The sequence below is a fragment of the Candidatus Izemoplasma sp. genome (assembly GCA_036172455.1).
Lineage (GTDB): Bacteria > Bacillota_I > Bacilli_A > Izemoplasmatales > Izemoplasmataceae > JAIPGF01.
Genome location: JAXKVY010000001.1, coordinates 173,014 through 288,356 on the forward strand (window position 1 = coordinate 173,014; position 115,343 = coordinate 288,356).

General features: G+C 35.1%; 98 protein-coding genes and 1 tRNA gene (2 of these 99 only partly in view). 19 read left to right on the forward strand and 80 right to left on the reverse strand.

Annotated elements, in window-relative coordinates; genetic code table 11:
* The 8 genes from gcvPB to UMR38_00870 form a co-directional block, all read right to left on the reverse strand.
* Window positions 1-517, reverse strand: partial view of an aminomethyl-transferring glycine dehydrogenase subunit GcvPB gene (gcvPB, locus tag UMR38_00835; GenBank protein MEC9484403.1) — the beginning only. The gene continues 926 nt to the left of window position 1, outside the view; the window shows 517 of its 1,443 coding nt (coding positions 1-517); the start codon lies at window positions 515-517; its stop codon lies off the left edge, out of view.
* The gene (gcvPA, locus tag UMR38_00840) at window positions 518-1,840 is read right to left on the reverse strand and encodes an aminomethyl-transferring glycine dehydrogenase subunit GcvPA (GenBank protein ID MEC9484404.1); all 1,323 of its coding nucleotides are present in this window, start codon (window positions 1,838-1,840) and stop codon (window positions 518-520) included. It abuts the gene before it with no gap.
* Window positions 1,841-1,849: 9 nt separating this feature from the next.
* Window positions 1,850-2,230, reverse strand: a complete 381-nt coding sequence (gene gcvH / locus UMR38_00845; GenBank protein MEC9484405.1) for a glycine cleavage system protein GcvH — start codon at window positions 2,228-2,230, stop codon at window positions 1,850-1,852.
* Between the two features lie 15 nt (window positions 2,231-2,245).
* The gene (gene gcvT, locus UMR38_00850; protein MEC9484406.1) at window positions 2,246-3,334 is read right to left on the reverse strand and encodes a glycine cleavage system aminomethyltransferase GcvT; all 1,089 of its coding nucleotides are present in this window, start codon (window positions 3,332-3,334) and stop codon (window positions 2,246-2,248) included.
* Window positions 3,335-3,483: 149 nt separating this feature from the next.
* Window positions 3,484-4,890, reverse strand: a complete 1,407-nt coding sequence (locus tag UMR38_00855; GenBank protein ID MEC9484407.1) for an HU family DNA-binding protein — start codon at window positions 4,888-4,890, stop codon at window positions 3,484-3,486.
* Window positions 4,891-4,962: 72 nt separating this feature from the next.
* Entirely contained in the window at window positions 4,963-5,616 is a 654-nt protein-coding gene (locus UMR38_00860) for a phenylalanine--tRNA ligase beta subunit-related protein (GenBank protein MEC9484408.1), read from the reverse strand.
* A gap of 34 nt (window positions 5,617-5,650) precedes the next feature.
* A complete protein-coding gene (locus UMR38_00865) occupies window positions 5,651-6,838 on the reverse strand; it encodes an acetate kinase (protein ID MEC9484409.1) in 1,188 nt (395 codons plus the stop codon).
* A 68-nt stretch (window positions 6,839-6,906) separates the two neighbouring features.
* A complete protein-coding gene (locus UMR38_00870) occupies window positions 6,907-8,070 on the reverse strand; it encodes an iron-containing alcohol dehydrogenase (protein MEC9484410.1) in 1,164 nt (387 codons plus the stop codon).
* Window positions 8,071-8,207: 137 nt separating this feature from the next.
* Here UMR38_00870 and UMR38_00875 point away from each other — a divergent pair, with 137 nt between their 5' ends.
* Window positions 8,208-10,595, forward strand: a complete 2,388-nt coding sequence (locus UMR38_00875) for a diguanylate cyclase (protein ID MEC9484411.1) — start codon at window positions 8,208-8,210, stop codon at window positions 10,593-10,595.
* A gap of 33 nt (window positions 10,596-10,628) precedes the next feature.
* Here UMR38_00875 and UMR38_00880 read toward each other — a convergent pair.
* The 26 genes from UMR38_00880 to UMR38_01005 form a co-directional block, all read right to left on the reverse strand.
* Window positions 10,629-10,715: transfer RNA gene (locus UMR38_00880), tRNA-Leu, on the reverse strand.
* Between the two features lie 132 nt (window positions 10,716-10,847).
* Entirely contained in the window at window positions 10,848-11,663 is an 816-nt protein-coding gene (locus UMR38_00885; protein ID MEC9484412.1) for an MBL fold metallo-hydrolase, read from the reverse strand.
* A gap of 8 nt (window positions 11,664-11,671) precedes the next feature.
* Window positions 11,672-11,971, reverse strand: coding sequence for a YerC/YecD family TrpR-related protein (locus UMR38_00890; GenBank protein MEC9484413.1), 300 nt, complete (start codon window positions 11,969-11,971; stop codon window positions 11,672-11,674).
* Window positions 11,972-12,022: 51 nt separating this feature from the next.
* Complete coding sequence (locus tag UMR38_00895) at window positions 12,023-13,354, reverse strand: CoA-disulfide reductase (protein ID MEC9484414.1); 1,332 nt, start codon at window positions 13,352-13,354, stop codon at window positions 12,023-12,025.
* Between the two features lie 99 nt (window positions 13,355-13,453).
* A complete protein-coding gene (locus UMR38_00900) occupies window positions 13,454-15,442 on the reverse strand; it encodes an FAD-dependent oxidoreductase (GenBank protein ID MEC9484415.1) in 1,989 nt (662 codons plus the stop codon).
* 11 nt (window positions 15,443-15,453) lie between these two features.
* Entirely contained in the window at window positions 15,454-16,560 is a 1,107-nt protein-coding gene (locus UMR38_00905) for an NADH-quinone oxidoreductase subunit D (GenBank protein ID MEC9484416.1), read from the reverse strand.
* A 1-nt stretch (window position 16,561) separates the two neighbouring features.
* Window positions 16,562-17,146, reverse strand: coding sequence for an NADH-quinone oxidoreductase subunit C (locus tag UMR38_00910; GenBank protein ID MEC9484417.1), 585 nt, complete (start codon window positions 17,144-17,146; stop codon window positions 16,562-16,564).
* Window positions 17,130-17,699 carry an NADH-quinone oxidoreductase subunit NuoB gene (gene nuoB / locus UMR38_00915; protein MEC9484418.1) on the reverse strand — a complete coding sequence of 190 codons (570 nt, stop codon included), beginning with the start codon at window positions 17,697-17,699 and terminating at the stop codon, window positions 17,130-17,132. The genes UMR38_00910 and nuoB overlap by 17 nt, the downstream gene beginning before the upstream one ends.
* Window positions 17,700-18,605, reverse strand: coding sequence for an NADH-quinone oxidoreductase subunit H (locus tag UMR38_00920; GenBank protein ID MEC9484419.1), 906 nt, complete (start codon window positions 18,603-18,605; stop codon window positions 17,700-17,702).
* Window positions 18,602-20,434, reverse strand: a complete 1,833-nt coding sequence (locus UMR38_00925) for a proton-conducting transporter membrane subunit (GenBank protein ID MEC9484420.1) — start codon at window positions 20,432-20,434, stop codon at window positions 18,602-18,604. Before UMR38_00925 ends, UMR38_00920 begins: the two co-directional genes overlap by 4 nt.
* Entirely contained in the window at window positions 20,422-21,798 is a 1,377-nt protein-coding gene (locus UMR38_00930; protein ID MEC9484421.1) for a proton-conducting transporter membrane subunit, read from the reverse strand. The genes UMR38_00925 and UMR38_00930 overlap by 13 nt, the downstream gene beginning before the upstream one ends.
* Window positions 21,799-22,134: a cation:proton antiporter subunit C gene (locus UMR38_00935; GenBank protein MEC9484422.1), complete on the reverse strand. Its 336-nt coding sequence runs from the start codon at window positions 22,132-22,134 to the stop codon at window positions 21,799-21,801.
* Window positions 22,134-22,880 (reverse strand): hydrogen gas-evolving membrane-bound hydrogenase subunit E, encoded by a 747-nt coding sequence (gene mbhE, locus UMR38_00940; protein ID MEC9484423.1) that lies wholly within the window; start codon window positions 22,878-22,880, stop codon window positions 22,134-22,136. The genes UMR38_00935 and mbhE overlap by 1 nt, the downstream gene beginning before the upstream one ends.
* Entirely contained in the window at window positions 22,877-23,125 is a 249-nt protein-coding gene (locus tag UMR38_00945; GenBank protein ID MEC9484424.1) for a hydrogenase subunit MbhD domain-containing protein, read from the reverse strand. Before UMR38_00945 ends, mbhE begins: the two co-directional genes overlap by 4 nt.
* Complete coding sequence (mnhG, locus tag UMR38_00950) at window positions 23,118-23,447, reverse strand: monovalent cation/H(+) antiporter subunit G (GenBank protein ID MEC9484425.1); 330 nt, start codon at window positions 23,445-23,447, stop codon at window positions 23,118-23,120. Before mnhG ends, UMR38_00945 begins: the two co-directional genes overlap by 8 nt.
* A complete protein-coding gene (locus tag UMR38_00955) occupies window positions 23,434-23,694 on the reverse strand; it encodes a cation:proton antiporter (protein MEC9484426.1) in 261 nt (86 codons plus the stop codon). The genes mnhG and UMR38_00955 overlap by 14 nt, the downstream gene beginning before the upstream one ends.
* Entirely contained in the window at window positions 23,691-24,173 is a 483-nt protein-coding gene (locus tag UMR38_00960; protein MEC9484427.1) for a Na+/H+ antiporter subunit E, read from the reverse strand. The genes UMR38_00955 and UMR38_00960 overlap by 4 nt, the downstream gene beginning before the upstream one ends.
* Window positions 24,170-25,084 carry a hypothetical protein gene (locus tag UMR38_00965; protein ID MEC9484428.1) on the reverse strand — a complete coding sequence of 305 codons (915 nt, stop codon included), beginning with the start codon at window positions 25,082-25,084 and terminating at the stop codon, window positions 24,170-24,172. The genes UMR38_00960 and UMR38_00965 overlap by 4 nt, the downstream gene beginning before the upstream one ends.
* A gap of 175 nt (window positions 25,085-25,259) precedes the next feature.
* A complete protein-coding gene (locus UMR38_00970; GenBank protein MEC9484429.1) occupies window positions 25,260-27,083 on the reverse strand; it encodes an ABC transporter ATP-binding protein in 1,824 nt (607 codons plus the stop codon).
* Window positions 27,083-28,885 carry an ABC transporter ATP-binding protein gene (locus UMR38_00975; GenBank protein ID MEC9484430.1) on the reverse strand — a complete coding sequence of 601 codons (1,803 nt, stop codon included), beginning with the start codon at window positions 28,883-28,885 and terminating at the stop codon, window positions 27,083-27,085. Before UMR38_00975 ends, UMR38_00970 begins: the two co-directional genes overlap by 1 nt.
* 3 nt (window positions 28,886-28,888) lie before the next feature.
* Window positions 28,889-30,754, reverse strand: a complete 1,866-nt coding sequence (locus tag UMR38_00980) for an ABC-F family ATP-binding cassette domain-containing protein (GenBank protein MEC9484431.1) — start codon at window positions 30,752-30,754, stop codon at window positions 28,889-28,891.
* Between the two features lie 297 nt (window positions 30,755-31,051).
* A complete protein-coding gene (locus tag UMR38_00985) occupies window positions 31,052-31,918 on the reverse strand; it encodes a 2-oxo acid dehydrogenase subunit E2 (protein ID MEC9484432.1) in 867 nt (288 codons plus the stop codon).
* A 79-nt stretch (window positions 31,919-31,997) separates the two neighbouring features.
* A complete protein-coding gene (locus tag UMR38_00990) occupies window positions 31,998-33,914 on the reverse strand; it encodes an ABC transporter ATP-binding protein (GenBank protein ID MEC9484433.1) in 1,917 nt (638 codons plus the stop codon).
* Window positions 33,904-35,676 carry an ABC transporter ATP-binding protein gene (locus UMR38_00995; protein MEC9484434.1) on the reverse strand — a complete coding sequence of 591 codons (1,773 nt, stop codon included), beginning with the start codon at window positions 35,674-35,676 and terminating at the stop codon, window positions 33,904-33,906. The genes UMR38_00990 and UMR38_00995 overlap by 11 nt, the downstream gene beginning before the upstream one ends.
* Before the next feature lie 4 nt (window positions 35,677-35,680).
* The gene (locus UMR38_01000; protein MEC9484435.1) at window positions 35,681-36,280 is read right to left on the reverse strand and encodes a TetR family transcriptional regulator; all 600 of its coding nucleotides are present in this window, start codon (window positions 36,278-36,280) and stop codon (window positions 35,681-35,683) included.
* A 79-nt stretch (window positions 36,281-36,359) separates the two neighbouring features.
* On the reverse strand, window positions 36,360-36,806 hold the full coding sequence (locus UMR38_01005) for a DUF2188 domain-containing protein (protein ID MEC9484436.1): 447 nt from the start codon (window positions 36,804-36,806) through the stop codon (window positions 36,360-36,362).
* A 175-nt stretch (window positions 36,807-36,981) separates the two neighbouring features.
* Here UMR38_01005 and UMR38_01010 point away from each other — a divergent pair, with 175 nt between their 5' ends.
* On the forward strand, window positions 36,982-37,926 hold the full coding sequence (locus tag UMR38_01010; GenBank protein MEC9484437.1) for an L-lactate dehydrogenase: 945 nt from the start codon (window positions 36,982-36,984) through the stop codon (window positions 37,924-37,926).
* A gap of 62 nt (window positions 37,927-37,988) precedes the next feature.
* Here the strand turns inward: UMR38_01010 and UMR38_01015 are convergent, their stop codons facing one another.
* From UMR38_01015 to UMR38_01070, 12 genes are all read right to left on the reverse strand, one after another.
* Window positions 37,989-38,957 carry a Gfo/Idh/MocA family oxidoreductase gene (locus tag UMR38_01015; protein ID MEC9484438.1) on the reverse strand — a complete coding sequence of 323 codons (969 nt, stop codon included), beginning with the start codon at window positions 38,955-38,957 and terminating at the stop codon, window positions 37,989-37,991.
* Window positions 38,957-39,781 (reverse strand): aldo/keto reductase, encoded by an 825-nt coding sequence (locus UMR38_01020; GenBank protein ID MEC9484439.1) that lies wholly within the window; start codon window positions 39,779-39,781, stop codon window positions 38,957-38,959. Before UMR38_01020 ends, UMR38_01015 begins: the two co-directional genes overlap by 1 nt.
* 62 nt (window positions 39,782-39,843) lie before the next feature.
* Complete coding sequence (locus UMR38_01025; protein ID MEC9484440.1) at window positions 39,844-40,638, reverse strand: DNA-formamidopyrimidine glycosylase family protein; 795 nt, start codon at window positions 40,636-40,638, stop codon at window positions 39,844-39,846.
* A gap of 42 nt (window positions 40,639-40,680) precedes the next feature.
* Complete coding sequence (locus tag UMR38_01030) at window positions 40,681-42,480, reverse strand: ABC transporter ATP-binding protein (GenBank protein ID MEC9484441.1); 1,800 nt, start codon at window positions 42,478-42,480, stop codon at window positions 40,681-40,683.
* A 1-nt stretch (window position 42,481) separates the two neighbouring features.
* A complete protein-coding gene (locus tag UMR38_01035) occupies window positions 42,482-44,266 on the reverse strand; it encodes an ABC transporter ATP-binding protein (protein ID MEC9484442.1) in 1,785 nt (594 codons plus the stop codon).
* Between the two features lie 3 nt (window positions 44,267-44,269).
* Entirely contained in the window at window positions 44,270-44,689 is a 420-nt protein-coding gene (locus UMR38_01040; protein MEC9484443.1) for a MarR family winged helix-turn-helix transcriptional regulator, read from the reverse strand.
* 106 nt (window positions 44,690-44,795) lie between these two features.
* On the reverse strand, window positions 44,796-46,628 hold the full coding sequence (locus UMR38_01045) for a hypothetical protein (protein ID MEC9484444.1): 1,833 nt from the start codon (window positions 46,626-46,628) through the stop codon (window positions 44,796-44,798).
* Window positions 46,629-46,690: 62 nt separating this feature from the next.
* Window positions 46,691-47,560, reverse strand: coding sequence for a hypothetical protein (locus tag UMR38_01050; GenBank protein MEC9484445.1), 870 nt, complete (start codon window positions 47,558-47,560; stop codon window positions 46,691-46,693).
* Window positions 47,553-48,032, reverse strand: coding sequence for an effector binding domain-containing protein (locus UMR38_01055; GenBank protein ID MEC9484446.1), 480 nt, complete (start codon window positions 48,030-48,032; stop codon window positions 47,553-47,555). The genes UMR38_01050 and UMR38_01055 overlap by 8 nt, the downstream gene beginning before the upstream one ends.
* Window positions 48,033-48,109: 77 nt before the next feature.
* The gene (locus tag UMR38_01060; protein MEC9484447.1) at window positions 48,110-50,623 is read right to left on the reverse strand and encodes an HD domain-containing phosphohydrolase; all 2,514 of its coding nucleotides are present in this window, start codon (window positions 50,621-50,623) and stop codon (window positions 48,110-48,112) included.
* 50 nt (window positions 50,624-50,673) lie between these two features.
* Window positions 50,674-52,230, reverse strand: coding sequence for a GH3 auxin-responsive promoter family protein (locus tag UMR38_01065; GenBank protein MEC9484448.1), 1,557 nt, complete (start codon window positions 52,228-52,230; stop codon window positions 50,674-50,676).
* Window positions 52,231-52,247: 17 nt separating this feature from the next.
* On the reverse strand, window positions 52,248-52,796 hold the full coding sequence (locus tag UMR38_01070) for a methyltransferase (protein MEC9484449.1): 549 nt from the start codon (window positions 52,794-52,796) through the stop codon (window positions 52,248-52,250).
* Window positions 52,797-53,033: 237 nt separating this feature from the next.
* On the opposite strand from UMR38_01070, the gene buk reads away from it, so the two are divergent.
* The 3 genes from buk to UMR38_01085 are packed head-to-tail and all read left to right on the forward strand — an operon-like array spanning window position 53,034 to window position 56,649.
* The gene (gene buk, locus UMR38_01075; GenBank protein MEC9484450.1) at window positions 53,034-54,104 is read left to right on the forward strand and encodes a butyrate kinase; all 1,071 of its coding nucleotides are present in this window, start codon (window positions 53,034-53,036) and stop codon (window positions 54,102-54,104) included.
* Between the two features lie 8 nt (window positions 54,105-54,112).
* The gene (locus tag UMR38_01080) at window positions 54,113-55,012 is read left to right on the forward strand and encodes a phosphate acyltransferase (protein MEC9484451.1); all 900 of its coding nucleotides are present in this window, start codon (window positions 54,113-54,115) and stop codon (window positions 55,010-55,012) included.
* 8 nt (window positions 55,013-55,020) lie between these two features.
* Window positions 55,021-56,649, forward strand: coding sequence for a phosphoenolpyruvate carboxykinase (ATP) (locus tag UMR38_01085; protein ID MEC9484452.1), 1,629 nt, complete (start codon window positions 55,021-55,023; stop codon window positions 56,647-56,649).
* 36 nt (window positions 56,650-56,685) lie between these two features.
* On the opposite strand, the gene UMR38_01090 is transcribed toward UMR38_01085, so the two are convergent.
* The gene (locus UMR38_01090) at window positions 56,686-57,690 is read right to left on the reverse strand and encodes a hypothetical protein (GenBank protein MEC9484453.1); all 1,005 of its coding nucleotides are present in this window, start codon (window positions 57,688-57,690) and stop codon (window positions 56,686-56,688) included.
* 154 nt (window positions 57,691-57,844) lie between these two features.
* Here UMR38_01090 and UMR38_01095 point away from each other — a divergent pair, with 154 nt between their 5' ends.
* Window positions 57,845-59,062: an aminotransferase class I/II-fold pyridoxal phosphate-dependent enzyme gene (locus UMR38_01095; GenBank protein MEC9484454.1), complete on the forward strand. Its 1,218-nt coding sequence runs from the start codon at window positions 57,845-57,847 to the stop codon at window positions 59,060-59,062.
* Window positions 59,063-59,114: 52 nt separating this feature from the next.
* Here the strand turns inward: UMR38_01095 and UMR38_01100 are convergent, their stop codons facing one another.
* From UMR38_01100 to UMR38_01115, 4 genes are read right to left on the reverse strand one after another with little or no spacing between them, the layout of a single operon-like run.
* Window positions 59,115-60,110 (reverse strand): branched-chain amino acid aminotransferase, encoded by a 996-nt coding sequence (locus UMR38_01100; protein MEC9484455.1) that lies wholly within the window; start codon window positions 60,108-60,110, stop codon window positions 59,115-59,117.
* A 25-nt stretch (window positions 60,111-60,135) separates the two neighbouring features.
* Window positions 60,136-62,766, reverse strand: a complete 2,631-nt coding sequence (gene gdhA / locus UMR38_01105) for an NADP-specific glutamate dehydrogenase (protein ID MEC9484456.1) — start codon at window positions 62,764-62,766, stop codon at window positions 60,136-60,138.
* Window positions 62,767-62,779: 13 nt separating this feature from the next.
* A complete protein-coding gene (locus UMR38_01110) occupies window positions 62,780-63,688 on the reverse strand; it encodes a D-2-hydroxyacid dehydrogenase (protein ID MEC9484457.1) in 909 nt (302 codons plus the stop codon).
* Entirely contained in the window at window positions 63,688-64,761 is a 1,074-nt protein-coding gene (locus UMR38_01115; protein MEC9484458.1) for an alanine--glyoxylate aminotransferase family protein, read from the reverse strand. The genes UMR38_01110 and UMR38_01115 overlap by 1 nt, the downstream gene beginning before the upstream one ends.
* Before the next feature lie 316 nt (window positions 64,762-65,077).
* Between UMR38_01115 and UMR38_01120 the strand changes: the two genes are divergently transcribed.
* From UMR38_01120 to UMR38_01130, 3 genes are all read left to right on the forward strand, one after another.
* Window positions 65,078-66,274 carry a pyridoxal phosphate-dependent aminotransferase gene (locus UMR38_01120; GenBank protein MEC9484459.1) on the forward strand — a complete coding sequence of 399 codons (1,197 nt, stop codon included), beginning with the start codon at window positions 65,078-65,080 and terminating at the stop codon, window positions 66,272-66,274.
* Window positions 66,274-66,777: a gamma carbonic anhydrase family protein gene (locus UMR38_01125; protein ID MEC9484460.1), complete on the forward strand. Its 504-nt coding sequence runs from the start codon at window positions 66,274-66,276 to the stop codon at window positions 66,775-66,777. The genes UMR38_01120 and UMR38_01125 overlap by 1 nt, the downstream gene beginning before the upstream one ends.
* A gap of 85 nt (window positions 66,778-66,862) precedes the next feature.
* Window positions 66,863-68,083: a KamA family radical SAM protein gene (locus UMR38_01130; GenBank protein MEC9484461.1), complete on the forward strand. Its 1,221-nt coding sequence runs from the start codon at window positions 66,863-66,865 to the stop codon at window positions 68,081-68,083.
* Window positions 68,084-68,110: 27 nt separating this feature from the next.
* Here UMR38_01130 and UMR38_01135 read toward each other — a convergent pair whose 3' ends face one another.
* Window positions 68,111-68,752, reverse strand: coding sequence for a hypothetical protein (locus tag UMR38_01135; protein MEC9484462.1), 642 nt, complete (start codon window positions 68,750-68,752; stop codon window positions 68,111-68,113).
* Window positions 68,753-68,868: 116 nt separating this feature from the next.
* Here UMR38_01135 and UMR38_01140 point away from each other — a divergent pair, with 116 nt between their 5' ends.
* On the forward strand, window positions 68,869-69,345 hold the full coding sequence (locus UMR38_01140; GenBank protein ID MEC9484463.1) for a hypothetical protein: 477 nt from the start codon (window positions 68,869-68,871) through the stop codon (window positions 69,343-69,345).
* Between the two features lie 71 nt (window positions 69,346-69,416).
* On the forward strand, window positions 69,417-70,463 hold the full coding sequence (locus UMR38_01145) for an endonuclease (protein ID MEC9484464.1): 1,047 nt from the start codon (window positions 69,417-69,419) through the stop codon (window positions 70,461-70,463).
* 54 nt (window positions 70,464-70,517) lie between these two features.
* Here UMR38_01145 and UMR38_01150 read toward each other — a convergent pair whose 3' ends face one another.
* The gene (locus UMR38_01150; GenBank protein ID MEC9484465.1) at window positions 70,518-71,462 is read right to left on the reverse strand and encodes a DDE-type integrase/transposase/recombinase; all 945 of its coding nucleotides are present in this window, start codon (window positions 71,460-71,462) and stop codon (window positions 70,518-70,520) included.
* Window positions 71,463-71,685: 223 nt separating this feature from the next.
* Between UMR38_01150 and UMR38_01155 the strand changes: the two genes are divergently transcribed.
* A complete protein-coding gene (locus tag UMR38_01155; protein ID MEC9484466.1) occupies window positions 71,686-73,326 on the forward strand; it encodes a hypothetical protein in 1,641 nt (546 codons plus the stop codon).
* An 81-nt stretch (window positions 73,327-73,407) separates the two neighbouring features.
* Here the strand turns inward: UMR38_01155 and UMR38_01160 are convergent, their stop codons facing one another.
* The 4 genes from UMR38_01160 to UMR38_01175 form a co-directional block, all read right to left on the reverse strand.
* Window positions 73,408-75,249 carry a glycoside hydrolase family 13 protein gene (locus UMR38_01160; protein MEC9484467.1) on the reverse strand — a complete coding sequence of 614 codons (1,842 nt, stop codon included), beginning with the start codon at window positions 75,247-75,249 and terminating at the stop codon, window positions 73,408-73,410.
* A 107-nt stretch (window positions 75,250-75,356) separates the two neighbouring features.
* Window positions 75,357-75,848, reverse strand: coding sequence for a GNAT family N-acetyltransferase (locus UMR38_01165; protein MEC9484468.1), 492 nt, complete (start codon window positions 75,846-75,848; stop codon window positions 75,357-75,359).
* An 80-nt stretch (window positions 75,849-75,928) separates the two neighbouring features.
* A complete protein-coding gene (locus UMR38_01170; GenBank protein ID MEC9484469.1) occupies window positions 75,929-76,768 on the reverse strand; it encodes an NYN domain-containing protein in 840 nt (279 codons plus the stop codon).
* 105 nt (window positions 76,769-76,873) lie between these two features.
* A complete protein-coding gene (locus UMR38_01175) occupies window positions 76,874-77,212 on the reverse strand; it encodes a thioredoxin family protein (GenBank protein MEC9484470.1) in 339 nt (112 codons plus the stop codon).
* 132 nt (window positions 77,213-77,344) lie between these two features.
* On the opposite strand from UMR38_01175, the gene UMR38_01180 reads away from it, so the two are divergent.
* Entirely contained in the window at window positions 77,345-77,887 is a 543-nt protein-coding gene (locus tag UMR38_01180) for a class I SAM-dependent methyltransferase (protein MEC9484471.1), read from the forward strand.
* 58 nt (window positions 77,888-77,945) lie between these two features.
* Complete coding sequence (locus UMR38_01185; GenBank protein ID MEC9484472.1) at window positions 77,946-79,472, forward strand: bifunctional UDP-sugar hydrolase/5'-nucleotidase; 1,527 nt, start codon at window positions 77,946-77,948, stop codon at window positions 79,470-79,472.
* Between the two features lie 14 nt (window positions 79,473-79,486).
* On the opposite strand, the gene UMR38_01190 is transcribed toward UMR38_01185, so the two are convergent.
* The 11 genes from UMR38_01190 to UMR38_01240 all read right to left on the reverse strand — a co-directional run bounded on the left by UMR38_01190 (window position 79,487) and on the right by UMR38_01240 (window position 96,780).
* A complete protein-coding gene (locus UMR38_01190) occupies window positions 79,487-79,948 on the reverse strand; it encodes a hypothetical protein (GenBank protein MEC9484473.1) in 462 nt (153 codons plus the stop codon).
* A gap of 4 nt (window positions 79,949-79,952) precedes the next feature.
* Entirely contained in the window at window positions 79,953-81,137 is a 1,185-nt protein-coding gene (locus UMR38_01195) for a DUF819 family protein (GenBank protein ID MEC9484474.1), read from the reverse strand.
* 1 nt (window position 81,138) lies between these two features.
* A complete protein-coding gene (locus UMR38_01200; GenBank protein ID MEC9484475.1) occupies window positions 81,139-82,233 on the reverse strand; it encodes a hypothetical protein in 1,095 nt (364 codons plus the stop codon).
* A gap of 82 nt (window positions 82,234-82,315) precedes the next feature.
* A complete protein-coding gene (locus UMR38_01205) occupies window positions 82,316-82,663 on the reverse strand; it encodes a DUF3899 domain-containing protein (protein ID MEC9484476.1) in 348 nt (115 codons plus the stop codon).
* Between the two features lies 1 nt (window position 82,664).
* Window positions 82,665-83,738, reverse strand: coding sequence for an ATP-binding cassette domain-containing protein (locus UMR38_01210; GenBank protein MEC9484477.1), 1,074 nt, complete (start codon window positions 83,736-83,738; stop codon window positions 82,665-82,667).
* A complete protein-coding gene (locus UMR38_01215) occupies window positions 83,738-85,186 on the reverse strand; it encodes an oligopeptide/dipeptide ABC transporter ATP-binding protein (protein MEC9484478.1) in 1,449 nt (482 codons plus the stop codon). The genes UMR38_01210 and UMR38_01215 overlap by 1 nt, the downstream gene beginning before the upstream one ends.
* A complete protein-coding gene (locus UMR38_01220) occupies window positions 85,186-87,093 on the reverse strand; it encodes an ABC transporter permease (protein MEC9484479.1) in 1,908 nt (635 codons plus the stop codon). The genes UMR38_01215 and UMR38_01220 overlap by 1 nt, the downstream gene beginning before the upstream one ends.
* The gene (locus UMR38_01225; GenBank protein MEC9484480.1) at window positions 87,093-88,184 is read right to left on the reverse strand and encodes an ABC transporter permease; all 1,092 of its coding nucleotides are present in this window, start codon (window positions 88,182-88,184) and stop codon (window positions 87,093-87,095) included. The genes UMR38_01220 and UMR38_01225 overlap by 1 nt, the downstream gene beginning before the upstream one ends.
* A 303-nt stretch (window positions 88,185-88,487) precedes the next feature.
* Window positions 88,488-92,894 (reverse strand): ABC transporter substrate-binding protein, encoded by a 4,407-nt coding sequence (locus UMR38_01230; protein MEC9484481.1) that lies wholly within the window; start codon window positions 92,892-92,894, stop codon window positions 88,488-88,490.
* Window positions 92,895-93,358: 464 nt separating this feature from the next.
* Entirely contained in the window at window positions 93,359-95,548 is a 2,190-nt protein-coding gene (locus tag UMR38_01235; GenBank protein MEC9484482.1) for a S41 family peptidase, read from the reverse strand.
* 266 nt (window positions 95,549-95,814) lie between these two features.
* Window positions 95,815-96,780 (reverse strand): CorA family divalent cation transporter, encoded by a 966-nt coding sequence (locus tag UMR38_01240; GenBank protein ID MEC9484483.1) that lies wholly within the window; start codon window positions 96,778-96,780, stop codon window positions 95,815-95,817.
* Window positions 96,781-96,914: 134 nt separating this feature from the next.
* Here UMR38_01240 and mutY point away from each other — a divergent pair, with 134 nt between their 5' ends.
* Window positions 96,915-97,955: an A/G-specific adenine glycosylase gene (mutY, locus tag UMR38_01245; protein ID MEC9484484.1), complete on the forward strand. Its 1,041-nt coding sequence runs from the start codon at window positions 96,915-96,917 to the stop codon at window positions 97,953-97,955.
* A gap of 30 nt (window positions 97,956-97,985) precedes the next feature.
* Here the strand turns inward: mutY and UMR38_01250 are convergent, their stop codons facing one another.
* From UMR38_01250 to UMR38_01270, 5 genes are all read right to left on the reverse strand, one after another.
* Window positions 97,986-98,687 (reverse strand): DsbA family oxidoreductase, encoded by a 702-nt coding sequence (locus UMR38_01250; GenBank protein MEC9484485.1) that lies wholly within the window; start codon window positions 98,685-98,687, stop codon window positions 97,986-97,988.
* A 65-nt stretch (window positions 98,688-98,752) separates the two neighbouring features.
* Window positions 98,753-99,655, reverse strand: coding sequence for a [Fe-Fe] hydrogenase large subunit C-terminal domain-containing protein (locus UMR38_01255; GenBank protein ID MEC9484486.1), 903 nt, complete (start codon window positions 99,653-99,655; stop codon window positions 98,753-98,755).
* On the reverse strand, window positions 99,634-100,482 hold the full coding sequence (locus UMR38_01260) for a 2Fe-2S iron-sulfur cluster-binding protein (protein ID MEC9484487.1): 849 nt from the start codon (window positions 100,480-100,482) through the stop codon (window positions 99,634-99,636). The genes UMR38_01255 and UMR38_01260 overlap by 22 nt, the downstream gene beginning before the upstream one ends.
* A gap of 37 nt (window positions 100,483-100,519) precedes the next feature.
* On the reverse strand, window positions 100,520-101,743 hold the full coding sequence (locus UMR38_01265) for an NADH-ubiquinone oxidoreductase-F iron-sulfur binding region domain-containing protein (GenBank protein MEC9484488.1): 1,224 nt from the start codon (window positions 101,741-101,743) through the stop codon (window positions 100,520-100,522).
* Window positions 101,737-102,201: an NAD(P)H-dependent oxidoreductase subunit E gene (locus UMR38_01270; protein MEC9484489.1), complete on the reverse strand. Its 465-nt coding sequence runs from the start codon at window positions 102,199-102,201 to the stop codon at window positions 101,737-101,739. Before UMR38_01270 ends, UMR38_01265 begins: the two co-directional genes overlap by 7 nt.
* A gap of 196 nt (window positions 102,202-102,397) precedes the next feature.
* Here UMR38_01270 and UMR38_01275 point away from each other — a divergent pair, with 196 nt between their 5' ends.
* Window positions 102,398-103,255, forward strand: coding sequence for a DMT family transporter (locus UMR38_01275; protein ID MEC9484490.1), 858 nt, complete (start codon window positions 102,398-102,400; stop codon window positions 103,253-103,255).
* 162 nt (window positions 103,256-103,417) lie between these two features.
* The gene (locus UMR38_01280; protein MEC9484491.1) at window positions 103,418-104,650 is read left to right on the forward strand and encodes an aminopeptidase; all 1,233 of its coding nucleotides are present in this window, start codon (window positions 103,418-103,420) and stop codon (window positions 104,648-104,650) included.
* Window positions 104,651-104,703: 53 nt separating this feature from the next.
* Here UMR38_01280 and UMR38_01285 read toward each other — a convergent pair whose 3' ends face one another.
* On the reverse strand, window positions 104,704-106,788 hold the full coding sequence (locus UMR38_01285; protein ID MEC9484492.1) for an elongation factor G: 2,085 nt from the start codon (window positions 106,786-106,788) through the stop codon (window positions 104,704-104,706).
* A gap of 283 nt (window positions 106,789-107,071) precedes the next feature.
* Here UMR38_01285 and UMR38_01290 point away from each other — a divergent pair, with 283 nt between their 5' ends.
* Entirely contained in the window at window positions 107,072-107,614 is a 543-nt protein-coding gene (locus UMR38_01290; GenBank protein ID MEC9484493.1) for a class I SAM-dependent methyltransferase, read from the forward strand.
* A 64-nt stretch (window positions 107,615-107,678) separates the two neighbouring features.
* Here UMR38_01290 and UMR38_01295 read toward each other — a convergent pair whose 3' ends face one another.
* The 6 genes from UMR38_01295 to UMR38_01320 form a co-directional block, all read right to left on the reverse strand.
* A complete protein-coding gene (locus UMR38_01295; protein MEC9484494.1) occupies window positions 107,679-108,347 on the reverse strand; it encodes an SOS response-associated peptidase in 669 nt (222 codons plus the stop codon).
* A gap of 10 nt (window positions 108,348-108,357) precedes the next feature.
* Entirely contained in the window at window positions 108,358-109,299 is a 942-nt protein-coding gene (locus UMR38_01300) for an ABC transporter permease (protein ID MEC9484495.1), read from the reverse strand.
* A gap of 174 nt (window positions 109,300-109,473) precedes the next feature.
* The gene (locus UMR38_01305) at window positions 109,474-110,823 is read right to left on the reverse strand and encodes a TrkH family potassium uptake protein (protein MEC9484496.1); all 1,350 of its coding nucleotides are present in this window, start codon (window positions 110,821-110,823) and stop codon (window positions 109,474-109,476) included.
* A gap of 30 nt (window positions 110,824-110,853) precedes the next feature.
* Window positions 110,854-111,675 (reverse strand): undecaprenyl-diphosphate phosphatase, encoded by an 822-nt coding sequence (locus tag UMR38_01310; protein MEC9484497.1) that lies wholly within the window; start codon window positions 111,673-111,675, stop codon window positions 110,854-110,856.
* 64 nt (window positions 111,676-111,739) lie between these two features.
* Window positions 111,740-112,603, reverse strand: coding sequence for a radical SAM protein (locus UMR38_01315; protein ID MEC9484498.1), 864 nt, complete (start codon window positions 112,601-112,603; stop codon window positions 111,740-111,742).
* An 84-nt stretch (window positions 112,604-112,687) separates the two neighbouring features.
* Entirely contained in the window at window positions 112,688-113,899 is a 1,212-nt protein-coding gene (locus UMR38_01320) for an FprA family A-type flavoprotein (GenBank protein MEC9484499.1), read from the reverse strand.
* 238 nt (window positions 113,900-114,137) lie between these two features.
* On the opposite strand from UMR38_01320, the gene pulA reads away from it, so the two are divergent.
* Window positions 114,138-115,343, forward strand: partial view of a type I pullulanase gene (gene pulA / locus UMR38_01325; protein MEC9484500.1) — the 5' portion only. It continues 1,680 nt past the right edge of the window; the window shows 1,206 of its 2,886 coding nt (coding positions 1-1,206); its start codon is at window positions 114,138-114,140; its stop codon lies beyond the right edge, outside the window.

The window sequence follows — 115,343 nt, forward strand, 5'->3', positions numbered from 1 at the left end:
CGCTCGCAGGATTTGTTCCATGCGCACTGTCTGGCACAATAATTTTAGTTCGTTTTAAATCGTCATTATCTTGATGATACTTCTTAATAATCATTAATCCGAGTAACTCACCTTGCGCTCCGGCATAGGAGTTCAATGTGAAGGCATCAAGGCCACTTAATTCACCTAATATGCGCGCTGTTTCAGTATAAATTTCAAGGAGCCCTTGTACTGTATGATCAGGTTGATATGGATGTAAACTAAAACGCGGATCGTTACTGATATCTTGATTGATTTTCGGGTTGTATTTCATGGTACAACTACCAAGTGGATACATCCCTTTTTCAATTCCAAAGTTTTTAAAACTGACATTGGTATAATGTCTAACAGCTTCTAACTCACTTACTTCAGGCAATAATAGTTCATCTTTTCGTTTGAAACTCTTCGGTATATGATACGTCGGAATATCATAATCTGGTAAACTATAGCCAATATGGTTTTCTTTTGAGATTTCAAAAATTAAATTATCATAATACATTTATGCCACCTCCAAAGTTGCGACTAAGGTGTCGATATCATGTTTGGTGCGTTTTTCAGTTGCGCTTAACAAAAGGCGATGTTTACCATTATGTTCACCGATCACTAATGGCGCAAAGAATCCTTTATCTTCACATGCTTTTTGTAACACCTGTGGATCATGTGGAGTTTCTAAACATACATCTTTAAAGAATGGTTGATTAAATGCATAATCAAAGCCATCTAACTGGGTCAGTTCTTCAGCTAAGTAATGGGTTGCATTAAAGGATTTTTGTTGCGCTTCTTTAATACCTTTTTTACCCATAATTGCAGAATATATCGTAACAAATAAAGCCAATAAACTTTGATTTGAACAAATGTTAGAGTTGGCTTTTTCACGGCGAATATGTTGTTCTCTAGCCTGTAAAGTCAAGACATAAGCACGTTTCCCATCAACATCTTCAGTGACACCACAAATCCGTCCTGGCATTTTTCGCATGAGTTTTTTTGTAGTTGCCATATAGCCAATATAAGGACCTCCAAACCATAGTGGAATACCTAGTGATTGTGCCTCACCTACGGCAATATCTGCCTTGTAGTAGCCAGCTGGTTTTAATGTGCTTAATGTGGCTAAATCACTGTTTACAATGAAAAGACCTTTCGTTTCATCTAGCAGTGTCCGATAGCCATCTAATTGTTCAATATTTCCATAATAATTTGGGCTTTGTACTATAATCCCGGCATGGTCTTTATCATTTAATTCTTTGAATATTTCGATGTCTGTGACACCATCTTGTTCAGGAATTAACGTCACTGTAATATTACGATATTTAGCGTAGGTTTGTACAACTTTAATCGTTGCTGGATGAACCGTTTCTGACATAAATATCTTATTACGACGTTTTGTTTTACACGCCATCATCATGGCTTCTGCGGTTGCAGTAGCACCGTCATACATTGAAGCATTGGCGACATCCATTTGTGTTAATTCCGTAACAATACTTTGGTACTCAAAGATATATTGTAAGGTTCCTTGTGAGATTTCTGGTTGATATGGTGTATAAGCAGTTAAAAATTCTTGACGCTCAATTAAATGACGAATCACTGTAGGGGTATAATGATCATATGCGCCCGCACCAACAAAGGGTGTTAAAGGGATATTTTTGTTCGCTAAGTGGTTAAACCGTTCAAATATTTCTAATTCACTATGTGCTTTTGGCACATCTAAATCAAGATCTTTTAATGTTTTAGGAACATCGTGAAATAAGTCATCAATGTTATCGACACCGATGACTTGAAGCATTTCTTTAATTTCACGTTCAGTATGAGGTAAGTACTTAAACACCGTACTCACCTACTCGTCGCAGATATCTTCGTATTCGTCTGGACTTAGTAATTCAGATAATTCTGAGTTGTCTTCCATATCTACTTTAACAATCCAGTTTTCATAAGGATCTTCATTTAGCAATTCAGGATTATCTTCTAATTCGTCGTTCACCATGACGATGGTACCTGTAATGGGAGATAAGATATCGCTCGCCGCTTTAACACTTTCAATTGCGCCAAGTTCGCTTCCAGCTTCAATCACCATTTCTTCATCTGGTAATTCGACAAAGACAATTTCACCAAGGTTTTCTTGCGCATAATCACTTATACCAATATACGCAAACCCATCTTCAACTTTTACCCATTCATGGGTATTTGTGTAATAATAACCTTTTTTAATTTTACTCATTGTGCATCCTCCTATTTACTTCTTATAGTTTTTATTATAAAACTTCTTCTTAATGACTACAACTTTTTTTCGTTTATTTCTAACGTTTACTTCAAGTTTGGTTCCTAATTTATCATATGGACGATCTACCATGGCCAAAGCAACTGTTTTACCTGTGCTTGGTGATTTGTACCCTGTTGTAACAAAGCCAACTAAGGTATCCTCATGATAGACATCATATCCGTGTCGAATAATACCTTTGTCTAGTAATTCAAGTCCAACGATTCGGCGTTTAGTTTTGGTTTCTTTTTGTTTCTTTAACACGTCACGTCCAATGAACGGTTCAGCATCAAGTTTGACGGCAAAATGATACCCTGCTTCTAGAGGTGTAATCGATTGACTTAATTCATTTCCATATAGCGGTAAATTAACTTCAAATCGTAGCGTGTCTCTAGCGCCTAGGCCAACCGGTAAGATATCATCGTTTCCTATATCTAATAATTTATCCCACAACGCAACAATTTCTTGATGTGTTCCATAAATTTCAAACCCATCTTCTCCAGTATAACCCGTACGTGAAACCATATAGATACGGTTATCGAGTAAGACGTTTTCAAAATGAAAGAATTCTATTAAGTTTAAATCAAACTGGGTGAGTTTTTGTAAAATCCCTTCTGCTTTGGGCCCTTGTAATGCCAGTTGACTATAATAATTTGATTCGTTTGTTACTGTACAGTGAAAGGTATTCTGTTTAGTGATCCATTCAAAGTCCTTGTCAACATTCGATGCATTCACGACCAGTAAATAGTGTTTATTATGAAACTTGTAAACAAGAAGATCATCAACAACCCCACCGTCTTCATAACACATCATACCGTATAATACTTCTTTGCCACTCATTGATAACACATCGTTTGTAAAAAGATAATCAACACACTGTGTTGCTTCGTCACCTTTGATTGTTATTTCTCCCATGTGTGACACATCAAACAACCCACACGATTCTCGAACTTTTTGGTGTTCTTCTGTAATGGATGAGTAAACAATCGGCATATCATATCCAGCAAACTCAGCCATTTTAGCATCTAAAGCAATGTGCTTTTTATGCAGTACTGTTTCTTTCATATCAAGTCTCCTTTCGCGTAATAATAAAAGCGTTTTCACTTAGTATTAAAAATGATAAAGACATTTACTGTCTTTCCTATGTTTATGATAACATAAATTTTTTTTAATACAACTACAATAATGAAAAAAGGAGCAAATATTTCTGCTCCTTATTCTTCGTTTACTTTATCACCAAAATCGTCATTAAATCGGAATCTTACTTGGTGATGAGCTGGTACAACAATCGGTTCCTGCGTTTGTGGATTAACCGCTTCTTTTTCAGGCATTTCTATGGTTGTGAAATGACCCATTTCACCAAAGTCTACATCATCTCTATTAACAAGTGTTTCTTGGACAACTTGTGCAAGGGCTTTGAGAAACTTGTTTGATTTATTTTTACTAATATCAGTGTTATCTGATATATAATTAATAATATCTGTTTTCGTTCTGGTTTTTTTCTTCTTCGTTTTCTTTTTCGGTGCTGGTTTTTTCTTTTCAGATTTTTTATCTGTTTTTTTAGGAGTAGACTTTATTGTTTTAGGTGAAGACGTTTTATCTGGTTTCTCATTTTCTGGTGTTTTAGCGTCATCTTTATTCCCTTTTTTCTCCGTGACATCTTTTTTAGTATCATCCTTATCCGTTACTTCTTCTTTAGGCTCTTTTCGTAAACTCTCTTTTGCTTGTTCTCCTGGAGTTTCATCTTTCGGTAACTTGGGATCAGTAATTTTATCTTCAGTAGGAACTGGTATTGTTTCTTCAGTTTCTTTGGTGTCTTCAGAGTCAAACTCTTGTAAATAGGAAGGATAAGGAATAAATTCAACATCCATTTCATCATCAAACTGAACAGGCATGATTTTACCAAATTGATAGAGTTCTAAGGTGTCACCTGCTATTAATTGTTCAGTGAATATTTCTAATATGGTGTTCACAAGTATCCGTGAATCATCCATAGATATATCATGATGTTCAGATATATGTGAGATTAAACCTGTTTTATTCATTGGACCTTTGTTGTTTAAGATGGCTTCTTTTTCTGCTTTTTCTTTTGCGGCTTCAACTTCTTTACGCTCCTGTTCACGTTGTTCTAATAAAGCTTCTTTTTGTGCTTTTTTTGCTTCTTGTTTGCGTTTTCTTTCTTGTTTTTTGCGCTCAATAAATGATAAAGTCGCTTCTTTTTTATCGACAAACCATGTCTTAATTGAAGAATTTTTATTGGTTTCTTTCCGCTTAAACTTCTCGTAGATATTTTCACGATCAACAGTATCTTCTTTTGCTTCTTCTGCAGCTATTTGCGCCTTATATTCTTCAACAGTTAATAACTTCGACTCTTTATAAGCTAAAGAATAAAAAATACGTCCTGCAATAAGAAAACCAACGGTCCCAATTAATAATGGATACAATGAGTATTGATACAGTATGAATCCATCTTCTACTTGACACATATAAGAATCAGAACAATTGATTGCACCATTGATCATCGCAAAAAATAAGTCAATAATAAATAGAAAGAAAAAGATTCCAGCAAATATAAACATAACTTTCATTAGTTTCTCATAAAGTAATTGTAGTTTCGACATATCGTCACCCCTTAGATATATTTTACCTTAATCTTCGGCTAAATACAACCTTAAACCTATCAAAACGGTAAATTATATGATTTTACTTGTAAAATTCTCGTGAATTATGTAACTATCAAAGTATTGTGTTGTTAGCGCAACATCTTTTATCAAGCAACTTTCTCCTGTAAATGAAATAATAAACATGAGTAACTTTCGTGTTGACGGTGTGATTTTTGTTCGGTCAGTATCACTTGTTGTGCTACCAAATGGTCCATTGTCATCTTCATAAACGGGAATATTACTAATATTTAATTTGCCTCGACCAATTCCATGAAAATCATCATCTTCTTTTCCAATCCGTATGAGCACATCCCCTTCGATTGCTTCTTTATTTAACATCGCGACACTTTTACGTGTTTCTAGTGAGATAACATTACCAATATCAACAATATTATTGATTCGATATAATGGATTGCCTTTAACAATACGTCTATATAACGATTCTACGGCGAGACGGTAGCGGCTCGGATCCTTACCAAGTGTTTTATAGGCATCCCGTCCTTCTTTAATAATATCCAAATTGATAACCTCTTGTATATCATATTGTTCAAAAATATCTCGCTCTAGATAATGTATTGCGGCATCAAGTTTGTGAGATTTTTCTACTACAACATCTGCCTCGATTACAGCCATATGAAAATCTGGTAATTTCTTTTTAAGTGCACTATCGATTGTAATATTCATAGATATCCCTCCATTTAAAAATAGGAGAAATCTCCTATTTTTTACTTAAGCGTAATGTATCTCTTGCAATCATAACTTCTTCATTTGTTGGTAATAAATATGCTTTAATTTTTGAATCATCCGTTGAAATTAAACGTTCTTCACCACGAACAAAGTTTCTTTCTTCATCGAGTTTCAAACCGAGTGGTGCTAGCCGCTTAGCAATTAATTGTCGTGTGAAAATTGCATTTTCACCAACACCAGCAGTAAAGCATAATGTATCAATACCACCCATCGTTACATAATAAGCAGCGACATAGTCAGCAATCATTTTTACTTGCTTTTTAACTGCCATTAGACTTTGTTTGTCTCCTTTGTGTGCAGCTGTCCATAAATCTCTAGAATCGCTTGAATTTTCCGAAAGTCCAATGTATCCCGATTTTTTATTTAAATCATTCATTACTTCACTGACATGTTTATCTTCTTTTTCAGCAATAAACTCAACAATAGCAGGATCGATGTCGCCGCTGCGGGTTCCCATTAAAATTCCCGCTAGTGGGGTGAACCCCATTGATGTATCGACACTTTTACCGCCATCAACGGCACAAATACTCGCACCATTACCCAAATGTAATACGACTGTTTTTAGAGATTCCACTGGTTTTTTCATAAGTTCAGCAACACGGTGAGCGACGTATTTATGGCTTGTCCCATGAAAACCATATTTTCTAACGCCATATTGTTCATACCACTTATATGGGACACCATATAAAAATGATTCTTTTGGCATGGTTTGATGAAAAGCAGTATCAAATACAGCTACTGCTGTTACATCTGGTAGTGCTTTTTGAAAGGCATGAATCCCTGTTAAGTTAGCTGGATTATGGAGTGGTGCTAAATCGGAAACAGATTCTATTGCTTCAATAACTTCATCAGTGATAACGACACTATCACTAAAGGCTTCGCCACCATGAACAACACGGTGACCAACACCTTCAATATCCTTAAGTGAATCAACAACACCTAGTTCTAAGAGTTGTTTTAGTAATAAATCTACCGCTACGGCGTGATCAATAACAGGATGTTCTATTTCGATTTTTTCACCATTGAGTTTTACTTTCAATATAGAGTTCTCCATACCAATTCGTTCAACAATACCACTAACTAATTCGGTTTCACCTGGCATCTTCAATAATTGGAATTTTAAGGATGAACTCCCTGCGTTTACTGCGATTATTTTCATTGTTATACGCTCCTCTTCATTTAATTAACAAATCTATGATATCATATTTTAAAGGCTTTGTCATTGCCTCATTTTAGAGATAGATTAAAAATGGTTTCAGCGGTTTTTTGGTCAACTGTTATTACGTGACCAACTGGTCCTAAAGCAACAGTGTGTGCTGCCATATGTTTCACATCGTCTTGTGTGATTGTTTCATCAAACAATTTTAGACGTGTTTTTGCGCCCCAAGATTCAAATAAACTATCTAACTGATCAAGGACATTTATTGGATCTGTTACACCAAAAACATCTTTCCCTAATTGCTTGAGTTTTGGTATCATAGCTTCTGGTTCTCTTTCTAAAGCGACTTTTGCCCAAGAGGTAAACAATGCAGCAAGGGCATAAGCATGGGTTGTGCCAAACGATTGCGTTACCGCATAGCTTAATCGGTGCGTCGCCCAATCTCCTTGTTTGTCAACACCAAGAATCCAGTTTAACGCGATTGTTGATGCCCAACTTATATTTGCTCTTGCATCATATGAATCATTACCTGATAGAATCGCATTTGTATGTTTTATAACAGCATTAATGAGGCCTGTCATCATGTAATCAGTTGTCTCAGTATGCTTTGTTTTTGCGAAGTACTGTTCAAGTGTATGCATAATTGTATCAATACTTCCTGCAACAGTATGATGACGATTCACTGTTAATGTATAAGAAGGATCAATAATAGCAAACGTTGGCTTACAAAATTGATATTTAGCAGCCCGTTTTTCATTTTCTTCACGATTACTAATAACGCTATTGCCATTGGTTTCACTACCTGTAGCGGCTAAGGTAATAATGACACCGAGTGGTAAGGCATGTGTTGGAGTTGCCTTATTTAGATAAATATCCCAAGGATCTTCTTCGATTAACGCACCCATAGCGATTGCTTTACTACAATCAGCTACGCTACCGCCACCAGCTGCTAGAATGAAGTCAATATCATTCATTTTAACTGTTTGAATACCACTTCTTACACTAGTGATATCAGGATTAGGCGTAACCCCACTTTCTTCATATAATTCAATGTTAAGGGCATTAACTGTATTCAATATAGCATCATAAATACCGTTTTCCTTAATTGATTTACGACCATATACTAATAACATCTTTGAGACGTTATTATTAGTTAATAGATGACCTAATTCATTTATTTGATCTTTTCCAAATAAAATTTTAGTTGGTGAATGGTAAACAAAGTTCTTCATATATGTGTCTCTCCTTACTCTTATCATTAGTGTCATTATAGCACAAATCAGATGTTTTTTTAATCAATTAAGTTAAAAAAGAAAGCCTTTGTAAAATACAGCAAATGTATTATAATAGATTTAACAAGGTGATGTATATGTTTTTTGAAATAATTTTACCATTCATAAGAAATATTGCTTTACTCATGAGTTTATCTATTTTATATTCAATATATTCAATTGACTCACGCGTACCTACATATGTAAGGAAACTGATAATGGGGCTCGCTGTATCTATTATCGGATTTATCATTATGAGTTATCCTTACGAAACAGCTCCGGGCATCTTATTTGATGGTCGGAGTATCATCATGATTACAAGTGGTATGTATTTAGGTCCGTTACCGACCATAATTGGTGGGTTATCAATGAGTATTTATCGCTTAGTCATTGGCGGATCAGGGACAATACCAGGATTAATCGAAATTATCTTACCAGGTATTGTTGGTCTTATTTGGCGAACAAAGCGCTTAAAAACACAACAAAATACGTATGAGCACATCACCATACTTGAACAATATCTATTGATATTTTTTACACAAGCCGCGGTATTACTAGTTGGATACCTTTTTCCTAATCAAATTCCCTATGAAATTATTAACCAGATATTCTTGCCAATCATGATTATCCATCCACTTGGAGGGCTAGGGATATCATTATTCATGTTGGTAAATAGGAGAAACTTTTTTACAAATAAAAGAATTAATGAAACAAAAATTAAATATGATACCATTTTCAATAATACAAGTGCTGCTTCTTTTTTATATGACCCGGAAACTAAGAAATACACTGATGTTAATCAAACAGCAATCGACTTATATGGGTACAATTATGAAGAGTTTTTGACTTTGGGTATTAACGACTTGAATCCCCTACCTAACTCTGAGATTGATCGGCAAATTGAAAAAGCTTTAAATAATGAAAAAAATTACTTTATCGCAAAACATATTACCAAACATGGACATGTCATTACAATTGAAACAAATACTAGTGTTGTTGAGTTAGATAATAAAAAACAATTATTTTTATCGACAAGAGATATCTCTCATCGCGTTGAAAAACAACACCAATTCGAAACCATGGAATTACAACTTAATAAAACAGCATTATCAAAAATTCATGATGGGGTTATTTTAACCGATCAATATGGCGAGATTAAACTTGTTAATAAGCCCGCTAAAAATATGATCAATCCACGACAATCATTGCTTAATCGTTCCCTAAATGAAGCGATCCGTTTTTACTTTAAAAACACCATTAATATCTCAAGTATTCTAGAAAAAATTTCTAATGACTTAGAATCGATACAGTTAGATCAGGTTACTATCATTCAAGGCGAGACAAATAAAAATTTATGTGTTACATTGACCATTTCACCGTTAGTTAATCAGAGTCATGATTTAACCGGCTTTATTTTGATTATGCGGGATATTACATTAGAAAAAGAACAATATGACAAAATCGAATTCATTAGTCAACACGATGCGGTCACATCACTATATAATCGTTTCTTCTTAGACGAAGAATTGAAGCGGCTCAATACAAAACGACAACTACCGCTCACTTTAATTATAGGAGATGTCAACGGACTAAAACTTGTGAATGATGCGTTTGGACATAATGAAGGAGATGAACTTCTTATTGAAATCTCTAAGATACTTCAAAAAGCATTGCGCGCTGAAGATATTTTAGGTCGTTGGGGTGGTGATGAGTTCTTAATTATTCTTCCTCAAACCACATATCAAGATGCACAAACTATCGTTCACAGAATTCATGATTTATGTCAAAAATCATTCTATAGTACAATTACCCCTAGTATTTCACTTGGGGTAGGAAGTAAAACCAATATGTATGAATCAATTGATGATGTAATCGTTTTGGCAGAACAAGAAATGTATGCTGAAAAAACGAAATCTGGACCGATTATGCGTAACCAAACATATCACCGACTATGGGATAAATTAGAGGAATTAAATCTCGATTTCGCAGACCATCATAAGCGATGTGCAAAACTAGCAGAAAGATTCGGCACATATTTAAATCTTTCTGTGAAAGAAATCGAAGCTTTAAAAAAACTTGCTAATAACCACGATATCGGTAAGCTAACCATGGATCAAGCAATCTTAAATCAAGGTTACTCAACATCAGAAAATACAACCGATTTAAAACTGCATGTGGAAAATGGCTACCGGATATTAAACGCCTTACCAGATTATGCCGATATCTCCAAATCTGTATTACATCATCATGAAAACTTTGATGGGTCAGGTTATCCAGAAGGATTAAAACGTGAAGCCATTCCATACTTATCACGGATTCTAAGAATAATAGAAGCCTATGATAGCATGGTTCATGATAATAACTATGGTAAGGCTAAAGATCAAAGTACAGCAATAAACGAACTAAAGGACAACTCTGGGAAATATTATGACCCAACATTAACCGACGCCTTTATTCAGATGATTACTCAATCAAAAAAGACATAAGCAAACTTGCTTATGTCTTTTGTTTATACAATGTGGTAGCGACGGTGGGACTCGAACCCACACGACCTCGCAGCCATTGGATTTTGAATCCAACGCGTCTACCAATTCCGCCACGTCGCCATTACTTGCCTTATGCTAAATGTCGTGTGGCAAATAGCATCAAAGCAACATAACTATTATACAAAATCGCCACTGTTTTTGCAAGATTTAAATCAATAGTTTTATCATATTATCACTGAGATAACAAAATAATTAAATGGTAATAACACTGCCCGTTTTCAAACGATGAAGTTTAGTCTTTAAATGGCGTTTCAATTCAAAATAAGCATCGTCCCCGGTACAGTGACAAGAATAGTAAAGTCGATTTTCTTGCTTAAACGAACTGGCAAGCTGTTGCAAGTATTCCGTTTGATTCACATCAAACGGATTATAATGTGAAAAATGAAATCCACCGATAACATCAGTAATATGTTTACCCAGTTTATCTTCAATACTTGAGATTATATTCTCGATACCTTTATGAGAACAAGCACTAAACAATACTATATGATCATTTTCTTCAATGACAAGATAGATTTCATGAGAAAAATGATCTGGTTGATATTGTTTCTGTTCATAAACATACAATGACTCATCATTAATTGGGTGTTTTTGAAAATCAATATGACAAAAAACATGAACGTTTTGAGTTAACTCAATATCATCATCAATTAAAGTTAATCTCTGATCTTTTCTAGGTTTTTTGACACCGATATTAATAAAGTTATTGCCTTGTTTTTTTACGATTGATTGGAAGATATGTTTCGATGCGATGATATCTGCATGTTTGTTTACACGCATAAACTTTTTAAGACCCGATGCATGATCATTATGACCATGACTTACAATTAAATAATTTGCATCATTAATGTCTATATCTAGTTTTTTAGCATTTTTTAAATAGAGGTTATTGGGTCCTAAATCCATTACGATATTAAGATTTTTTGTTTCTATAAACAAAGAAAGCCCATGTGCGGCTTTCAAATCATTGTTAATCGAATCATTTTCTACCAATGTCGTAATTTTCATAATAACACCTAGTTTTCTTCTTTTAGTCGACTAATCACTAATTCATATCCACCAGGGCCAAAGGTGAATGATTTCGATATTTTACTTATTGTGGCGGCACTTATCCCAGTTTCATTTTCGATTTTTTGGTAAGTCTTTTTTTCTAATAACATCTTCGCAACTTTCAAACGTTGTCCAAATGCTTCTAATTCATTTATTGTACATAAATCATCAAAGAACCGATAACATTCCTCGACAGTTTCTAACTTTAAAATGCCTTCAAATAACTCATCAATTTCTTTATTCTTAATCTTATATCGATAATCCATACCATCACCTCTTCATTATTATAACATATTTATGTCAACATCAAAGAAAATTTATTCAGCTTGTAATGCAGCAATTGCAATAACATCCCATACACCGGAAAATGGTGGTGCATAGCCAAAGTCAAGCATACCAAATTCTTTGGTTGTCATACCCTTTGAAATAGCGACAACAAATGGATTGATACGGATTGCCGTATCTGCTTTTCCAACTAATTGAGCGCCAAGCATTTTAAATGTATCTGGTTCATAAATGATTTTTGCTTTCACAGTTTGAGCATTTGGATAATACCCAGCATGATTGCGACCTCTAATGGTTACTGTTTTGTGGGGTATATTATGTGCTTTTGCATAGGACTCAGATAGCCCTGTTCGTCCAGCTTCCATATTAATGACTTTAATCACGGTTGTACCAAGCACACCATCTAAACTAGTATTTAGTCCATGAATATTTTCCGCAATTAAACGTCCTTGCTTATTAGCATTATTGCCTAGCGGTAAATAGACATTTTTATTGAGTAATCGATGATATATTGTTGCGCAATCTCCACCAGCATAAATATCTCTTACGTTTGTTTCCATATGCCGGTTGACCATTACTGCGCCATTTTCTGCCAAATCAAACTGCTCTTTATTTAAGAACGATGTATTAGGTGCAACACCTGCGGCAATCAGTACTAAATCTGCTGCATACGTATCTTTGTTTGTCTCAACTTCTTGTACTACCTGATCACCATTGAAACCAGTCACCTTTTCTGCTAAACAAAGAGTAATACCTTCCTCTTCAAGATGTGACTCTAACGCTTTTACCATATCTGGATCAAAGACTTCTAATATATGGTCTTTTAACTCAATTAGCGTTATAGAAACATCATAATTATTGAAGGCTTCAACCATCTCTACACCAATAAATCCGCCACCAATAACAACAACATTTTTAACATCATCCGACTGCATCTGTGCTTTAACAGCTTCACTATCTGGAATTGTTGTAAAGGTGAAAATATTCTTTAAATCTTTATTTTTAAAAGGCGGTATTATAGGGTGTGCGCCGCTCCCAATAATCAGCTTATCATAGGCAACTTCTAATGTTTGATTGTCTTTAAGGTTTTTAACAGTTATTGTCTTGTCTAAATCATTTACTTGCGTGACTTCATGTCCAAGATGAACATGAATATCACGTGCTTCAAAGCCTTTTTTTGTTCGTGCTATGAGTGCTTTTGAGTCTGTAATTTCATCACTGACAAAATACGGCATCCCACATGCGCCGTAACTAACAATATGGCCTTTTTCATATACATGAATATCAACTGTATCATCAAGTCTTCTTAATTTGCTCACAGCGCTCATAGAAAGCGCGTCACCACCAATGGCTACTATCTTCATCAAATCAACTCCTTATTTTATTTTATCATATATATTGTTTTTTGTAACTAATCTGCTAAAAAAAGGACATCACATTTTGATGTGTGATGTCCTTTATGTTTATTTTATTCCCCGTTGTTTTGGGGTGAGCTCTGGTGTGTTAGCTTTTACCCGTTCACGTAAATCATTTACGGTATCTGATAATGACTTTTTATGTGCTTTTTGATATAAAAAGTCATCAATACCTTGCGCAGCTCGATGTCCATCGGCAACCGCACTAATTAAATCAGGACCACGTAAAATATCTCCACCAACAAAGTATTGGTTGGCACCCTCTAACTGTCCAAAGTGATTGGCTTTAATTTTACCACGTTCAATCGTTATTTTATCTTGTAAACGTTCTGGAATGTAATCATAGTCAGGCGCTTGTCCAATTGCAATATAGACTTGTTGTCCTTCAATAATCTTTTCACATTCGCTATCAAACTCTGGGTTGAATTTACCCTCTGTATCAAAGATACATAAACATTCCCAAAGTCTAAGTCCTGTAACGTTACCATTTTCTTGCATGATTTCTTGTGGACCATTACCACAATGGAATTCAATACCTTCTTCGCCACCTTCGATGTATTCATCAGTACTCGCTGGAATCGCATCTTCATTCTCTAAAGAGGTTAATTTGACATTTGATTTGCCATACTTCAACTGTTGAATACGTGTGGCACTTCTTGCAACATCAAATGCAACATCGCCGCCACCAATGACGACTATGCTTTCTTTCACATCAAGATCATCGAGTGTCAGATTGCCACGTTCAAATTCACGTACTTGTGGTAAGAAGTCCATTGCTCCAATGACGTCTTTATGATCGCTTCCTGTAATGTTAAGACCTCGTGGTTTAAAGAATCCTGTACCCAAGAAGATCGCATCATGTGATGACTCTAGTTCATCTAACGTAATATCGTCACCGACTTTAGTATTGGTATGAATGTTAACACCCATTTTCTTGATAAAGTTAATATCTTTATCGATTGCCTCATCTGGTAAACGGTAAGCAGGTATTCCATAACGCATTACCCCACCAGCCAGTGGCATTTCTTCATAAATATCAACTTTATACCCTAGGGCACTTAAGTAATAGGCTGCGCCTAATCCTGCAGGGCCACTCCCAATAACGGCTATCTTCGCATCAATGACTTCACTGATGTTGTCATTGATTACAGTGTCATAAATATCTTGTGGGGCACTATCAATAATGTAGCGTTTCAACCAACGTATCGCAATCGCTTCACCACGTTCTGCAATCGCACATGCTGTTTCACAGTTGTGTGTACACACACGTCCACAGACACCAGGTAATGGATTGGTTTCATATATTTTACGTAATCCACCCTCAATATCATCTTCCCAAATCGCACGAATATATTCAGGGATATGCATTTGGACAGGACAACTGCTTGTACAGACACCACATTCAACACAGCGCGCTGCTTCAGCCATAGCGGCTTCTTTGCTATAACCTCTAACAATCTCGACAAAGCTATTACTTCGTTCTTCTACCTTTTCATGTATCATTGATTCACGTTCTAAGGCCAATAAGTCACTTGTGTCATCTTTTACCCATCCTTTATCAACGTGTTGTCCTTGCCATAATGTTTCAGGCATCATGGTAAAGGAATTAGGGTCTGAATCACTATAGATATACTCATTACTCATTTCAAGTGAGCTTGTTGTACACGTATCAACACACAAGGCACAGAAACAACAGCGTCCATAATCAATGACTGGTCGTTGTTGGTGTTCTCCTGCTTTTTCAGGAAGATCTAAGCGCTCTACCATTGTAATAGCTTCTGTTGGACAAATTTCTTCACAGGTTGAACAGCCAATACATGTCTCCCAATCATTGGTATGAAAACCACGTAAATTAGGAGGTGCTTGACGAGGTGATGACTCAAGACGTGCTTTATTCTTAATAATTGAATTTTGATTTAAGTAATTTGCATTTTTCTTTGTAAAAATATCTTTAAAGGGAATAGTGACAGGTTTTTTAAAGAGATATTTCCAAAGGCGTAATGGATTAAAAATACTTATACGTTCTTTATCTTTCATCAGTTTCCCTCCTATCGATCAATTTCAGGTGAACAAACACCCATTGTATCTACCCACAATGCGGCATCATCGATCCGTGTGCCAGGTAGATATTTTTCTATTCCGAGTAACCCTTGTGGGTAACTTGCGCCTCTTACACCAACGCGGTAAGGATGTGTCCCACCGTTAGAAACCATGTAGTAACCAAATTCACCACGAGAGGATTCAATCGGTGCGTAAACATATCCTTTTGGTACACGCCAACGCATAGCTTGCCCTTTATCAAGTGGCACCCTGACTGGTCCATCTTCCATTTTATCAAGGACTTGTCGAATTATACGGATTGATTGAACTACTTCTTGTAGTTTTAAATCAACACGACTTCGCGCGTCACTATACGATGATACAGGGACATCAAACTCGACTTTATCGTAATGGCAATAAGGCATCACTTTGCGGATGTCGTAGGCTTTATTGGTTGCACTTCGCATCCCAATACCGGTCACACCAAGATTCCATACGACTTCTTCAGGTAACATAATAGTGTCTTTAATCCGTTTTAACAACGTTGGATTTGCGACTCCTAGTCGGCGATATTCTTCATATCTGCTTTCAAGGTCATCCAAAAAGGCATGGATTTCTTGTTCAATTCCGTTTGGTAAATCTTTTCTTACACCACCGGGGACAATGTATTGATGATACACACGGTGTCCTGTAATCTTTTCAAAGATATTTAAAATCGTATTACGATCAGCATGCGCATGATGCATCAAGGTATAATTACCTGTTGGGGATCCAAGCCCACCGTATGCCATTAAATGAATTGTAATGCGGGCAAGTTCCATAATTAACATTCTAATCCATTTTGCACGGTCAGGTACATCAATACCTGCAAGTTTTTCAGTCGCAAGCGCAAATGATAACTCATTAATGTCCGGTTCAACAACACAAACGCGTGGTATTAAACTAATATTGTTTACCCATGTTTTGCGTTCCATGCCTTTTTCAAAACCACGATGTAACATTCCTGGTAATAAATAAGATTTCTTAATTATATCTCCTTCAACAAACATGTGAACGGCTGCATTACCGTGCATTCCTGGATGTTGAGGACCTAAAAATAGTTTCATTTCACGCATGTTATTTCCCTCCTTTATCTAGGGAATTGATTCGTGTTTTACGCTGTTGGCGTTTTGCTTGTTTACTTGGTTGATTGTTTAATTCAGTAAAATCATGTGAGTATTCACGCCCAACAAAATGCGCATCACTATATTGTCTTGGATCAAAGTCTTTTCGCATTGGTGGCATATCATCCCATTTCTCCAAAATTAATTGTTTCTCATAATCTGGATTACCAGGGAATTTAACCCCAAAAAATTCGTGTGCTTCGCGTTCATAATATTTAGCGCCTTCATAGATAGAAATAATAGACGGCATGACGGGATTCTCACGATCAATTCTCGTTCTCAATTGAATATGCACCGGCTTTTTCCAATTCATTAGAATATAAACAACTTCAATTTCATTTGTATCTGGCCAGTCGACTGCGCTCAAATAAGATAGTTGAATCCATCCAGCATTTTTTAAGTAACCAAGCGTTTTATGGATATCGTCTTGCTTGAGTTCATAGGCTATTTGAAACTGATCAATAATATTTTCTTTAATCGGTGAACAAATATCTTTCATTAGTGATTGTACGTGTTCAATATTATTCATGGAATTCATCTTTTATGCGCACCTCCCCAAGAGCTTCTTCTTGGTTCTTTTTGTACCAGTCATAGTTGTCGTGGTATCGTTTCCAACCATCAGCTTTTTTCGATTTAATGAGATCCATTAAATCAACAAACCCATTCATGACAGCTTCTGTATTTGGCATACAGCCAGCAACATACACATCGACAGGAACATATCGATCAAGTCGGTTAATGACGACATGAGAATCATGATATATCCCCCCATTAATCGTACAACTACCAAAGCCAACAATATATTTTGGTTCACTCATTTGTTCATATGTATAAATTAATCGACGTAACGTTTTTAACGATAGATACCCAGTAACAAGTAATACATCTGCTTGTCTTGGTGTTGCCATTGGTCCCATACCAAGCCGTTCCATATCATAAGCACTTGTCATCGCAGGTGGCAACTCAATTGCACAACACCCCGTACAGTACATTAACATCCATAACGAGTTACGTCTAAAGAAGTCACCTATTTCCCACCATTTACGATCGATTTGTTCTTGTGTTAGTTCTGTAAATTTTGTTGATTTCATTTAAATCACCCATCCAAGATATATTGCGATAATTGCTTGTGATACAGCTAAAAGTAATGGCCATTTGTAAAAGAACGTAACCACTTGGTCAATTTTAAAGCGTCCATTAACATTACTAATTAAGTTCACAAATGTATAGACCAAGACATATTTAACTAAAAAGACAAAAATATTTTCTGCGCCACCTAAGAATAGGTGAACAAATAAACTGACTTCGATAAACACAGTGATTTCATGCATAATGAATAACATACCAAGTTGCTTACCACCGTATTCAACCATTGGCCCAGATGCTATTTCAGCTGGAGCAATGTAGGTTTCAAACGGTTTTTTTCCAAGCATACCCATCAAGGCTAATATAGCAACAATACCACCAAGAGGTAAGGCAATGATAAACCAGTGATTATTAGCAAGTTGTTGAAACTCCGCGATCATTGAGATGCTTGAATCGCCTGTGATATTGATAATCGTTAATACTACAACCATAAACGGCACTTCATAGGCCAACATAGTTGTTAAAGCGCGCATGACACCAATACTTGCTAATGGGTTCCCAGACCCACTCGCGCTCATTGCCATACCAAGCATACCAACCGCAATCAAGTAAACAAAAATGAAGAAGTTATCATAGCCATCAAATGCGACAAGTTCATTGGTAATCGGCATAAACATTGCCGTAGCGATAATACCACCAAGGGCCATAATTACACCGAAATCAAAAATCCATCCATGTGACGTCGCACGCTTACTTAACAATTTAAAGATATCAAGAAACTCTTGGTACCATTTTGGACCATACCGTTTTTGAAGACGTGCTATGACTTTACGGTTTATCCCACCAAGTGCGGTCTGTAAGACAAACCCAAACAATGCGACACCTAAACCAAATAAAATATTTAATATCATGCGATATCACCCCATAAAAGCAGTGTTATTAAAATAAGAATCCAAAACACTGTGATTTCTGGCTTGTAAGTAAAGAAGTAATATTTAAAGACTTCTCCTAACTCTTTCACTTTGATACTTAATGATTGATAGAATCGTTGCATTTTATCAATATATGCCTCATACAAACGTTCTAATGGGGCATAGAAGTTACTTGTATAATGTAAGTGTTGTTCTGTATAGATAAAGTTACCTGCTGTATACGTATCCATTAGATCTACTTTCTTTGATTTCTTAAGCGATATAAAGATGATAAAGGCAACAAAGACACCTATGCCAAACATACTAGCAATTAACAATGGATGAAGATCACCATTGTTCCCTTGAATCGTAAACTGTGTTAAGTTGAGTTGGGCAATATTTAACTCACTTAAAATCTTATTTGTATAACGTAAAATATAATTTGGAACAACGCCACTCAAGATATTCAATCCACTAAGTAATAACATTGGAATGAGTAAGAGTAAAGGTGCTTCTTTTACGCTTGTTTTATATTCAGGTAATTCTTGTCCTAAGAATAACGCAGCAAGCGGTCTGAAAACATATAAGAAAGACCCGATACTGCCAAAGAATGTCGCAATCGCAACAAAGATGAAGCCTTCACTAATGACACCTTGAAAGATTAACCATTTCGAGATGAAACCACCCATTGGGGGAATTCCAGCCATTGAGATAATCGCAATTAAATAAACCATATAAGTGATCGGCATTTTGTGAATCATCCCACCAAGTTCACTAATTTTAGTGGTATGTGTTTGTCGAGCAACCGCACCGATAGCTAAGAAAGCACTTGTTGATGCAATCGCATGAGCAAATATATGGAGTAATCCCCCACTAATGCTTGTGGTTGTCATGAATCCAAGTGCGACTAAAATATAACCGCCATTACTCATTGAAGAGTAGGCAAGCAATGTTTTTGCATCGTCCTGTCTAATTGCCATTAAGGTACCTATAACAATGGTAATCGCTCCAAGTATCATTATGATGTAGTTAAATAGGTGAATATTCAGTGCTGAAATCATTGTGCCAACACCACCAAGGCGCACAAGCGCAATGACAGCGACAAACGCACCAAGTTTTTCCAATCCACCACTGAATAATCCTGTCACTGGATCAGGCGCATCGGTTAATACGTTTGGTAACCAAATATGTAATGGAAAAGCACCGAGCTTTGATAACGCTGAGATCATCATTAATAAGAAGACAAAGACTTTTGTAGTACCACTAAGGGCAGCTAAATTCAATGCAATATTAAAGGATTCTGTACCACTATACATCAATAAAATAGCGACCAATAAAGAAAATCCACCAAAGGCACTAAATCCGTAATACAGTGATGCTGATGAGCGTGTTCGTCCTAAAGGAATTAAGAATAGACTGCTCCAAACAACCAACTCAAAATAGAAGAAAAAAGCTAAAAAGTTTGTTGTATAGAATAAACCAATAACCCCTACTAAACTTAATAAATAAAGCATACTATATAACGCAGGATATTTTTGTTTATCTATATAATAAGGATTAAAGAATGCAACCATCAAATAGACAAACGATACCAATAAAGCAAAGTAATGACTTAATGCACTTGCGCCTAAGTCACCTAAAACACCTGGTAAATAGTTAACAGTCAGGTCAAGTGTATCAGTATACCCATACATTGCTAATGAGCCAAACACAAATGCTGATCCTAAAATGGTGATGACACTCCCTAAGGTACGATGTAAATTGCCTAGCAGATAGGCCAACATACCGAATCCAAGTGTAATGATAATAATGAGTTCTAAATTAGCCATGAATACACTCCTTTCATGGTGCTTATTACGTCAAATAGTGATTCAAACGGTGTAAAGAATACCCCAAATACCACTAATAATAAGGCAATAATAAGATATGCATAGACTGTACTCGTTGAGAAGACGACACGTTTATTCTCTGACTCACCATACCACAATGTCATTGAGAGTTTGATAAAATATACCCCTTCAACAACACTACTCATTAAAATGACAATTACTAGCCATAATAAATCGGTATTCGCAAATCGCATTAAAATATGTAATTTCACAAAGAATCCAGCAAATAACGGCAAGCCTAAAATACTTAGTACTGCGACACTAAAGGCAAAACCAATCAGTTTATTGTCTGTAAAAACTCCTTTTAAATCCGTTAGAGTATCAGAGCCAATTTGCCGTTCGATGACCGTAATTGAGCCAAATAAAATTAATTTAGAAAAACCATTTAACGCAACGAGCATAATGCCTAAATCCGTTAATCCATGGACAAACACTATGACAGCAATCGCTGCTTGTGCTATCGAACTATAAAGCAGAATATGTTTTGCTCGAGAGGAAGCGTAAGCCATAGCCTCTCCGGCAATTATACTCACAACTAAAACAACCGATACAATTGTCATTAATGTTTCATTAAATACAAAGAGTTGTGTTAAAATGCGTCCAAATACCAAAACCATCGTACTCGCATATACACTGGCAATCATTGGTCCACTGAGTGGATTTGAACTTTCTAATATTCCTTTTACCCACGCATTTAACGGTAATAACTTAGCTTCTACGCCCAACCCAATAAACATAAATAATAATGGTAAACTGACCAAGGCAGGGTTAACTTGTGCAATAAGATTGCTTAAAACGCCTAAGTTTAAGGTGTGAAACATTCCATATAAAATAATTAATCCAAGTAAATAGAAACTACTTCCAACAGTCCCTAGGACTAAGTAATGAAATGTAGCTAATGGTTTACGGTTAGTTGTCGTTATCAGGTAAGCTGATATTCCCGCAATTTCTAAGAAAACAAATAAGTTGAATAAATCACCTGTTAGCAATAACCCATTTAACCCAGCTAAGCTAATTAATAAGATAGATCCTATCTTTTTATAATCACATAACGATAAGATTGCTACTAAGAAGAATAAAATATTGACAATATAAAGTCCTGCAATGGCATAATCATCAACAATCAACTCAATACCGTAAGGTGCCTTAAAGTTACCAATAACAACAACACCTTTCGTGACATAATCAAGGGATACAACACTTAAAAATGAAACAACCAGTAACAAATATGGAGCTACTTTTTTCATTAAAATACTGAGAAAACCAACGAGTAGTGGAACAGCAATTAATAATACAGCATTCATTTAGTTTTCCCCCATTTCATCGAGATTCAATGTACCATATTCGGCATATATTTTTCTAGCTAATGCTAATCCGAGCGCTGTTGTTCCAACACCTATAACAATAGCTGTTAACACAAGTGCTTGTGGTAATGGATCAACAAACGCTAAATTATTGGTTGCATTGACACTGGTAAATATAGGGGCAATACCACCCTCATAATAGCCGACTGTAATAATGAAGATATTTAAACCAATTTCTAATATATTTAAGGCAATAATAATCTTAATAATATGACGTTGAGTGAGTAACCCGTAAAGTCCTATCATAAAGAGGATAATCGCTGCATATTGTAACATTATAACGCCTCCTCTGTTAAGAAATTATCGATTATACCGGTAATTTCACTACCAACTTTTAAACCAATTAACACATATATAATTGGAATAATACCGGCACTAAAGACTGTACCGATCGTCCCTGTTGGCAAGAAATTTTCTAAGAAGTACCCACCGATTAATAATCCAGCAAGGCCAATAGCGACATACGCCATACCAGCAAAGCTTTCTAATAATTTAAACCGTTTCACTTTTGTTCTAAACGTATCATTCGCTAGATATAATAACAACAAACTACTGGCAATCATTGTCCCACCAGGGAATCCACCACCAGGTGTTAAGTGTCCATGAACAGCCATAAACACACCTGTCATTAAAATAATCCCAAACAATGCCCGTGACCCAATACGCAACATAAAGTTAGGTGTGTAATGAAGATCCATACGTTCCTTTTTCTTACCGCCAAGTAATAACGCCACCCCTAAGGAACTAATAAAGAGTACTGTAATTTCCCCTAATGTATCAAATGAACGGTAATCTGCCACAATTGCAGTAACGATATTGGCTGGTCCACTTTCTAGATTCTCAGATTCACCAAAGATGACATCATCATTATTCTCAGTTACATCACGATCGATATAACTATCGCTATAATGATCGGATGGATTGTTGTTTCCAAATTCAGTGAATAGCGTATTATTATGTAATGACAGAATGATCATGCCACCAACAACTATTACAAAAATAAATGCTAAAAATTGTTTCATTGCACATCACCTGTCTTTCTAAACGATAAAAGTGTAAAGACAAATAAACTAGTAACAAGCCCACTACCAATAACAGCCTCTGTTACCGCTACATCTGGTGCTTTTAATAAGACAAAAGCAACAACTGCAAGCATACTAATGCCTGATAGAAGCATGACAGATTTAATTAAGGACTGTGTATTTAACGCAATAAAAGCGAGTCCAATTAACAACACACTTAACACGATTTCAATGATATTAAGCATCTGTCTCACCACCAAATAATTCTTCTAGTTCATCGACTACTAAGTTACTAGGTTTTTTAAATGAACGATATGCTGCTTTCGCTAAGACACTCGATCCAATTGGATTTGCAAGCACGATGAAGATAATGATTAATCCAATCTTTAGCCACCAGTCAGGATGATGAATCGCAATCCCAATGAGCAATGAGAATGCTCCAAGGGTCGTTGCTTTCGTTCCTGCCTGAATCCGATCAAAACTATCGGGCATACGTAAAATACCAAGTCCACCTAAAAGATAAAATAGACCGCCGATGATCATAAATATATAACTAACGATTACCATAATGACCCTCCAAATATCGTGCAAACACGATTGTTTCTAAGAATGCCAATATACCGTAAACAATTGCAATATCAAGATATAAAGCATTGTCATAATAATGTGCAAATAACGCGATTACTCCGATTACAATCACATTAAATGTGTCCAGTGATAAAACGCGATCAGCGGCTGTTGGACCTTTTAATAATCTTATCACCGCAAACAATATGCCAAGGCCAATAAGGCCAAATACAATCATCGTTATCATTTGAACACCACCCTTAAAATGCGTTCAAATGTCGCACTTATGTGTTGCGTGTTCTCTTCGATAGATGACCCTTGTACATCAATTGTATGAATATACAATGTGTCATCCTTCACATCAACACTAAGAGTACCAGGTGTTAATGTAATTGAGTTTGCTAAAATCAACTTGGCAAAGTCTCCTGTTAAATCGGTTTTCACTTTTACAAAACCGGGATTTAATGGAATATGGACACTTAATACACGCTTCGCAACATTTAGGTTTGATAGGATTAAATGCCAAACGAATACAGGGATATATAAAAATATAAACACTGCGAGACGATATGGCAATAGGTAGTCAATTTTGTAATCCACATACCGAGCAATAATCACTGTGAGAATTAGTGCAATCATTGCGCCTAAGATGAGTTCTTCTATTACCCAACCAGCTAACAAAATGTAAATCACAAAAAGGACCAAAAATGTAGCTACATATTTCATAAACTTCCTCCTTTATTATGGGTATATGTTTGTATCTTAACAACATATTCTTTATTATCTGAAAATGGCCAAATTAACCACTGTTCAAAACCTTTTTTTAAATATTCTTCTAAATTGTATAATCCAAAATCTCCCAAGCCCATCCCGTAAGTATCCCGGTATCTACGATAGTGATCATTCATGGTATTATTTTTCATCGATTCCTTAATTTCGCGCTCAAACTGACTACCTTCTTCTAACTCGAAGATATCACTCATGACAATCAACTGACCCTCTTTTTTAAGATGTCTGTAAAGACTTTGATTAAAGCGATTAAGTAACGTTGGCATATAATCAAGCACTTGACCTTCAACATATTTAATATAATGTTCTTCAGTAGTTCGTTGTCTGATATGAGCACAAACAGTTAAAAGTTGATAATATACTAGTTGCGTATATATCGGACTCACATAGATAACGTCATAATATTTATCGTCGAAAAAAGTATACGACTCCAATTGTTTAAAATGAGTAGTTAAAAATTGATCAAGTTTTTTGTAATTAAGTGGTTTTTGAAAGAGTGCAATTAAATTTTTGAAGAAGTTAATCTGTTCAAAGCCAGTCACATCAACCTGATGATACACAATTTTATTCATTGCTTCATCAGATAATTGAAGCGCTTCAACAGATTGTTTTACTGTCTCTATATCAATATCATATAGTGTCATGTGTTGACAAAAACGCAGCAAAAAGGATAGAGAAAACTCTCGCATTTTCCCTGCCCCGATAATACATATATCTTTAGTGTTCTCCATTTCTTTCAATGTATCTTTAAATAATTGATCAATCTTATGACGAAAATCACGTAACGTCTTATGGTTCGTTTGTAAACTTTCATTCAGTCTTTGATTAAATGTTTGTATACTATACATTAAATCACCATATATATTATAACAAAGCATTAAGCGCATACAAGGGTTATTTTGCATACAAAATAGTTGCTTTTGCTAACAATGGTTTGTATACGCTTTTGTTATGCGATTATGGATATTAATTAAATTATTGTGATTTAGAATTTTTTTATTTAAGGGTAAAAAAAAGGATGCATTATGCATCCTTTTGGCTTGATTCATTAATAAATTGATTGGTATATAAGTTGTAATAATTACCTTTTAAAGAAATTAACTCTTGATGAGTTCCTGATTCAATAATCTTTCCTTTATCTAAAACGAGAATTCGATCAGCTTTCGTAATGGTTGACAATCTGTGCGCAACAATGAAACTTGTTCGTCCTTCTAGTAATGTGTCAATCGCATGTTGAATACTTTTTTCTGTTTTAGTGTCAACGCTTGAAGTGGCTTCATCAAGAATTAAGATTCTTGGATCAGCAATTAATGCCCGTGCAAAACTAATAAGTTGTTTTTGACCAACGCTTAGTCTGGCACCCCCTTCACCAACTTTTGTGTCGTATCCCTCTTCAAAGGTAATGATAAAGTCATGTGCTTCAACCAGTTTTGATGCCTTAATGATTTCTTCTTTCGTTGCATCATGGTTACCATACTTAATGTTATCATAAATCGTTCCGCTAAATAAATGCGGTGACTGTAAAACATATCCCAAGTTGTCATGTAACCACCCAATTGAGCGGTCTTTATAGTCTTTATCATCGATTAGAATTTGTCCTTCAGTTGGTTCATAGAAGCGACATACTAAGTTAACAATGGTTGATTTACCTGCGCCTGTATGCCCAACTAATGCAATTGATTCACCTGCTTTGACATGGAGATTAAAGTCATCTAAAACTTTTTCGCCCTCCTTATATTTGAATGTGACATGATCAAACTTAATGTCACCAATGAGTGGCTCCCAGTTTTCTTTTTTAAAATTAATCGCATCACCATACGTTTCGATGACATCATCGCGGTCCCAAATTTGGGGTTCTTCTTCAATTAGCGAGAGCAAGCGTTCGGCTGATGCTTGTGCTTGTTGGAAACGGGCTAAGATATTAGCCAGCTGCATGACGGGTTCAAAGAACATCCCAATATATGCCACAAAGACATAGAATACTCCTATTTCAATAAAGTGATCCGATACTTGAATACCGCCATAATACATAATAAAACCGGTTGTAATAGAAGCAATAAATAAAATTGTAGGGAAGTATAATCCCGCGAAAATAGCAGCTCTAATGGAGTGTTGGCGCATAGAACTTGTTAAACGATCAAAATCATTATAATTTTGTTCTTCTAAGACAAGTGTTTTCGTTGTCTTGGCTCCGGTAATACCTTCATTAAAGGCTCCTGTAATTTTCGAGTTTTCTTTTCTGATTTTTCGGTAAGAATAGAGAATCTTTTTCCGAAAATAAACACTCACAACAATTAAGAATGGAATTGATATCATAACAATTAAGGCTAATTGCCAGTTTGTAAAGAACATAAAAACGGTAATTAATACCATCATTAATAATCCCCATGATAAATCAATCATTCCCCATGATAAGATATCACTTAGTTTCCGTGAGTCACTTGTCATACGGGCCATAATCCATCCTACTGGTGTTTTATCATAATATGAGAATGGTAATTGATGCAGCTTTTCAAAGGCTTTTTTCCGTAGTGTGTAGGACAATTTTTGTTGAACTTGACCTGCATTAATGATAAATGAATATACCATAGTCGCAATCACAAACATTAATATAACATACGCACCAATAAAATATGGGAGTAAGGTTAAGTCTTTTGTCGCTGCAATATTATCAATCGCAAATCGGTTAATCTGTGGATAGATTGCATCTGTAGCTGCTAATACAATGGCACTAAGGACTCCTAAAATGAGATGTTTTTTAAAAGGTGCCATCATTTTAAATATTTTAATCCAAACGTTTATATCAAACTTGGATTCGGTAAATTCTTCTTCATCAATATAGTTCATTAGTTGTCTCCTTTCTCGAGAGATTGAAATTCTCCCTCGATACTTGTTTGGATTTCCCATAAGTGAGCATATAATCCATCATTTTCTAGTAACTCACTGTGGTTACCCATTTCTGTAATATGTCCGTCTTCCAAGACAATAATTTTGTCAGCTTCCATCGCACTCGTTATACGATGTGTAATGATGAAGACTGTCGTATCTTTCCAGTATTTATTTAATGCACGTCTTATTTGAATATCTGTTTCAGTATCCACAGCACTTAAACTATCATCAAAGATGAGTACTGGTTTATCATCTAGCAACATCCGAGCAATCGCTACGCGTTGTTTCTGACCACCACTTAAAGTAACACCTCGCTCACCAACGACTGTTTTATATCCTTTTTCAAAGTCTTCTATATCATCATGTAATGCGGCAATACTAGCTGCTTTATACACTTTTTCTTTTGGTGCTTTTTGATCCATAATCCCAATGTTATCGTATACAGAACGACTGTATAAAAATGGTTCTTGCATAATGATTCCAATGTTTTTACGAAGATGTTTTTTATTGATTTGGTTGATGGGTACCCCGTCGACTAATATCTCTCCATCAGTAACTTCTAATAGTCTTACTAGTAAGTTAATTAGGGTTGATTTACCACTACCGGTTCTACCAATAATGGCGATACTTTCACCACGTTTTGCATCGAAAGAAATCCCTTTTAATAGTGGTTTATTGTCATCATCAAATTGGAATTTAACATTTTTAAATTGAATATGTCCATTAATAGGCGCTGTATTGTCTGAGTCTCCGTGATGCTCTGATGGGTTATCCATAATTTCATCAATCCGATCGAGCGCAACGGTTGTTTTACCAAAATCACCAACAATGCGTCCTAATTGACGCATTGGCCAAACAATCATTCCTATAAAGGTTAAGAAAGCAACATAACCACCAATTGTTAGACTATCAATACTGACTAAATAGATGCCTACTGAAAGTGTAATTGCATACTGAATGAAAATGACAAAGTCAGTCCCACTCCAGAAAAAGGCCATTAGTTTTAATAGATGCAAGTCTTCTTTTAAGTAAGTTTTACTTTTTTTATCAAATTGATTAATTTCAAACTGTTCATTGGCAAATGCTTTTACAACACGAATCCCCGTTACACTTTCTTGTAGTGTTGTTGTCATCTGTGCTTCTGCATCTTCTACTTTACGGAATATCTTCTTAACAAATGAGAAATAAATTAATGCAGTAATAAAAATGATTGGTGTGATAATGACTGAGAATAATGTCATCGTCACGTTCACGCGAGACATTTGATAAATGGTTAATGTGACTAAAAAGAATAGCCTAAAAATCTCAATCATTTGTGCACCAATAAAGACGCGAAATGTTTCTACGTCTGTGGTACAGCGTTGAATTAAATCACCCGTCTCAGCATGTGAGTGATACGTAAAGGATAAATCTTGGATATGGGTATACAATGTATTACGCATATTATATGCTACATTCTCAGTGAATTTCGCATTGATAAAGCGTCTAATAAAAATTAATGTGACACGGAACAATGTATAGAATACATAGACTAGGGCTATATATAATAATTTTTCTTCTATTGTATCGCCACGAAATAGTGTCGTGATAAAATCTGGCAAGGCACTTGGCTCATCACCAAAAGTTGTATCAATAATGTGTGTTAAAAATAATGGGGTCAGCGTTCTAAAGTATTGCAAAGCAATCAATAGAATTACCGTGAAGGCATATATTTTTTTATAGCCATAAATCCATTTTAATACTTGTTTAAGTCGTTTCATAGTTTACACCTCTTCTTCTGTCTGCTCTAAGATGTCAAAATAAGATTGTTCTAGTTGTCTAATCTCCTTTTGAATGTTAGTCATTTTTGCTTGTATTTTTAATCCCTTTTCAGCGTCCAAATAGTTTTCTTCATCAAATGATGCTTCTTGTAACATATTTAACTTTTTTTCAAGAGAGTGAATCTGTTGTTCATAGTCTTTTAATAGTGCTTCTTTGTCTTGTTTATTCGTCTTTTTAGATGTCTTAGTAGTATTTTTTTGTTTTTTTGACTGTTCACGATATTGATTATAGAAAGAATTGAAATCGCCATCGTGGACATAATAATTATCCCCAGCTAAATATAGTATCCGTGTTGCGATACGGTTGATAAAATACCGATCATGTGACACAAATAATACAGGTCCCTCAAACTGCTCAATGACATCTTCAATAATGTCTTTTGTATCGATGTCTAAATGATTTGTTGGTTCATCAAGAATCAATAAATCTGGCTTTTCTAGCATTAATAAAAGTAATTGAAGCCTTACTTTTTCACCACCACTTAAGACACTAATTGGTTTGTCTAAGTCATCATTAAAGAACAAAAATCTTGCTGCGTATGTTCTCACATCATAGTTTGTAAATAACGGATGGAGATCATGAATCTCTTCAAATATAGTTTTTGAATGATGCAGTGTACTTTGATTCTGGTCAAAGTATCCAATCCGGTATCTTCTTAGGAATTTAATACGACCAGATAAAGGCTTAAGACGGTTTCTAATCACATTGATTAATGTTGTTTTACCTGTACCATTAGGTCCAACAATACCCAATTTTTCAAACCCTCTCATGGCGAATGAAATATTATCTAATAATATGTTATCTTTATATCCGATAGAGAGATTTTCTGCCTCTAAAACAATATCCGTTGTGGCCCGTCTACCGGATAACTCCATCGACACTTTGGCCTTACTCTGCTTAGGTGAGTCAATCCGATCGATGCGTTTCAATTTCTTTGCACGATCTTTTGCTAGGGAAGCACGTTTTGCATTATATCTAAATCGGTCAATAAAACTTTGCAAGTGTGCAATTTCTTTTTGTTGTTGTTCATATCGTTTTAATTGTAATTCATAGCGTTTGAGTTTTTCTTCTTCATATTGTTCATAATTACCATAATAAATATGCGATGTATGATGATCAATTTCGATGATTTGATCACACACATTATCAATAAAGTATTTATCATGTGTCACAATTAATAAAGCACCATCAAATCGATTTAGATAATCCTCTAACCAGCTAATTATTTCAATATCTAAATGATTGGTCGGTTCATCAAGAATTAAGAGGTCAGGATTTTCAAGTAACAATTTAGCAAAGGCAATACGTGTTTTCTCACCACCACTAAATGTTTTAATCTCACGATTATACAACTCCTTATCAAAGCCGAACTGCGTCAAAACATAATCTATTTTATAATGATAGTCATACCCGCCTCTAAACTGATATTGCTCTTCTAATTTAGCATACTGATCAAGTAAGGTGTCATTATGGGGATCATTTGCAAGCGCGTGTGCACACTCATCTAATCGCTCTTTGAGATTGATAAGTGATTTAAATACATCGAGCATTTCTTCTTCTAAGGTTTGGTTCGGTTGATGTAAAACAGACTGCGATAAGTATCCTATATTGGCCTGTTTATTTATATGGATTGCACCGTCATCAATGAGTTCGTCACCAATGATCATTTTTAACAACGTCGATTTACCGGTTCCATTTTTACCAATTAAAGCTATTTTATTTTTTGTATTTATATCGAATGAGATATTACTAAATAATGTATCACCGTTAAATTCTTTTTTCAATTTTGAAATCGAAAGTATATTCATTGTAATCACCTCTTTTTGTGCATAAAAAAACTGCCTTCCATCACTTGATGAAAGACAGTATACGTATCCATAGTAAGTTATATCTCGTTGTATCTAAGGTGATAACTAAGATATAGAGGGATCGACTCTCTTTGATTCAGTGATGAATTTTTGCATAACAAAAAACATAATTTTTGCATTGTAAGTTCCTGTTGTAATACGCATTTTGTTTACCATTTTCATCACCTCTTTCGTTTGTTTTTTTTAGCCGATATAATGTTAGCATATCTTATTTAGAATGTAAAGGTTTTATTTAGATTAAATTTCATCATCTTCAAAAACTTCTTTTGGCTCATCTAAAAGCAAACGAGGATTTTCCATGTATTTTTCAGAAAGTCTTAAGCTTTTCGCAAAATAGAATCCATCGACAATACGTTCATCAGCAACAATTTTCAAATTCATCTTCTTACGCTTTTCGATTTCCATGTCATTATTAACAACATGTTCTTTTCGTTTAATACCAAAGGCGATAAAGATTGAGTTTGTACCAAAATTATATATATGATGATATATTGGATCAATTTTTAGTGAGCCTAAATCTGTCACAAATACACTGGAATGAAAAGGACTTAGGTTGATAAGAAACTTTGGTAATTTCCCACGATTATCCAAAAACTTAATAAAACCAATCGTAAAACTCAATAGAAAATTCGGTAACAAATTAAAAAACTTTGCCGCCTTATCTGTATTATTATTCGCAGCAGCATCTTTATTCTCTTCAACTATCTCATTTACTTTTTTAACGACATCAAATAATGTATCTTTTGGATCAAATACGACTTTAACGGTTGTTTCTTCTCCATCATCTTCAAGACTTCTTTTTAAGGCAAACGAAATTGAAATTTCATTGCGCGCGTATGTTTTTTTACCACGAACAAACCGATTAAGTTTAGGTCGTTGTGAGAGTGTCCTAACAACCGCTGCAATGACAACGTGCAAAAAACCAACTTTTAATCCATCTTTGCGTAATTCTCGAATAATTTCATGCGTCTTTTCTAAATCAATTTGAGATTCAAAAAAGACTTGTGCATCATTGCGTTCTGGCATTAAGTGTGGTATAACACGGAAAAAAGGATTTACGTTACGTAATTTTTTTCCATCACTTCGATCTCCGAATCTTCTCATTAAAAACTCCCCAATCTTTTCTTATATATTATACCACTACCCCTAGGGTTGTGCAATGAGAAACAAGAAACAAAAAAATCTATTCAGTAACCAAATCTTTAAACTGGGTGGTGTACAAGTCATAATAGAATCCTTTTTGACTAAGTAACGCGTGATGATCTCCAGACTCAATTAATTGTCCATCCTTCAGCACCAGAATTTGATCTGCATCACGAATCGTTTGTAATCTATGCGCAATAACAAAACTGGTACGATTAGCCATTAAGTTTCGCATACTTTCTTGAATCTTAAACTCTGTGCGCGTATCTACATTACTAGTTGCCTCATCAAGAATTAAAATATCAGGATCACTCAGAATAGTACGTGCAATAGAGATTAACTGACGTTCACCCTGACTGAAGTTCTTACCACCTTCGCGTACAAGCGTATCATAGCCTTTTGGTAGTTTCATGATAAAGTCATGTGCATTCGCTAATTTACTTGCTTCTATCACTTCATCTTTAGACGCTTTGTGGTTGCCATAGACGATATTGTCATACACACTTCCACTAAATAAACTAGTATCTTGCAATACGACCCCAATTCGTTTTCTAAAAGCATCTTTTTGTAAAATATCGATTGACTTTTCATCAATTGTTATTGTGCCTCCATCAATATCATAGAAACGATTGAATAAATTGATAATCGTTGTCTTGCCACTTCCGGTAGGGCCAACAATTGCTGTGACTTCTCCTTCTAATGCGTTAAAAGATACATTTTTTAAGACAGGTGTTTCATCATAACCAAATGTTACGTTATCAAAGATAATATGGCCTTTAAGATGCTCTACATCTAATTCACCATCATTGACATACTCATCATCTTCATCGATTAGTTCAAATACCCGTTCTGCTCCTGCAATACCTTGTTGAAGGGTACCGAAAAGTTGTGCTAAGTTAGAAATTGGTTGTACAAATTGTCTCGCGTATTGTGTAACTGCCGAGATATCTCCAATGGTAATCGCTATCCGTCCAGATAATTTAATCAGACCACCGACGAAAACAATCATGACATAAATTAAATTATTCATAAAATTAATGGTAGGCATAATTAAACCAGCCATGAGCTGTGCTTTAAAACTTGCTAAACGTAATTTACTGTTTGTCTCGGTAAACTCATCCATAACCGTATCTTCAAGTGAGTAAAGTTTAATATTATCAAGACCAGTAATGCTTTCTTCAACAATACTGTTTAAGTTTCCTAAATGTTTTTGTTGAGCGGTAAATTCTTTTTTGGTCCGTTTACCAATTTTCATAGTAAAAATAACCATCACGGGGATAAATAAAATAGCAACAAGTGCTAATGCCCAGTTGACGACAAACATCATTATGAGTGAGCCTACAAGTGTAATAAATGATGCGATTAACTGACTCACAACTTGTGATAATGAATTACTAATCAAATCAACATCATTAGTGATACGCGATACGATTGTCCCTGGTTGATTTGTATCATAATATGAGACAGGTAAATTTTGTAAGTTATCGAACGCATCTTGCCGTATTTTAGCAACCGTTTGTTGTGAGATAACAGTTAGCAGATACCGTCCAAAATATCTTACGATAACATTTAATAGTCCAACTATGACAATGTAAGCTCCGATTCGGTAAGCCCCTATAAAATCTTTTGTAAGAATGTAGTTATCAATTGCATAAGCAAATAGCCATGGTACAAAAATAGCAAGTATACTCGTTATCATAATCGCAATTGCAACAATAATTAGTCCAATCCGATAGTTTCCTAAATAATGCCATATCCGTTTTATTGTTCCGATTCTATCTTGCGCATGTGATCCAAGATAAACACCAAAACGCCTCCCACCAACGCGTTTATTTAGATGTTTAGAATAATCTTTCATTGCTTCATTTCGTTCTTTTACTTGTGAGTGTGTCAGGATTGTTTTTTTATGATTAACATCTTTATATGGATCATGTTGCTGGTTAGATTCATTTGACATTATTATCACCACCAATCTGGGATAATGCAATTTCTTGATATACTGTTGATGTTTTTAGTAATTGTTCATGTGTATCATACCCATCTATGTGACCTTTGTTATCAAGAACTAATATTTTATCCATATCTTTTATGGTTGAGATTTTTTGAGCAATAACTAACGTAGTCATATTATCACTTAACCTATCAATTGCATGAAGTATCTCAGCTTCACTTTTCGCATCAACTGCGCTCGTTGAATCATCTAAAATAAGAATCTGAGGTTTCTTTATAAACGCTCTAGCCAAACTTAACCGTTGTTTTTGACCGCCACTTAAATTCGCGCCTTCTTGTTCTACACGATGATTAAAGTAGTCATTGTATTCAGAAATGAATTCATAAGCATTTGCTTGTTTTGATGCATTTTCTAAGTCATCAAAAGAAGCCTCTTTTTTTCCTTGTAACATGTTCGTCGCAACACTCCCACTAAAGACTGTAGCTTTTTGTGTCACCACACTAATTTGTGATCTCAAGGTATCGAGTTTAATGTCTTTAACATCTATATCGTCGATATACACTGTGCCTGAAGTCACATCATAGAGTCTAGGAATCAGTTGGATTAAACTAGATTTACCACTACCAGTTGAACCAATAATGCCAACTGTTTCACCAGGGTTAATGGTAAATGAAATATTATCTAAGACGTGATTACCATTGTGTCCATATCCAAATGTAACATTTTCAAAAGTAATCTTTCCTTTTAGTGCATGATTTGAAAGACTTTTTGGTTGATCTTTCAAGTCAATCTCAGTGTCTAACACTTCGGTAATACGATTAGCACTTACAATGGCGCGTGAAATAAAAATCATCATCATTGCGAACATGAGTAGACCAAATAAAATTTGCATACTGTAATTATTAAATGCCACCATGATTCCAACTGCAGGTAATGACTCACCTTCAATTATATTTATTAGGTATCCTTGATTAAAATAATAGGCACCTAAAAATAATATACCTGCTAACGTGGATGTAAATATAAAAATCATAATCGGTTCAGCAGCAGCTAAGATGCGCTCGGCTGCTGTATTAATATCTCTATAAGCAGTATTTACTTTGGTAAAACGATCATTTTCAAAGTCCATGGTCACAAACGACTTAATTACACGTGGTGACTTCGTTGTTTCCAAAGAAACCTTATTAAGATCATCAACTGTTTTTTGCACTTTGCTAAATAAAGGAAACGCAAGTAACATTATAACAATAATTGATATAATCAATAATGGAATTGAAACAAGAAACACATTTGATAATCGTACACTAGTTGTTAGTGCCATAAATAACCCGATTCCAACCATTAAAGGTGCTCTAACAATAATACGTAAAAGCATTTGAAAGAATTGTTGCATTCTCACAACATCATTGGTTGAAGTCGTAATTAAACGACTTGTTTTTAAATCATCAATGTTTCTGAAACTTAATCGTTGAATTTTAGCAAATAGTGTTTCACGTAAATCAGCTGTCGCAAATACCGCCACTTTTTGTGAATTGTATGTATTGATATACCCCATTAAAAGCCCAATAAAAGCAACGCCAATCATCAATAATCCAGTACGGGTTAAAAGAGCCATATCATTTGAAGGGATAGCAACATCAATGATATCAATCATTAATAAGGGCACAACAAATCCAACAGTTGTTTGAATCAACATTGCAAATAGCCCAATAAATACATTGAGTTTATATTGCAAAGGATATTTGAATAATCTTAGTAAACTTTTCATAAGATCACTTCAGTACGCCATGTTTAATGATGTCAAGCTTCCACCTTAATGCTTCTAAGGCTTGACTAAAATCAAGTTCTTTATGTTTCGCTTGATGAATGGTATGGCGTTTAATACTTTGTAATAACTCATAAAACTTAATAAACTCTTCAAATGACATATCTTTATACTTGGATAAATCTAAATGATTCAAAATTTCAATGACATATTCACGATGTTCAACTTTACGCTTATCAAAATACGCCTCATTAGATTGTGCATTTTGTAATAAATGCATTAAAAATAAATGGTCTTTTGTTTTGAAATAACCATCATAATCTACTTTGAACGTGCGTTCAATAAATTCGAACAAATCGTCTGTTTCCTTGGCAATTCGTCGTCCTTCATCAAATAAATTTGTAAATGATAGATCGATAACATAAAAGTAAAGATCCTCTAAGCTATCAAAGTATTGATAGAATGACCCTCTTGGTATATCCGCTTGTTTGATAATATTGCTGATTCTACATTTATGCAATGGATGAAGTTTAAACTCATGAATCGCAGAATTAATAATACGTTGTCTTTTTTCTTCACTTAAATTATAAAACGTTTCGTTTGGCATAATATCCTCCTATAATGACAGTATGTCATAATTATATATGACGCGTTGTCATAAGTCAAATAAAAAAATAACCTTACGGTTATTTTAATGTGCCATCCATTTTATAGACTTCATAACTAAAATCATGTTCTTCACAGTATTCAATGGCTTTTGCTTGCGTCTCTAAACGTCTAGTTGCACGTTCTGCACCTTTTTTAATAACTTGCCATCCACCATCATCATGTGTTCTTACTTCATAAACAGGCTCGTCATCGTCTTCTTCAGTAACTGGATCTGCCTTAGGTTTAGGTCTAGATTCAGTTTCTTCTTTAGGTTCATGAACGTCTTTTCGCTCTGGGTTCTCATCAACTATTGGTTTAGGTCTTGGGGGTACCACAGGTGCTACTTCTGGTGAAGGCTCTGCTTGCGGTGGTACGACAGGATCAACAATAGGTTTACTCTCTTTATCATCACTGTCTGAATCATTTTTTACAACTTCATTATCTTGTTTCTTTTTCCAAAACTTTAAAAAATCAAAAAATCCCATTTCATCTCACCTTTCATATTCTTATATAATCATATTATAGCCTTTTATTAGGCTTTTTGCAAACTTTAATCTATGAAAACATTTTCTTATTTAGAAATCACGAATACAAACGTTTTCTGTCTATATCATTTTTATTATATGCAATAATTTTATATAATATAGGTGAGGTGAGAAAATGGAACGGAGTAAAGTAGTAATTGTTGGTACTGGATTTGTCGGTATGTCTTATGCATATGCTCTAGTAAATCAAGGTGCCGTTGAAGAAGTTGTGTTAATTGATATTGATCGTGATAAGGCTGAAGGAGAAGCTATGGACTTGAATCATGGATTAGCCTTTGGACCACGTAAAATGACGATAAAAGCTGGAGATTACAGTGATTGTAAAGATGCTGGATTGGTTGTTATCACTGCTGGTGTCAATCAAAAAGATGGCGAAACCCGAATTCAATTACTAGAACGTAACGCTAAAATTATTAAAGATGTTGTCGGTAACATTATGGATTCTGGATTTGATGGAATCTTGTTAGTCGCATCTAACCCTGTCGATATCTTAGCTTATGTCGCATGGAAAGAATCTAATTTACCTAAATCTAAAATCATTGGTAGTGGAACTTCTTTAGATACGGCACGTTTACGCTATGAAATATCAAAATATATCCATATTGATTCAAGAAACGTACACGCTTACATCTTAGGTGAGCACGGTGATAGTGAATTCGTATGTTGGTCAAATGCTTTTGTTGGCGCTAAACCAATAGGCGATGTGATTAAGACAATGGATGAAATAACCTTTGAAAACTTAGATCACATATATAAAAATGTTCGTGATGCGGCTTATGAGATTATAAAACGTAAAAAAGCAACATTTTACGGAGTTGGCATGGCACTTGTAAGAATTACACGAGCAATCTTTAATAACGAAAATCGTATTATTCCGATTAGTGTACTAAATGACGGTGTATACGATTGTGAAGACGATGTTTATATTGGGCTACCCGCGGTATTGAATCGTGATGGTGTTCATCATATAGTGAAATTAACTCTTAACGAAGATGAAAAAGTGAAATTGAAAAATTCAGCTAAGATACTTCGTGATTTATTATCTAGTATCGGATACTAAAATAATTTAAAAAATGCTTAATGTCATGATTTGACATTAAGCATTTTTATTTTACATTTTAGTTATTCAAATGGATAACGCAAGTTTATTTTTTGTCGGATTTTATCCATAAATCTTGTGGTTTCTAATGATTTAGAAAATGGTAACAAATCATTTTCTATTTTTTTATTATTTATCGTTTCAATAAAAGACTCTATTTCATGAACAAATCCATTCCCTTTAAACGGTGTCTCAAACGTTTCACCATTAATGATGTATGAAGAACTTCTTGAAAAGTCTGGGATGTTGATTGTTGCGTGTTCAAATACAAGTTTACCGTGTTGTGATAATTCATCTTTGATACTTGATTTGAGTGTAATTTTAGGTACATTCTTGTCATCGTTTGTGGTCATAATACACGTTGCATCTACACCCGTTTCTGTCATTTCTGCCTCTGCGTTCCATTCAAATTGGTTTATATTTACAAAATTGTTAATGTAATGAACTGGATATACTCCAATATCAAGAATACTTCCTCCTGCCAAATCAGGATTAAGAAGTCGTCTTTTTGGATCATAATCATCAATTAATGCATACCCAAATGGTAATGAAGCTTCTAAAAGATTACCAACATTATTGTTATTAACGTAAGCAATGATGGCTTTTGTACTTGGTAAAAAGCGTGTCCACATAGCTTCCATTAATGCCACTTTTTGTTGTTTAGCAACCATCATTAAATCCGTCAATTGTTGTTCATTGACAGTTATTGGTTTTTCACATAAGACATGTTTCTTATGCGTCATAAACAACAAACTCTGTTCACGATGAAAATTGTGTGGTGTTGCTATATATACGGCATCTATCTCATCTGATTTCGCCATTTCCTCATACCCTTCAAAAGCGAGTGGTATGTCATACTCAGCTTGAAATTCTTTAGCTCTTTTTAATGAACGCGATGCAATCGCAACAAGTTTTGCGTCTTTAACATGTTTGATATCTTGTGCAAAAACATGGGCAATATCGCCAGCCCCAACTACGCCAAATCTAACCATTAATATGGCACATTGTCGAACTCGGTAAAGAATTTTTTACCGCGATTCAACCCATTTATATCTTTAATGTCTTTATCAGATAATTGGAAATCAAACACATTAAAATTTGATTTTATATGTGATGGTGTTACACTCTTTGGTATGGCGATAATACCACGTTGAATTAACCATCTGATGGCAATTTGAGGAACGGATTTATCATATTTAGCAGCGATTTCTTGCATTGTCTCATTACTGAGCATGGTTTCAATTTCAAAACTCATTAATGGTGCATACGCTTCTAAGCGTATATCATTGTTTTCACAATAATCCTGTAAAAAGTGATTTTGTAAGGAAATATGGGTTTCTACTTGGTTTACTGCTGGTTTCATGTCAGCGAAATCAAGTAGATGCATAATGTGGTGAACATTAAAGTTACTGACACCGATTGCCTTCACTTTTCCTTGTTCAACCATTTCTTGCATTGCTCGATACGTTTCTTTCATTTTATCATATCCTTTAAACCAATGGATAAGATATAGATCAACATAGCCTAAGCCTAATTTTTCTAGTGAGGTATCAATCGCTTTATGCGCTGATTCATACCCTTGATCTGTGTTCCATAATTTTGTTGTTATAAAGATTTCTTCGCGCGGGACGCTCGAGTCTTTAATCGCTCGTCCTACTGCTTCTTCATTGCCATAAATGGCAGCGGTATCAATATGACGATACCCTGTTTTCAAAGCAGTTAATACAGCATTATAGGCGTCTTCTGGTTCACTTTTCCAAGTACCTAATCCTAAAATAGGCATTTTTATGCCGTTATTTAATGTAACCTTTTTCAAAATTATCATCCTCTCTTCTATTTTATTATAAAATGGTTTGATGTTTTTCTCAATAATGATGCTTACTTCTGACACACAGGACAAATATATGATGTGGTTTGTCCTGTTTTTATTTTTTTAACGACATGACCTAATGGACATTTTTTATCCTCTTTATAAGCAACTTTATCTGCTTTAAATTGACCTTTATTTTGATAAATATCTTGTTCATAGTAAGAACCGCCAAGTGTGTAAGCAGTATACAATTCAGTATTAATTGCTTCATACAACCGCGCGAGTTCAGTTTCTTTTAGAGTAGGTATTTTACGCTTTGGATGAATCTTGGCGACATATAAAATATCATGGATATAATAATTTCCAATCCCTGACATTACCTTTTGATTTAACAATATGTTTTTTAACATACCGCGTCTTCCTTTTAGCGTCTCTTTAAAATAAGATTTTGTGAACGTTTTATCAAAATAATCAATCGCTAGACTATCCGTTGGCTTATGTTTCTCATTTTCTTTAATCAGATGGACATGGCCAAACCACCAAAATCGAATGTTTAGGATTGAATTATCTGTGAAATGGATTTCGCCTTGATGTTTTTTCTCTAAAACGTGATCTAAATAAGTAAGTTCACCACCCATACCCAGATTAATCGCAATTGTGTGATTATTAGAGAGTCGTATAAAAAGCCACTTCCCTTTTGCCGTAATTGCTTCAATTTGGGTGTTGACACTATGATTACTGAAATCCTTATGTGATAAATTAAATGATTTGGGTTGTTTTATCACAATGTTTTTAATTATTTTATCGATTAACACCTCTTCTAACTGGTCTTTTAAATGGTATATTTCTGGTAATTCTGGCATAAAATTAACTCCTTTAAATGCTTTAGGGAAAAGACAACACGATTAATTTGTGTTGTCTTCTTTTTGATCTTGATATTGCAGACGATACAAATTATAGTAATGTCCGCGTTCTTTTAAAAGTTCTTGGTGATTTCCTTGTTCTAATATTTCACCCTTACTTAAAACAATGATATTGTCAACATGTTGAATGGTTGATAGTCTATGAGCAACGATTAACATCGTACCAATATTCATCATTTTTTTAAGTGATTCTTGAATAAGTTGCTCTGTTTCAGTATCAATATTACTTGTTGCTTCATCTAAAATCATAACTTTGGGTTCATGTACAATGGTTCGAGCGAATGACAACAATTGGCGTTCGCCTAAACTGAAGTTATTACCACGTTCTCTGACGGGTTCATCATATTTATGATCGAGTTTATTAATGAAGTAGTTTGCATTAACATATTCACATGCCTGAATCATTTGTTCTTCAGTGATAGAATCATCACGCAAGGTAATATTTGATCGTATCGTACCACTAAACATAAAGACCTCTTGTAGCATTTGTCCGATATGTTTTCTAAGAGAACCTTTTGTGATTTTTTTAATGTCTATACCGTCAATCAATATTTGACCTTTTTGAATATCATAATTACGCGTGATTAATCCTAATATTGTAGTTTTTCCCGCACCAGTCGCTCCAACAAAAGCAACAGATTCTTTAGGTCGAACTTTAAATGAAACATCTTTTAAGATCCATTCATTTTCATTATAGGCGAACCACACGTTTTTAAACTCGATTTCACCCTTCATGTTCTCTAACTCAATAGCATCATCAGCATCATTTACCTCAGATTTTGTGTCTAGAATACCAAAAATGCGTTCACTTGATGCATAAGCACTTTGCAAGATATTAAATTGTTCTGCTAGTTGTTGGATTGGTTCAAAGAAACGTCCAATGTATTGATAAAAGGCAAAGAGCACACCAATTTTAATCGCGCCTTCAAGAACTGTTTGACTTCCAAAGTAAAACACAATTGCAGTAGCCAACATGTAAAGGAAATACATGGTAGGGCGATAGATCCCAAATATGGTGATTTGCTTATAATATGCACGTTTTAATTTTTCATTACGCTTGTTGAATTGATCAAATTTAACATCTTCTTTATTGAAGATTTGAATAATTTTCATACCAGATAAATGTTCTGCTAAAAAGGCATTGATATTTGATAAATTTCGTCTAACTTGACGATAAGCTTTACGCGATAATATGCGAAATAAGAATGAAAAGATAATAATAAATGGGATAACCGATAATACATATAGTGTTAATGTACTGTTTAAAACAAACATTGCGATTAATATTCCAGCTACCATTAGCAAGTTTTTGAACACATTTATAATCACTGATGTATACATTTCATTTAATGTATTCGTGTCATTGGTCACCCGTGTCACTAATGAACCAGTCGGTCGGCTATTTAGGTAATCAATATCATGATATTGTAAGTGTGTAAATATTTCTTCTCGAATATCATAGATAACACTTTGTCCAGTTTTTTGAAGTGTAATGGTTTGTAAATAGTTAAAGGCATTCGCAAGTAATACCACTAAGACAAATAATGCAAGATTATTGGTTAGTAGTACCGCATCAAATTCGTAGATAATAACATTGATGATCAACCCAATATAATACGGTTGCAAGACGGTGAATAATACTGTAATGATCATATATACAAATGCTAAGATAAAGTACTTTGTATAAGGTTTCGCATAGCCTAGTAAGCGTTTTGTAATAACTGTGTCTTTCATTGTATGTAGCCGTTTATCATCGGCGCTACCTGATAGTTTACGTGGCATATTACTCAACCCCCATTTCGTCTTCTAAACGCTGTCTTTCAACCAAATCTGCATAAAACTCACAACGTGTAATCAACGCATCATGTGGTCCAACATCGACAACTTCACCCTCATTGACAATAATGATTTTATCTGCATCTTTAACCGTACTAATACGGTGGGCGATTATAAGTGTTGTTTTATCACCACGTATTTTTCGTAGGTTGTTTAAAATGGTTTCTTCTGTTTTGGTATCTACTGCAGAAACACTGTCATCTAGAATCATGATAGGTGAATTTTTCATTAATGCACGTGCTATTGCGACACGTTGGCGCTGTCCACCACTAAGAGTCACACCACGTTCACCTATTACTGTATCATAACCATCACTAAACTCTATGATGTTATTATGAACATCACTAAGCGTCGCAGCTTCACGAACCTGTTTAAATGAATCGTCATTATGCTTAAAAGATAATGAGATATTGTTTTTAACAGAATCAGAGAACAAGAATCCATCTTGTGGAACATAGCCGATATTATCTCTCACTTTCTTAATAGGTAAATCCATGATGTCATAACCATCGAGTAAAATTTGATTCTGATCAATATTATAAATTCTTAATAAGAGATCAACAATACTTGTTTTCCCGCTACCAGTTCGACCTAAGATTCCAACTGTTTCACCTGCATTAATTTTAAAGGTAATATTCTTTAATACGGGTTTAGATGCATCCGGATAGGTAAAGGTTAAATTATTGAACTCAATGCTTCCTTCAAGTCGTTCAATGTCAATGACATCATCGTGATCTTTTACTGTGATTTCTTCGTTTAAGATACTTTCAATACGTTGTAGTGATGCATGACCACGACTGCGTACATTTATAATCCTCGCCAAGGCCATCATTGGCCATATAAGTGATCCAAAGAGCATATAAAATTCTGTTAAATTACCAGGTGTAAAGTTTTCAACACCGCCGACTGTACGTGTGATATAAACCAAGTATCCTCCATATCCCAAAATAACCGCAAAAATTAAACCGACGACAGTTCGCACCATGATTTGAAAGCGTGTTTGAGTAATCACAAAATCAATATTCTTCTCTTTGGCTTTTTGATTAAACTTTAAAAATTCTTTTATTTCTAGTTTCTCTTTTACAAATGCTTTAATAACAGTAATACCACTTAAACTCTCATTCGTAAAGTCACTGAGATCTTCAAATGCATGTTGCGCTTTTTTCCATTTTTCTTTCATTAAGCGTCCAATATAAGCACCAACCAAAGCAATAAACAGCATCGGAACGGCGCTAAAAATAGTCAATCTCCAACTAAGATTTGACATTTTATATATAGCTAATCCACCTAAATAAACTGTATCAACAAACATGATCATACCCGGACCTACTGCACGTCTAACACTTTCTAAGTCGTTGGTGAAGTATGCCATTAATCCACCAACTTTATGACGAGAGTAAAACTCATTTTGAAGTTTTTCAGCATGACGAAACATATCATTACGTAGACCATAATCAAAACGACGTGAGGCACCGAATAAAGTGATTCGCCATATGAAACGTCCGAGCATAATAATTGCGACATAAAGCCCAATGGTTTTAAGCACATCCAAAACATCAGAAAGCTCCCAAAGTCTATTTCCTTCTTCAGGATTAATCCCATCAATGATACTACCAATTAACCCAGGGATTTCAAGTTGTAGTGTATTAATAACAATTAACGTTAGTATTCCAGTTAAGAACCATAACGCGTTTTCTTTATAGTATTTATTAATAGCTTTTCCAAAAATCATAAGTTATTCCCCCGTAATTTTGTTAAAAATGGTTGTTAACGTACAAATATCTTCTTTACTTAATTCACTCTGTAGTTTAGTCACAGCACGCTCACTCTCAAGTCTATTCGTTGAGGCAAGTAATTCACCTAACTCAGTGAGGTAAATATGAATGACACGTTTGTCTTCTTCTGATCGTTCTTTTTTTACAATGTTATTGTCTTCAAAGATTTTTATTACTTCAGTTACTGTAGGCTTAGAAATATCAAAATGATCCGCAAGTTCTGTAATCGTAACACGATTACGCTTATAAATCTCTTTTAAATATTTGAACCGAATCCCTGTAATTTGATTAAAGTTTATTTCATCATAAACTTCATTACAGGCATTAAAATATAATTTTAAAAACTTGTTAAGTGCTAAACGTATGTCTTCTTGTTTCATATAATTACCTCGCTTTTCATAATGATTAGGTTTACCCTAATTAATTATAGAGTGTCTATCATTTTATGTCAAATAAAAAAGCCGAAAAATATTTCGGCTTTTAAAGTTATTGTTTTTTAGTCACCCATAAAGTAATCATGACAAGCGTTGAAGAAAGTCCATATAAAATGATATTTCGCCAAATTAAATCTGCATCTATTAAAGGTTGATTACTGACTACATTAATCATAATCTCTTTTTGGTAACTTTGACCGTCTTCACCTTTTAAGACAGCTATATAGCGATAGGAACCTGGTACAGTCTCATTTCCTTTATACTCATTGATGACCTCATCTATATCATAGGATTGCTCAGTAATTTCATCATTTTGAATCATCAAAAGTAGCATATCATTTTTATCAAAAATCGTGTCGGTAGTAACAGTAACTAAGAACTCATCAGCATATATTACCGGGGGAATATCATCAATCACGGTTATAGCAATATCGTGAGTTGCAACATTCCCACTTATATCACTCGCTTTAAGGGTCATAATATAGGTTCCTACTGTATTAAAGTTAGCACTGTATGTATCATTGACAATTGATGCATCGTTGATAGTCATCGTTGAACCTGTATCAGTGACGGTCAACTGGGACAAAATATCACTATGTAAAAGTTGCTTGGTATAAGATACTGTTAACTCAGTTGGCCCTGTAAAGGTCGGATTTATATCATCTAGTACTGTGACTTGTAATGTTTCAGATACTGTATTACCACTCTGATCAGATGCTACTACATCGATTGAATAGGTGCCCGGGATCATTTCATTACCAGTATACGTGTTTGTCCCTTCTGTTACAGTTAAACTGCTCTCATTATCATAATTATCGCTCCATGTAAGACCATTAATTATTTGTTCACTTGTTAATGGGTTAGAGATAAACACAGTGATATTAGATGATTGATTAAGCATCGGGGCTGTCACATCTTCAACGGATAAATTAAGCGTTTGTGATGTGACATTATGTGATGAATCCATTATCTCAAATATAACTTGGTAAGTGCCTAATATTAGTTTATTAGCAGTATAATTATCAGTAACGACAGTTGGTGTCAGTATGCCATCATACCCATCACTGAAGGTAAAATTGTCCTGTAATATCTGATCAACTGTTGGCGGATTATCGACATTAATTGATACATTACTAGGTCCTGTGATAACAGGCACAATGGTATCCTTTACCAAGATAGAAAAGTGATACTGAGTTGTATTATTACTTGTATCTGAAACCTCTAAAGTCACTGCATAAGACCCTATAGTTTGTTCATTACCGGTATATTCATCATAGACAACAACAATACTATCGGTCAAATCACCATCAATATCATCCGAAGCTGTAAAATGCGTACTGACAATTGTATTTAAACTTTCGTTTGTTGAGTAAGATGTTATATAGGCACTATCCCCTGATATAACTGGTTCAGTATCTTCAGGTGGAATGATATACTCGTCATAACTTGTAGGATAGGTTCCTTCTTCAAGTTGAAAATCATCTAATCCATACGTCTGAAAGTGGTAATCCATATAATACGCTACAAAATCCACTGTAATAAATGTTTCTGTTGATGTGGTATGAAACGTGCAATAAGTCCTGTCTGTTTCTAGCACACAATTACTTAAATCACGTGCTAATCCATTAACATAAGCCACTTCACCACTAATATATATTTCCATATTTGGCATATATTCTTCAGATGGTACTGAAATGACATAATCCGTGTCAGGCAAGACGTAAATGGGATCGATCTGATTGAGTTCATCACGGAAATTTGTATAGTTCTCAACATCCAAATAGTTTTTACCTCCAGGTAAACGATCTGAATAGACCGTTGCATGCACCTGTTCGATTGAAATCACACTAAATAATACAATACATAACATAGCTATTTTTTTCATTTTTTTCACCTCAACTTCATAATACGTGTTAAGGTCATTTTTTACTTTAAAAAAAGAGCAATTTATGATAATTGCTCTTTAGCTTTTAAAATGTCATAGATAATAAGTCCAATCCAGTTATCTTTAATCTCTTCAAAAGCGTCATCATATTGATGCCATGACCATGAAGGTTCAGGTAATGTTTTTTCTAATTTATTTGTCCGATAGTTAATATTTTTAACAACATCAGATATATAGTTTTTCATAAAATCTGGGGTTATCGCACGTATTTTATAGGGTTCTAAACAATACTCATCCCACTGTGTTTCCTCCCACTCAACGCTACTATTAATAACATCATTCATAATCGCGTAGATTTTAACTTTTGGCATATCGTCAATACGATCATAAAACCGAACAGCACTCAGGACAGTATGCATTGATGCACCCTTTAAATTACCCTCTTTAATATATCTCATAGCTTTATCCATTAAGCCATCAATATCAAGTGACTGTAACGCGTCTTTAAATTGATATAAGAATCCGATAATTTCTAAATTGGGATTTCCAAAAGGAAAGTCACCTAAATTATCATAGTTCCACCAAACAGCATGTGGATGATCATCTACTTCTTTCGGGACAAAGGGAAACGTTTGGTTGTCTTCATCAAATATAGACTCATAGTAACTAATGCATTCCTTCAATAAAGCATCCCGTTTATTACTTTGTTTCATACTAAGTAATATTGAGACAGCGGTATTTGTCGCAACAACATTAGAGTCGGGTAATTGCACATCAGGCTCTAACCCGTGCCCAAATCCACCATCATCATTTTGATAGGCTTTCAATGCCTTTATGATAGCGTCGTCGTTATTCTGTTCGAATGATTTAATAAGTTCTATGTCGATTTTACGGCATCTTTTTTCACAGCGCTCTAAGAGCCCGTTAAGCATTATGATCTTCTCCTTCTAGTAATAACGCAAAGTACACAATTGCATTATCAAGATCCTTGTTTGGTGTTACAAAATCTTCATAATCAAATCCTGGATGGATTTTAATGTTATTGCGTTTAATGTATCGATAAACTTTTCTAATTTCATCTTGGATATTTTCATTTGGAATCTCGAACAAGATGTATTCACCTTTGGGTAATTTCTTTGTTACAAAACCACTTTGTTCTTGGGCATTTAATATTTCTACCATCGCATAGTAATCAAACTTTTGTTGCTGTTTAAAGTCTGGTGGGTAACAATCTAAGCCAATAATATTAAGAGGATATTTAACATCCCTCAATAGGGCTAAATCTTCTTGTAAAAAAACATCCCAAAATTCTGTAAGGTCTTCGTTCTCACCAACACTTAAACCATCTTCTTTTTCGATTCCAGCAAAATATCGCGTATCATAGGTTTTAATCGTGTATTTCATTATTATCACCTCATATTTTTATTATACAACATCTGAAAGTGTTTTTAAAATGAAAAAGCAAGCGATATTATCACTTGCTATTTGATGTTACTGCGATTGACGAGTTCTAATGTATTGAGTTCACCTGACTGAACAAGATCAATAAATATTTTAACATAATCCGGATCAAATTGTGTACCTGCATTCCGCTTTAATTCATAGATAGCTTGTTCTAAGGATAGACCTTCACGGTAAGGACGATTGGTTGTCATCGCATCAAATGAATCGGCAATGGTAATAATGCGCCCTAGTTCTGGAATATTATTTCCTTTAATTCCCCGCGGATACCCTTTACCATCATAACGTTCATGATGGCTAATGACAATTGGTACGATATCAATTAAGTTTGGAATATGTTTAATAATGTTAATCGACTGAACAACATGGCCTTTCATAATTTCATATTCTTCATCTGTTAATACATCTGGCTTAGAAAGGACTTTTTCAGGGATACCGACTTTACCGATATCATGCAGTAATCCAGCATTATAGATTTTGTTTACATCACTATCAGAAAAATCCAGTTTATTTGCAAGAAGTTGCGACATCAGGGCAACATTTTTACTGTGCCCATACGTATAATGATCTTTTGCATCAATCGTAGCTGCCAAAGCATAAATACTTGAGACAAAAGCGTCTTGAATCTTTTCATGAACACCTGACTCTTCAACCACATCATTGTCCTTTTCTTGGTAAACAAAGACTTTATTTCGACCAGACTTTTTTGCTAAACGCAATGCCTGGTTAGCGTTTGCTATTAATTCATTTAACGTACTCCCATGAGGAGGATAGACACTTAATCCCACACTAACAGTTAAGAACTCACGAATATCACTTGATAATAAGAATTGTTCTTCTATGGTTTCACGAATTTTATCTGAAAGATTTAAAGCTTGTTTTTTGGTTAAATTCACCATAACAACCACAAATTCTTCGCCACCAAACCGAACCTTCATAAATTCATTTGGAACTACCTCATTGATGATGGATGTGATCCGCTTTATGGCTCTATCCCCATTCGCATGGCCATAAAGTTCATTGTAAATCGCAAATTGATCAATATCAATAATTGCCAAAGCAAAAGTGTTATAGTGTTCTTCTTTAACCCATTTGCTAACTGTATCTTGAAAATAACGATGGTTATAAAACTTCGTTAACTCATCTGTTATTGACTGTTTCTTAATTGCTTCAATGGTCTTTGCATTCTCGATAATTGCCGCAGCGTTATTAATAATTGTTTGAAGAAAGTTTGTTTCCTCAATACTATAAGGATTTTCATCAGCGCGTTCTGCGATAACAACAAGGCCAACCAATTCATCTTGATATCGAATTGGTGCAATAATTTCTGTGTGCATTGCATCAATAATTTCACGTTCACGTTTCCAAATACCTTTAAACATAACATGGGAATGTATCTGTGATTTGAGTAAAATATCATTCCCATTTTTAAACCATTTTACGATAGGGTGATTAAACGCTAATTGAATATCTTTATCTTTGGACTGTTCACTCGTTTGATGTAAATAATACCCCTTCCTATTTTGAAGTATTAAATACACTTCTTTTGAATTAATGGCTTTTTGAATAGCGTTAATAAGTGTTGCGCCAATCTTATCCAGGTCAAGTGATGTACTAATCAAATCACTAAACTCTTTCAACGCAGCATTCATATCTATTGTATTACGGTAAAAAATTCGTTTTGATAATTTCACTAATCCATTTCTGATTGGCTCTAAAATTAAAAAGAACGGCATCATGATAAAAATCAGTGAAATCGTTGATTCTACTTCAACATACGCTCGAATAAACTGTTCTGCATATAAAATAATCAGTGCATATGTAAAATACAGTAAAATACTGGTAAATGAAAACGATAACCCGCGTTTGACAATTAAGTTGATTTCTAAAAACTTATTTCGATAAATCGAATACATAATTAATATCGCGTTAACGGTATTGAATAAGATATCCACGCCATAGGCACCAATATCGGGTGATATATTTAAAGCACCACCGATAATAACTAAAACAAGCCCCAGCAAAACCAATCTAATCCGTTTCAAAGATATTTCTTTTTGAATCGATTTTTTAATAATTACAATTAATGCAAGAGAACTATAAAATAAGCCTATCACAGCAAATACATAAGCCGCAAATCCTGGTGTATAATTAAAGACACCATTAACATATGTTGCGTCAGTCACCACATATTCGGCAAAAGACAAGTACACCATAACAATACTTATGAGATAGCCATATACCACTATTTTCTTGGTCCGATAATCCCCCGCTAATATATAACTAAATCGTAATAATAATACCGGAACAAAGACAAACCCAATCTGAAGTATTTTATTCCAAAATAGGCTGGATGGTGGCACATTGGTTTTCATGAGAAAAGAACCAATTGACCAAAACATCATCGCTATAATATAACCAACAAAAGATCGTGACAATTTGGTTTGGTTCGAACTTAGAATTATGATTAAAATAATTGCATATAATATAAATGATATTAAAGGAATTATATTGTACTGTGTTAATTCTATCATCGTAACACTCCTTGAAGTGAATTTTATCCTTCATATCCCCTTATTTCATCTTATAACATTGCTTCAATAGTCTCCTTCTCTGGATTCATTATCTTCGGATAATATCCTTTTTGTTCCTTGAATGAAGCAAATGAATTGTTTTTTAGTCGCGTAATTTTTAATGGATCATACCCTAACATTTCATGCACATCCTGATAATCAGAATCTAATTGTTTCAATTCATGATTAATCTTTTCCTTAATCAGTTTGTCACTTACAACACCTTTCACTTCTAAATATAAATGAATGATGGGCTTGTTATTTATATATTCCTTATTTGCGATATAATGTAATATATCAAGTTGAGATAATTTAATCGCGTCCCCAATAACTTGTTTTGTCAACCGTGTGAAACCAGCTAAATCGATAATATTATGAACTCTGTCTAAATAAATGACCTGTGGTAAGTTAACACCATCTTCTTTATTCTTTAATCCAACACACTTCATAATGTCACCGATACGATATCGCACAAATGCACCACCACGTAATTTTGTGATAACCAGTTCGTATACTTCGTTGGGTTTTATTTCATCTAGCAACACAGTACTTGGCTTATATCCAGGTGTGTTTTCTTCTTTTTTTATTTCCTTTTCAGGAATAAATTCTAAAAAGTTTACATCAGGGAAAAATGTCATGCCATTACGACTCCATGTTTCTGTGGCTACCGCAGCAGATTCAGTCCCACCAAATATTTCAAGTGGTGTAATACCAAACAAGTGTTCAATGCGCTCTTTATATGTCGCAGAATCTGTTCCCCCGCACACAATACCTTTAAACTCAAATAAATCTTTTGGTAACAACGGTTTTTTCTTAATTTTTTTCTTATAAAGTGCTTTGATAAGCTTAATCGCTTGCTTGACATTGGCTGGCCAAATCATACCTGATTTTCCTGAATCATTGGCAAATGATTCTCCAATTTTAACGAGTACACTACTTACGCCATAAAATAAGTCAGCGCCATGTTTAATCGCTAACTTAAACCCTTCAACATTACGTTCTTTAAAACTAAGTTGTTCTGCCCGCTCGGTATCTGGTAGATAGTCAAAATCAATCTCGTTTTTCAAGATATATGGCGCGTACCCTGTTAAATACGGGCGTGGTGCCATGCCGTATAAAAACTTGTCATGATTTCTCAAAGTAAAGTGTCCTCTTGATTTACTTGTCGAGAGAATCAAACTTGATAAAAACATTTTCGTGTTTTCTTCTACCATTGTTTTTGAGTATGGGGCGAGTTTAATTGGTTTGTCTCCTCCTTTCCAAGTGGTTTGAACCCAATGTAATGGTTCACTTGGTAATGCTTCATTTTGTTTATTGAGTAAAATGTCTGCATAATCATCGTATGTTGTTAGTGGTACTTTTTTACGAAAATCTTCAATCGACTTAATTGATTGATTATTAAAAATCTTTCTTCCTAGTTCAGAATCATTTAACAGTTCAATTTGTTCTAACAATAAACGCTTTTGAATTGTCATAAATTCTTTGATGTCAAGATCTAAAAAACCTAGATAAGTATCCCATATTTTATTGTATTCTTCATCATGTAACATGTCGCGTAAGTTTTTCATGCTTCCTCCAGTATTTTTTATTGATTTTTAAATTTTATGATACTCTTAAACGATGGAATAATCATTGGTGTTTCTTTTTTATACCGATTATACTCTGTAAAAATCTTTTCTAAAATCATTTTTTCTTGAATAATGACATAACATATATTAATAGCTGTCCATACTAACCCTGCCGCGAGCAAATATAAATTCGCATAATATAATGCTGTTAAGAGAAAAATGATAAGTAGCCAAATCACACCGGGATGTCTGACAAGAGCATAAGTGCCTGTTGTCACTAAACGATGTTCTGGATCTGCTTGATATGTTTTTACACCAACTTCTATCACGATAGAATACATCAATACACCCATAAAGAAAATAATCATTATCAAGATAATGGGTAAATATATGAAACTATTATCAAACATGTAATTATACTGTAGCAAATCAATAAAGGCATAAATGATTGATCCTAAGCCGAAAACCAGCATAAAATACTTACTTACATGCCGGCTGTGTAAAGAACATATATCAAACAATAACAAGAATATAAACCCTAATATTCCGATCAGTATTGCGTCCATAAGCCACCTCTTTCAGAAAACTATTTTTAACTATTATTAATACTATAAACGATGTTTAATAAAAAGAAAACGTCATATATGACCCATTTTTATATTTTAGCAGATAAAAGTGTCACTAAATGGCTTAACTAAGAGATTATTAAAGAATTCAAATTTTTCCAAGATATTGGTTGTAGTGAAAACGCTATCATGTTATAATGTATTCGTGAAATTAAACCAGAGTTCAAGGAGGACACTATGACGTATAAAATTTTAACAATTAACCCTGGTTCAACATCAACAAAAATAGCAATTTTTGAAGATGATAAGAACATATTTAGCAAAACAATCAGACATAAAACTGAGGACATCGCTAAGTTCCAATCTATTTTTGATCAATTTGATTTTCGGAAGTCAGCTATTCTTGATGCACTTAAGGAATCTCCTTATGACTTAGAATCCTTTGATGCGATCACTGGTCGCGGAGGTATGTTAAAGCCGATTGAAGGTGGAACTTACCGTGTTAACGACCATATGATATCCTATATGAAGCGCGCTCCCAGAGGAGAACATGCTTCCAACTTAGGGTGTGTTATTGCTAAAGAATTAGCAGATAAGATTGATGTACCCTCATTTATTGTCGATCCTGTCGCAGTCGATGAAATGGAGAATATTGCACGCTTCACTGGTATGCCTGAAATTAAACGACAAAGTTTATTTCATGCCTTAAATCAAAAAGCTGTCGCGTTACGTGCGGCCAGTGATCTTAATAAATCATACCACTCACTTAATTTAATTGTTGCACATTTAGGTGGAGGGATTAGTGTTGGCGTCCACAAGGCAGGTCGCGTGATTGATGTTAATAATGCACTTGATGGGGACGGTCCAATGTCACCTGAACGCAGTGGGAGTGTGCCTATTGGTCCATTATACAAAATGGCTATGAGTGGGAAATATACCCTTAGTGAAATGAAACGGAAAAATTATGGCAAAGGCGGTCTTGTCGCTTACTTAGGAACAAATGATGGCTATGAAATAGAACAGCGTATAAAAAATGGTGATGAAGAAGCCAAGTTTATGGTTGATGTTATGTGTTACCAAATAGCCAAAGAAATTGGCGCTGATGCAACGGTATTAAAAGGGAAAGTTGATGCCATTGTATTGACAGGTGGATTAGCATATGATACATATATAGTTGAACAGATTAAAGCGCGTGTTGCGTTTATCGCAGATGTCTTGGTTTATCCTGGTGAGGATGAAATGGAGTCACTTGCCTTAGGGACGTTACGCGTATTAAGAAATGAAGAATCATATAAAATATATCAATAGGAGGCATAATGAAAACAATTAATGATATTGTTAACAAAGCAAAGGCAATTCCTACACAAACATTAGTTGTCGCTGTCGCAGATGACTCACATGTCCTTGAAGCTGTTGAAATGGCCCGTAAAGACAATATTGTAAATGCTATTTTAGTGGGGGACAAATCGAATATTGAAGCAATTGCTAAAACATTAGATATCGATTTATCTCATTATGACATTATTAATGAGTCGGATCACGAATTAGCCTGTCAAATAGCTGTTAAAGAAGTTCACGACAACGCCAATTATTTTCTAATGAAAGGTTTAGTCAGTACCAGTACCATTTTAAGCCAAGCACTAAATAAAGACTATGGACTAAGAACAAAGAACCGCATATCACATGTTAGTGTTATGGAAGTCTCAACCCATGATAAACTCATCTTTATGAGTGATGGCGCAATGAATATTGCCCCAAATCTTGATGAAAAACGACAAATCATTGAAAATAGTGTTGTGATTGCTAGAGCCATTGGAATTGATTACCCTAAAGTTGGTGTGATTGGAGCGGTTGAGAAATTTAATCCAAAGATGGAAGCTACGATTCATGCGAAAGAGTTAGTTGACCTCAATACATCTGGTACAATTAAACACTGTCGTGTTTCGGGACCCTACGCAATTGATAATGCAATTAATAAAGAAGCCGCGGTACACAAAGGCATCACACACCCAGATGCAGGCGAGATTGATATCTTACTAATGCCCCGTATCGAAGCGGGTAATGTTTTTTACAAAACAATGATGTTTCTCGCAAATGCAAAAAGTGCCAGTGTCATCGCAGGCGCTAGCAAACCAATCGTTTTAACATCACGTGCAGACTCAACTATGAGTAAATACTATTCTATTGCACTTGGTGCACTTGTCGCTCATTTTTAGGAGGAATTATGGCAACCATCAATCATCACACAGTCAACTCAATATCTACAGACAATTCACATCTTTTTTCAAAAATACGCACCACTATTGAAACTGCATTTTATAGAAACAACGTTAAACGCATCACGTCTATTAATGAAGCTTATGACCTTGCAAAAAATGCACCAGGGACGATTGTTACAGATTTGCCAATCTACCGAGCAAGTGATTTAGGACTTCAAAATGATGCAAAAGTACTCATTTTTAATGATGGTATTATTACAGGACGTCAAGCCCATGTTAGACGTTTGATCAACCGTTCAAATAGAGAAAAATATTCAGATGTTTTAAAAAATGCAATCTTTAACTCTCGTAAAAAAACAATGTATCATGCAACGGCATATATTGGCCTTCATGAAGATTTTATGGTAAAAGCTCATCTCCTTATTCCTGAAGGCTATGAAAATACCTTATATTCATGGATGTTAAACTTCCAGTATGAAAATCCAATGACTGAAAAAATGTATCAAAACTCGAAGAAAATGGATGAAGGTGACATCTTCTTATACTCTGACCCTGATGAGTTTATTGACAAATTCCCAACTGGATTAAGTTTATTTGATCATACGAACAACTGTGGGGCATTACTCGGGTTACGCTATTTTGGTGAACACAAAAAAGCTACCTTAACAATGGGGTGGAGCGTCGCATCACGTAATGGATACACAGCTTGTCATGGCGGACAAAAGCGATTCAATCTAGATAATGACAAAACATATATTGCCGGGGTTTTTGGCTTGAGTGGAAGCGGAAAATCAACCATTACCCATTCACGCCATAACGGTAAATTTGATATTACTGTCTTGCATGATGATGCCTTTATTATTTCTAATGAAGATGGATCAAGTATATCAATGGAACCATCGTATTTTGATAAAGTGCAAGACTATCCTACAAACTCACCTGATAATAAATATCTATTAACAATGCAAAATGTCGGCGCAACCCATGATGAAAACCACCGAATTGTCCCAATTACAGAAGATATCAGAAACAATAATGGACGTGCATTAAAATCTAAATATTGGACAATGGAGCGTGCCTACAAGTTTGATAACAAAGTTGATGCTATCTTTTGGATTATGAAAGATGATTCATTGCCACCTATCTTAAAAATCAACTCAAGTATACTTGCGAGTACACTGGGGGCAACATTGGCAACAAAACGCTCTACTGCTGAAGAGGGGGTAGATGCATCGAAACTTGTTATTGAACCTTATGCAAATCCGTTTAGGTTATACCCACTACGTAACGATTATTTAAAATTTAAAGATTTATTTGAAAACCGTGACGTAACATGCTATGTCATTAATACAGGATCATTCTTAAACAAAAATATAACCCCTAAAATAACCTTAGGGATTATTGATAATATCGTAATGGATAACACGCAATTTAAACCTTTTTCCAATTTAAATGCGATTGAGTATGCATCTATTGAGGACTATGAACCTGATTTTTCAAGTGAGAAATACATCAACTTATTTAAAGAGCGTATGCAATCTCGTATTGATTTTATTGAACATCTGTACAACCAAGATATTTTACCAGATGAAGCGAAACAAAGCATTCAAGAGATTATTAATCAGTTATCCTAAAAAATAAACGTCTAGTATAAACTAGACGTTTTTATATTAACTTGACTTCACTTCATTCCATCCGATTAAAACAGCTTCGTATTTTAGGTCTAAGTTAAGACTATGAACACCTGAAGCAAAGTCTATTTTAATGCGTTTTTTCATCACTTTCCAATCTGAAATTATGCCATCAACACAATATTTCTTAATATTCTGTGCGGTTGGTTCTAATGGCTTTGCTTTCTTATCTTCATCGTTTGGATTAGATACGCTAAACCCATTAATGACTGGCTTGGTAAAAATCAATACCCCATCAGCTACTTGAATCGGATCAAAATGGGTATTTTCTGGATGACCTTCTTTGACCGTAAAACGAGCGACTTTAAACGCAAGTACATCCGTATTACTCAACACATCATCAATGACACTATTACGCATAATCACTTCTTTAATAAAGCCGGGTGTTAACGAATTATAGTCATCTATATACTGTTCATAAACTATATCAGTATCCGTCTTCACTTCGACATCTTCTATCGTGATTTCATTATTATTAATATGAATTTTAATGGGACGAACCATATATTCTTTATCTTTTTCAAAAGTTTTTCCTTTAGCTTCTAGGATATCTATAATAGGCTCGATTTCTTCTCTAAACATTGTAAGTGATAGTGTGATAACTTCGCCATTTCCTTTGATGATAATGCCGTGTTCTGTTAAATTAAATGACGTAATATCGTCATAAGGAATCACAGCAAATGTCTTTTTACCCGTGCGTTGAATGAGTTCATTTGGCGTGACAATAATCGCTTCGTACTCCGTTTTTTTATTTAAACCCAGTGGAATTAAAACCAATACGAACAACCCAAACACAATATAAATAAAATCGAGTTGAAAGAGAACGTCATTTTCTCCTAATACAAACAACGTCAGTAAAATTACAAACAGAAAAACCCCTACTTTAAGTGTATGGTTACGCTTTATATTGGCATCGTAAATCGCGTACTCATCCAGTGTAATATGATACTTGTTCTCTAACACTTCTTTTATTTTATCAATCATTATAACACCACCTACATTTATCATATCACAGTTTAAAATAAAAACAAATAAGAACATACTTTTTTATACAAAATTAACCGGTTTTTAATGGGAATCATCATGAAAAAATGGTATAATATATTAAGTATATTGATTCTAAGAAAGGTGATATTATATGACATTTTTAAACAGCTTAAGTGATGGTAAAAAAATGACTGATAAAGTCTTTAAAGCAGCAGTTAAAGCAAATGAGGCAAAAATAAAACATGGGTCAGAAAACGTTGTTGATGCGACTCTAGGAACACTCTTTGATGAGACCGAAACATTCTGTGCATTCGACTCCGTATGGGAACCTTATAAATCAATCAGTAATATTCAAAAAGCTAAGTACGCTGGTGGCATTCCTGGTAATCCTAGTTATTTAACAACTGTCTATAAATGGCTTTTTAAAGATTTAACGTTACATACAAAAATCGTTGCAACCCCAGGTGGTGCGGGCGCAGTAAGTGCAACGATTCATAACATCCTTGATCCCGGACAAATCTTGCTGAAACCTTCGTTAGGATGGGGACCCTATAACACGATGGCAACCGAACATGGCGTTAAAGCGGTTGATTACAATTTATTTTCTGATGATGGGTTTGATATTGACAATTTCAAACAAAAACTAGCCAATGTAATGGCAAAGCAAGGTAAAGTATTAGCTATTATAAATGACCCATGTCATAACCCTTCAGGTTATACAATGACTGAAGATGAATGGGATGAGATTTTAACCTATGTTGATATGCTTGCCCAGCGTGGACCTATAATTATTTTACAAGATATTGCCTATATTGATTTTTCGACTAATCCAGATTGGAAAAAACATTTCAAAAAATATCAAAATCTAAGTGACAATATTATGGTTGTTATAGCCTTCTCTCTATCAAAAACACTCACTGCTTACGGTGCACGAGTTGGGGCTGCTATTGCAATTACATCTAATCAAAAAGAACTCGATAAATGGCACGACGCAATGGTTTATACAGCCCGTTCAACATGGTCTACCATTAACAATAGTATGATGACATTGTTCGCCAAACTGTATAACGATAAATCGCTATACGATGCTTACTTAAATGAAAAATCAAAATATGTTTCATTATTGAAAGAACGTGCTGATATATTTATTAAAGAAGCTGATCAAGAAAATTTACCCTATTATCCGTTTGTTGAAGGCTTTTTTGTCACATTACGGATTGATAATGCAGATAAAGAGGCGATTTACAAACGACTTCAAGATAACAACATCTTCACTGTCCAAGTCAATAATGGTTTACGGATTGCATTATGTAGTGTCTCGAAAAATAAACTTAAGGGACTTGCAAAGAAAATTAAAGCCTGTCTTTAACAATAGAGAAATAAAAGGAGCTCCGAATATTCGGAACTCCTTTTATTATGTGTTAGTTGATTTTAATTGGATGAATCCACCCTTCAGGAGGATCGATTTCACCATAATATATACCGATTAGTAAGTCATACAATTTTTTAATTGTAGGACCAACTTTACCATCACCAAATTGATGTTTGTTACCTTTGTGTGTAATTGATTTAATTGGCGTAATAATTGCCGCTGTCCCGCAAGCACCTGCTTCTTTAAATTCATCTAATTGATCAATATGAACAGCACGTTCTTCTGTTTCTAATCCTAGTACGTTTTCGGCTAAATATAAGATTGAACGGCGTGTAATGCTTGGTAATATTGAAGACGATTTCGGCGTCACTACTACATTGTCATGTGTCACACCAAAGAAGTTAGCCGCACCAACTTCATCAATCTTACTATGCGTTAGCGGATCAAGATATATCACGCCTGCATAGCCTTTTTCTTTTGCTAAATGGCGGGGATAGAGACTTGCTGCATAATTACCTGCAACTTTGACTTTTCCCATTCCATTAGCTGCTGCACGATCATAATCTGTTGTGATGAAATCTAATGCTTTTAACCCCCCTTCAAAATAGGTCCCTACAGGTGCACAAAATACATTGAATAGATATTCTTCTGAAGGTTTAACACCTAAGTTCATTCCGTGGCCCATGATATGCGGCCGGATATACAGTGATTGTTCAGTCCCATATTCAGGAATATCATCGATATTTGCTTTAACCACTTCTTCAATGGCTTCGAAGAATAGATCTTTTGGCAACTCAGGTGCAACGATACGTCTCAAACCATCATTAAGTCGCTTAAAGTTTAAGTCTGGACGGAACAAAACGACTTGTCCATCTTTAGTTTTATAAGCTTTTAATCCTTCAAATAATGCTTGTCCGTAATGAAACACGTTTGATCCTTCATGGATTGTTATGTGTTTGTCTGTTGTTAAATCACCTTTTTGCCAATTACCGTTTTTTGTAAAGGCACGGTACCGATATTTTGTTTCTTTTAATGCATAACCCATAAGTTCACACTCCTTGTTCGATAGGTTAGTATTTACCTTGTTTGATCATTGAATCAGCAACTTTTGTAAATCCAGCAATGTTCGCTCCGGCAATTAAGTCGTATCCAAATCCATATCGACTACTTGCTCGTACACAACTATTGTAGATATTTTTCATGATGCCGCGTAATTTTTCGTCTACTTCATCACTTGTCCAATGAAGTCTCATACTATTTTGTGACATTTCAAGCGCACTTGTTGCTACCCCACCAGCATTCGCTGCTTTACCAGGACCAATAATAACTCCTGCTTCTTTCAGCAATTGGATTGCTTCATTGGTGGTAGGCATGTTGGCACCCTCTACAATATATTTTACACCATTTTCAATGATTTGTTTAGCATCTTCAGGATAAATTTCATTTTGCGTTGCACATGGCATAATAATATCAACTTCACGTTCCCAAGGTTTTTTACCTGCGAAGAACTCTACATCAAAGCGCTCTGCATAGTCTTGAATCTTACCATTGGTGTTCGCTCGCATTTCTAACATAAAACTAAATTTTTCTTGCGTATTTACACCATCTGGATCATAGATATATCCTTCTGGGCCACTTAAGGTAACGACTTTACCACCTAAGGCTGTCACTTTCTTACAGACACCCCATGCAACGTTTCCAAATCCAGATACTGCGACAGTTTTATTTTTGAAGTCTAAGTCGTCGTGTTTTAACATTTGATAGGCAAAATATGTTGCGCCATACCCCGTTGCTTCTGGACGTATGAGTGATCCTCCATATTCTAGACTTTTACCAGTTAAGACACCATTTTCAAATGCGCCACGAAGACGACGATAATGGCCGAATAAAAATCCTATTTCACGAGCACCCACACCAATGTCACCAGCAGGTACATCAACGTTAGGGCCAATATGACGATAGAGTTCAGTCATAAACCCTTCACAGAATCGTCTGATCTCTTCATCAGATTTACCAAGTGGGTTAAAATCACTACCACCTTTTCCACCACCGATCGGCAAACTGGTTAAACTATTTTTAAATATTTGTTCAAATCCTAAGAACTTAATCATTCCTAAGTAAACAGATTCATGGAAACGTAGTCCACCTTTATACGGTCCAATCGCTCCATTAAACTGCACACGGAAACCACGGTTAACATGTGTCATACCGTCATCATCAACCCATGGCACTCGGAACATAATCACACGTTCTGGTTCAACAATACGTTCTAAGATATTATTTTCAATATATTCAGGATGTTGTTCTAAGACAGGGCCAAGAGAATGAAGTACCTCAGTGACAGCTTGAACAAATTCACTTTGGTGACCATCTTTTTGACGTACTTTTTCCAATACGCGTTCAATATATTCTTCTGTTTCAAGTGAGATTTCACTATCTTCATCTTGAGCACTTTCGAAACTATTGAACTTATGGATGAAGAGTCCACTACGTAGTTTTGGTTCAAACCATGTTGATTTTGCAGGCATGATTAACCCAGCATCACTGACTTCCATAATGTCTTGCATGGTGACTGGATACATACTAAATCCAACACCATCTATTTCATCCGTTAATTCACGTAATCCTTTTAAACCACGGATACCACCAACAAAACTAATGCGTGATGAATTTCTAACATTTTTGATGCTTAATAAATTATTTAAGACATATTCTTCCATTATTGCCGCATCGATTGATGCTAAAACATCATTCTCATCGACAATGCCATCACGTAGCTCTAAGCTATACCATTGGTTATTTAAGTACATACCAAATTTATGTTTTTTCATAGGTTTGTATGGTGCTTTGCTTTTTTCTATTTTAAAAAGTTTGTCTAACTCATTAATGAACGTTTCTTCTGACATACCGTTAAGGTCATGTACTACACGGTTATAGTCCATAATTGTTAAATTACTTTCAGGGAAGATAACACTCATAAAGAAGTTAAATTCTTCATCACCTGTATAATTTGGATTTTCTTGGCGTCGTTTTAACGCCACTTTTGCAGCTGATGCAGCTCTGTGGTGTCCATCTGCGATATATAAGCTTTCAACATCACCGAAGTGTTCACTAATTTCTAATAATAAATCGTCATCATCAATTAACCAAGCCGCATGACCGACACCATCATCGGTTAAGATATCAAATTCAGGATCATGATTACTCGTCCATGATTCTAAGATTTCATTTAAGCGATCACGGTCACGGTACGTTAAGAAAATAGGGGCAGTATTCGCATCACAACGATCAAAGTGATTAATTCTGTCTTTTTCTTTTGATAGTAATGTTGTTTCATGACGTTTAATAACACCATTCACATAGTCATCAACTGATGTACATGCAACAAATCCTGTTTGAACTTTACCATTCATCGTTTGTTGGTAAATATAGATGTGATCATTTTCATCTTGAATTAAAATACCATCATCTTCAAACATTTTTAAGTTTTTCTGTGCTTTTTTGTACACTTTTGGATCATATGCATCCACACTTGATGGATAATCAATTTCTGAACGAACAACATGTAAGAAACTATATGGATTCCCCATTGCCATTCGTTTTGCTTCTTTACGACTCATGACATCATAAGGTAATGAAGCAACACGTTCAACTAAGTCAATTCTTGGACGTAAGGCCTTAAAAGGTTTTACAATTGCCATTTTTGTATCCTCCCTATGCTAAATATTGTTTTATTACTTCAATTGTTTCTAACCCAATACGTGCTTGCGCTTCATAAGTGGCCGCACCAATATGTGGGGTAAGTGAAATTTTGTCATGCGTATAAATACGCATGTTTTTAACTGGTTCATCTTCGTAAACATCAAGTGCAGCGCGTTTTACAATACCTGCATCAAGTGCATCAAGTAAGGCTGTCTCATCAACTACACCACCACGAGCCGTATGAATTAAGTACATACCTTTTTTCATTTGTTTAAATGCTTCTCTATCTAAGAACGGCCCATCTTGCTTAATGAATGGGATGTGCAAACTAATGAAGTCTGCGGTCTGTAATAACGTTTCTTTATCAACACGTTGACAACCATCAACTTCTGTCACAGAGTCTGATTTATCATAATATATAATTGACATCCCAAGTGCCATAGCTTTTTTCGCAAGGCTTCGTGCGATACGCCCGAAACCAACTAATCCAAGTGTTTTACCGTTCAACTCAATACCACGGTACTGTTTTTTCTCCCAACGACCTTCACGCATGGTCACATTTGCAATATAAATGTGACGGGCTAAGGCAAACATGTGCCCAAGCGCAAGTTCTGCGACAGCCGCACTACTTGAGTTTGGTGTATTCATAACTTTGATACCTTGTTCTTCTGCATATACATGATCAATATTATCAATCCCGACACCTGCCCGGATGATCAGTTTTAATTGTCTTGTTTCGAGTGCTTTATCAATAATAGGTTGTCTTAGTTTAGTCGCAGATCGAACAATAATACAATCAATTTCTTGTATTTTTTCAATTAATGCTTCCCCGTCATAATGGTCAACTTCAACGGTATAACCCATCTCTTCTAAGGTTTCTTTTGCGCTTGAATCAATCCCATCGTTAGCTAATACAATCATTATTTAAGCCCCCATATCTCTTCGATTTCACGTAACAACCCTAATAATTCATCTTCTGTACGATCTGCCATATGGGCAATTCTAAAGGCTTTTTCCTTCATATCTCCGTAACCATTACTAATCATGTAGCCACGGTTACCAAGTTCTTCATTTAGTGCTTTAACACTCTTGCCATGCGTATTTAAAATGGTTGTTACAGTGTTTGAGGCGTACGCTTCATTCGCAAAGAGTGCAAAATATTGTTTCGCCCAATTGCGTACAATGTTTGCTAGATGTTCGTGACGATCGAAGCGATTATCTAATCCTTCTTCATCGATAATTTTAGTTAATTGATAATCTAATGCCCACATATGTGGTGTTGATGGGGTTGAAGGATACTGATAATTTCGTTTTACACGATTCACAACGTTAATTAAGTCTAAATAGTATCCACGATTTTCAACTGTTTCTGCTCGTGCAATCGCTTTATCTGAAACACTAGCAACGGCAAGTCCAGGTGGCACTCCGAGACTTTTTTGTGTTGATGATAAGCAGATATCAATGTTTGATTTATCCACTTCAATTTTTGCCCCTCCAAGTGAACTAACACTATCTACTAAATATACAACATCTGGATAGTCTTTAATCACTTGTCCGATTTCATAAACTGGATTCATAAGTCCTGCACTGGTTTCATTATGCGTAACAGTAACAACATCATATTTACCAGTATCCAAAGCATTTCTTACCATCTCTGGCGTTGTTGGTTCTCCGGGGTCACTTTTAAAGTGATCAGCAGGTACATTATTCGCTTTTGCAATCTTATACCAGCGATCACCAAATGCGCCAACACTAAAAATAGCGGCACGTTTCTTCGTACATGAACGGACACTCATTTCCATAATACCAGTCCCTGATGAGGTTGATAAAATAATGGTATTATTGGTATACATTAATTGTTGTAGCTTGTCACTTATGCGTTTTTGTAAGTTCGTTGCTTCTTGTGTTCTGTGACCAATCTGTGGTGTAGCCAATTTAGCAAGTACATCAGGCGCTACATCTACTGGTCCAGGAATAAATAGTTTCTTTTTCAAATTCAATCATCCTTTATGACATATTTCAACACATTGACATTTTAACAATTAATTTGTTCTAAAACAAGCGTTTTCATTAAAAAAGTATAAGTTTTTATGAGTTTGTTAATATTCGCTAAATTTAGCCATTTACAATTTTATTATTAAAAATTATTTTCAATTATTTTATGAAAATATTTTCATTGTTTTTTTTGACATTTAATTCTAAACCCAAATACCTAAAATCCGTTGAAAGTGTTTACATTTTTATGCGTGTTATATTGCTTTTTTAAATACCTAGTGATACAATAAGAATGGTTTTGAAAGGAGAATGAGGATGAAACTATCTAAACGAATTCAAGCAATGCAGGAGTCCCCAGTACGCAAACTAGTTCCAATCGCTACAAAAGCGAAATCACTTGGAAAAAAAGTCTATCATTTAAATATAGGACAACCAGATATCGAAACACCCAAGGTATTTATGGATGCCGTGAATGCACATGACTCACGAATAATTAAATATTCTTTTTCACAGGGTGAACCTAAACTAATACAAGCAATTCAAGCTTATTTTAAACGGGATAACATTCATTTTAAAGACAATGAAATACTCATCACAAATGGCGGAAGCGAAGCTGTCACTTTCGCAACTATCGCAACATGTGATCCTGGTGATGAAATATTGGTTCCTGAACCATTTTATACAAACTATAATGGATTCACTGGTGAAGTCAATGCGACGATTAAACCGATTACTACCTACGCTGAAAATGGATTTAGATTACCCAATAAAGAAGCTATTGAGGCATTAATCACACCAAAAACAAAAGCGATCATGTTTAGTAATCCAGGAAATCCTACCGGAACAATCCTCACCGATGATGAAATGCAGATGATTGCTGAACTCGCTATCGAACACGATCTCTTTATTATCAGTGATGAAGTGTATCGTGGTATGGCATTCGATGGATTAGATAGTAAATCAATGGGGACCGTTAAGGGGATTGAAGAGCACTTAATTATAATCGAAAGTGTTTCTAAGCGGTATAGTGCATGCGGTGCGAGAATTGGTGCTATCGCCTCTAAAAATACAGCTTTAATGCTTAATATCTTAAAGTTATGTCAAGCAAGGCTCTGTGTTGCCACACTTGAACAAGTTGGTGCTTCTGCTTTATATCAACTACCTGATTCTTACACTAAAGAGATTAAAAACGAGTATGAAAAACGCCGTGATATCGTCTATCAAACCTTAAATAATATCGATGGTATCGTATGTGAAAAGCCACAAGGCGCATTTTATGTTATAATAAAGTTACCAGTCCCTGATGCTGAACAATTTGTTGTTTGGCTATTAGAAGAATTTGATGTCAATAATGAAACAGTTATGCTAGCACCTGCAGAAGGCTTTTATGCAACCGAAGGACTTGGTAAAGATGAAGTACGATTGGCTTACGTACTGAATGCAGAAGATATGCAAACAGCTATGAATATTTTAAAACTCGGGTTAAAAGCCTACCCAGAAAGGTTGATTTGATGTATTTACAAAGACATTTAGAAAAAACGCCACGTGTGAGTAAAGATGCGAAAATTTTTCAAGGCGCATGTTTATCTGGCGATATCATTATCGATGAAGGTGTGAATATATGGTATAACGTCTCAATGCGAGGCGATATGGCCCCTATCCGTGTTGGAACGGATACTAATATTCAGGATAATGCTGTCATTCATACAAATACCGACCAGCCTACAACCATCGGTAAAAATGTAACAATTGGCCATGGTGCCATCATTCACGGTTGTACTGTTGAAGATGATGCGTTAATTGGTATGGGCAGTATTCTTTTAGATGGCGCAACTGTTGAACAAGGTGCATTGGTTGGCGCAGGTACGTTAGTACCACCAGGAAAAACCGTACCGAAATATCATTTAGCCATTGGTAATCCAATGAAAATTATCCGAGAATTAACAGAGGATGATATTAAAGCAAACGAAGCGAATAAAGATTATTACTTAAAATTAGTCAAAGAATACGAGTGATTTCACTCGCTTTTTTGTGACCAATTTTGCTTTTGTAAGCGTTTTTTGTTATAATTTTATTACCATATAGAAAAGGATGATTGAGATGAATGCGAAAAAAATATCACTTGCTCGGGCAAAGGAGTTATCCAGTAGTATTAATGACTTTATGGCATTTAAACAAAAAGCCTTAAGACAGCTTAAAGGTAATAAAGAAGCATACTTAGAAAATAAAGCTAAGTTATTAACACATTTTAATGCAAACGAAGATGATTGGAATGATTGGCATTGGCAAATGCGTAACCGCATTGTTGATGTTGAGACATTAGTCAAATTTATTCATTTATCACAAGATGAGGTCCAAGATGTTAAAAAACTTAGTAAAACAAACCGTTTTGCCATAGTTCCTTATTATCTCGCCCTTATTACCTCAGAAAAAAATGATCCCATAAAAATGTTAAGTGTGCCAAGTAAAGGCGAATATGCCGTTGATTTAGGTAAAGAAGACCCCATGGCAGAAGAGTTTACCAATCCCGCTGGTAGTATTACAAGACGTTACCCCGATCGTTTAATCATCAATGTTACCAATATATGTGCGATGTATTGTCGTCACTGTCAACGACGGCGATTAATTGGTGAAACCGATGCTCATACCAACCAATCACTTATCGATGAGTCCATTGAATATATTAAAAACACCCCTGAAATTCGGGATGTCTTAATTACTGGTGGCGATGCATTTTTATTATCTGATCACCAAATTGAAGCATTATTAAAACGTTTAAGAGCAATCAATCATGTTGAAATTATACGTTTTGGTACAAGAACTCCTGTCACAATGCCCATGCGGATTACAGACAAGTTGGTTAACATTTTGAAACAATATCATCCCATTTATGTCAATACACAGTTCAATCATTATTATGAACTCACCGATGAAAGCATTCACGCCGCAGAAAAACTTGTGAATAATGGCGTTGTGCTAGGTAATCAAGCCGTCCTTTTAAAGGGGATTAATGATGATAAATATATTATGACTATGTTAAACCAACGTCTCTTAACTGCGCGCATTAAGCCCTATTATATTTTCCATGCTAAAGAAGTTAAAGGAACACACCACTTTATCCCAACTATTGCAAAAGGTTTAGAAATTATGGCTTATATGAGAGGGCACACCTCAGGTTTAGCAATTCCAACCTATATTTTTAATGCGCCAGGTGGACTGGGTAAAATTCCATTACTACCACAGTACATCATCTCTCACGAGGATAATGTTTATCACATCAAAACATGGGAAGGTAAAATTATCGAATATATTGAACAATAGACTTAAAAAAAGTAAGCATTCGACTGCTTACTTTTTTAAATAGGCAAATATATTATGATCCTGTTTAGCTTTAGGGTCAAACCGCATAATCTTCATGTATCCCTGAACAATATATCCATTCAATACGATGGCTATTACGGTTCCAACGCCCACTTCTCCTCCAAGGATAAACCCTACAAAAAGAACTATAAACTCAATCGTAGGTTTAATATACTTGACATCAATCTTTGTCACATGTGAAAGGCCGACAAATAAACCATCACGCGGCCCACTTCCGAGACGGGCACTAATATATAAACTCCGTCCAAATGTCATCAAGATAATCCCTAAGACAAGTAGAATTGTTTGCGAATGTAACGACTCAGGGGTGTAAGCAAAAAAATAATCAGCTAAGTCTATAAACCACCCGACAAAGATGACATTAAGTAGCGTTCCGATGCCAATTTTTGTCTTGAGAAAAACCATGCTAATCAGCATGACAAGTAAACCGACCAGTTGGGTTATGCGACCAAATGTTAATGGTGTAGACACCTCTAATCCTTGATGTAATACTCCCCATGGGGGTAGCCCAAGTTCACTGCGTTTCATTAGCATGATACCCACTGCTAAAAACATAAATCCAATAAAGATCATTGGAATCCGCCTTATATCTTTTTTTAATTTTTCCATTTTTACACCTCTAATTACAAAGATAGTATAGCATGTCTGAAAAGTTTGTAAAGGATAGTTTGCATACTTCTTTGTTTTTTATAACAATTTTGATAAACTATTTTTAGGTGATTATTATGTTACAACTTGTTTATAAAAAAAGCTTAAAAACTAAATATATCATTTTACAAGTAGCTTTGTTCTTTTTCTTCTTGGGATTATACATTTTTTTAGATTTTGAAGGGAACATCAGTTATGATACGATGATTAATCGATTTGGTGTCGGTATAACCCTCTTACATATCAGTATGAATGTGATAATTGCCATTGCGTCTGCTATTATGGTATCATACTCTATTATTAATTTTACTTTCACTAAAAAAGAGGTTGCTGGGTCAAGCGCGGTACCCTTCTTATCGTTTATTTTTGGTATTTTGACATTTGGATGTACGTCGTGCGTAGTCGCATTTCTTAGCGCTGTAGGTATTGCCTTTACACCAGTTGTATTACCCAATGGTAATCTTTTGTTTAAGTTAATTGCCACCCTATTTGTCTTACTCGGCATGGCTTGGGTTTTGTATTCAATTAAACACACTAAATGTAAAATTAAGTAGCTATGGCTACTTTTTTTCTTGTAAATTAACTTACCTTTTTGTATACTAAACTGTTAAAGGTGTGTGAAAAAATGAAAAAAGTATGTCTTTTAATAACAACTGTTTTACTGATTTTTCTATCAAGCTGTGCTTCAACTGAACAACCAAATAATGAATCAAGTAAAATTGATGCTGTACAAGAGTCTTTATCAGTTTCTGATGAAGTGACACATCAAACGACGTTGCCAACCACAATTGATGGTGTGACGATTACTTGGCATTCAAATATTTCAGGAACACTTGATGATAATACATTTATCCAAGACGGTGTCGATCAAAATATTATGTTGACTGCTGTTCTAGAATATAATGACATAACACGTTACAAATACTTTGATGTCACAATCTTACTTGACCCTAATTTGGTTACCGTTCCCGATCCTGATGACACAGTATACTCTGGATATTATGCTGGACTCGGTGAGGTTACTGATGATAATTTAAAACAATTCTTACATGATTTAATTGATGATCATATTGTCCTTGATTATGACGCATTATGGAATGCCTTAGCCAACAGTGATGAAGATCCTCTTAACCCAGACAATATCATCCTCTTCTATTCTGCTGAATCACGTAGTGAAGACTTGCATGGGGGCGATCAAGATGACTGGAATCGAGAACATGTCTGGCCTAAATCACATGGTAACTTTGATAATGATGATGTGATGGGTTCTGATATGCATCATATCCGTCCAACAGATGTGAGCGTTAACGGGTACCGCGGTAATTTAGACTTTGATATCGGCGGTACGCTAGTGAACGAAACGACAGACTGTTTTAAAGATGGCGATAGTTTTGAACCCAGAGATGAGGTCAAAGGTGACGTCGCGAGAATGATTTTTTATATGGCTGTCAGATATGAAGGCGATATTGCCCAAGAAATTGACCTTGAAGTAAATGACCGGGTAAGTAATACTGGCCCATATGTTGGTAAACTTTCAATTTTATTAGCGTGGCATGAAGCAGACCCCGTCGATGCGTTTGAACGCAACCGAAATGATGTAATTTTCTCATATCAAGGCAACCGTAATCCGTTTGTAGATTACCCCGAATTAGTCACACGTATTTTTAAATAAAAAAGAATGATTGGTAAAGTGAAGATTTGTCAAACATGAGTTACACAATTGGCGTTACTGAAAGATACGGTATGCTAGAATAGACTTTGATAGATAGAATCCATAGAATTCTAGCGGGGATAGCCAATTGTGGGGAGACATGGGGAAGCTGTTATAGCTTCTTAAGTACTTTTGCCCTTCCCCCCTCAAGTCTTTCAGATTTATGAATGATCGATCCTGATAGAATCGTTCATTGTCTTTGCGATGACTGCGCTCTACCTTGCCGTTGTGTCGGGGAGTGTAGGGCTTACAGTAATCATGCTTGATATTGTGTTGTTTGAGTGTATTCTCAAATAGCGTCGGTTGCGGATCTATTGTATTCGCTAACCGGTTTGTGTATTCAAGTCCGTTGTCTGTTCGTACTTCCTGAATGGGAAAGGGGAAGTATTTGATGACACGCTTGAGGAACTCATTCGCACTATAGGTGGATTTATCCTCATAGAAGTAGATGTACCGTAGTCTCGTGAACTCATCAATGGCGGTAAACTGATAGAGTTTTTGGCCATGGGGGAGACAGTGTGAGGGAACCTGTTTGGTATCGATTTGGAGTCGTTCACCAGGATAGGTCATCTGGACATACTTTTTCGGTTTATACTTTCGTTTCTTTTTCGGACTCATTTTCATATCGAGTCGTTTCATCACACGGTAGAGTGAAGATTGATGACGCGTGTAACCTCGCCTCATCAGTTTCACCCAGAAGGTGGTTAACCCATCTTTGGGATTGCGTCTTCGCATGTCCTTGATGAGTTTGATTTCCTTTGGTGTATGTTCGTTTGGATGATGGTGTGGTCTTCTCGATTGATCCATGAGTGAATCCATTGTTCCATCATACCGATTCATCCACCGATAGATGTATTGACGGTTCACCTTGTACCGTCTTGCGGCTTTCGTTACGGTATATCGAATCGCATATTTGATGAGTGATTGACGATATTTACATATTTGAAGATCTGTCTTCATGGCTTCATTCCTTTCTTTTGTCTTTAAAGAGAGGGGGAGGGAAAAGGTTCTTCCCAGGTTTCCATGTTTGACAAATCTTCACTGTGCGTTTACCTAATATGGATGATATGTCATAGATCTATTGTAAACGCACAGAATAAAAAAGAATGATTGGTAAAGATTCTTTACAAATCATTCTTTTTTTAATATAATAATAGGTCATACTTATGAAAGGAATGATGTTATGTTCACAGTAACAATTAATGGAAAAAGTACGCATTACGATAGCCCGATACGCATCATTGACCTTATTGATGATAAGGAAATGAAATACCCTGTTGCTCGCGTTAATCATAGGCTTAGAGAACTACACTATCGCTTTGACTATGATGCAGAAGTTGAATTTTTAACGTTAGATCATCCGGAAGCCGTACATGTCTATGAAGCCTCATTAAGATATTTAATCGCTAAGGCATTTCATAACATCTATCCCGAGTATACTATTAAATTTAAATATAGTATCTCACGATCAACTTTTTGTTACATTATGACAGAACCCCACGTCGATATTGCAAATGTTTTATTCAGTATACAAAAAGAGATGGATCGCGTCATTAACGAAAACTATACCTTAGAACGGATTACTGTACCAATTGAAGATGCCAAAACATTTTATAAAGAAAACGGCTATGATGATAGAGTCAAGATTTTAGAGTATCGTCCTGAGAAAACCGTTCATTTTTATCGTTGTCATGATTATCAAAATTACATGTATAGTTATATGGTGCCCTCTACTGGATACTTAAAACAATATAATTTAATTCCGTATGACATTGGTTTTTTGATCCAATATCCTCGTGCTGAAACAAACACACAAATTCCTCCATTTAAAGATGCCCCGAAATATATCAAGACATTACGTGAGGCTTCAATATGGGCTGATGTCGTGACAGCCGACAATATTTATGATTTAAATAAACACGTGCATAATAATTATGTTGTTGATTTTGTGCATATGTGTGAAGCAAAACATAATGCGATGCTAACTGAAATCGGTGATATCATTAAAGAACGTGAACACGAGATATCCCTTATTGCAATCGCAGGGCCTTCTTCGAGTGGAAAAACAACCTTCTCTAATCGTCTACGTATTGAATTGATGACACGGGGAATCCGTCCTATTGCCATTAGTTTAGATGACTATTATCTAAACCGTGAAGACTTGATTGAGGATGAAAATGGGGCGGTTGATCTTGAGCATATCAACACATTAGATATTGCGTTATTCAATCGCAATATGCAAGAACTTATTCGTGGAAAAGAAACCAACATTCCTATTTTCGACTTTAAAGTAAAAAAACGGGTCGGCTATAGAACCTTAAAAATCACCGATGATACACCAATCATTATTGAAGGTATTCATGCCTTAAATGCGCAGCTCACGCAAAACATTCCAGACTACAAAATGTTTAAAATCTTTATAAGTCCTCAAATTCAATTGAATCTTGATCACCACAATCCAATCAGCATTACTGATTTACGCTTAATAAGACGTATCGTACGCGACAAGAAGTTCCGTAACGCAGCAGCAGCCAGAACCCTAGCGATGTGGGATAGTGTAAGACAAGGCGAATTCCGATGGATTTACCCAAATCAAGAACATGCTGATTATGTCTATAACTCAGGACTTCAATATGAATTAAACGTATTAAAAAAATATGCTTTACCAACGCTTCGTGAAATTCCGAATGATAGTGAGTTCTATATTACTGCAAATCGCTTAATTAAATTTATGAAATACTTTGTTGATATCGATGATTATCATGTTCCAAACAACAGCTTATTACGCGAATTTATTGGTGGCAGCATCTTTGTAGAAGACTAAACCCTTTAGACCATCATTTGATGGTCTTTTTGTATATACAAAAAAAGGTGCAAAGAGTTGTTCTTTGCACCCCACCTAACCTTACCTGAACACCCTAAACTGATAAGGAGATATCGTCAGTGTCGATTTGAGGTTAATATTCTTTTTTGAAAAAATATTATTAACACGTTTATATGCGAGTGATTCAGGAAGATCAACTGTTTGTTCATTATGATTGTTGTTAAAAATAAAGGTTAAATCACCTTTTTGGAAAAGGAGAATGTTTGGATTATCATTGTGTATCCAGTGATAATCCACTTGTTTAAACGCCGAATTCTCGTTTCTTATCTCAATTAATTGTTTCATAAAGGATAATAGGTTCGTATCTTGTTTTGTTTCATCCCAAATCATACAACGTCTATTATCCGGATCATGTTTGCCACCAAGGCCTACTTCTCCGCCATAGTATATACTAGGTGCCCCGGGAAAGGTAAATAGAAACGTATATACCATTTTAACAATGTCGGTGTTGTAATCACAAATTTCTAATATTCTAGCCGTATCATGTGAATCAACTAAGTTATACATATATCTTAAGACATGTTTTGGATAGTCTGTCAAAACCTTATTAATCAGTTTTATAAACTGTTCAGTAGATAATTTTTTATTCTCAATATTGATACCAAAATATTGCCAAATTGGAAAAAGAATTTCATAATTCATAACGCCATCATATTGGTCACCAAGTAACCATGGATTTGAATTATCCCAATTTTCGCCAACAATATATGCATCCTTTTTGACTGCTTTAACGGTGTGCCTAAATTCACGCCAAAACTGATGACTTACTTCATTAGAAACATCTAAGCGCCATCCATCAATATCATATTCTTGGATCCAGTAAGTTGCAACATCTAAGAGATGCTTCCTCATTAATGGATGTGCAGTATTAAGTTTTGGCATTTTGGGAGTAAAAGCAAACGTCCTGTAATTAATCGCATCAGGATACTCCCGACAAAAACGCATTTGTTTATCAGATAATGTTTCCCCTGGATTAATATCAAAGGGTAATAGTGGCTTGTCTTCATCAACAATGTGAAAACACCCAAAATATTTAGAATCTTTACCTTTTTCTAACACGTCTTGGAAATAAGGATGTCTGAATCCACAATGATTAAATACCGCATCCAACATCACTTTAATTCCGCGTTTATGAGCTTCTTTTACTAACCGGCCAAACGTTTCATTATCACCAAATGCTGGGTCAATTTTTTTATAGTTATTAATATCATACTTATGAGAGGAATCAGACTCAAATATTGGAGTCATATAAATACCAGTTACACCTAGTGATTGGATATAATCAAGTTGTTTAATAATACCTTCTAAATCCCCCCCAAAGCGCAGAGCATTATCATATCGTTTTGTCTCTCCCCAAGGCAAGGTGCCTTTAGGATCATTTGCAGTATCGCCATTATGAAACCTTTCTGGAAAAATTGAGTACCATATTTGGTTTTCAACCCATGCCGGTGCGTGAAATACATCTTCTTGATTTAAATACGGAAAATTAAAAAAGTTAAATAAATCCGTTTTAGCGTCTGGCCGATTAGATAAATCAATGACTCCTCGCGCACCATATAAATAACGCTGATTAACAATAAAAGCATATTTTAGGCGTTTATATTGTGGTTTTAATGCAATAAAATAATGATCAAACTGTTGTGTTTCGTATTCTTTTACCAATGAAACAGTTTCACTTGTCTCTGCCTTCCATTCCCACGTTTCAGGCTCATCTTCTTTTGGTCCCCAGAAAAATGGATCACCATAAATAACATCAATTTGATGAATGTGTTGCTTGCTTGTTTGAACACGCAAATGGACAGTATCTTTATCATACATATAAGCAAATTTACTTTTCGCTTCATGATACACAAAAAATTTCATACGTCACCTTCTATCGTATCGTTTACATATTATCGTCAATAGTATATCACATGCACATCTTTATTGAACCATGGTAGCGGTTTCATATTTATCTAAAAAAAAGAGGCTTATGCCTCTTCTGCTTCTTTAGCTAATGCAACTAACTCTTTACCATCTAATCGATAAGGAATCCATCCACGTAATGGTTTTGCACCTAATGCCTCATAAAAGCGCATTGATGGTTTATTCCATTCTAGACAATTCCATTCAAAACGTGAACAATTATTATCAAGTGCTTCTTTAGCTAACCATGATAATACTTTATGTCCAAGACCTTTCCCACGCTCTTCTTTTTCAACATAAAAGTCTTCTAAGTGCAACGTTGGCTTAGCTAAAAAGGTTGAAAATGCATAGTAATAAACAGCAAACCCGATTGGTTCATCATCGCGGCATAAAAAGATAACTTCGGCTCGTTCTTCTTTGAATACGCTATTTAATATATCCTCTTCAGTCGCTTTTACATACTTGCGCATGCGTTCATATTTTGCAAGTGCTTCAATAAAATATAGCACTTTTGAAACTTCTGATTCTTTTGCCTTTCGAATTGTAAGATTACTCATTATTTCGCCCCTTTCAAAAACAATTTGGTAACATTATTTTATCACATAATGATTAAATTATGAATAGTAAAACTTAATTATTATGATTTTTTATTGCTTTGTAAAACGAGGTTTAGATATTTAATAACTTTTTTCTTATCATTTATCGTAAACCGATGTGACGAATTTTCTTCAAACTCGATAACACGTGCTTCTTCTAAGACACGGTATATCGCTTTAAATTTCTTAAACTTCGTTTGACTAAGATTAAGGTTACGTTCAATTTGGCGGAAACGATTGTTCGTGTCTAGTGTTGTATAAATCTTTTCTTCTTGATAAGAACGCATAACCTTTAACATAGCGGCTAAAGCGCGTTTATTTACCCGATCACTTAAGAATGGTTTCAATTTACTAAAACCACTTCGTGCATTGATTGTTTTTTTCTGTCCATTATGATTTTTATATTGTACATCACGATAATCATCAATGATGAGTATTTGATCAGTAGATGATTTAAAGACCGTTCTTTGCGAGTCTTCTTCAGTACCTACTAACCACACTTGTTTATTAAATCGTCTCAGGGTGTTCATCACAATAGAATAATCTGAGTCACTCGTTAAAAATACAAACAAATCAAACTCAGGGTTTCCAATATGGAGTTTTTCAAGGGCATCAACACTGATAATTAAATCTGCGCGATTTTTCTTATTTACAATATGGGGTGCATCTTCAATCGTAAAGTTTAGTTCACTTAAATCACTTCTAAAACGTTTCAAATTATTACTTTCTCCGATTGCTTTTTTTAATCCAAAAACAACCTTATCAATATTATCAAACTCATTGATAACTTTTAATCTAATATCATCAAGTAAATCTTCAAAATTGATCATCCCTTGGATATTTTCAACATCTAAATAAATGGCAATTGATATCGTATTCATAGCATGCTCCTTTCTTTATTTAGTTAATATCATTCTAACATATATCATTAAAAAACTCACGCAAAAAAGAAAACTCAGGATTACTCCTGAGTTTGTTTTACGCTATTAACTAGCTGGTAATTCATCGCGTTCAAGTTTTTTCAGAAAATCTTGCAACGGTTTTTCTGGCACAAAACCTACATTTTGTCCTAATACTTTATCACCGTTAAAGAATAATAGTGTTGGCACACTAGATACACCATATTCTCTAGCTTGTGGATGTTCATTCGCATTTGCAGCAATAAATACAACATCTTTTAAGTCTGATTTTTTAGATAATTTTTCAAATACTGGTTTTAGCATTTTACATGGTGGACATGTTGTAGTCGCAAACTTCACAACCGCAATTTTTCCATTTTCTAAGTAATCTTGCACCCGTTCATTAGGTTTTAATTCTACTAACATTTAAGTCACTCCTTTTCTTAATTCCATAAATATAGTATCTTATTCTATTCAATTTAGCAAATAGTTTGCTTACAATCTAATTATAATGGACAACAGTTATATGATGGAGTACAATAACGATAGGTGGTAATAATGAATAACATAATTGACTATGCACATACTCTTGCGAAAAAGCATATACAAAAAGACAGTGTTGTTGTGGATGCAACATGCGGAAATGGTCATGATACTGTTTTTTTAGCGAACCTCACGGATACACTTTATGCGTTTGATATTCAACAAGATGCAATTAAAAATACACTTAATCGTTTAAATCAAAACGCTATTGGTCATGTGACACTGATTCATGATAGTCACATAAATATTTCACAGCACGTTTCTCAAAAAATAGATTTTGTCATGTTTAATCTAGGGTACTTACCCGGTGGTGATAAATCGATTACAACAAAATCTGACTCAACTGTTCAAGCCATTAAAAATCTATTCCCTAAGCTTAATTCAAAAGGATTAATTGTGCTTGTCGTTTATGTAGGTCACACGGCTGGAGAAATCGAGTCACATGCGTTAATTCACGATCTAAAAAGATTATCGAAACTTGAGTATTTTGTTACAATGCATCGATTAATAAATCATGAGACTGCGCCTTATGTCATTTCAATCAAAAAACGGTTTTAATAATTGTCTTTTAGCCCCTAAACTGATATAATTTAATGTTAATGGAAAGGTGATTTTAATGAAACGGATACTCATATTATGTTTATCAATACTTTTTTTAGTTAGTTGCGGGCCTCAAACAGTTGATGATGATATAGATTGTGCTGAATACCCAAACCATATTGACTGTATTGAAGAAACCAATGATCGCGATACTGTACCCACCGACTTTATTGATATCTATTATATCAATGACTTACACGGTGCTATTTTATCTGATGGTGAAGAACTTGGCCTTGCTAATATTGCAAATCTCATACTAACAAAGAAAGCTGACAATCCTGATAATGTACTATTTTTAGGTGGTGGCGACTTATTACAAGGGTCTGCTTTATCCAACTATTATTATGGTGAATCAACGATTGAACTATTAAATATGATGGACATGGATGCTATGGTTATTGGTAATCATGAATTTGATTGGGGCTTAGATACTGTATTAGCCTATCAAGATGGCAACTTAGAAAATGGTGAAGCAGAATTTCCGTTTCTTGGGGCAAATATTTTTTATGAAGGCACTGATGATATTCCAGTTTTATTAGACCCTTATACGATTATTGAAAAAGGCGATAAACGTGTTGGTGTGATTGGAACGATTGGTGACTCACTTGAGCGCTCTATCGCAACAAAGCGTGTTGAAGGCTACGAATTTAGGGATAGTGTCTCTTTAATAGCCCAATATAGTCGATATTTAAGAACCGAAGAAAACTGTGATATCATTATTTCACTCGCTCACGAGTCAGGGGATATAAACAGTGCTTTGAATGAGTTAGAGGGTGAAGAGCGTATAGATGTTATTTTCAATGCCCACTCACATCAATCTTTTGCATCACTTCTTGGTGGGGTACCACAAATCCAATCAAGCGCAAACGGTGAATTGGTTGGATTTGTTAGAATTCATTTTAACGAAGGCATTGTCTCAACATATGAAATTGACAACTTAAGTCCCTATAAAGAACCGTTACTCTCAGAAGCAAACAGTGCTGTTAGTGAACAAATCGAGATATATGTTACCGAAACCGATGCAATTTTCAATACACCCATCATTACAAGTGGCGATGACTATTCAACATATGAGTTATCTGAATGGCTCACAGAAGTCATGGTACAAGCCACACGTAGTGATATTGCTTTTCATAATTATGGCGGTACACGCTCGTCAATTGAAGAGAATGACACCATTACAAAAAGTACAATTTATGATATTTGGCCTTTTGATAACATCATAAAAACCGTCGAGCTTAAGGGCTCTGTCATCAATGCATTGATTTCTGCCAATCAATTAGCTTATCATACAGATGTTTCAACCTTTGACGATGATACATTATACAAGGTTGCCACCAATGATTACGTTTTTGATAAACCAACAAATCCATTTCTAGATGGTTCTAATATTGTCAATACTGGGATTATTTTAAGAGATATGGTAGAAGATGAATTATTACTGCAAAGTGAACTCTACGATGCCTTTTACATTACTAATGGTCTATTAATTAATCCCCTCATCAACACCACAACCTATCATTATAAATCCAGATACAATTAAGTATCTGGATTTTTTTATGTAATAGGATCAAAAATAACATTTTCTGATATGATTGATTCTTTATCGGCATAAATCATATACAATAATACATCATCAGTAGCTTCTTTGGACTGACGATAATTAATTACCTCAATACCTTGGGTTGAAAAAGGATGATCAAAGAACGCTGTTGGCGCTTTTGAAATATCTAGTTTTAAATAGATAACGATGACTTGATTTGAAAAATATGTCTCATTGATATCATAGTTATCGTTTAATCCGCAATCAGACTTAAACGTTACAAATTCATCGTAGGTGGTAATCTTCTCACGATGATACCCTTCACATATAACGGTATTATTCATATTTAGTGTACTTGAATCATTTAAATTCACACGGTTAAATGTCATATCAGTTCCACGATATCCATAGATACCAACAAATATAAGCAATATGACAAGTATAATTAAAGACACACCTAAAATTATTTTTCGCATAACATCACCCCATATATAAAATAATTAACAATGCACCTAAGAAGGTCCCCACTGCATATCCAATACTACCTGTGATAAGGCCTGGCACAGTCAAGTCATCATTATCAATCTGTTTTGTAATCGCAGGAACAAATGCGGGACCATATAGTCCTGCGGTTAATGTGACCATCGTGCAGTCAGGTCCAATACGTAAGAGTTTACTGAAAAATGTATGCATAACAAATACGCCAACAGTAATCACTCCATAAAGAATTAGAATACTGACAAAAAGATTTTGCATGCGGGAAAAGTCTAAACTTGATGCTAAAGCAAAACTAAAGACCAAGATAAAATATTGCCCCACAACATTCATCCCCTTTGTTTCACGAATCGTTTTATTGAATGATCCAATAATACCTAATATCGTTACTGTGATCATCATGATTGGCACTAATAAATCAATTAACTGTCCTTGATTACTACCAAGTATGAGCCAAACAAGCACACCACATAAAGCCCCTATAACCGCGATAAAAAAGGCAAGTAACACCCGTTTAAATAGGGGTTTAGACAATTTAAAATGTTGCAATTTCAAATCATCGGTATTATCAATATTAGAAGTCTCGACTAAGTATAACGTATCCTTTTCTGTTGGTAAAATTTTAACTAATAATGGTTTACACAAAAGTAATAGAAAAACATAAAACACAGCACCAATCATCATGTCTGATAAGTTAGCTATACCAATTGTGGTATTGTCAAGTTGAAAAATTTTACCTAGCGCATTCAAGTTAGGGGTTCCCCCAGTATATAGTCCAACCGCCATCCCTGAAAGTTCTGCACCATTATCTAAAGTATGGGCATATAATATAAACGTTAGAGATGACACAATAATGGTTGAGATAATTAATGATGTAAACGAAAGTAATACGGTTTTCGATAGTTTCTTCGCCTCTTTTAAGTTAGCACTAAAAAGGAGTAATGGAATGGCAATACTAATCGCAAGATGTGAGCCGATTTCACCAACATCTGTTGATAAGGAAATAGCGACACCGAATTGGTTTAACACATACACACTTAACGCGACAATAATTCCCGCTAAATATGCCGCACCAATCGTCCCAAACCAACGTGTTATCACAAAATCACTATGTCTTAGTATGAGCACTGGAATGGTAAAAATGGCTATTAATTGTAAAAATGCAATCATATTAATCTATATCCTTTCCATAAATACGGTAGACTTTTGTAATTTCTCCACCAAACTTCTGAAACGCATCAATTGATTTTGTATTCTCTTCAACAATTGTACCCGCTTCAAAATCGGTAATCTCAGCTTCTTTAAAAGCTTGATAGATATGATAAAAAAGTTTGCCTAAAAGACCCGAATTTTGATACTCAGGCACCACATACTGCATCATACCACGTGCTCGAGTAATATGCTTTCTCTCCTTGAAAAAGGTCCATAATTTAAGCTTACCTTGCATTTTTTTAAAAACTTGGTGATAATCTGGTAAAACAAGACAAAATGCTATGGGCCGAGAAGTATTTTCTTCACGTGCGATGAGAATAAACTTTGGGTTAATAAATGGTTTTAACTGTTTCGCAGCGCGCTCTATCATTGCCATATTAGGTGTTTCTTGATAAATGACATCACTATCTGCCTCACTTAAAATCGTATGAACATCTTCTAAGTCAGCGTCTAAATTTTTCATATTCAAATGATCTATTTTAACATTATGATTCCTTTCAAAAAACGATGTGATGATTTTTAGGCGTTTACGTGTTGCTTGAGATACATCTGCTTTTAATGCCACTGTATCAATGACTTTATAATATCCGAGTAACTCTAAGTGTGTTTGATAATACGGTTTGTTATAGGATGAAAATACGACAGGATCATCATGAAACCCTTTAACAAGGACACCTCTTCTTGTATCGGGATCATAAGGCGCAAAGGTCCCTTCAATATATTGTATGTCTTTTTTGGCTAAATCATTGGTCATAGTGTCAAATAACGCTCTAGAGACATTGATATCATCAATAACATCATAAAAAGAGAAATAACCAACCGGCTTATTTTTATGTTTACTATGGTCGACTGTATATAATAATCTACCGACAATTTTTTTATTTTTATAGGCTAATAAAGCGGTATACTCATTTGTTTTCAAAACCACTTTTTTTAACTCTTGATACACAATAAAAAAAAGCGGTGGCACATAATGAGGATCCTTTTGGTATAACACTTGTTGGAATCTAATGAATCGTTTTAGATCGCGTTTTGTTGTTACGTGCTTAATCATAGTATCTACCTCTTTATTATTCTATCATATCCGCGTCTATTGAACAATATAAAAAAGGCAGTGCTAAGCACTGCCTTGTGTATTATACAAAGTATATATACGATGTAATAAGTGAAAATGCAATATGGATTAACCCGACAAGTAACGCCGGTACACCCGTTGTCATTTCTTGTTGTTCTTTACTCATATAGTAATCATAGTACGACGCGTGAGTGAGATCTCGATTAAGAAAACGTTTAGCTGAAAATGAGATCGTACGGAACAATCGTCTTACATTGTTTAATGCGAATATCCCAATAGCAAAATACAATACACCCACAAGCCAAACAATATCAACTAAATAGCGTAACTTATAGGTATCATATCGCACGGACATAATCACAAAAATGAGCAATAAACTTGAAAAGAATAAAACAAGAAATCGTTTCAATTTACTTCAATCCTTTTTTGTATTCTGCCAATTCCTCATCATTTGCTAAGACATAATGTCCTGGCTTGATTTCTTGAAGTGTTGGTTCTTGCTCACTGTAATCATGAACCTCTTCTGGGTTGTAACGGATCCGTTTACGATTTTTCTCGTAACGTGGATCTGGAAGTGGTACAGCGGATAAAAGCGAACGAGTGTATGGATGAAGTGGGTTCAAGAATAATTCCTTACTATCTGCTAACTCGACTAAATTACCATAATACATTACCCCAATCCGGTTACTAAAGTACTTAACAACCGATAAATCGTGGGCAATGAATAGGATTGTAATACCAAGTTCATCACGTAAATCATTTAATAAGTTCATAACCTGTGCCTGAATTGATACATCTAAGGCACTGATTGGCTCATCGGCAATGATAAAGTCAGGCGAAACAACTAATGCCCGTGCAATACCAATACGTTGGCGTTGCCCTCCTGAGAACTCATGTGGATAACGCGAGGCATGTTCTGGTAATAACCCAACGGTTTTTAAGACATCATTAACTTTTTCATTAATTAAGTCTTCATCCCGTTCACCAGCGATTCGTAACCCTTCTGCAATAATTTCTTTTACTGTCATCCGTGGGTTTAGTGATGCGATTGGATCCTGGAAAATCATTTGCATGTCTTTCATTAAATCAAAATCAACATTATTATTATCGCGAACACGCTCTCTAATTTCCTTTTGACGTTCGGCAATCATTTGACGTTTTTCTTGATTAGACAATTCCTCGTTCATACGGATTTCTTTAATTTCAGTTTGTAATTGTCTAAATCCAGCACCAATTCGTTGTCCTTTGAAATAAATTTCACCATCAGTTGGGTTATGTAATTTAATAATCGTACGTCCAGTTGTTGTTTTACCACAACCAGATTCCCCAACAAGGCCAAATACTTCACCTTTATATACATCAAAACTGACATTATCAATAGCTTTTACTAACATCCGGTATTTTCCAGTACCGTTAAGGAAATACGTTTTTAAATTTCTAACACTCAAAATAGGTGTTTCGTTAGTGCGGTCTTGTGTACTCATTAACTTTTCACCTCGCTGCTAGAACTTCTTTTTAACATCCGTTCAATACGGTGTTTAATGACTTCAGGCATTTCTACCTTCGGTGCATCTTTGTGTAACAACCATGTTGCTGCATAATGTGAATCACTTATTTTAAACATTGGAGGTTGTTTTTCAAAATCTATTTTCATTGCATATTTATTACGATCCGCAAAGGCATCACCTTTAGGTGGATATAACATATTTGGTGGTGTACCAGGTATCGCAACTAAACGGTCAGAACTATCTAAGTCTGGCATTGAACTAAGAAGTGCCCAGGTATATGGGTGACGTGGATCATAGAAGACGTCTTCACTTGTTCCTAATTCAACAATCTTACCAGCATACATAACACCGATACGATCTGCCATGTTTGCCACGACACCAAGGTCATGGGTAATAAAAATAACACTTAGATTATGTTCTTTCTTTAATTGGTTAATTAGTTCTAGAATTTGTGCCTGTATTGTTACATCAAGCGCTGTTGTTGGTTCATCACAAATAAGAATATCAGGATTAAGTGTTAACGCAATTGCGATAACAATCCGTTGACGCATACCACCAGAGAATTGGAAAGGATATTGTTTCAACCGTTTTTCTGGTTCTGGAATCCCTACTTCATTCATGACAGTAATCGCGCGTTCTCTAGCTTCTTTTTTAGTAACTTGTTTAAACCGTGCTAGTTCTTCTTTACGATCAGCAATTTGCTTCTTAATTTGTGTTGCTTGTTCTTGAGTAGCATTTTGCAATTGTTCCTTTAACTGAGCGATATCTTGGTTTGCCTTTTCTTTTTCGGCATTCCAGATTTCTTTAATCTTTTTCTTGGCTTCAGCTTTTGCTTTTTTCAACGCTACTTTTGCTGGTTTTAACTCGTTTTTATCTTTTGCAATGCGGTCTTGCATTTTTTGTTTAGCTTCTTCTAAGTTGATTGTTTCATCTTCTTTTGCTTTCTTTTTTAACGCTTTAAACTCACGTTTAGCACGTTTAATATCACGCTTTAACCAGTCAACTCGCGCTTTTTCATCGTGAAACATTTTTTCATATTTGTTTTTTAAACGTTTCCCATTTAAAATCATACCCTCAGTAATTTGTTTACCGATACGCATAATTGGATTCAAACTACTCATTGGATCCTGGAAAATCATACCAATTTTATTACCACGAATTTCATGAAATTCTTCTTCTTCTATTTGGGTTAAATCTTCACCTTCATACATGATATTACCTTTATCAATAACACCATTTCCAGCTAAGATTCCCATAATTGTACGACTTGTAACAGATTTACCACTACCAGATTCACCTACGATTGCAAGTGTTTCTCCTTCGTATAAATCGAAATCAACACCACGTACGGCGCGCACCATTCCTTGAGTTGTCTTAAATGAAATCGTTAAGTCTTTAACTTCAAGTTTTTTATTTTTACTCATTATTCAGACCCCCTTAAAGCAGGATTGAATGCATCACGTAGTGCATTACCAAACATATTAAATGTAATCATAAGTATTGAAATTAATATCGCTGGGAATAAGGTTAAATATGGACGGTCAACTAAGTAATTACGTGCATCCGATAATAATACACCAACACTTACTCCGGTAAAGGAGAATCCAAAGACTCTAAAGTCCTGTCCATGTCCAATACCAAACCCTAAATACGATAATGTCGATTCAGAGAATATAACATATGGGATAGAAAGGATACTCGTTGTAATAATCGTTCCGATACCATTTGGTAAAATATGTCTGAAAATTAAACGTGAATCTTTTGCACCTAATGTGCGTGATGCAAGGACATATTCACGTCCTTTATATCGATAAAATTGCGTCCGGGTAATACCGGCTATACCAATCCACCCAGAAATAACTAAAATAAATATCAGCGTTTTCAAACCTGGTCCAAAGAATGCAATAAATATTGCTAGGGTAACTAACCATGGAATCCGTCCGACAATTTCACTAAAACGCTGCATGAGTAAGTCAACAGTTCCACCATAATATCCTGAAATTGATCCATAAATAATACCAATCGTAATATTAATAGCACTTACAACAAACCCAATCAATAGTGATGTTCTAGTACCAATCCATAATAATTTGAATAAATCACGACCAGCTTGATCTGTACCAAAGAGGTAATATGGTAATTCATCATATCCAGCATATAATTGATAATTTAAAATTAATTCATAAGAATAGTATTCAACACCATCTACAACAACACTCTCATTTTGCTTGATAACCTCTTGGATAGGACAGGTTTCTGGGAAAGTCCAACCATCAGGGTTTTCGCTATCAGGTGCGTTGTCTTGGCGAACACATTGTGGATTTTCAGCAATGATTTCATCATAGTTATTAGCACTAAATCCAACCTCGCGTTTATTACCAAACTGAGCAATGTAGTTATTAAATTGAAAATCTGCGACAAGTAATCCAGCACCAGACCGCACAATACGTCCAGCACCACCTTCTGAAGCATCAATTTCATAATTACTAATCTCATACCCTGTATGTTCAAAAACAGGCTCTTCACTTGAATCATCATTTACCGTAATACTCTCAATAGCAACGTGTTGACGGTTGTTCTCGGCTCTGTATTCAAAACGTAATTTAGAACTGATATACGTTGTTGTATTAAATGTTTCAAATGGTTCAATCGTGAACTCACCAGCTTCAGTGAATGTTTCAAGCAACTGATAATCACTACCTACTAGTAGATATAAGTCCAACTCAGTTCCATCACTAATATTATCAATATCAATAGTTAGGGTTGGATTTAATCCACGAATAAAAGTAACAAAGTCAGTCGATACAACCCGTACGAATGATGATTCTGCATCTATGGCAATTTCAACGAGACCGCCACGACATGATTCATCTTTAGTAGAACATGGAATCTCATAATTGGTTAATGTATCCATATCGATTGATGCAACAGGATATCCAGTTGGAATTCCTAATCCTTCGGGTATTTCAGGATATTCATCATTATTAATTGTTGAAGGATCAACTGGTTCTTCTGTTTTTAACGATGTTCCATCAAAGATTCCATAATTCTCTAAGATTGGAACACGTGGTGGTAAAAACGATAACTCTTCTTCTAATTCCGAAGCATTTTTATTGCTTACAAGTGGGAAGATAATCGTACCTAAAATAATTGAGAATAAAATAATTGTCGCAATAACATTCGTTCTATTTTTAGAAAAACGAATCATTGCATCTTTAAAATATCCTATTGGTTTCGTTTCAAACTTTTTATCAAATATTTTTTCTTCTGCTTGAACAAACTCAAAATCCTCAGATGTCAAGTCTAGCTGTTTTTTATCTTTTTCATTCATTATTTTCTTGCCCCCATTCTAATTCTAGGATCAACAAGTCCGTAAGAGAGGTCAACGATCAATACTGCAAATAATGAAATAATTGTATAAAACGCAGTAAGACCTAATAATAAGTTATAATCGTAGTTATTTTTAACAAGTGCTTGTAAATACAATTTACCGGCTCCTGGAATACCATAAATTCGCTCAATAATAACTGATCCACTTAATAATCCAACGAATGAGAAAATAATTCCTGGAACAAGTGGTACCATTGAGTTTCTCATCGCATGACGAATAACGGCTTGACGGCGAGTCAGCCCCTTTGTCCGCGCTAAGAGCAAGAATTCACTGGTAAGAACCTCCGTCAATTCAGCACGAGAAACACGTGTTAAACTTGCGACAGCTGCGAAACTCAAACCAAATACTGGTAAGAACATACCCCAGAACTGAATAGCACCACCAAGGTCCGAAGATGGAAACTGAGCGGGGAACCACCCTAACTCATATCCAAAGAACATAACCAATAACGTCATGACAACGAAACTTGGAACGGAAATGAAAATCATAACCCCCAAAGAAATAATGTTGTCAATCAAAGAGTTTTTATTTAATGCAGCTATTATACCTAATGCAAACCCTACAGGTATATAGAAGAAAAGTGAAATAATATTTAAGCGGATTGTAACTGGTAACCGTGTTTTTAATACATCAAACACTGGTACATTAACTGCTACTCGAGTTGAGTAGCCCCAGTTCCAATCAGTAATAATGTTTTTGATCCATGTAAAAAATTGAGTGCTTAAAGGAATCGGTTTGTAAATACGATAGAATGTAGAATCTCCAATATCATCTACTTTTTCACAATACCATTCATTGTTAGCGCACTCCTCCCATTCACCGTTTTCAATTTCTGCTACCTCAAATGGGTCGTCAACAATAGTTGACGTCATGTAGCCATCATTTACTTGGCGTGTGAAATAAATGGTCCGTGCATCTTCTGTAGTTGGGGGATATTGTGGTGCCAACTTCAATATCGTGAAGTTTAAAGACAAAACAATAAAAATAACAATAAAGATAAACACAGATCTAATTAATATATATCTTCCCATATGTCACCGTATGATATTTTTTAATACCATACACTCCTTTCTCAAGAATTTATTTATAATAATAATCTTTACTTTAATAGCAAAGTTATATTCAGTATTTATGGTGAAACAATCAAAATCAACTTGTTTATTAACACATAACCCTTAATTTTCATTAACAATTTAAAACAATTATAAAAATAAATATAAAGTAACATATAACATGCAAACCATCAATGCAACAAAGACGGTTTGCATGCTTCTATGTTATTCCTTACTATCTCATGTAATCTTTGTAAAGTTAATTACGCCGAATTACAATAATTAGTTTGCGACGATAGTTCTTTCTGCAGTAGTAAATGTAAATGTTTCTACATTACCATCATCGAATGTAACAGTCACTGTGTATTCAGTTCCACCAGTTAAACCAGTTTCTTCATAAACACCAGATGTAGCTGTTACTACATTTGCTCCAACTTCAAGTGATGTAACAGTTGCGTTACCACTTAAGTTAAGCGTAATATCTGCAGTAGTTTCAGTTACATAAACACTAGCGCTAAGTAGATAAGCATTTGTGGTTACATAATACGTATCTGTACTGCCAGCAGTATCATCAAATGTTACTTCAACTGCATACATTGTATCAGAATCTAAGACAGAAAGCTCAACAACAGTACCAATTACAGCATCATCTGCATCTTTATAATCAGCAGTAAAGTCAACTGTAGGTGTAACAGCAGTCCAAATTTCGTTACCTAGTGCATCATAAGTTACTTCATTCACAGTTACAGATGCAACAGCAAGTGTATCAACGTGAGTCAAACTTAAGTCAGCAGTAGTTTCTGTAACTTCAGTAGCATCTAATGCGCTAACTGGATCTGGTGTAGGTACAGTAGCAGTTGAGAATGGTACATATTCAACGTTACCATCACTAAATGTAAATTCAAGTGTATATGCAGTACCAGCAGTTAAGTTTTCAAGTTCAACTTGATCTAATTCAGCAGGACCAAAGTCAGAACCAGCAAGTCCAGAAACATCTAATTGTCCTAATGAAGTACCAGTTGGCATACCAGCAGTATCTGCAGCAAATAAATCTACAGTATCTAATACGCTACCAGCAGCTAAGAAGTCTGCATCTAAAGCGAAGTCAACAACAGCCGTTGTTTGAGTCGCTTCAACAGCAGTGTCAGCTAATACAGGTGTAGTAGTAAATGGTACAGACTCAACTAGAGTAACACCATCATCAACAAATGTATATTCAACATAGTACATAGTGTTAGAATCTAACGAACCAACAGTTAAGTTAGATAAGTCAGATGCGAATACACCAGAAGTTGAACTACTTAATGTTTCAATAACAGTTGTTCCATCTGCTTCATATAATGTTGCAGTAGTTAATTCACCAGCATAATCACTATCAAGTTCTACTGCAACATTTGCAGAGTCATACGCTACTTCAACTTCAGAACCAGTAAGAACAGTTAATGTAGTAAATGCGAAGTACTCAACATTACCATCATCATAAGTTACTTTTACAAGATAATCAGTTCCACTATCTAAATCAATAGTAGTCGACAATGTAAAGTCAGTAACATCTTCATCAGTTCCACTAGCAGGAGTAACAGCTGTAACACCTAATGTATCAATAGGTGTAAGAACTAAGTCTCCGTTTGCATCATACTCATGCAATGTAGCTGCTGTAATAGCAGGGGTTACATAGAAATCAGTATCAATAGGATCGATTAGATCAATAACCATATCTGCATCGCTAAATGCAGGGTCAATCTCTACTGAACCAACTGCAGGAGTACTGAAACGATAGAACTCAGTATTTCCATCAGCAAATGATAACAATAATGAATAATCAGTACCACTTACTAGACCATCTAATTCAAGATCATTAGCTAAATCAGTAACTTGTACGTCAGCAACCAATGTATCTCCAGACCACAATTGAGCATAATCTAGTGTACCAGTGTAATCTGCATCAACACCAACGTTAATTTGTGCATCTGTAGGTGATACAACTTCAGTTTGCGCTTCAGGGTCTAAGATAGTTTTGGTAGTGAACCATGGAGATGTAGTAGAACCAGTACGAGGTGTTGTACCATCGTCAAGTGTTTGCCCAACATATTCAAATTCTACAACGATTTGATAGTCACCTTGATAGACAAGGTTACCGTCTGGATCATATCCATAGAAGTAAGGGTCTAAACCAGTAACTTCAATATCAGTTCCTGAAGTAGGTGTTACATCTACTAATCCAGCAACATCGTCATAAACACCAGTAAGTATATTATATGTTTGTACTGTGTATGTAATGTTAGTATATTTCGCTACTTCATCAAATTGGCTAATATCAAATGTAAATGAGGTAGGCGCCTTGCGTACGTTAGTTGCTGCAGGAACGTCTCCTTCTTCACCATCAACGAGATAAACTTCACCATTTAATACAGAATGAATTGCATCAAATGACCAGATTTCATAACGTTTTTCACCATCAAATTCGTAAGCAACTTCGATTTCTGCTACAGAAGTATCAATACCCCAGTTAAGAGTAAATCCACTACGGTTATCAGAACTATAAGTATCTAAGAAGCTTGCCGCATCTAATGTAGAACCACTAATACCACCGATTGAAAGATCGAATTGACCAATCATCATGTAGTCATAATAGATTCCAGGGAAGTCTTTTGGATATCCTTCTAATTCAACTTTTACATAATTTTCATCATCTACAAATGCACTTTCAAATGCTTGTTTTAAATATTCAAACATTAAGACTTGTGCATTTGAATCAGCAAAGTAGTTAAACTCAATTGTAATAACTTCGTACGCATCTGCAGTACCAGCAGTTAAATCACCGTCTGCAATTAAGTCTTCAACAGCACTCTTGAACAATGCTTGCGCTGCATCAAAGTTATAACCATGTGTACTTGGAGATAATCCTTCACCAACAGATTCACCTTGTTCAGTTGAACGGTAAGGAATACCTAATTCAGGGTCAACTAAGTAAGCATCACTGAATAAATACATATTAGTTGTACTTGTTTTCAATACCTCTTCCGCTAATTTTTGACGGTCAATAGCGAAGAACATCGCCATTTTAAAGTCTTGATTAGCTAAGATTGGCTCTGGAGTCCAATCTCCATCAGGGAATTTGGCATCTTGTGCTTCTTGAGTTCCTAATCCGTTAATCATAATACGGAATGTTGTCGCACCAGGGATTCGTTTTAAACCTGGATGGTTTTTATATTGATCATACTTCTCAGTTGGAAGTGATACAGCATCAAGTTTTCCAGCTTCAAATTCTTGGAATGCAATTTCAGAGTCATCTATACGTTGATATGTTTTGTGAGTATAGAAGTATAATTCTGGTGTATGGAATACATCATTCTTAACGAAACGGATCATTTTGTCAGCTTCATAGTAATCCAATACATAAGGTCCAGTCATACCAATCGTTTGTGGACTAGTACCATAAGGGTTAGTTTCTCCCTCTTCTAATCCTTGACCAAGGTACTCATATAACTCTAAGTTAATTGGTGTCATAACGAATGAACTTAACCAATACTTAACGTTCCATTCAGATTGTTGATCAACAAATTCAAATTTGATTGTATGATCATCTACTAATGTAATACCAACATTTGCCCAATTGTCTTCAGTTGGTTCATTAGCATACGTTTCTGCACCAACGATAGCGTTAGAGCTTGTAACAAAGTCTCCGCCACCAGAAATAGCGCGGAACCAGTTTTCTTTTAGTGCTAGTTTGTATGTTCCAACAAAGTCATTTGCGTCGATTACTTCGTCATATTCAAATGCGTTAGTATCAACGTCTGGATGCATATACCATTCTAAGTCATCACGGATTGAGATAGACCAAGTATTGGCAACTAATTTACCAGTATCAGTCATTTCTTGATCATCACCTGCAACAGGTAACCCGGCAGCCATTGATGGTACAACTTCATAACCAGTTTTGTCATCGTTATAAACATAAACATAAGGCGCGTCATAATATTCACCCATTAAGTCACTATCAGTTGATGTGTCATACTTCCATTGGTTGAAAGTACCAGGGTTTGTACTAATCCATGTACGGTATGTGTACTCACCAGCATTACCAAACTCACCATCATCCATTAATACAGTAGAGTCGTCTTCACTCATTGTAGCGAATGAAGTACCATACCCCATTACTGCTACATATTCTTCGACAGGTAATTGCATACGAGAACTATATAATGCGAATCCACCATTAGCAAATAGCGGAACACCTGCATACATATTGTTCATTAAGTACTTTTCAGCCGCAGCCATAAAGTCATGTCTAAGCTCTGTATCAGCAAATTTAAAGTTGTAGAATCCATCTTCTGGAAGTTCATACGTAATATTTGCATCAGATACAGTAACTTCACGAGTAACAGTTGTAACTACACCATCACTATCGGTAACTGTATACGTTAATGTATAAGTACCGTTTGTGTTAGCGTCAACTGTACCAGTAACTTCAATGTCTGAAGTTAAATCTCCATCTTCATCATCAGATGCAGATACACCTTCAAGGGCATCGAATGTCTCTCCTAAAGTAATTGTGATGTCAGTGACACCTGTAATCTCAGGAGCTTTGTTCTCTTCTTCCGGTGGTGTGTCGTCTCCGCCATTACCACAGGCAGCAAGACCCAACGTTAACGAGAACGCTGCTAGAAATAATAATAATTTCTTCAAAATATTTTCTCCTCTCTCTTTCTAAAATATTAGATTTTTAGTTAAATCCTTTATTTATATAAATTTTGTTGACCTAATAGAATATATAGGTCACAAAAGTTTATATCATGTGAAATTGTTTTGAAAAGTTAAAACAGATATTTCTTGGCACGATTACACGGTTCTAACTTTTTAAAAATTATATCATAAGTTATCCAATATGTAAAGATTGTTTTGCTTTTTAACCCTTGAAAGTGCTTACGCTTTTTTTTCTTGCAACTTCTAATGAAAAAGAAAAAACACAGGGTTATATGAATGTTCAGACATATTATACAATAAATTCATCAAAATATCATCCCCATATTGAGAATTATTTAACTTTTTTGATAAAATTTAATATACCAAGCTTGTTTTATCCTTTTATAAAGCGTTATTGATGAATTTATTGTATTTTTATCTGAAATTTTTCTAAATTTTTATCTTCTTTATTCACTTTGATCTTCATTGATGATACGGATAATCTCGTCATCACTTGTGACATCACTCATAAGATAATCAGGGTCAACACCATCTTCAATACTAAAGTAATTTTCTCCATCACGGCGACTAAGCACATTATTCGTACTTACCATAATCGCTGAACCTTCTGGTAAAATGATGGTACCAATTGACGATGCGCCACCACTAGATGGTTGTCCCATTGTTGGAATACCCAGTTCTTGAGCCATGCTTGTCATAAGGTTTGCGGCACTAAAAGTTACACTGGAACTAAGAACATACCAATTATATTCTTCATATGCATTATAACTTGATTCAATATAATAGGTTACCGCCGAATTATCGGCTGGATTTTGTGAATGGTATTTGATTTGTGATTCTGTCATATACCCAAAGATTCGTAATACAGCGCCTAAGTTACCGCCTGTATTATACGATAAATCAACGACAATATTTTCCACACTACTTGGCAATCCATTAATAGTACTCTTGAACTCATCTGGTGTATCAATAGTAAAACCGGTAAGATGAATCACAGCTGTTTTATCATCATCGATTAAACTATACTCAGGAATATTAATATCTGACGAGGTACCACCAAATTTTTCAACTAAGGCGTCTTGTACATCCCATAATCCTTCATAAAACCGATTTACACGGCTACCAAAATCACTAAGAGAAGGTTGGGTAAAATGTCCTGGATTATGGTAATAATAACCGTAGAAGATATGAGAACTATGTAAATCATCTAATCCGTAGGTGAAATCATATATTTCTTCATAAAAGTCCGTTGTACTTGCCCCGATCATGTTGTCGGCACGTAAGCTTAACTTTTCATAATATGTATCTACACCACGGAATTCTCTTAAACCATAGAAATAATCCATCGCAAAGGCTAAGTAATGATATGTAAACCATTGCATATCTTCAGGCATATCTTCACCATTTAAGGCACTGGTTCTAACTTGTGTTTGTAAGGCTTCATTTTCTTCGCCACCACTACTTAACCCAAAGGTATCGATACCATATAATGCTTCACCATTATAATAGACATCATAATAGATATTGCCAGCGAATAACATATTCGCAACACTTAACGGCATTAAGTAATATTGTTCTGTTTCATCAGCATATGGTAAAATATCAATGTTATATTCACCAAGTTCTAAAGTGACTTGGTCGCCATCGACATAATCAGCATCGACATAATCTAAACCTTCACCATAGTCACTAGAAGTTGAGGCGATATAATTTTCAAAGAAACCAAAGTTATTCACCGTTACTGTATTACCAGTAAAATCGATTGATGCTGTAAATGATTCTGTGACATTCGTTCCATCAAAGTCTTCGTAATCAATATCATAAGAGATTAACATTACATCCTCTTCGGTCATATTATAATTAAGGATGCTTGAATCGATTGCACCATCAATCATGGTAATAAATGTTTCTATATCTATATATGGAACAGTCCCATTGTCAACATAAAATATCGGAATATCTGTTTGATCATCAACTACATACTCATCACTTGTTCCAGTAAAGTCCATTAATACATTGTTAGTAACAGATACTTCACTATTTGGTGAAACAACATAATCATAGGTAAATGATTCCCGGTAATCTCCATTTACCGCTGTCATTGTTAAGGTGACAGTTTCTGATCCTGATCCTACTGGTGGATTAATCACAAAACCTTCAGGAGTAATTACCAATGGATCACTTGATTGCCAGTAAAACTGTGTCCCATTCGATCCGAATTTCGGCAAGTCGAATTCTTCGGGAGTTGAAGACGGCATCGTAAAATTTTCCATATCTAAGATAGCCAATTCTTCGTCTGTGTAAATATATTCAGATACAATGACATCAAATGTTTCTTCAACAGCATTGCCGGCATCATCGGTGACAGTTACGGTCACTTCATAGGTTCCTGGTGTCTCGAAATCCACTAAATCAGAATCAACGGTAATACTGACATCTTCGGTTGAATCATCTGATGCTTGAACCAATGATTCAAAATCGGGTAAGTCATCACCTATCGTAAAATGGACATCATCAATTGTGTCAATAACTGGATTTGTCACATCTTCTATCGTCTCAGGCCCACATCCAACTAAAGCAAAACTGAAACTCAATATCGCTATAAATAAAACAAATTTCTTAAATAAATTTAACATTAAAAAGCCTCCCTTTTGATTATGTATATATTTGTTTGTACCAACCCATTTTATCATATTTATCATGAAAAGTGAAAATTATTTTTAGTTCTATATAAGGTCCATTTTAACATCATGCTATTTAGACTATTTTGAGACAAGATGCGATACCCTTTTTAGCGCTTATTAATGCTCTAATATAAATGTAAGCGCAGTCATTAACACTTTGCTTTGTTAAAGGGTTAAAGCATTTTACACAAGTATTTATTATTTGTCAAATTGGATGGTTATATCCAATCTCTTAATTTGAAAAAGAGTATCATTATAATCGCAATAAATCCGCTAAAAGCAAAGAACCAAGGTAACGCATTTTGTACGGTTAAAATCGGCATATCAATAAAATTCATCCCAAAGACGCCAGCAAAAAACGATAATGGAATGAAAATGGCGCTAAAAATGGTTAATGTTTTCATTATTTCATTCATTCTATTAGCCATATAATTATTATATAAATCAACAATATTTCTAACCATTTCACGGTCTTCACTTAATAACATGTTTAACCGGTGGATATGATCGAATACATCTTCGTACTGCTGGGTTAATGACTCTGGTGGATTAAGATACTGTTTAAGTGTTTTTTGAACACTCGGATCGACTAATGTTTGAGCAAGTATTTTCAAGGTATAACTCTCTTTTCTTAATGTATGCAATGTCGTAATAGATTGATCTTCTTCTTCTAAAAAGCGTTGTTCTAATTCAAGTAAAGCACTTGCTAAATGGAGTTCCGTTTCTAAATAAAAATCAACCAGATGATCAAGCAATAAATATAGAAAATGATCTCTATCTAAAGAGCTGTCAGTGTCATCTTCTAAGCGTGATTTCAACTGATTAAACATATCAGTCGGTGTTTCACTGATTGTGATAATTTGATTGTTTCTACATATCACCTGAATATATCTAGATATATCTTTTGGATGGTTTTGTGACGTTCCATTCACAACCATATACATACTGTTATTATGTGTTTCAATTTTCGTTCGTTGATTCGGATAAAAGATGTCTTCAATCCATAACTTATCAACATTGATGTTAGTCAGTAAAGATTGAATTTGTGTTTGATCTTTAAGTCCATTAATTGAGATCCATTCCAATCCTGGATCTTCGTTAATAACATACGTTTGAATCTGTGTGTCATAATACGTTTGATGTAACGATAACCCTGCTCGATTTAATTTTGATAAACGTCTCATAGTAGCCTCCAATAATTAATATACTTCATTATAACACTTTTATAGTATAAATAAAAAACCCTTTATCAAGTATTATTGCAATCAACATAATTGTTTTTTTCATAAAAACCTTTTACAATAGGATAGGTGATATTATGGACAAACAACTTTTTACAGATAATCTATTATCATGGTTTCAAAAGAACAAACGTGAATTGCCATGGCGCATGAATAAAACACCTTACAAGGTCTGGGTATCTGAGATTATGCTTCAGCAAACCCAGGTTACGACTGTCATTGATTATTTTAATCGGTTTATGACTCAATATCCACATGTCAAACATTTAGCTCATGCAAAGCTTGATGATGTATTAAAACTTTGGGAGGGATTAGGCTATTACTCCCGAGCAAGAAACCTGAAAAAGACGGCAGAAAAAATCGTCTCTGAGAATAATAGCGCATTTCCTAGTGACTATGAGTCATTACTCAAACTCCCTGGTATCGGTCCATATACTGCGGCTGCTATCATGTCAATTGCATACAATGAGCCATATGCTGCGGTTGATGGTAATGTATATCGTGTAATGGCACGTGTGTTACGCATCCATAAAACAACCAAAGACCCCCAGGTTAAAAGAACCATTAAAACAGCTGTAGATGGCTTAATGCCGCGAGAACATGCCAGTGATTTTACAGAAGCCTTAATGGAGTTAGGTGCATTGATCTGTTTGCCAAAGACATCACCACACTGTGCTATTTGCCCATTACGTTCCCTTTGCTTAGCCTATAAGCATAATGAAGTAGACCTACTTCCCATAAAACAGCCACGAAAGAAAAAAGATATACAAGAAAAAACAGTCCTCGTATTTGTTTATAATAATAAACTCTTCATTAAAAAACGAGATGAAAAATTATTAAATCAACTTTATGGATTCGTTATGGAAGAAAAACATTTAACAAAAGAATTGATTAAAGCAAAATATTTAGATATATCCATCGATTCCATTGTGCATCTCAAAAACTATACCCATACCTTTACCCACTTGCAATGGAAAATAAAAGCGTATATCGTATTTACAGATATAGAACTTACCGATGGAATATATGTAACAATTGATGAGATTAAATCGACTTACTCATTACCTAGAGCATTTAATCAATTACTGCCCCAAATACAAAAAGCGTTGAAGTCATAAAAGTTATGGCTTCAACGCTTTTTTAATTATTTAAATTTCACAAGAGTCATCTGTACAAGTTGCGCCACTCGCATCATCATTGAGTGTTTTTAACGGTTGTTCTTCTTCCCATAATTTGTTTAACACTTGGGTGAAGTAAGCTTCTTGTTGCGCACCACTTACACCATATTTACGATTGAGGACAAAGAATGGAACGCCTCTGACACCAACTTGTCTACCCTCATCAATTTGTGTTTTTACTGTATCAGCAAATTGATTCGTGTTTAATACATTTTGCGCTTCTTCTTGATCTAACCCCACTTCTCCAGCAAGTGAGACTAAGGTATCACTGTCACTTAAGTTTTTGCCTTCTGTAAAATAGGCTTTCATAAAACGGGCCGTGATCTCTGGTTCTTTACCAAGCGTATTTGCCCATTTTGCGAGACGATGTGCATCAAATGTATTTGTCATTTGAATCTTGTCATAATCATACGTAAGGCCGACTGTTTTCGCATTCTCTTGAAACATTTTGAATCGTTCTTTGGCTTGCGCCTCGGTCATATTGTGCCCCTTTGCAAATGCCTTAGCAGGACTTGTAGTCATTACTTTTGGGGCATTTGGATTTAACTGATAAGCTTTAAATATGACTTCTACTTCATCTTTATGAGGAAACTTATTTAAAGCATTTTCAAATCGCGTTTTTCCAATATAACAGAATGGACACGCGAAATCACTCCATAATTCTATTTTCATTTATTCCAACTCCTTTTCCAATACATATTATGCCAAAAAGGTGGTATGTTTCGCAATTAATTTGCTTACGAACTATCAGAGTGTCGAGGATAATAACGGGTATGTAATAAATGATGAGATCGTTCACTAAGTGGTTTCTTCAAATACGTTTTATAGAGTGTTTTAATTGCAGGATTCTCGTGAGACTTACGAATTTCTTTGTGTAAATCGACTTGATAGGTCGTTTCCATTCGTTCTAATCGCTTTAAGGTGTCTGTCCCATATGGTTGCCCTCCACCACCAATACAACCGCCTGGACACGCCATAATTTCGATAAAGGTATAGGGACTATTCCCTGTTTTGATATCTTTGATTAATGTTTCTGCATTACTTAAAGAATGACTAACCGCTACTTTTATCTCTTTACCATTTAAGTTTACAGTCGCTTCTTTAATACCATTCATCCCTCTTACTGAAGTAAAGTCTAAAGATGATAGTGGCGTGTTTGTCACTATTTCTGTGACCGTTCTTAAAGCCGCTTCCATGACCCCTCCTGATGCGCCAAATAATTGCGCAGCGCCTGAAGTAATGCCAAATGGTTCATCAAAATCGATGTTTTCTAACTGATCAAAATTAATCCCCATTTGATTAAGCATTTTTTCAAGTTCTCGCGTGGTTAAAACAACATCGACATCAAGGTGATGATATTGGTCTCTAAACTCTCGTCGTTTGGCTTCATATTTTTTAGCTGTACATGGCATGATTGAAACAACAAAGATATCTTCTTTGTTTAAGTTATTAAGCTCAGTATAATAGTTTTTTGCGAGTGAACCAAACATTTGTTGGGGGCTTTTACAACTAGAGATATGTTTGAGTATATCAGGGTGACGCTGTTCAACATAATTAATCCATCCTGGACAGCAACTTGTCATCATCGGTAATACATCATTGTTTTGAAGTCTATAAATCAGTTCACTGCCTTCTTCCATAATTGTGTTAGGTCAGCCGTAAAATTGGTATCATATACCTCATCAAAACCAAGGTGTTTTAAAGCACTCACCAACTTGCCAATGGGGACCGTATCCGTCTCGCTATGAAATGATTCACCAATTGACACCCTAACGGCGGGGGCAACTTGTACGAGTGTCCGTTTTTGAGGATTATGTAAGTTTTCCCAAACCATTTGAGTATCATCTTTTTCCATAATTGCGCCTACTGGACATACATTGGCACACTGTCCACAAAATGTGCAAATCTCATCATTTAAACTTTGATTAAACGGGGGTGTAATCTGCATAGTATGCGATCGTCCGTTGCGTTTAAGGACATTCATCCCTTGGATGTGTTCGCAAACATCTACGCACCGTCCACACTTGATACATCGGTTCATATTTCTTACAAGTGATGGATTATGATCATCTATTGGCATCGCTTTAAATGTTGTCGTGAAGCGATTAGAATCAATTCCTAACGTTTTGGCTAAAGTTTGTAATTCACATCGCATATTCCGCGTACAAGCTGTACAATCCGCGTCATGTGATGATAAGATTAACTCAGTTATTGTCTTTCTCGCTTGTAAAACTCTTGGTGAGTTTGTTACAATCTCCATTCCCTCTTTCACAGGCGTTGAACAGGATGTTTTCAACATCCGTTCACCCTTTAGTTCAACTACGCAGATTCGGCAATCTGAGTTGATTTTTAAATCTGGATAATGGCACAACGTCGGGATGCTTATATTGTGCGTTTTTGCAGCATCTAAAATACTGATGCCTTCAGGGACATCTAACGGCGTGTTATTAATGGTAATTCTAGGCATGTTGACCCTCCTTATTACTTTGCTTAATGCGTTTATGTTACGCTCGTTCAAAATAGGTTAAAGTGGATATAATGGAAGTTGGCGAGGTTTGTCCTAGACCACATAAAGTGGTGGTGTGAATCACTTCTGCGAGCGATTTTAATGATTGAAAATCTTTATCTGTAGCTTTGAAATTGACAAATTTCTTTAATAAATGGACTAATTGAACATGTCCTTCACGACATGGCGTACATTTACCACAAGACTCATGTAAAAAGAAGGTCATATTGCGTAAGACAATATCAAACAAGTCATCATTTTCATCCATCACAATAATAGCCCCTGCGCCCATTTTAGCATCAAAAACTTCAAATGCTTCGTTATCGATGCTCATCGTGAGTAAACTAGGCGGAATAATTGGTCCACAGGCGCCACCAATCTGAACCATTTGGATTGGAATATCATTCACTGTGCCATTACCTAATTTATTAATAACATCAATAATTGGTGTCCCATAAGGGACTTCATAAAGGCCTTTATTTTTTACATGACCTGATAGACAAATAAGCTTTGTACCTGTTGCTAATTCACTACCTACTTTAGCATAGGTCTTACCACCATGTAAGATAATGGTAGGCAAATTACAAAATGTTTCTACGTTATTGATCAGTGTTGGTTTACCAAACACCCCTTTGTCCGTTGGATAAGGCGGTTTCACGCGCGTTCTCCCTGGTTTACCTTCAATACTTTCCATAAGCGCAAATTCTTCACCACACACATACGCGCCTGCCCCTCGCCTTATCTCTAGATGAAAGCTAAAGTCAGTATTTAATATTCGCTTACCTAAATATCCTTTATTTTCCGCAATTGAGATCACCCGCTGAAATTGTTTTATTGCCTGGTCATATTCTCCACGAATATACATATACCCATGCGATGCGCCTGTAGCATATGCACTGATTAAAATTCCCTCAAGTATTAAGTACGGATCTTTTTCTAATAAATACCGATCCTTAAAGTGCCCAGGTTCACCTTCATCGGCGTTACATACTAAGATTTTGTCCCCATCCGTTTGAAGCATTGCTTGCATTTTTATATGGGTTGGAAAGCCGGCACCCCCACGTCCTGTTAAACGTGATGTTTTAATCTCATTTATAATCGCTTCTTTTGGCATCGTTATCGCTTTATGGAACGCAATAAAGCCATCGAGCTTTAAATAATCATTTATATTAATACCATCATACTGATTGAATCGTTGTGTTAGCAAGCGTTGTGTTAGCATAAGGTCCCTTCTTTACACGACTCAATAATACGAAGAACCTTGCTCTTTGTTAGATTTGTATATATTTGATGATTAATCCGCATCACGGGTGCCTCATCACAATGTCCGAGGCAAGCAGATTCTTCTAATGTGAAATAGCCATCTCGTGTTGTTTCACCGGCAGAGATACCTAACGTTATTTCAAGTGTTTTAAGTAAACTAAACTCATCACTCAAATAACAGGGCACACCTTTACATACTTGGATGATGTACTTCCCATGTTTCTCACATCTTAGCAAGGTATAAAACGACATAACACTACAGACATGACTCACTGATACATCGAGCGCATCAGCAATTCTTGAAAGATCTTTGTCAGTCATGTGATGATCGGGTAACGCATGTTGGACATCAATTAAAATTTCAATTAATCTGTCCTTCTTAAACCCATGTTTCTTTAGAATTTTATGTAAATTCATCGTTGCCTCCTTTTATTGTTTTGTTTGCAAATTAAACCATGTTAATTATATCTTAGAGAACGCTTTCATACAACTGAATATTAATGGATATTAGATTAAATAAATATGAAAAATTTAAAAAATAAAAAAAATCGATAAATTAGGTGTTTTTAATGACATTTATCGGTATTTTGCTATAATAGATTTTGGTGATTATATGGCACATTTATCAAGCAAAATGAAAGGTATACTATTTTTACTTCTCTCAGCATTCGGCTTTGCGGTGATGAGTATTTTTGTGAAACTTTCTGGTGACTTACCAACCATACAAAAAGTTTTTTTTAGAAATCTAATTACAATGATCTTTTCGTTATCTTTAATTCTTTATTATCGGAGTAAATTGATTAATGATGTTCAACATATCCCACCGTTATTGTTACGAAGTATATTCGGAACATTGGGAATGATTGCTTATTTTTATGCGATGGATAATATGGTCCTAAGTGATGCCAATATGTTAAACAAGCTGTCAACATTCTTTTTACTTATCTTTAGTGCTGTATTTCTAAAAGAACGCTTAAAAGCTTATCAAGTAATTAGCGTTTTTATCGCCTTTATAGGGGCATTATTTATTATCAAGCCAGCCTTTCAGGTTGACTTGATTCCCTACTTAGCCAGCATCTCTGCCGCTATGTTAGCAGGTGCGGCTTACACCGTATTAAGATATCTACGCAATAAAGAAGCCTATTATTCAATCACCTTCTTCTTTTCAACTTTTAGTGTGATTGTTATTTTACCCTTTATGATGATCTATTATGAACAAATGAATGTATACCAAGTCATATATCTGCTTTTAGCAGGAATGTTCGCATCTATTGGTCAGTTCGGTATTACTATCGCTTATCAATACGCGCCAGCTAGAGACATTTCTATTTTCAACTATTTCAATGTTATATTTGTTACGGTTCTCAGTTACATTGTCTTTTTTAACTTCCCGGACATCTACAGCATCATTGGATATATCATTATTTTCTCTGCGAGTATTTATATGTTTCAAAAAAATAAAAGAATATAATCAATGATTAATGGTTCCTTATTGTATCGGACAAAAAAGGAACCATTTTTTTTACTTTCAAAACATCATGAAAGAGTTTTCAAAAAAGTCTAAAAATAGCACATTTATCTTTTAAATTTAGGCACTTTAATGATATACTATTTATTGAGAAAGGATGATACGATGAACGATAATTTATTAGAAAAGTTTGCTGATTTAGCAGTAAACGTTGGTGCTAATGTTCAACAAGACCAAGTTGTTGTTATTAATGCATCAACTGAGACAAAAACATTAGCTAGAAAAATAACTGAATCTGCCTATAAAGCAGGCGCAAAGAAAGTAATTGTACAATGGAGTGACGACTATGTCAGTCGCTATGGATATGATCACATGAATGTTGATACACTGACAGATATCCCTGAATATGCGATTAATAAGTACCAGTATTTTGTTGATCAAGGCGCGTGTGTAATAAGTATAACTTCACCAATTCCTGGATTAAACAAAGGCGTTGATCCAAAGAAAATGCAAGAAACTACAAAAGCCCGCTCACAAGCATTATCATTTTACAGAGAACATATGATGGGGAATAAGAGTCAATGGAGTATTGTAGCGGCACCAAATGTTCCTTGGGCGAATAAAATCTTTCCTGATTTAGACGATACAGAAGCTGTTGAAGCATTATGGGACGCTATTTTAAAAGCGTCACGTGTAACTGAAGATAACGATCCCATCCAAGAATGGAAAGAACATAATGAACGGTTATTGCACCACAATACCATCTTAAATGATTATCAGTTTAAAAGTCTCCACTTTAAAAACAGCTTAGGAACTGATATTACAATTGACTTAGTAGAAAACCATGTATGGGCTGGTGGTGGAGAGACCTCAGCAAAGGGTGTTTATTTTAATCCTAACATACCAACAGAAGAAACCTTCACAATGCCACATAAAGATGGCGTAAACGGTAAGGTTGTAGCGACCAAACCCCTTAACTATCAAGGGAATGTCATTGAAGATTTCTGGTTAAAATTTGAGCATGGTAAAGTCATTGATTACGATGCCAAAAAAGAAAAAGATACCTTAACTAACCTTTTAGAGTTAGATGAAGGTAGTTCCCGTTTAGGTGAAATTGCCTTAATCAGTCATGACTCACCAATTTCAAATATGGATATCTTATTCTTTAATACCTTGTTTGACGAAAATGCATCATGTCATATGGCCTTAGGACGTGCATACCCAATGAATATTGCTGGGGGAACACAGATGGATAAAGAAGAACTTACGAAAAAGGGCTATAATGATTCACTCGCACATTCTGACTTCATGTTCGGTAGTGAAGACTTAGCGGTTACCGGTATTACAAAAGATGGACAAAAAGTACCCATCTTTGAAAAAGGAAACTTTATTATATAATCTACAAAAAATAGACACTTTAGGATAACTAAAGTGTCTATTTTTAATAAGCTTTACTCTTCTTCTTGATCACGCTTAACCTGCGCGACAATATCATCAATCAAGTTACGTGGGACTTCTTCATAACGGACAAACTCACGTTTGAAGACACCGGTTCCTTGTGTCATTTGGTTTAAGTCAATTGCATAACTTACAATCTCAGCTTCAGGTACTTCAGCAGTGATTTGTTGTTTGCCACCATTTAACGGATCCATACCTAACACTTTACCACGACGTTTATTAATATCACCCATAACATCGCCAACATAATCATCATGAGAGATGATTTCAAGTCGCATGATTGGTTCAAGTAATGTTGGCATCGCTTTTTTAATTGCATCTTTAAAAGCTAAACTCGCCGCAATTTTAAATGAAATTTCATTTGAATCAACAGGATGGTATTTCCCATCATACAAGACAGCTCTTACACCTATCACTGGGAATCCAGCCAATGGGCCACTTTCAAAGGTGTCAATTAATCCTTTTTCTACTGCTGGGAAATATCCTTTTGGTACACTACCACCATGAATCTCTTCTTCAAACTCAAACTCTTCTTCATTTGGATTCATTGGTTCAAATCGGATATCGACAACACCAAATTGTCCACTTCCACCTGATTGTTTCTTATGACGTCCGTGACCTTCAGCTTTCTTACGAATAGATTCACGATAGACAATTTTTTGATCGAGAATATCCACTTCTACATCAAAAGCATTTTTCAATTTTTCTAAGGTATAATTAATATGTGCCATACCTTGTCCACCAATGAGTAATTGTGATGTTTCTCGATTACGTTTATACTCAATCGATGGGTCTTCAATAACAAGTTTATGTAATGACGATGAAATTTTATCTTCATCGCGTTTTTGTTTAGGATGGATTGCCACATAAATGGTTGGGGTTGGAATTTCTGGGCCACGATAAATGATTGGATGTTTTGGCGCACATAACGTATGGCCTGTTTGGATATCATCTAATTTAACGAGCACCCCGATATCTCCAGCATTTAAAGAATCAGTATCTAATTGTTCTTTCCCGCGTAAGAAACAAATCTGGTTGACTTTAATTTCCTCTTTTGTGACTGGGTTATATATTTTATCACCAGATTTAACAGTCCCACTATAGACTTTAATATAGTTCAAGGTTCCAATATATGGGTCGATACTGGTTTTAAATACATAGGCACTAAACGGAGCATCATTCACTGTTTTACGACGAATTTTTTCTGCCGTATCAGGATGCATACCCGCTTTTGGCTTTAAATCATTTGGTGCTGGCATGAACATTTCAAACATCTCTAACAAGTCACGCACACCGATATCTTTCAAGACAGATCCAACAACGACAGGTTTTAAATCCCCATTTAATACGCCTTCACGTAATCCGCCTGTAATTTCTTCATAAGTTAACTCAATACCATCAAAATGCTTTTCAAGTAATGCTTCACTACTCATTGCAACACTTTCAACAATATTTTCACGTGGTTCTTCGACTAATGATGCATAATTATCATCAATTTCTTCATCAACTACTTTACCTTCTTTTAAGACACGTTTTTTCATATCTACAAGATTGATATATCCTTTAAAGTCGTCATCTTCTATGACGGGATATAAAAATGGTACAGCTTTGCTACCTAAGATTTCTGTTAGGCTATCTAGTACTTTATCATACTTTACATTTTCTTTGTCCATTTTATTAATAAAAATGAATGTTGGTACATTTCGATCATTTAAACTATGTAAAATCTGTTCAGTTTGTAAATCAATCCCACGTTGTCCGTCTATAATCATGACAGCGCCTTTTACAACACTCAATGCTTGATTAACCTCATTAACCATACCTTTAGCACCTGGCGTGTCTAAGAAGTTAAATTTGAACCCTTCATATTCAACAGGAATGACTGATGTTGAATATGATGATGAATGACCTTTTTCTTCTTCTAAGAAATCTGAAGTGGTGTTCTCATCTTCAACGGTTCCTTTAACACCTTTTACATTTGTAACATGGAGCACAGATTCCATAAAGGAAGTTTTTCCCGAACTTTGCGGCCCCACAACAGCAATCGTCCGGATTTTTTCAATATCATATTTTTTCATAATTGTGTCCCTCCAAATTAGTTTCTTATGTAATGAATTGTGTTTGTAAACGGTTTCTCTATTCTTTATTCTAACATAAAATATAAAGAATTGGTAAACCGTTTTCATTTTTTTTGTGTCCACAATGGAAAAATCACATGGGTTGTTCATATAACTATGCCGTTATTATTCTTTGAAAAGCAAAATGGTCTTTGGAGTATGATGTAAAAGCGCTTGCAAAAAATTATAATTATCTCTTAAAAATCACTTGTTTCATGTTATAATGTGTGTAGAGGTGATAACAATGATAAAGAAAGTAATTCCTTTTGTACATAACAAACTTAAGGAAATTATTACCAACGATGACTATGTCATTGATGGAACATGCGGGAACGGATATGACACATTATTCTTGGCTAGACAAGCTCGAAAAGTGTATGCGTTCGATATCCAAGAACTCGCTATAGAAAACACAGAAGAACGCATGAAACGCAATAAAATTCATAATGTAGAAACGATTTTAGATTCGCACGAAAATCTCGACAAGTATGTCGAAGAAGACATTAAAGCTGCTTTATTTAACCTTGGTCATCTACCAGGTAGTGACCAACGAATCGTAACCCAAGGTCCATCGACAATTTCTGCCATTAAAAAGGTACAAGAACGCTTGGTACCAGGTGGTATGATTGCCCTTGTTGTGTATGTTGGTAAATTTGGTGGACAAGAAGAAAGCGATGACGTATTAACCTATGTTGAATCGTTAGACTTCGATGATTATCATGTCATTAAATATAGTTATTATAATAAACCGCAAGGTCCTTATGTGATCTGCATTGAAAAACAATAATGATGAAAATAACACCCTACTTTTTTAAGTAGGGTTTTTTGAATCAAAAAATGACATCCAACCATCATTTATTGATTGGTTGGATGTTTTCTTGTGTATTATTATGAACATTATTGACGCGTTGACTAACTGGATGGTGTTCTAATGTCACCTCATCACTTTCTATTAGCGATCGTAGTGCCTCGATTGATGTATCTTTACGCAACCACGTCTCTGCGGCTTCTTTGGTAAATATAACAGGCATTCTATCATGTAAAGACTGCATCTGTTTATTGGCATTTTTTGTTACAATTGCGACTGAAAAATGACTATTACCATCACGATCTTCATAGTCCGTATAGATTCCTGCAAAAATTAACATTGTGTCTATTTTAGGATGAATATAATAGGGTTGTTTCGCGTGTCCTTGTGTTTGCCACTCGTAAAAGCCATTAGCTAAAATTAAACAGCGGCGATGTTGAAATGCATGACGATAAATGGGTTTGTCATTAATTGTTTCAGAGCGGACATTGATAATCGGATATTTGAATTTTTCAAATGGTTTAAAGCCCCATTTAATGGTTCCTATCCGGTAAGTTTCTGCGCTTGTGATAACTGATATAATATTGTTTGAAGGGGCAATATTATAATTAGGCACTTCTAACTGATGCCGAATCTCATATGGTGAAAAGACATCATCTAAGTACGCAAGTAATTCATCATAGGTATAATGAATAACAAAACGACCACACATAGAATCACTCCTAACGTTTTACGCCCATTTTGATCCGGGGATCAATCAGAGGTAAAATCATATCGTTTATAAACCCAATTAATAATGCTAAAAAGGCATAAAACCCACCAACAACAATCACATTTGCTAAATCAAGATATACGGTATTCCCAAACCCACTAGATGTCACAATTGAGTCATACATTAATTTGGCAACGCCTGGTACTTGATACACAATTTCCATTAAAAATGAAAAACTTAAAATCACGACAAACGTATTGGTCATCTCTGGAATAATTGTCGTTAACACATGTTTGATGGTATGTCTAAAAATAATCTGCCGTCTGGTTAATCCCTTTGCACGTAAAATGTAGATAAATTCATCACTTAACTCATCAATTACTTCTGCACGTGTTAAACGAATGATATTGGCCATCGGCCAAAAGGATAAGGCTAAAACGGGAATAATAAGTCCTTTAAGTTGTTCAATTAACCCTTCTCCAACTTGCGTATACAAGGGATCTAGTATGAACAATCGATATCCAAAAAATAAAATAAGAGCCAATATCATGATATATATGGGAATCGATCCTATAGCTAAAATCGCATTGACAACCACCTTATCGAATACAGAATTTTTATAGACTGCGGCTAAGATGCCAAGCGTAAATCCAAAACTAACATAAAAAACATAGGCAGCTAAGTTAATCTTAACAGTCACCCACATTTTACTGATCGCGAGTTCCCATGCATCTTGGTTATATAAAAAGCTATCTCCAAAATACCAGTCTGAAACAACATCACTTAAAAACACTTTATATCTTCCCCATGCTAATATAAAATCTTCATATAAAGGGTGTTGCATACTCCACTTAGAAAACATCGCTACATTACCAAAGAACTGCACCAAAGAAACAATTAAAAATAGCGTCACAACCATTAAAAACATTCGTATTAAACTATACCGTAACACATAAAACACGCCTTTCAATACATCAAAACCATCTAATGATGTCGTTTTCTGTCAAATATAATGTACTCTTTAGACTGGTAATTATTATCACATTTGTAATCTATGATGCATGATTACATACCACTATATTATAACAAGTTTATTGAATAAAAAAAAGAGTGTTTTCACACTCTTTTAACCAATCATAATATGTTCATCTGGATAAGCAATCGCACTACTAACTTGGCGTCTTTCTGCTAATGCCATAAAGACTGTAAGTGGCCCAACACGACCAAAGAACATTGTTAAAGTGATAACAATTTTACCAACAGTACTCAACTCTTGTGTAATTCCTAATGATAATCCAACAGTTCCAAATGCACTGACTGTTTCAAAAATGATTTCCTTAAAGGTCGCATCTTCAGTGATACTTAAAATAAAGGCGACTAAAATCACTAAAGCTAATGATAAGGCGATAACGGTTAAGGAACGATTCACAAGATCCCTCGGTAACTTACGTTTAAAACTTTCTGTATCTTGTTTCCCTTTAATCACAGACGAAATTGTTGCGACAATCACACCTAATGTCGTAACTTTAACACCACCAGCGGTACTGGCACTACTTCCTCCGATAAACATAAAGACAATTGTCATGACAATCGTTCCCATCATCAATTTATCCATTGGCAAAGTATTAAACCCCGCTGTTCTTGGGGTCACGGAATGGAAAAATCCACTTAACAGTTTACCACCAATACCAAGATTTCCCATTGTTTCAGGATTATCAAATTCTAATGCCAATACAATGATAAACCCAAGCAAGAGTAAAATTCCGGTGATGGATAACGTCATTTTCGAATGTAAACTTAACTTTTTAAGACTTTTTTTCTCCATTAATTCAAGTAAGACAACAAATCCAATCCCACCTAAAATAATTAATAAGGCAATAACAATACTAACAACTGGATCTCCAACAAATGGGGTAAGACTTCGGAAATTCCCAATTAAATCAAATCCAGCATTACAAAAGGCACTGATTGAATGGAACACACTCAACCATAACCCTTTCCCAAACCCATATATTGGAATAAACCGTGTGGCGAGAATTAATGCCCCAATCCCTTCGAATAAAAACGTCAAAATTAAGACATATTTAGCCAAACGAACAACCCCACTAACAGATATTTTGTTCATTGCCTCTTGCATTATAACGCGTTCTCTAAAATTTATTTTTCGGCCAAGTACCAAGGCAAACAAGGTTCCCATAGTAATGATTCCGAGGCCGCCCACTTGAATTAACACCAAAATAACAACATGGCCAAATGTCGTCCAGTGTGTCAAGGTATCGACAACGACTAATCCTGTCACAGCAACAGCACTCGCTGAAGTAAATAGTGCGTTAACAAAACCAACACTTTCACCACTTTTACTCGCGATTGGTAAGGCAAGAAACACACTACCAATCAAAATTAACCCCGCAAAACCAAGGACAAGTATTTCAGCAGTATTCAATTTTATCAATTTAACTTTGTTTAGTAGATTCATAATAAACCCTTTCCCTCATATATAATGACATTAATTCGGTATATTTGTCACTATAAAGTATACCACAACTACAATTCCCAGTGCAATTCGATAGTAACCAAAAACTTTAAAATCATGTTTTTTTACATACCCGATTAGGAAACGTATAGCCACAATACTCATTAAAAATGACACAAGCATGCCAACAACTAACGCAATAATTTGATCAGATGTAAAATCAAACCCGTATTTATAGAGTTTTAATAAACTCGCGCCAACCATTGCGGGAATACTTAAAAAGAAACTGAACTCAGCGGCAACAAAACGACTTGCCCCCACAATTAGACCACCAATAATGGTTGCGCCAGAACGAGAAGTTCCTGGAATTAACGCTAAAACTTGAAACAAACCAATCAAAAAAGCAGTTTTAAACGGCAGTGTTTCAATACTCGTAATATTCGCTTTTTTATCACTCATATGATTTTCAACGACAATAAATACAACACCATATACTATTAACATCAGTGCGACAGTGATATAATTATAGAGTTTCGCCGTTAACCAATCATCCAATAACAATCCAAGAACGGCGACAGGTAAAGACGCAAACGCTATTTTTAACCATGTCATAATGACATTCATACGCTCTTTTTTATCTTTAATAAACGGATTTAACTTTTTAAAAAACAACACGCCTACAGCCGATATAGCCCCTAATTGAATAACGACTAAGAAAAGTTCTCTAAATGATGGTGACATATTCATATTAATCCATTCATCAGCTAAAATCATATGTCCTGTGCTACTGATCGGTAACCATTCAGTAATTCCTTCAATAATACCAATAATCATTATTTTTAATACTTCAATCATATTGTTCCCCCTAATAAAAATTCTACTCAATTATACACCATTTTTATCTTAAACTCAAAAAGAATTAGAACAATGATAACTGCCTTGTTTTTTTAGGGAATGTCTTCATATAAGTAAACACCTCATCAATGTCATAAAGGATGCCATGTGCTTCACACGTCTTTTCAACAAGATCTTTTATTTTAGTATGATTTGGTGAGCGGCATTCGTATCGATTGCCATATATCCGCTGATACCGTTGTTTCATCCCAGGAAAATGTTTATCAAGTTGCTGATAAAAGTACTCTCTATTCCCTTCACGCAGTGTCAGTCCCGCACCAAAAAAAATAACCCCTTTAACTTTTGCTTTCACACAATACATTAATAATCCTTGCATGTTTTCTACCGTATCATTAATAAATGGTAACAAAGGCGATAGCCACACAACTGTCCCAATCCCTGCTTGTTGAAACTCACACAACGCTTCAAACCGCTCTTTAGTTGTCGAAACATTCGGCTCTAACACTTGAGATAAGGCATCATCATAAGTAGTCAGTGTCATTTGAACAATCGCTTTACTGCGTTGGTTAATCTTTTTTAATAGATTTAAGTCATCTAAGATACGCGCAGATTTTGTTTGAATTGCAACACCAAAACCATACTTATAAATTACCTCTAAGGCTTGATGGGTGTATTTAATAGTTGTTTCAAGGGGGATATATGGGTCTGTCATTGCGCCTGTTCCAATCATACATTTTTGGTGTTTGCGGATCAATTCTGTTTCCAGTAGTTTTAGCCCATTCTCTTTCACATTGATATCTTCAAACCGGTGATTCATTTGGTAACATGTACTTCTAGAATCACAATAAATGCATCCATGGGTACATCCTCGATATAAATTCATGCCATTATGATTGGATAGAAATCCTTTTACTTGCGTATAATGCATATAACACTCTCCATGATTGTATTATACACGCTTAAGAAGTTGGATTCAAAAAAAGAATTCAAAAATTGAATTCTTTTCGTTGACTTATTGCATACTTTCTAAAAGGGCATCGACACCTGATTTAATCTTATGAATAGTCTCTTTATTGGCTGCGCCTTCAAAAGAAATAGGATCAACAAACGTCCATTTCATCCGGTAATTTGAAATAATCCCCATTAAATCTTTTTCAGCACTTGCATTCCATCCATATGAACCAAAGTATAATGCTTTTTTATTCGTTATTTTCTTACGACCACATTCATCAATCGCATGCGCTACAGGGGGGAACATACGATATTCATACGTTGATGCGGCAACAATAATTCCTTTAGCTGTAAAGACTTCTGTAACTACATCACTCTTAGTCGCATATGGTAACTTCAGTGTCGATACGGTAATATCTTTATCTGATAAATAGCTTTCAATAGCCGCTACTGCTTTTTCTGTGACACCATACATAGAGCCAACAAGAATGGTAATCTTATTGTCTCCATCACCGTTCGCATACTCACAATATTGTTTATATTGATCAATAATTTTGTTCACACTGTCTTTATATACCGGACCATGTCCTGGCGCGATCATATTGACATTAAGCTCTTCTGTTTTTTGAATTGCCCGTTTTACCATCGGTGAAAACGTTGTAAGAACATTAGAAAAGTATCGCACTGTTTCATAATCAAAATGGGCTTGATCGGACTCACTTAATTCTTGATAAAACACAGACGCTTGTAACGTACCAAACCCGCCATACATATCACACGAGAATAAGGTTTGTGTTGACTGTTCATACGTTAACATAGTTTCTGGCCAATGCACATTAGGCGTTGGATGAAAACTGAGTACTTTTCCTTGTCCTAAATCAACAGTGTCCCCTTCTTCAACAACTTGAATATGAAACGCATCCCCATAATAAGATGAAATAAACTGTGCGCCTTTTGCGGTGACTAAAATTGTAAAATCTGTCGTTATTTCTTTTAGGTTTTCAAGCCAACCAGAATGATCGGGTTCCATATGATTTACCACAACGTAATCAATATCATCTACTGTTATATCCATCGTCTTCAAATGCGCATAAAGTGTTTCTGGGACACCGTCCCATCCAATCACACCATCGACAATAGCGACCTTATCTCCTTTAACGAGATAAGAATTCATACTGACGCCATCTGGCAACTCCCACATACTTTCGAATAAGATATCATCTAAGTTCATTGTGAACATGAATATGCCGTCATTAATCCTCACATTATTCATCGTGTTTCCTCCTAAATTATCACTGTTTCTATTCTTTCTATCGTATTATATCGAACTCTTAATGTTTATTCAAGTTATTCAATCAACATTTTAGTACGTTATCTTAAGCAATCGTATCCAGAATATGATTAGATGTAGTCATTAAAAAAGTTGTAACCGTTATCACAATGTAAAATGATAACGATTACATACCTTGTTTATGCTATAATGGAAGTATCTAATTAAGGAGGAGTTATTTATGAAATTAATAAAAAAATTAGTGATGATGATAACGCTAATCACGGCGCTATTTGTCTCAACGCATATGACCGTTCATGCAGCGGATGCTACTGAACTGGTGGTACACTATTTCCGTTACGATCAATCGTATGATGACTGGTCGTTATGGTTATGGCAATATCAACCAAACGCTGGAGAAGGTCAACAATACGACTTTAACGGGACCGATGATTATGGGGTTTACTATGAACATACTTTAGCCGATACCCATTTAGAGGGGGCGAGCCAAGTTGGTGTCATTGTCAGAACCGATGACTGGGCAAAAGATGTTGGACAAGATCGCTATATTGATATGTCAAGTCCTAATAGTTCTGGAGAGGTTCATGTTTACTTAGTACAAAATGACCCAACGATCTACTATTCACTAGAGAATGCAGATGTTTCGAACAAAATCTTATCGGCAGCTTTTGAAGATGAAAATACGATATCGTTTAATGCAACAAGCAATGTATCATCTGATAAAGTTACGTTGTTAAAAGGTGATACATCTGTCCCAATATCTAATTTTAGTATGTCTGACTGGACGGGATCATTTGATATTGATGAGCCTGTTGATTTATCTAAAAAATATACCCTTGAGATCGACTTTGGGGACGACACCAATGCGACATCATCTGTCGGCTTTGATGGATTTTATGAAAGTGATGCGTTCAATGAAGCGTATGGTTACGATGGTGAACTGGGTGCAATTTATTCTGAAACAGAAACGACCTTTAAATTATGGGCACCAATCAGTGATGCTATTACATTAAACCTTTATACTGCTGGACATGATGCCAGTACTACTGACTATCAAGGAAATGTCGGTGTTGATGATCCGTATGAAACACATACAATGACTTTAGGTGATAAAGGGGTATGGTCAGTGACTGTATCTGGTGACTTAGATAAGGTGTATTATACATTTTCTGTCACAAATGGTGAGTATACAAATGAGTTAGTTGATCCGTATGCCTACTCTACTGGTGTTAATGGAGACCGGGGTATGGTTATTAACTTTGATCGATACAATCCCGATAATTGGTCATCCGACACCCGACCAGATACTATTGACAGCTATACAGACGCGATTATATATGAGCTTCATGTCAGAGATTTAACCAGTCATGAAACATGGAATGGTACAGAGGATTTACGTGGTAAGTTCTTAGGCTTGGTTGAAGAG

What these genes read in the sequence shown, in the direction of transcription:
- UMR38_01265 (MEC9484488.1), bottom strand. Translation starts at nt 101,743, where the DNA reads ATGCTAACACAACGCTTGCTAACACAACGATTCAATCAGTATGATGGT.
- UMR38_01140 (MEC9484463.1), top strand. Translation starts at nt 68,869, where the DNA reads ATGTTACAACTTGTTTATAAAAAAAGCTTAAAAACTAAATATATCATT.
- UMR38_01070 (MEC9484449.1), bottom strand. Translation starts at nt 52,796, where the DNA reads ATGGACGCAATACTGATCGGAATATTAGGGTTTATATTCTTGTTATTG.
- UMR38_01290 (MEC9484493.1), top strand. Translation starts at nt 107,072, where the DNA reads ATGATAAAGAAAGTAATTCCTTTTGTACATAACAAACTTAAGGAAATT.
- UMR38_01015 (MEC9484438.1), bottom strand. Translation starts at nt 38,957, where the DNA reads ATGGTTAGATTTGGCGTAGTTGGGGCTGGCGATATTGCCCATGTTTTT.
- UMR38_00995 (MEC9484434.1), bottom strand. Translation starts at nt 35,676, where the DNA reads ATGAAAAGTTTACTAAGATTATTCAAATATCCTTTGCAATATAAACTC.
- UMR38_01090 (MEC9484453.1), bottom strand. Translation starts at nt 57,690, where the DNA reads ATGATTGATAAAATAAAAGAAGTGTTAGAGAACAAGTATCATATTACA.
- UMR38_00960 (MEC9484427.1), bottom strand. Translation starts at nt 24,173, where the DNA reads ATGAAATATGTAGCTACATTTTTGGTCCTTTTTGTGATTTACATTTTG.
- UMR38_00875 (MEC9484411.1), top strand. Translation starts at nt 8,208, where the DNA reads ATGTTTTTTGAAATAATTTTACCATTCATAAGAAATATTGCTTTACTC.
- UMR38_01185 (MEC9484472.1), top strand. Translation starts at nt 77,946, where the DNA reads ATGAAACGGATACTCATATTATGTTTATCAATACTTTTTTTAGTTAGT.
- UMR38_01160 (MEC9484467.1), bottom strand. Translation starts at nt 75,249, where the DNA reads ATGAAATTTTTTGTGTATCATGAAGCGAAAAGTAAATTTGCTTATATG.
- gdhA (MEC9484456.1), bottom strand. Translation starts at nt 62,766, where the DNA reads ATGGCAATTGTAAAACCTTTTAAGGCCTTACGTCCAAGAATTGACTTA.
- UMR38_01110 (MEC9484457.1), bottom strand. Translation starts at nt 63,688, where the DNA reads ATGATTGTATTAGCTAACGATGGGATTGATTCAAGCGCAAAAGAAACC.
- UMR38_01010 (MEC9484437.1), top strand. Translation starts at nt 36,982, where the DNA reads ATGGAACGGAGTAAAGTAGTAATTGTTGGTACTGGATTTGTCGGTATG.
- UMR38_01065 (MEC9484448.1), bottom strand. Translation starts at nt 52,230, where the DNA reads ATGAAAAACTTACGCGACATGTTACATGATGAAGAATACAATAAAATA.
- UMR38_01045 (MEC9484444.1), bottom strand. Translation starts at nt 46,628, where the DNA reads ATGAAAAAAATAGCTATGTTATGTATTGTATTATTTAGTGTGATTTCA.
- UMR38_01240 (MEC9484483.1), bottom strand. Translation starts at nt 96,780, where the DNA reads ATGAGACGTTTATCAAAATTAAATCGAGCAGGGTTATCGTTACATCAA.
- UMR38_01100 (MEC9484455.1), bottom strand. Translation starts at nt 60,110, where the DNA reads ATGGGTTATGCATTAAAAGAAACAAAATATCGGTACCGTGCCTTTACA.
- UMR38_01150 (MEC9484465.1), bottom strand. Translation starts at nt 71,462, where the DNA reads ATGAAGACAGATCTTCAAATATGTAAATATCGTCAATCACTCATCAAA.
- UMR38_01035 (MEC9484442.1), bottom strand. Translation starts at nt 44,266, where the DNA reads ATGATTTTTGGAAAAGCTATTAATAAATACTATAAAGAAAACGCGTTA.
- UMR38_01120 (MEC9484459.1), top strand. Translation starts at nt 65,078, where the DNA reads ATGAAACTATCTAAACGAATTCAAGCAATGCAGGAGTCCCCAGTACGC.
- UMR38_01280 (MEC9484491.1), top strand. Translation starts at nt 103,418, where the DNA reads ATGAACGATAATTTATTAGAAAAGTTTGCTGATTTAGCAGTAAACGTT.
- UMR38_01210 (MEC9484477.1), bottom strand. Translation starts at nt 83,738, where the DNA reads ATGAGTACACAAGACCGCACTAACGAAACACCTATTTTGAGTGTTAGA.
- UMR38_00935 (MEC9484422.1), bottom strand. Translation starts at nt 22,134, where the DNA reads ATGTTACAATATGCAGCGATTATCCTCTTTATGATAGGACTTTACGGG.
- UMR38_00955 (MEC9484426.1), bottom strand. Translation starts at nt 23,694, where the DNA reads ATGATAACGATGATTGTATTTGGCCTTATTGGCCTTGGCATATTGTTT.
- UMR38_00895 (MEC9484414.1), bottom strand. Translation starts at nt 13,354, where the DNA reads ATGAAGATAGTAGCCATTGGTGGTGACGCGCTTTCTATGAGCGCTGTG.
- UMR38_01135 (MEC9484462.1), bottom strand. Translation starts at nt 68,752, where the DNA reads ATGGAAAAATTAAAAAAAGATATAAGGCGGATTCCAATGATCTTTATT.
- UMR38_01170 (MEC9484469.1), bottom strand. Translation starts at nt 76,768, where the DNA reads ATGAATACGATATCAATTGCCATTTATTTAGATGTTGAAAATATCCAA.
- UMR38_00900 (MEC9484415.1), bottom strand. Translation starts at nt 15,442, where the DNA reads ATGAAAGATAAAGAACGTATAAGTATTTTTAATCCATTACGCCTTTGG.
- UMR38_00945 (MEC9484424.1), bottom strand. Translation starts at nt 23,125, where the DNA reads ATGCTTAATATCATTGAAATCGTGTTAAGTGTGTTGTTAATTGGACTC.
- UMR38_01175 (MEC9484470.1), bottom strand. Translation starts at nt 77,212, where the DNA reads ATGTTAGTAGAATTAAAACCTAATGAACGGGTGCAAGATTACTTAGAA.
- UMR38_01215 (MEC9484478.1), bottom strand. Translation starts at nt 85,186, where the DNA reads ATGAGTAAAAATAAAAAACTTGAAGTTAAAGACTTAACGATTTCATTT.
- UMR38_01250 (MEC9484485.1), bottom strand. Translation starts at nt 98,687, where the DNA reads ATGAAAATAGAATTATGGAGTGATTTCGCGTGTCCATTCTGTTATATT.
- UMR38_01145 (MEC9484464.1), top strand. Translation starts at nt 69,417, where the DNA reads ATGAAAAAAGTATGTCTTTTAATAACAACTGTTTTACTGATTTTTCTA.
- UMR38_00970 (MEC9484429.1), bottom strand. Translation starts at nt 27,083, where the DNA reads ATGAACTATATTGATGAAGAAGAATTTACCGAATCCAAGTTTGATATA.
- UMR38_01080 (MEC9484451.1), top strand. Translation starts at nt 54,113, where the DNA reads ATGAAAACAATTAATGATATTGTTAACAAAGCAAAGGCAATTCCTACA.
- UMR38_00855 (MEC9484407.1), bottom strand. Translation starts at nt 4,890, where the DNA reads ATGTCGAAACTACAATTACTTTATGAGAAACTAATGAAAGTTATGTTT.
- UMR38_01310 (MEC9484497.1), bottom strand. Translation starts at nt 111,675, where the DNA reads ATGATTGAAGTATTAAAAATAATGATTATTGGTATTATTGAAGGAATT.
- UMR38_01180 (MEC9484471.1), top strand. Translation starts at nt 77,345, where the DNA reads ATGAATAACATAATTGACTATGCACATACTCTTGCGAAAAAGCATATA.
- UMR38_01225 (MEC9484480.1), bottom strand. Translation starts at nt 88,184, where the DNA reads ATGGGAAGATATATATTAATTAGATCTGTGTTTATCTTTATTGTTATT.
- UMR38_00870 (MEC9484410.1), bottom strand. Translation starts at nt 8,070, where the DNA reads ATGAAGAACTTTGTTTACCATTCACCAACTAAAATTTTATTTGGAAAA.
- UMR38_00975 (MEC9484430.1), bottom strand. Translation starts at nt 28,885, where the DNA reads ATGAAACGACTTAAACAAGTATTAAAATGGATTTATGGCTATAAAAAA.
- UMR38_01195 (MEC9484474.1), bottom strand. Translation starts at nt 81,137, where the DNA reads ATGATTGCATTTTTACAATTAATAGCCATTTTTACCATTCCAGTGCTC.
- UMR38_00990 (MEC9484433.1), bottom strand. Translation starts at nt 33,914, where the DNA reads ATGTCAAATGAATCTAACCAGCAACATGATCCATATAAAGATGTTAAT.
- UMR38_01155 (MEC9484466.1), top strand. Translation starts at nt 71,686, where the DNA reads ATGTTCACAGTAACAATTAATGGAAAAAGTACGCATTACGATAGCCCG.
- UMR38_01220 (MEC9484479.1), bottom strand. Translation starts at nt 87,093, where the DNA reads ATGAATGAAAAAGATAAAAAACAGCTAGACTTGACATCTGAGGATTTT.
- UMR38_00925 (MEC9484420.1), bottom strand. Translation starts at nt 20,434, where the DNA reads ATGGCTAATTTAGAACTCATTATTATCATTACACTTGGATTCGGTATG.
- mutY (MEC9484484.1), top strand. Translation starts at nt 96,915, where the DNA reads ATGGACAAACAACTTTTTACAGATAATCTATTATCATGGTTTCAAAAG.
- UMR38_01040 (MEC9484443.1), bottom strand. Translation starts at nt 44,689, where the DNA reads ATGAAACAAGAAGACATACGTTTAGCACTTAACAAGTTTTTAAAATTA.
- UMR38_00910 (MEC9484417.1), bottom strand. Translation starts at nt 17,146, where the DNA reads ATGAATTCCATGAATAATATTGAACACGTACAATCACTAATGAAAGAT.
- mbhE (MEC9484423.1), bottom strand. Translation starts at nt 22,880, where the DNA reads ATGAAACAATTTTTAGCATTTATTTTTGTAATAGTTGTTGGTGGCATG.
- UMR38_00985 (MEC9484432.1), bottom strand. Translation starts at nt 31,918, where the DNA reads ATGAGAAGATTCGGAGATCGAAGTGATGGAAAAAAATTACGTAACGTA.
- UMR38_00920 (MEC9484419.1), bottom strand. Translation starts at nt 18,605, where the DNA reads ATGATATTAAATATTTTATTTGGTTTAGGTGTCGCATTGTTTGGGTTT.
- UMR38_00885 (MEC9484412.1), bottom strand. Translation starts at nt 11,663, where the DNA reads ATGAAAATTACGACATTGGTAGAAAATGATTCGATTAACAATGATTTG.
- UMR38_00860 (MEC9484408.1), bottom strand. Translation starts at nt 5,616, where the DNA reads ATGAATATTACAATCGATAGTGCACTTAAAAAGAAATTACCAGATTTT.
- UMR38_01270 (MEC9484489.1), bottom strand. Translation starts at nt 102,201, where the DNA reads ATGAATTTACATAAAATTCTAAAGAAACATGGGTTTAAGAAGGACAGA.
- UMR38_01005 (MEC9484436.1), bottom strand. Translation starts at nt 36,806, where the DNA reads ATGGGATTTTTTGATTTTTTAAAGTTTTGGAAAAAGAAACAAGATAAT.
- UMR38_00980 (MEC9484431.1), bottom strand. Translation starts at nt 30,754, where the DNA reads ATGAATATACTTTCGATTTCAAAATTGAAAAAAGAATTTAACGGTGAT.
- UMR38_01320 (MEC9484499.1), bottom strand. Translation starts at nt 113,899, where the DNA reads ATGAATAATGTGAGGATTAATGACGGCATATTCATGTTCACAATGAAC.
- UMR38_01235 (MEC9484482.1), bottom strand. Translation starts at nt 95,548, where the DNA reads ATGTTAAATTTATTTAAGAAATTTGTTTTATTTATAGCGATATTGAGT.
- gcvT (MEC9484406.1), bottom strand. Translation starts at nt 3,334, where the DNA reads ATGAAAGAAACAGTACTGCATAAAAAGCACATTGCTTTAGATGCTAAA.
- UMR38_01130 (MEC9484461.1), top strand. Translation starts at nt 66,863, where the DNA reads ATGAATGCGAAAAAAATATCACTTGCTCGGGCAAAGGAGTTATCCAGT.
- nuoB (MEC9484418.1), bottom strand. Translation starts at nt 17,699, where the DNA reads ATGAAATCAACAAAATTTACAGAACTAACACAAGAACAAATCGATCGT.
- buk (MEC9484450.1), top strand. Translation starts at nt 53,034, where the DNA reads ATGACGTATAAAATTTTAACAATTAACCCTGGTTCAACATCAACAAAA.
- UMR38_01260 (MEC9484487.1), bottom strand. Translation starts at nt 100,482, where the DNA reads ATGCCTAGAATTACCATTAATAACACGCCGTTAGATGTCCCTGAAGGC.
- UMR38_01295 (MEC9484494.1), bottom strand. Translation starts at nt 108,347, where the DNA reads ATGTGTGGTCGTTTTGTTATTCATTATACCTATGATGAATTACTTGCG.
- UMR38_01285 (MEC9484492.1), bottom strand. Translation starts at nt 106,788, where the DNA reads ATGAAAAAATATGATATTGAAAAAATCCGGACGATTGCTGTTGTGGGG.
- UMR38_00890 (MEC9484413.1), bottom strand. Translation starts at nt 11,971, where the DNA reads ATGGATTATCGATATAAGATTAAGAATAAAGAAATTGATGAGTTATTT.
- UMR38_01050 (MEC9484445.1), bottom strand. Translation starts at nt 47,560, where the DNA reads ATGCTTAACGGGCTCTTAGAGCGCTGTGAAAAAAGATGCCGTAAAATC.
- UMR38_01190 (MEC9484473.1), bottom strand. Translation starts at nt 79,948, where the DNA reads ATGCGAAAAATAATTTTAGGTGTGTCTTTAATTATACTTGTCATATTG.
- UMR38_00905 (MEC9484416.1), bottom strand. Translation starts at nt 16,560, where the DNA reads ATGCGTGAAATGAAACTATTTTTAGGTCCTCAACATCCAGGAATGCAC.
- UMR38_01305 (MEC9484496.1), bottom strand. Translation starts at nt 110,823, where the DNA reads ATGAATCTACTAAACAAAGTTAAATTGATAAAATTGAATACTGCTGAA.
- UMR38_01125 (MEC9484460.1), top strand. Translation starts at nt 66,274, where the DNA reads ATGTATTTACAAAGACATTTAGAAAAAACGCCACGTGTGAGTAAAGAT.
- UMR38_01000 (MEC9484435.1), bottom strand. Translation starts at nt 36,280, where the DNA reads ATGCCAAACGAAACGTTTTATAATTTAAGTGAAGAAAAAAGACAACGT.
- UMR38_01030 (MEC9484441.1), bottom strand. Translation starts at nt 42,480, where the DNA reads ATGCCACGTAAACTATCAGGTAGCGCCGATGATAAACGGCTACATACA.
- UMR38_00865 (MEC9484409.1), bottom strand. Translation starts at nt 6,838, where the DNA reads ATGAAAATAATCGCAGTAAACGCAGGGAGTTCATCCTTAAAATTCCAA.
- gcvH (MEC9484405.1), bottom strand. Translation starts at nt 2,230, where the DNA reads ATGAGTAAAATTAAAAAAGGTTATTATTACACAAATACCCATGAATGG.
- UMR38_01060 (MEC9484447.1), bottom strand. Translation starts at nt 50,623, where the DNA reads ATGATAGAATTAACACAGTACAATATAATTCCTTTAATATCATTTATA.
- UMR38_01095 (MEC9484454.1), top strand. Translation starts at nt 57,845, where the DNA reads ATGACATTTTTAAACAGCTTAAGTGATGGTAAAAAAATGACTGATAAA.
- UMR38_00930 (MEC9484421.1), bottom strand. Translation starts at nt 21,798, where the DNA reads ATGAATGCTGTATTATTAATTGCTGTTCCACTACTCGTTGGTTTTCTC.
- UMR38_01315 (MEC9484498.1), bottom strand. Translation starts at nt 112,603, where the DNA reads ATGCATTATACGCAAGTAAAAGGATTTCTATCCAATCATAATGGCATG.
- UMR38_01025 (MEC9484440.1), bottom strand. Translation starts at nt 40,638, where the DNA reads ATGCCAGAATTACCAGAAATATACCATTTAAAAGACCAGTTAGAAGAG.
- UMR38_00965 (MEC9484428.1), bottom strand. Translation starts at nt 25,084, where the DNA reads ATGTATAGTATACAAACATTTAATCAAAGACTGAATGAAAGTTTACAA.
- UMR38_01200 (MEC9484475.1), bottom strand. Translation starts at nt 82,233, where the DNA reads ATGATTAAGCACGTAACAACAAAACGCGATCTAAAACGATTCATTAGA.
- UMR38_01055 (MEC9484446.1), bottom strand. Translation starts at nt 48,032, where the DNA reads ATGAAATACACGATTAAAACCTATGATACGCGATATTTTGCTGGAATC.
- UMR38_01255 (MEC9484486.1), bottom strand. Translation starts at nt 99,655, where the DNA reads ATGGAAGAAGGCAGTGAACTGATTTATAGACTTCAAAACAATGATGTA.
- UMR38_01085 (MEC9484452.1), top strand. Translation starts at nt 55,021, where the DNA reads ATGGCAACCATCAATCATCACACAGTCAACTCAATATCTACAGACAAT.
- UMR38_01165 (MEC9484468.1), bottom strand. Translation starts at nt 75,848, where the DNA reads ATGAGTAATCTTACAATTCGAAAGGCAAAAGAATCAGAAGTTTCAAAA.
- mnhG (MEC9484425.1), bottom strand. Translation starts at nt 23,447, where the DNA reads ATGGTAATCGTTAGTTATATATTTATGATCATCGGCGGTCTATTTTAT.
- UMR38_01275 (MEC9484490.1), top strand. Translation starts at nt 102,398, where the DNA reads ATGGCACATTTATCAAGCAAAATGAAAGGTATACTATTTTTACTTCTC.